Source organism: Stenotrophomonas sp. 112478_Sma, from assembly GCF_056479905.1.
In genome coordinates this window covers 2,406,685-2,521,197 of record NZ_CM151072.1, presented here as the reverse complement: position 1 = coordinate 2,521,197, position 114,513 = coordinate 2,406,685, and the positions used below count along the sequence as shown (strand labels likewise).

The 114,513-nt window shown below is 68.1% G+C and carries 95 protein-coding genes and 1 pseudogene (2 of these 96 cut by a window edge); 64 read left to right on the top strand and 32 right to left on the bottom strand.

Annotation, left to right across the window (positions count from 1 at the left end; translation table 11 throughout):
• From ACZK08_RS11585 to ACZK08_RS11555, 7 genes are all read right to left on the bottom strand, one after another.
• Nucleotides 1-945, bottom strand: partial view of a TadA family conjugal transfer-associated ATPase gene (locus tag ACZK08_RS11585; protein ID WP_065182946.1) — the 5' portion only. 405 nt of this gene lie to the left of the window's left edge; only the first 945 of its 1,350 coding nucleotides appear in the window; the start codon lies at nt 943-945; its stop codon lies off the left edge, out of view.
• Nucleotides 930-2,186 carry a CpaE/TadZ family protein gene (locus ACZK08_RS11580; RefSeq protein ID WP_065175248.1) on the bottom strand — a complete coding sequence of 419 codons (1,257 nt, stop codon included), beginning with the start codon at nt 2,184-2,186 and terminating at the stop codon, nt 930-932. Before ACZK08_RS11580 ends, ACZK08_RS11585 begins: the two co-directional genes overlap by 16 nt.
• A gap of 27 nt (nt 2,187-2,213) precedes the next feature.
• Nucleotides 2,214-3,572: a type II and III secretion system protein family protein gene (locus ACZK08_RS11575; RefSeq protein ID WP_065182945.1), complete on the bottom strand. Its 1,359-nt coding sequence runs from the start codon at nt 3,570-3,572 to the stop codon at nt 2,214-2,216.
• Nucleotides 3,573-3,590: 18 nt separating this feature from the next.
• A complete protein-coding gene (gene cpaB, locus ACZK08_RS11570; protein WP_065182944.1) occupies nt 3,591-4,634 on the bottom strand; it encodes a Flp pilus assembly protein CpaB in 1,044 nt (347 codons plus the stop codon).
• A 19-nt stretch (nt 4,635-4,653) separates the two neighbouring features.
• Entirely contained in the window at nt 4,654-5,130 is a 477-nt protein-coding gene (locus ACZK08_RS11565; RefSeq protein ID WP_065182943.1) for a TadE/TadG family type IV pilus assembly protein, read from the bottom strand.
• Complete coding sequence (locus tag ACZK08_RS11560) at nt 5,127-5,672, bottom strand: A24 family peptidase (RefSeq protein ID WP_065182942.1); 546 nt, start codon at nt 5,670-5,672, stop codon at nt 5,127-5,129. The genes ACZK08_RS11565 and ACZK08_RS11560 overlap by 4 nt, the downstream gene beginning before the upstream one ends.
• A 104-nt stretch (nt 5,673-5,776) precedes the next feature.
• Nucleotides 5,777-5,956: a Flp family type IVb pilin gene (locus ACZK08_RS11555; protein ID WP_065175243.1), complete on the bottom strand. Its 180-nt coding sequence runs from the start codon at nt 5,954-5,956 to the stop codon at nt 5,777-5,779.
• Between the two features lie 690 nt (nt 5,957-6,646).
• On the opposite strand from ACZK08_RS11555, the gene ACZK08_RS11550 reads away from it, so the two are divergent.
• The 4 genes from ACZK08_RS11550 (at nt 6,647) to ACZK08_RS11535 (ending at nt 15,766) form a co-directional block, all read left to right on the top strand.
• Nucleotides 6,647-7,627 (top strand): AraC family transcriptional regulator, encoded by a 981-nt coding sequence (locus ACZK08_RS11550; RefSeq protein WP_065175242.1) that lies wholly within the window; start codon nt 6,647-6,649, stop codon nt 7,625-7,627.
• Between the two features lie 202 nt (nt 7,628-7,829).
• Nucleotides 7,830-14,450, top strand: a complete 6,621-nt coding sequence (locus ACZK08_RS11545; RefSeq protein WP_478452189.1) for an ESPR-type extended signal peptide-containing protein — start codon at nt 7,830-7,832, stop codon at nt 14,448-14,450.
• Between the two features lie 62 nt (nt 14,451-14,512).
• Entirely contained in the window at nt 14,513-15,352 is an 840-nt protein-coding gene (locus tag ACZK08_RS11540) for an OmpA family protein (RefSeq protein ID WP_053517837.1), read from the top strand.
• A gap of 123 nt (nt 15,353-15,475) precedes the next feature.
• Nucleotides 15,476-15,766 (top strand): DUF6959 family protein, encoded by a 291-nt coding sequence (locus ACZK08_RS11535; RefSeq protein ID WP_053517836.1) that lies wholly within the window; start codon nt 15,476-15,478, stop codon nt 15,764-15,766.
• A 15-nt stretch (nt 15,767-15,781) separates the two neighbouring features.
• On the opposite strand, the gene ACZK08_RS11530 is transcribed toward ACZK08_RS11535, so the two are convergent.
• Nucleotides 15,782-17,578, bottom strand: a complete 1,797-nt coding sequence (locus ACZK08_RS11530) for a chloride channel protein (RefSeq protein ID WP_065182976.1) — start codon at nt 17,576-17,578, stop codon at nt 15,782-15,784.
• Between the two features lie 38 nt (nt 17,579-17,616).
• The gene (locus ACZK08_RS11525) at nt 17,617-19,698 is read right to left on the bottom strand and encodes a TonB-dependent receptor family protein (protein WP_065182941.1); all 2,082 of its coding nucleotides are present in this window, start codon (nt 19,696-19,698) and stop codon (nt 17,617-17,619) included.
• 130 nt (nt 19,699-19,828) lie between these two features.
• Between ACZK08_RS11525 and ACZK08_RS11520 the strand changes: the two genes are divergently transcribed.
• The gene (locus ACZK08_RS11520; protein ID WP_111185920.1) at nt 19,829-20,749 is read left to right on the top strand and encodes a M14 family metallopeptidase; all 921 of its coding nucleotides are present in this window, start codon (nt 19,829-19,831) and stop codon (nt 20,747-20,749) included.
• A gap of 73 nt (nt 20,750-20,822) precedes the next feature.
• Here ACZK08_RS11520 and ACZK08_RS11515 read toward each other — a convergent pair whose 3' ends face one another.
• Nucleotides 20,823-21,674, bottom strand: coding sequence for a LysR family transcriptional regulator (locus ACZK08_RS11515; RefSeq protein WP_065182974.1), 852 nt, complete (start codon nt 21,672-21,674; stop codon nt 20,823-20,825).
• A 112-nt stretch (nt 21,675-21,786) separates the two neighbouring features.
• On the opposite strand from ACZK08_RS11515, the gene ACZK08_RS11510 reads away from it, so the two are divergent.
• The 4 genes from ACZK08_RS11510 to betT all read left to right on the top strand — a co-directional run bounded on the left by ACZK08_RS11510 (nt 21,787) and on the right by betT (nt 25,024).
• Nucleotides 21,787-22,140 (top strand): SMR family transporter, encoded by a 354-nt coding sequence (locus tag ACZK08_RS11510; RefSeq protein WP_053517832.1) that lies wholly within the window; start codon nt 21,787-21,789, stop codon nt 22,138-22,140.
• A complete protein-coding gene (locus ACZK08_RS11505) occupies nt 22,140-22,460 on the top strand; it encodes a DMT family transporter (protein WP_065182939.1) in 321 nt (106 codons plus the stop codon). The genes ACZK08_RS11510 and ACZK08_RS11505 overlap by 1 nt, the downstream gene beginning before the upstream one ends.
• A gap of 66 nt (nt 22,461-22,526) precedes the next feature.
• Nucleotides 22,527-22,907, top strand: a complete 381-nt coding sequence (locus ACZK08_RS11500) for a VOC family protein (protein WP_065182938.1) — start codon at nt 22,527-22,529, stop codon at nt 22,905-22,907.
• Nucleotides 22,908-23,044: 137 nt separating this feature from the next.
• The gene (gene betT / locus ACZK08_RS11495; protein ID WP_065182937.1) at nt 23,045-25,024 is read left to right on the top strand and encodes a choline BCCT transporter BetT; all 1,980 of its coding nucleotides are present in this window, start codon (nt 23,045-23,047) and stop codon (nt 25,022-25,024) included.
• Between the two features lie 127 nt (nt 25,025-25,151).
• On the opposite strand, the gene ACZK08_RS11490 is transcribed toward betT, so the two are convergent.
• On the bottom strand, nt 25,152-27,779 hold the full coding sequence (locus tag ACZK08_RS11490; protein WP_065175233.1) for a TonB-dependent receptor: 2,628 nt from the start codon (nt 27,777-27,779) through the stop codon (nt 25,152-25,154).
• A 201-nt stretch (nt 27,780-27,980) separates the two neighbouring features.
• Entirely contained in the window at nt 27,981-28,958 is a 978-nt protein-coding gene (locus ACZK08_RS11485) for a zinc-binding dehydrogenase (protein ID WP_065182936.1), read from the bottom strand.
• A 432-nt stretch (nt 28,959-29,390) separates the two neighbouring features.
• Between ACZK08_RS11485 and ACZK08_RS11480 the strand changes: the two genes are divergently transcribed.
• From ACZK08_RS11480 to ACZK08_RS11465, 4 genes are all read left to right on the top strand, one after another.
• Nucleotides 29,391-31,754 carry a ribonucleoside-diphosphate reductase subunit alpha gene (locus ACZK08_RS11480; protein ID WP_065182934.1) on the top strand — a complete coding sequence of 788 codons (2,364 nt, stop codon included), beginning with the start codon at nt 29,391-29,393 and terminating at the stop codon, nt 31,752-31,754.
• Nucleotides 31,755-31,859: 105 nt separating this feature from the next.
• Entirely contained in the window at nt 31,860-32,903 is a 1,044-nt protein-coding gene (locus ACZK08_RS11475; protein WP_231107806.1) for a ribonucleotide-diphosphate reductase subunit beta, read from the top strand.
• A gap of 13 nt (nt 32,904-32,916) precedes the next feature.
• Entirely contained in the window at nt 32,917-33,396 is a 480-nt protein-coding gene (locus ACZK08_RS11470) for a flavodoxin (protein WP_065182973.1), read from the top strand.
• Nucleotides 33,368-33,694, top strand: a complete 327-nt coding sequence (locus ACZK08_RS11465) for a thioredoxin family protein (protein ID WP_053517820.1) — start codon at nt 33,368-33,370, stop codon at nt 33,692-33,694. The genes ACZK08_RS11470 and ACZK08_RS11465 overlap by 29 nt, the downstream gene beginning before the upstream one ends.
• A 66-nt stretch (nt 33,695-33,760) precedes the next feature.
• Here the strand turns inward: ACZK08_RS11465 and ACZK08_RS11460 are convergent, their stop codons facing one another.
• Entirely contained in the window at nt 33,761-35,092 is a 1,332-nt protein-coding gene (locus ACZK08_RS11460) for an Nramp family divalent metal transporter (protein ID WP_053517819.1), read from the bottom strand.
• A gap of 116 nt (nt 35,093-35,208) precedes the next feature.
• Between ACZK08_RS11460 and mntR the strand changes: the two genes are divergently transcribed.
• A complete protein-coding gene (mntR, locus tag ACZK08_RS11455; RefSeq protein ID WP_065182931.1) occupies nt 35,209-35,673 on the top strand; it encodes a manganese-binding transcriptional regulator MntR in 465 nt (154 codons plus the stop codon).
• A 72-nt stretch (nt 35,674-35,745) separates the two neighbouring features.
• Here the strand turns inward: mntR and ACZK08_RS11450 are convergent, their stop codons facing one another.
• From ACZK08_RS11450 to fabR, 4 genes are all read right to left on the bottom strand, one after another.
• On the bottom strand, nt 35,746-36,294 hold the full coding sequence (locus ACZK08_RS11450) for a thioredoxin-like domain-containing protein (protein WP_065182930.1): 549 nt from the start codon (nt 36,292-36,294) through the stop codon (nt 35,746-35,748).
• A complete protein-coding gene (locus tag ACZK08_RS11445; RefSeq protein ID WP_065182969.1) occupies nt 36,284-38,440 on the bottom strand; it encodes a TonB-dependent receptor plug domain-containing protein in 2,157 nt (718 codons plus the stop codon). Before ACZK08_RS11445 ends, ACZK08_RS11450 begins: the two co-directional genes overlap by 11 nt.
• 238 nt (nt 38,441-38,678) lie before the next feature.
• On the bottom strand, nt 38,679-41,057 hold the full coding sequence (locus ACZK08_RS11440) for an autotransporter family protein (RefSeq protein WP_065182929.1): 2,379 nt from the start codon (nt 41,055-41,057) through the stop codon (nt 38,679-38,681).
• Between the two features lie 327 nt (nt 41,058-41,384).
• Nucleotides 41,385-42,041 (bottom strand): HTH-type transcriptional repressor FabR, encoded by a 657-nt coding sequence (fabR, locus tag ACZK08_RS11435; RefSeq protein WP_053517811.1) that lies wholly within the window; start codon nt 42,039-42,041, stop codon nt 41,385-41,387.
• Between the two features lie 53 nt (nt 42,042-42,094).
• Here fabR and ACZK08_RS11430 point away from each other — a divergent pair.
• Nucleotides 42,095-43,204 (top strand): annotated as a pseudogene (locus tag ACZK08_RS11430) (ferredoxin reductase).
• 12 nt (nt 43,205-43,216) lie between these two features.
• On the top strand, nt 43,217-44,365 hold the full coding sequence (locus ACZK08_RS11425) for a fatty acid desaturase family protein (RefSeq protein ID WP_053517809.1): 1,149 nt from the start codon (nt 43,217-43,219) through the stop codon (nt 44,363-44,365).
• A gap of 27 nt (nt 44,366-44,392) precedes the next feature.
• Here ACZK08_RS11425 and ACZK08_RS11420 read toward each other — a convergent pair whose 3' ends face one another.
• The 4 genes from ACZK08_RS11420 to ACZK08_RS11405 all read right to left on the bottom strand — a co-directional run bounded on the left by ACZK08_RS11420 (nt 44,393) and on the right by ACZK08_RS11405 (nt 47,553).
• Nucleotides 44,393-44,731: a tetratricopeptide repeat protein gene (locus ACZK08_RS11420; protein ID WP_065182928.1), complete on the bottom strand. Its 339-nt coding sequence runs from the start codon at nt 44,729-44,731 to the stop codon at nt 44,393-44,395.
• Nucleotides 44,728-45,306, bottom strand: coding sequence for a flavin reductase family protein (locus ACZK08_RS11415; RefSeq protein ID WP_053517806.1), 579 nt, complete (start codon nt 45,304-45,306; stop codon nt 44,728-44,730). Before ACZK08_RS11415 ends, ACZK08_RS11420 begins: the two co-directional genes overlap by 4 nt.
• Nucleotides 45,303-45,932 carry a superoxide dismutase gene (locus ACZK08_RS11410; RefSeq protein WP_053517805.1) on the bottom strand — a complete coding sequence of 210 codons (630 nt, stop codon included), beginning with the start codon at nt 45,930-45,932 and terminating at the stop codon, nt 45,303-45,305. The genes ACZK08_RS11415 and ACZK08_RS11410 overlap by 4 nt, the downstream gene beginning before the upstream one ends.
• A gap of 100 nt (nt 45,933-46,032) precedes the next feature.
• Nucleotides 46,033-47,553, bottom strand: a complete 1,521-nt coding sequence (locus ACZK08_RS11405) for a thioredoxin family protein (protein ID WP_065182927.1) — start codon at nt 47,551-47,553, stop codon at nt 46,033-46,035.
• 194 nt (nt 47,554-47,747) lie between these two features.
• On the opposite strand from ACZK08_RS11405, the gene ACZK08_RS11400 reads away from it, so the two are divergent.
• From ACZK08_RS11400 to ACZK08_RS11360, 9 genes are all read left to right on the top strand, one after another.
• Nucleotides 47,748-48,683, top strand: a complete 936-nt coding sequence (locus ACZK08_RS11400; protein WP_065182926.1) for a TIGR03571 family LLM class oxidoreductase — start codon at nt 47,748-47,750, stop codon at nt 48,681-48,683.
• Between the two features lie 138 nt (nt 48,684-48,821).
• Nucleotides 48,822-49,133: a DUF3817 domain-containing protein gene (locus ACZK08_RS11395; RefSeq protein WP_053517801.1), complete on the top strand. Its 312-nt coding sequence runs from the start codon at nt 48,822-48,824 to the stop codon at nt 49,131-49,133.
• Between the two features lie 152 nt (nt 49,134-49,285).
• Entirely contained in the window at nt 49,286-50,482 is a 1,197-nt protein-coding gene (locus tag ACZK08_RS11390; protein ID WP_065182925.1) for an MFS transporter, read from the top strand.
• Nucleotides 50,479-51,672, top strand: a complete 1,194-nt coding sequence (locus ACZK08_RS11385) for an isochorismate synthase (protein WP_065182924.1) — start codon at nt 50,479-50,481, stop codon at nt 51,670-51,672. Before ACZK08_RS11390 ends, ACZK08_RS11385 begins: the two co-directional genes overlap by 4 nt.
• Complete coding sequence (locus ACZK08_RS11380; RefSeq protein WP_065182923.1) at nt 51,669-53,315, top strand: (2,3-dihydroxybenzoyl)adenylate synthase; 1,647 nt, start codon at nt 51,669-51,671, stop codon at nt 53,313-53,315. The genes ACZK08_RS11385 and ACZK08_RS11380 overlap by 4 nt, the downstream gene beginning before the upstream one ends.
• Nucleotides 53,315-53,947 carry an isochorismatase family protein gene (locus ACZK08_RS11375; RefSeq protein WP_065182922.1) on the top strand — a complete coding sequence of 211 codons (633 nt, stop codon included), beginning with the start codon at nt 53,315-53,317 and terminating at the stop codon, nt 53,945-53,947. Before ACZK08_RS11380 ends, ACZK08_RS11375 begins: the two co-directional genes overlap by 1 nt.
• Entirely contained in the window at nt 53,947-54,204 is a 258-nt protein-coding gene (locus tag ACZK08_RS11370) for a phosphopantetheine-binding protein (protein ID WP_053517795.1), read from the top strand. The genes ACZK08_RS11375 and ACZK08_RS11370 overlap by 1 nt, the downstream gene beginning before the upstream one ends.
• Nucleotides 54,201-58,091, top strand: coding sequence for an amino acid adenylation domain-containing protein (locus tag ACZK08_RS11365; RefSeq protein WP_478452187.1), 3,891 nt, complete (start codon nt 54,201-54,203; stop codon nt 58,089-58,091). Before ACZK08_RS11370 ends, ACZK08_RS11365 begins: the two co-directional genes overlap by 4 nt.
• Entirely contained in the window at nt 58,082-58,840 is a 759-nt protein-coding gene (locus ACZK08_RS11360) for a 2,3-dihydro-2,3-dihydroxybenzoate dehydrogenase (RefSeq protein ID WP_065182920.1), read from the top strand. Before ACZK08_RS11365 ends, ACZK08_RS11360 begins: the two co-directional genes overlap by 10 nt.
• Nucleotides 58,841-58,862: 22 nt before the next feature.
• Here ACZK08_RS11360 and ACZK08_RS11355 read toward each other — a convergent pair whose 3' ends face one another.
• Genes ACZK08_RS11355 through ACZK08_RS11340 form a run of 4 tightly spaced genes read right to left on the bottom strand, consistent with a single transcriptional unit; the run spans nt 58,863 to nt 62,707 of the window.
• A complete protein-coding gene (locus ACZK08_RS11355) occupies nt 58,863-59,240 on the bottom strand; it encodes a DUF2894 domain-containing protein (protein WP_065182919.1) in 378 nt (125 codons plus the stop codon).
• A complete protein-coding gene (locus ACZK08_RS11350; RefSeq protein WP_053517790.1) occupies nt 59,230-59,868 on the bottom strand; it encodes an OmpA family protein in 639 nt (212 codons plus the stop codon). Before ACZK08_RS11350 ends, ACZK08_RS11355 begins: the two co-directional genes overlap by 11 nt.
• On the bottom strand, nt 59,865-62,042 hold the full coding sequence (locus ACZK08_RS11345; protein ID WP_053517789.1) for a DUF802 domain-containing protein: 2,178 nt from the start codon (nt 62,040-62,042) through the stop codon (nt 59,865-59,867). The genes ACZK08_RS11350 and ACZK08_RS11345 overlap by 4 nt, the downstream gene beginning before the upstream one ends.
• A gap of 11 nt (nt 62,043-62,053) precedes the next feature.
• Nucleotides 62,054-62,707 carry a DUF3348 family protein gene (locus ACZK08_RS11340; RefSeq protein ID WP_065182918.1) on the bottom strand — a complete coding sequence of 218 codons (654 nt, stop codon included), beginning with the start codon at nt 62,705-62,707 and terminating at the stop codon, nt 62,054-62,056.
• 144 nt (nt 62,708-62,851) lie between these two features.
• On the opposite strand from ACZK08_RS11340, the gene ACZK08_RS11335 reads away from it, so the two are divergent.
• Nucleotides 62,852-63,769: a M14 family metallopeptidase gene (locus tag ACZK08_RS11335; RefSeq protein ID WP_053519777.1), complete on the top strand. Its 918-nt coding sequence runs from the start codon at nt 62,852-62,854 to the stop codon at nt 63,767-63,769.
• A 47-nt stretch (nt 63,770-63,816) separates the two neighbouring features.
• On the opposite strand, the gene ACZK08_RS11330 is transcribed toward ACZK08_RS11335, so the two are convergent.
• Nucleotides 63,817-64,869 (bottom strand): sensor domain-containing diguanylate cyclase, encoded by a 1,053-nt coding sequence (locus tag ACZK08_RS11330; RefSeq protein WP_065183018.1) that lies wholly within the window; start codon nt 64,867-64,869, stop codon nt 63,817-63,819.
• Between the two features lie 85 nt (nt 64,870-64,954).
• Here ACZK08_RS11330 and ACZK08_RS11325 point away from each other — a divergent pair, with 85 nt between their 5' ends.
• Nucleotides 64,955-66,031 (top strand): retropepsin-like aspartic protease, encoded by a 1,077-nt coding sequence (locus ACZK08_RS11325; protein ID WP_231107813.1) that lies wholly within the window; start codon nt 64,955-64,957, stop codon nt 66,029-66,031.
• A 97-nt stretch (nt 66,032-66,128) separates the two neighbouring features.
• Here ACZK08_RS11325 and ACZK08_RS11320 read toward each other — a convergent pair whose 3' ends face one another.
• Both ACZK08_RS11320 and ACZK08_RS11315 read right to left on the bottom strand, forming a co-directional pair.
• Nucleotides 66,129-66,470, bottom strand: a complete 342-nt coding sequence (locus ACZK08_RS11320; protein WP_053519774.1) for an RcnB family protein — start codon at nt 66,468-66,470, stop codon at nt 66,129-66,131.
• A 72-nt stretch (nt 66,471-66,542) separates the two neighbouring features.
• A complete protein-coding gene (locus tag ACZK08_RS11315) occupies nt 66,543-67,436 on the bottom strand; it encodes a LysR family transcriptional regulator (protein WP_231107812.1) in 894 nt (297 codons plus the stop codon).
• Nucleotides 67,437-67,554: 118 nt separating this feature from the next.
• On the opposite strand from ACZK08_RS11315, the gene ACZK08_RS11310 reads away from it, so the two are divergent.
• The 15 genes from ACZK08_RS11310 to ACZK08_RS11240 all read left to right on the top strand — a co-directional run bounded on the left by ACZK08_RS11310 (nt 67,555) and on the right by ACZK08_RS11240 (nt 78,966).
• Complete coding sequence (locus ACZK08_RS11310; protein ID WP_065183016.1) at nt 67,555-68,301, top strand: glucose 1-dehydrogenase; 747 nt, start codon at nt 67,555-67,557, stop codon at nt 68,299-68,301.
• Nucleotides 68,302-68,368: 67 nt separating this feature from the next.
• Entirely contained in the window at nt 68,369-69,715 is a 1,347-nt protein-coding gene (locus ACZK08_RS11305; RefSeq protein ID WP_196768766.1) for an MFS transporter, read from the top strand.
• Nucleotides 69,716-69,826: 111 nt separating this feature from the next.
• The gene (locus ACZK08_RS11300) at nt 69,827-70,096 is read left to right on the top strand and encodes a hypothetical protein (protein WP_053519770.1); all 270 of its coding nucleotides are present in this window, start codon (nt 69,827-69,829) and stop codon (nt 70,094-70,096) included.
• 142 nt (nt 70,097-70,238) lie between these two features.
• Nucleotides 70,239-70,919 carry a L,D-transpeptidase gene (locus tag ACZK08_RS11295; protein WP_065183014.1) on the top strand — a complete coding sequence of 227 codons (681 nt, stop codon included), beginning with the start codon at nt 70,239-70,241 and terminating at the stop codon, nt 70,917-70,919.
• Between the two features lie 220 nt (nt 70,920-71,139).
• Complete coding sequence (moaA, locus tag ACZK08_RS11290; RefSeq protein WP_065183013.1) at nt 71,140-72,120, top strand: GTP 3',8-cyclase MoaA; 981 nt, start codon at nt 71,140-71,142, stop codon at nt 72,118-72,120.
• 8 nt (nt 72,121-72,128) lie between these two features.
• Nucleotides 72,129-73,127 (top strand): bifunctional molybdenum cofactor biosynthesis protein MoaC/MoaB, encoded by a 999-nt coding sequence (moaCB, locus tag ACZK08_RS11285; RefSeq protein WP_065183012.1) that lies wholly within the window; start codon nt 72,129-72,131, stop codon nt 73,125-73,127.
• Entirely contained in the window at nt 73,124-74,380 is a 1,257-nt protein-coding gene (locus tag ACZK08_RS11280) for a molybdopterin molybdotransferase MoeA (RefSeq protein ID WP_065183011.1), read from the top strand. Before moaCB ends, ACZK08_RS11280 begins: the two co-directional genes overlap by 4 nt.
• The gene (locus ACZK08_RS11275) at nt 74,377-74,637 is read left to right on the top strand and encodes a MoaD/ThiS family protein (protein ID WP_053519765.1); all 261 of its coding nucleotides are present in this window, start codon (nt 74,377-74,379) and stop codon (nt 74,635-74,637) included. The genes ACZK08_RS11280 and ACZK08_RS11275 overlap by 4 nt, the downstream gene beginning before the upstream one ends.
• A gap of 3 nt (nt 74,638-74,640) precedes the next feature.
• Nucleotides 74,641-75,135: a molybdenum cofactor biosynthesis protein MoaE gene (locus tag ACZK08_RS11270; protein WP_065183010.1), complete on the top strand. Its 495-nt coding sequence runs from the start codon at nt 74,641-74,643 to the stop codon at nt 75,133-75,135.
• Nucleotides 75,107-75,664, top strand: a complete 558-nt coding sequence (mobA, locus tag ACZK08_RS11265; RefSeq protein WP_065183009.1) for a molybdenum cofactor guanylyltransferase — start codon at nt 75,107-75,109, stop codon at nt 75,662-75,664. Before ACZK08_RS11270 ends, mobA begins: the two co-directional genes overlap by 29 nt.
• On the top strand, nt 75,661-76,026 hold the full coding sequence (locus ACZK08_RS11260) for a hypothetical protein (protein WP_065183008.1): 366 nt from the start codon (nt 75,661-75,663) through the stop codon (nt 76,024-76,026). The genes mobA and ACZK08_RS11260 overlap by 4 nt, the downstream gene beginning before the upstream one ends.
• A gap of 55 nt (nt 76,027-76,081) precedes the next feature.
• The gene (locus ACZK08_RS11255) at nt 76,082-76,858 is read left to right on the top strand and encodes a helix-turn-helix domain-containing protein (protein ID WP_065183007.1); all 777 of its coding nucleotides are present in this window, start codon (nt 76,082-76,084) and stop codon (nt 76,856-76,858) included.
• A 19-nt stretch (nt 76,859-76,877) separates the two neighbouring features.
• Entirely contained in the window at nt 76,878-77,621 is a 744-nt protein-coding gene (modA, locus tag ACZK08_RS11250) for a molybdate ABC transporter substrate-binding protein (protein WP_065183006.1), read from the top strand.
• Nucleotides 77,622-77,624: 3 nt separating this feature from the next.
• The gene (gene modB, locus ACZK08_RS11245; protein ID WP_065176130.1) at nt 77,625-78,308 is read left to right on the top strand and encodes a molybdate ABC transporter permease subunit; all 684 of its coding nucleotides are present in this window, start codon (nt 77,625-77,627) and stop codon (nt 78,306-78,308) included.
• Entirely contained in the window at nt 78,298-78,966 is a 669-nt protein-coding gene (locus tag ACZK08_RS11240) for a sulfate/molybdate ABC transporter ATP-binding protein (protein WP_065183005.1), read from the top strand. The genes modB and ACZK08_RS11240 overlap by 11 nt, the downstream gene beginning before the upstream one ends.
• Before the next feature lie 45 nt (nt 78,967-79,011).
• Here the strand turns inward: ACZK08_RS11240 and ACZK08_RS11235 are convergent, their stop codons facing one another.
• Nucleotides 79,012-80,544, bottom strand: coding sequence for a flavodoxin domain-containing protein (locus ACZK08_RS11235; protein WP_065183004.1), 1,533 nt, complete (start codon nt 80,542-80,544; stop codon nt 79,012-79,014).
• Nucleotides 80,541-80,969, bottom strand: coding sequence for a PAS domain-containing protein (locus ACZK08_RS11230; RefSeq protein ID WP_065176127.1), 429 nt, complete (start codon nt 80,967-80,969; stop codon nt 80,541-80,543). The genes ACZK08_RS11235 and ACZK08_RS11230 overlap by 4 nt, the downstream gene beginning before the upstream one ends.
• Before the next feature lie 431 nt (nt 80,970-81,400).
• Between ACZK08_RS11230 and glgA the strand changes: the two genes are divergently transcribed.
• From glgA to glgX, 7 genes are read left to right on the top strand one after another with little or no spacing between them, the layout of a single operon-like run.
• A complete protein-coding gene (glgA, locus tag ACZK08_RS11225; protein WP_081284459.1) occupies nt 81,401-82,927 on the top strand; it encodes a glycogen synthase GlgA in 1,527 nt (508 codons plus the stop codon).
• Nucleotides 82,924-85,158, top strand: a complete 2,235-nt coding sequence (locus ACZK08_RS11220; RefSeq protein WP_065183003.1) for a 1,4-alpha-glucan branching enzyme — start codon at nt 82,924-82,926, stop codon at nt 85,156-85,158. The genes glgA and ACZK08_RS11220 overlap by 4 nt, the downstream gene beginning before the upstream one ends.
• The gene (gene treZ, locus ACZK08_RS11215) at nt 85,155-86,873 is read left to right on the top strand and encodes a malto-oligosyltrehalose trehalohydrolase (protein WP_065176125.1); all 1,719 of its coding nucleotides are present in this window, start codon (nt 85,155-85,157) and stop codon (nt 86,871-86,873) included. The genes ACZK08_RS11220 and treZ overlap by 4 nt, the downstream gene beginning before the upstream one ends.
• Complete coding sequence (locus ACZK08_RS11210) at nt 86,870-88,714, top strand: 4-alpha-glucanotransferase (protein ID WP_065183023.1); 1,845 nt, start codon at nt 86,870-86,872, stop codon at nt 88,712-88,714. Before treZ ends, ACZK08_RS11210 begins: the two co-directional genes overlap by 4 nt.
• Nucleotides 88,711-91,284, top strand: coding sequence for a malto-oligosyltrehalose synthase (treY, locus tag ACZK08_RS11205; protein WP_065183002.1), 2,574 nt, complete (start codon nt 88,711-88,713; stop codon nt 91,282-91,284). The genes ACZK08_RS11210 and treY overlap by 4 nt, the downstream gene beginning before the upstream one ends.
• Nucleotides 91,253-91,423, top strand: a complete 171-nt coding sequence (locus tag ACZK08_RS11200) for a DUF2934 domain-containing protein (protein WP_080375226.1) — start codon at nt 91,253-91,255, stop codon at nt 91,421-91,423. Before treY ends, ACZK08_RS11200 begins: the two co-directional genes overlap by 32 nt.
• Nucleotides 91,410-93,527, top strand: coding sequence for a glycogen debranching protein GlgX (glgX, locus tag ACZK08_RS11195; RefSeq protein WP_065183001.1), 2,118 nt, complete (start codon nt 91,410-91,412; stop codon nt 93,525-93,527). Before ACZK08_RS11200 ends, glgX begins: the two co-directional genes overlap by 14 nt.
• Nucleotides 93,528-93,593: 66 nt before the next feature.
• On the opposite strand, the gene ACZK08_RS11190 is transcribed toward glgX, so the two are convergent.
• Nucleotides 93,594-93,893 (bottom strand): AzlD family protein, encoded by a 300-nt coding sequence (locus tag ACZK08_RS11190; RefSeq protein WP_053516356.1) that lies wholly within the window; start codon nt 93,891-93,893, stop codon nt 93,594-93,596.
• A complete protein-coding gene (locus ACZK08_RS11185; protein WP_053516354.1) occupies nt 93,890-94,624 on the bottom strand; it encodes an AzlC family ABC transporter permease in 735 nt (244 codons plus the stop codon). Before ACZK08_RS11185 ends, ACZK08_RS11190 begins: the two co-directional genes overlap by 4 nt.
• Before the next feature lie 125 nt (nt 94,625-94,749).
• Between ACZK08_RS11185 and ACZK08_RS11180 the strand changes: the two genes are divergently transcribed.
• From ACZK08_RS11180 to ACZK08_RS11110, 15 genes are all read left to right on the top strand, one after another.
• A complete protein-coding gene (locus ACZK08_RS11180; protein ID WP_065183000.1) occupies nt 94,750-95,214 on the top strand; it encodes an Lrp/AsnC family transcriptional regulator in 465 nt (154 codons plus the stop codon).
• Nucleotides 95,215-95,362: 148 nt separating this feature from the next.
• Nucleotides 95,363-96,043 carry a TonB-dependent receptor gene (locus ACZK08_RS11175; protein ID WP_065182999.1) on the top strand — a complete coding sequence of 227 codons (681 nt, stop codon included), beginning with the start codon at nt 95,363-95,365 and terminating at the stop codon, nt 96,041-96,043.
• Nucleotides 96,044-96,059: 16 nt separating this feature from the next.
• On the top strand, nt 96,060-96,590 hold the full coding sequence (locus tag ACZK08_RS11170) for an RNA polymerase sigma factor (RefSeq protein WP_065182998.1): 531 nt from the start codon (nt 96,060-96,062) through the stop codon (nt 96,588-96,590).
• 69 nt (nt 96,591-96,659) lie between these two features.
• Nucleotides 96,660-97,640 carry a FecR family protein gene (locus ACZK08_RS11165; protein ID WP_065176119.1) on the top strand — a complete coding sequence of 327 codons (981 nt, stop codon included), beginning with the start codon at nt 96,660-96,662 and terminating at the stop codon, nt 97,638-97,640.
• 53 nt (nt 97,641-97,693) lie between these two features.
• A complete protein-coding gene (locus tag ACZK08_RS11160) occupies nt 97,694-98,242 on the top strand; it encodes a hypothetical protein (protein WP_065182997.1) in 549 nt (182 codons plus the stop codon).
• A 143-nt stretch (nt 98,243-98,385) separates the two neighbouring features.
• The gene (locus ACZK08_RS11155) at nt 98,386-98,946 is read left to right on the top strand and encodes a hypothetical protein (RefSeq protein ID WP_231107809.1); all 561 of its coding nucleotides are present in this window, start codon (nt 98,386-98,388) and stop codon (nt 98,944-98,946) included.
• Nucleotides 98,947-99,003: 57 nt separating this feature from the next.
• Nucleotides 99,004-99,441, top strand: a complete 438-nt coding sequence (gene gspG / locus ACZK08_RS11150; RefSeq protein ID WP_065176116.1) for a type II secretion system major pseudopilin GspG — start codon at nt 99,004-99,006, stop codon at nt 99,439-99,441.
• Between the two features lie 54 nt (nt 99,442-99,495).
• Nucleotides 99,496-100,356: a type II secretion system minor pseudopilin GspK gene (gspK, locus tag ACZK08_RS11145; RefSeq protein ID WP_155761067.1), complete on the top strand. Its 861-nt coding sequence runs from the start codon at nt 99,496-99,498 to the stop codon at nt 100,354-100,356.
• Nucleotides 100,353-101,519, top strand: a complete 1,167-nt coding sequence (gene gspL / locus ACZK08_RS11140; RefSeq protein ID WP_065182992.1) for a type II secretion system protein GspL — start codon at nt 100,353-100,355, stop codon at nt 101,517-101,519. The genes gspK and gspL overlap by 4 nt, the downstream gene beginning before the upstream one ends.
• Entirely contained in the window at nt 101,516-102,043 is a 528-nt protein-coding gene (gene gspM / locus ACZK08_RS11135) for a type II secretion system protein GspM (protein WP_065176113.1), read from the top strand. The genes gspL and gspM overlap by 4 nt, the downstream gene beginning before the upstream one ends.
• On the top strand, nt 102,040-104,415 hold the full coding sequence (gspD, locus tag ACZK08_RS11130) for a type II secretion system secretin GspD (RefSeq protein ID WP_065182991.1): 2,376 nt from the start codon (nt 102,040-102,042) through the stop codon (nt 104,413-104,415). Before gspM ends, gspD begins: the two co-directional genes overlap by 4 nt.
• A gap of 56 nt (nt 104,416-104,471) precedes the next feature.
• Nucleotides 104,472-105,854, top strand: a complete 1,383-nt coding sequence (gene gspE, locus ACZK08_RS11125; protein WP_065183021.1) for a type II secretion system ATPase GspE — start codon at nt 104,472-104,474, stop codon at nt 105,852-105,854.
• Between the two features lie 7 nt (nt 105,855-105,861).
• Complete coding sequence (gene gspF, locus ACZK08_RS11120) at nt 105,862-107,061, top strand: type II secretion system inner membrane protein GspF (RefSeq protein ID WP_065182989.1); 1,200 nt, start codon at nt 105,862-105,864, stop codon at nt 107,059-107,061.
• Between the two features lie 212 nt (nt 107,062-107,273).
• Nucleotides 107,274-108,449 carry a substrate-binding domain-containing protein gene (locus tag ACZK08_RS11115; RefSeq protein WP_053516316.1) on the top strand — a complete coding sequence of 392 codons (1,176 nt, stop codon included), beginning with the start codon at nt 107,274-107,276 and terminating at the stop codon, nt 108,447-108,449.
• Nucleotides 108,450-108,654: 205 nt separating this feature from the next.
• On the top strand, nt 108,655-114,513 hold the start of the coding sequence (locus ACZK08_RS11110) for a filamentous haemagglutinin family protein (protein WP_065182988.1). The gene runs 6,540 nt beyond the window's last position; only the first 5,859 of its 12,399 coding nucleotides appear in the window; it begins with the start codon at nt 108,655-108,657; its stop codon lies off the right edge, out of view.

The window sequence follows — 114,513 nt, the reverse complement described above, 5'->3', positions numbered from 1 at the left end:
TTCCGCGCCGCGCACCTCGCCGACCACGATGCGGTCGGGGCGCATGCGCAGGCTGTTGCGCACCAGGTCACGGATGCTGACGGCGCCCTGTCCCTCCGCACCACCGATGCGGCTCTCCAGGCGCACCACGTGCGGATGGTTGAGCGAGAGCTCGGCGGTGTCCTCGACGGTGATCACGCGCTCGGTGGGTGGCACGTAGCTGGCCAGGGCGTTCAGCAGCGAGGTCTTGCCCGAGCTGGTGCCGCCGGAGACGAGGATGTTGCAGCGACCCAGCACCATCGCCTTCAGCAGCGCCTGCATCGGCGCATCGAAGGTGCCCTTGGCCAGCAGTTCATCGGGCGTGAACGGGTCCTTGCGGAACTTGCGGATGGAGACCATCGGGCCGTCCACCGCCAGCGGCGAGATGATCGCATTGAGGCGGCCGCCGTTGGGCAGGCGCGCATCCACCATCGGGTTGGAGTCATCCAGGCGCCGGCCAAGTGGCGCGAGGATGCGGCGCAGGATGCGCAGCAGATGGGTGTCGTCGGTGAAGCGCTGGGTTGCGCGCTTGAGCTGTCCGCCCTGCGAGACGTGCACATCCTTGAAGCCATTGATCAGGATGTCTTCGATGGTGGGATCATGCAGCAGGTCGTCCAGCGGGCCGAAGCCGGTCAGCTCCTTGACCAGGCCCTCGGCCACCACCTGCATCTCCTCTTCATTGATCGGGATGCGCCACTCCTGGATGAAACCCACGGTCTGCACCTGCACCCAGCGCGCGATCGTGTCCGGTGCCCAGGAATCGATATCGATGCGCTCGTCCTCGATGCTGTTGAGCAGGTGCTCATGCGCCGCGGACAGCACCTTCTGGTACTGCTCGGTCTCTGCGAACGGCAGATTGCCCGCAACGTGGTCAGGAACGGTGTGGCGGGCGACGGCGTGCGGAAACGGGGTTACTTTGTCTTCCATTGCGATCCACCCAGGGCAAGGGCAAGTCTTTCCCGCAGGCCGTGCGTCTGGACCGGGCATGCAGCCGGATCCAGGCGTTGGACGAGCGGGGCGAGGGCACGCAGGTACGGATCACGCGGCGCGTCCTGCAGCAGCAGGTGGCCGTGGCTGGCGGAGGCACGTACGCGTGGTCGTTCGGGGAGCGTGGCCAGCAGTGGAAGCTCGAACCGTCGGGCGATCTGCTCCGGGCTCATGCCGCTGCTGTCGTCATGGCGGTTGATCACCAGTTGCAGGCGCTTCTCCCGTTCGCGCTGGCCGGACAGATGCTTGAGCGCATGGTCAAGCGAGACCAGAGTGGCAATCGAAGCGTCCGCGACCAGCCAGATCTCGTCGGCCTGGTCCAGCAGCAGCGGTGGCAGTTGACGCAGCGGGCAGCCGCCGGCGTCGCACAGCACGCTGGCAAACACGCCGCGCAGCCGCTGCAGCAGGGCGCCCGGATCGGACGGTGGAAGCGCATCGCTGCCGCTGGCGCGGTCGAGCAGGACCAGTCCGCTGTCATGGCGCGCCATCGCAGTGCGCGCCAGGGTGGCGTCGATGCGGCTGGCATTGCGCAGTGCGTCTTCGTAGTGGAAGCGGCTGTCCAGATTGAGGTAGAGCGCCAGGTCGCCTGCCGGCTGCGCCAGTTCCAGCAGCAGACCGTCCTGGGTGCTGGCCTCGCCCTGCGCCAATGCATGGGTCTGTTGTGCAAGCACGGCCAGATGCGCGGCCAGTGTGCTGGTGCCGACCCCGGCACGTACGCCCAGCAGCAGGATCAACCGCGCCTTGTGCGGCTGGTGCGCGGCAGCGGCGGGCCGGGGCGAGAGCGCGCGGCGCAGCGCGGCCTCGATGCCGGTGTTGTCGCTGTCCAGGTCGAGCACATCGCGCAGGCCGGCGCGCAGCGCCATCACCACGCCTTCGACCTGCCCGGCACTGGTGGCGCCAACGGCGACCAGCGCAAGGTCCGGCTGGGTCTGCTGCAGCTGCTGCGCCAGCACGGTCGAGGCGGCGGCGTGCTCGGGGCGGAAGTCGAGCAGTACCAGATTCTGCGGACCGCGTTGCAGGTCCTGCGCGGATGTCGGCTCACCGCTGTCCTGCCAGTGCAGGGTGGTGGCAGGCGGCAGCTTGGCCGCCAGCCGCGGCAGCAGTTCGCGATCCATCCCGTACAGGACCAGGTTCATCGGCGGTCCTTGCGGATGCAGCGGCTGGGCAGTGGCGTAGGGCATGGGCGTGGTATCGCAGGCATCATGGATTCAACGTGAGAAACCGGGCACCGGGTCCTGGCTGACCGGACCCAGCAGCCAGGAACCCCACTCAGGCAGGTTGGGCCGGGCCTCGCGCTCGCCTGGCAGTGCCAGCTCGGCATTGCGGGCGAGGGGCTGCACCAGCCGTGGCGTGACGATGATCACCAGTTCCTTGTCCTGGCGCTTGTAGTCGAAATCGCGGAAGAACGAGCCGATGATCGGCAGGTCGCCCAGCAGCGGGATCTTGTTCACCGTGGAGGCGACCGTCGAGCTGACGAGACCGCCGATCACGAAGCTCTCGCCATCGCCCAGTTCCACCGTGGTATCGGCACGGCGGGTGCTGATCGACGGAATCTGCACACCGTTGAGGGAAATGGCGTTGGTGTAGTCGAGGTCGCTGGCTTCCGGCGCCACCTTCAGGGCGATGCGGTTGGGCGCGAGCACGGTCGGGGTGACGGTCAGGCCGATGCCGAACGGCTTGTAGGTGATGGTGGTGGTCCCCAGGCCCTGGGGTTCGAGGATCGGCAGTTCACCACCGGCGAGGAAGCTGGCGCTCTGGCCGGACAGCGCGACCAGGGTCGGCTCGGCCAGCACCCGGGCCATGCCATTGGACTGCAGCAGATCGAGGTCCGCATTCCACAGGCCCTTCGTCGAGCCGAACACCAGGCGGAAGGCCGACGAGATGGGCGATTCCGATTCGTTGCTGGAATTGCCCTCCTGCATGCCGGGCAGCACGCCGGTATTGCCCGGCAGGATGCCGCCCGGACGAGCGAAGCCATAGGCAAAACCGCCGTTGCGGTTCTGGAAGCTGATGCCGACCTGTTTCAGCGCGGTCTTGTTGAACTCGACCACCTTCACCTCGACCTGGACCACACCGCCGCTGGCGATGGTGGAGGCATCGGCCAGCTGGCCATCCTTGCCCAACGCCATCGCGGCCGCCTTCTGTTCCTGCATGTGCGAGAGCGCGCTGTCGGTGCTTCCCTGCAGCAGGCCCTGTTGGTCCTGCTGGGTGAACACCAGGCCGCTGGAACCCGCATCGGCCGCCCCCTGCACCGCGCTCTGCACGCGGACCTGCACGCGCTGTGGCTCCGACTGCTTGCGGTGCCACAGCAGCAGGGTGGTGGTGCCGGGGGCCTTGCCGACCAGCAGCGCCTGGCGCTGGCCACGCAGCATCACGATATCGGCGACGCCCGGATCGGCGATGGCCACCCGTTCCAGGTCCGTGGGCAGTGTCCATGGCCGCTGTTCGCGGGCCTGCAGCACCAGGTCGTCAGCAGCCACGCTGGTCGCAGGCGCCAGCAGCACCAGCAGCAGAGCGAGCCAGCGCTGGCGGGAGGAGGGGCTTGGACTCTGGCGACGTTCGGTCATGGAAGCTCTCGGTGCAGGTCAAAGGGAGCCGCGGGGCGCAGAACCATCGCCGCGGATGATCTCGATTCCGGATGCGCGCGGTGCGCTGCGGCGGGCGGCGGGGGGCTGTGCGGGGGCGTCGTTCACCGTGCGTGCGCGTGCGCTGCTGCGGCCGGCCAGGGCATCGCCATCGATGCCGGCGAAGGCGTGGTTCTCGGGGCGCTGCAACGCCAGCTGCTGTTCCGCGTCCAGGCCACGCAGCGGATCGATCACGCCTCGCGCCTGCGGGAACAGGGCCAGGTCGGGCTGGCCGGCGTCGGCGGGATTGCGCAGCGCGAGGTAGAGCTTGCCCTGCTGCGCGCCCAGCAGCAGCCGGTTGGCATCGGCCACCGGCACCGCCAGCACGGCGCTGCGGGCCGGCTGGGCTGCGTCACCGCTACTGCCGCCACCGCTGCTGGCGTTGCTGGTGATATCTGCCGCGCGCGGGTCTGCACGGTTGCTGGCATCGGCGCTGGCATTCGTGCTGCCCGTGTTCGGGGCGATGTCCTGCTGGCCATAACTGAGCACGCGCAGGCGCGACAGCAGCAGGCGGGTCTGTGCGGCGTCGGGTGCCGCGTTGTAGCTGGCAGGTTCGCTGCGCAGGTTGAGGAACACATCGACGAAATCGCCTGGCAGGATACGGTTGCCGGCACCGACCAGTTCATCCACCGGCACCGCCAGTGCACGCTCGCCGGGCCGCAGCTGCAGCGAGAAGCCCTGTGCCAGCACCGCGTCGCTGATGGTGCTGCCTTCGGCGATGTCCTGCACCGGCACCTTGCCGACCACGGCGGCCAGGTCGGCGACGGCGCCCGGCACGGCCGCGCTTCGACGCGCCAGGCGCACGCCATTGGCAGTGATCGGTTCACCGGCCGGCAGCCGGGCGATGGCCTCGACCACCGTAATGGCCTGTGCGTCGGCCTGAACGACCGGAGCCGCGCTTTCCACCGAAGGGGCGGGCCTGCGGCCGATCACGAATGCGATCAGCGCCAGCAGCACCGCGAGTGCGATCAGAGCGATGGCGGCGATGCGGGTCAACTTGAGCATGGAACCGTCTCCTGTACCGTCAGTTGCCGGAGCCGAGGTCGAGCTGGGCGACCGCGACGCTGCGGATGGGGGCCTGCATCACCCAGCCGTAAAGCGTGGCGGTGCCGGGGAAGAAGGGGTGGGCGGCGTAGTCGTAGCGGACGGTGACCGTCATGCACTGCGCGGTTGCCATGCCCGCGCACGGTGCCTGCGCCGAGACCTGGATCGGACCGGTGCCGCCTGCGCTGCAGTCGGGGTTCTGCCTGGAGAACTGCAGCAGCCATTGCATCGACTGGCGTGCTGCGACGCACGCGGCGGTGCGTCGTTCGTTGGCGGTTCCGAAGCGCAGCGATGCGCGCGCGCCTTCGGCAGCGGCCGTTGCAAGCGTCTGCTGGGCAGCCATGATCAGCACGCCGGAAAAAGTGAACAGCAGCAGCGGCACCAGGCCGAGGATCATCATCAGCGCGTATTCGACGGCAACCACGCCACGCTGGCGCCGCGGACCGAGGGTGTTCATGCGAGACCTCCGTAGGTCGTGGCCAGGAGCCAGCCGATCGCCGCCAATGCGAGGTAGGCCGCATAGGGAATGCCGCGGCGCCCCTGGCGGGCAGCCTCCATTCCGCGCAATGCGGGGTGTGTCTGCCATTGCTCGCTGGCGCGCGATACCTGCAGCTGCACGCGCATCGGCAGGTGCATGCCCAGCTGACGCCCGAGCAGGATCGCCACTGCGTGGGCGCCGGCGGCAAGGCTGGCCACTACCCATATCGGCAGCAAGGCATGCCATCCCAGCAGCAGGCCGAGCACGGCAAAGAATTTCACGTCGCCTGCGCCCATCCAGCGTAGTGCGTAGAAGGGCAGGAGCGCGAGCAAGCCGGCAACGGCACCGAGCAGGTGCGCCGGCCATGGCAGTCGTGGCTCACCAAATTGCCCGGCGACGAGCAGAGGTATTGCGAGTGCGCACGCAGCCAGCAGCCAGGCATTGGGCACCCGGCGGGCATACAGATCGCTGATCGCGATCCGCAGGCACACACCGATGGCCAATAGTCCCAGCAGTGTCATCGCACTCCCCTTCGTCCGTCACTGGACCGTCTGCAACCGCATCCCGGCCTGCGGCCACCGTGGTCGCGGATGGCGCGACCAGCGGTGGTGCGTCCGCAGGTCGCTCAGGTGGTTGCTTCGGTGGCGATTGCCGAAAGGCGGGTGAACAGCGTGGTGAAGAATTCCGTGATCTGGGTGCGGCCCACGGCAATCAGGATGCCGGCGATCACAGCGGCCAGCAGCCCGTACTCGAGTGCGGTCACGCCATCTTCTTCTTTCAGGAACTTGCGGATGGAAGCGTTCATGACGGTTGTCTCCCTCTACCTGTCAATGGCAACAAGACACCTGCATCGGCCGGTTGCCCGACTCCGTCGGGACCGTCCATGGACCTCTGCCATCCTGGCGGAGGTGGCAATGCGGGACTGTCCCGCATCGCTAAAGCAGGGTGATCTCCGCCAGGGAGTGCAGCGACCGCGCATGTGCGACCGCGCGGCACCAGGCCGGTGGTCGCAACGTCATCGAGCAGCGCGTGCATCGTCATGCTGTCCCCTGGGTGTGACCGCATCGGAGCGGTTCGATCACCGTGATACCGACTTTGCCTGAATGGCGGCCGGGTGCAACCGGAACCTATATGCAAATTCGGCAGGAATCTCTTATTCCTGATAATCGGTTGCTTATTCTGTGATGAAGCGCCGTTCCCAGGCGTAACGATTCATCGTGATGTTAATAATGTGACCCGGGTTAACGCATGCGAGAATCGTGCCACTGGCGCCCACATTTCCTTCACGCCGGGCGCGGGTTGCTGTATTCCCGTGCGACCTGTTTACCTGCGTGGATTATCGGGCATACTCGTATTCAAGGTTTGGTACTTTCAAGGTGGAGCCGGCCAGTGGCCGCATCCATCACGGCAACGGATGATGCTCTTGGAAACCGCGCGCACCTGTAGGGCAGTGGGGGTTGCGGCGGGCAGCTGACCAACGGGGGACGACACTGTCATGGTTGATGGTGGGGTGGTTGACAGCGACGACGGCGAGCTCCGGTCGATCGACCTGGCCACGCTGAGCGGTGTGCTTCGCGTATGCGATGTGGAACTGTTGCTGCTCGACGGCAATGGTCCGCGCGCGGCGTTCGCTTCGCGCGTGCATGAGGAAGCCCTGTTCTGCAGCATCAGCTGCGGATTCCATTGCCGTGGCCGCTTCATGCTGCCGCCGGACTGGGCGATGCTGGGGTATCTGCAGGCCACCGACGAGGCGGTGAGCTGGTGCCATGGCGTACCGCTGGCGGCCGGGATGGCGTTGACCGTGCTTCCCGAAGGCATCAGTGAATTCACCCTCAGCCCCGGTACCCGCTTGACCCTGATGCTGGTGCCGGTATCCCGCGTGCAGCGCAAGCTGACCGAACTGAGCCTGCGCAGCACACCGCCGGCGGGACAGGCGCTCTCGCTGTTCAATCTGTCCGGTGATGATGCCCCGCTGGCACTGCATTACCAGCAGCTGCACCAGCAGCTGGGGCAGGGTGCCAGCCTGCAGCCGGAGGAAACCGAGCGGCTGCTGCATGAGCACATCCAGGCCCTGCTGGGTGCCGGTGCCGTCGATCGCCCGGGGTGCAGCCGCGCACGGCGTACGCATTACCTGATCGCCCAGCGCGCCGAGAATTTCATGCGGCTCAACCTGCGTCGCAATATATACATGAATGAAATCTGCGACGCCGCCGGTGTCAGCGAGCGTGGCCTGCGCTATGCATTTGAAGATCTGTTCGGTACGTCGCCCAACCGTTATCTGTCCATGCTGCGCCTCTGTGCAGCCTGCCGCAGCCTGTCGATGGCCGACTCCAGCAGGCGTTCTGTCAAGGCGATCGCGCTGAGCTGTGGCCTGTGGGATCTCTCGCGCTTTGCCGACAATTACCGGAAGGTGTTCGGTGAACTTCCGCGGGATACCCTGATGCGCGCACCCGCGCAGTTGGGCCAACCGGCCTAAGTCTTGCCCCACAGGGGCTTTCACGGCATTGCTGCCGGTTTTGCATATCCGGCTGCCGAATCCGGCCGTGGATTTGCCGGATTGCGCGATTGCCCTGCCGGATTGAAGTGCGCCACGCCTCCGCGAACCGTTGAAATGTCAGTCACCTGCCTAGCGGCAAGTCCACTGTCATTCAAGTTGTTCGCCTACGGGGGAAATGCTCATGAACCGCATCTACCGGCGTGTATGGAACCGCCAGCTCAATGCTCTGGTTGTGGCCTCGGAACTGGCCACCGGCGATAGCGGCGGCACCGCATCACGCGATCCGCGCACCTCCCTGCTGACGCCCAGCGCCCTTGCGCTTGCACTGCTGTGCGTGCTGGCCAGCGGGCCGGCATCCGCAACCGAATCCAACCAGTCGCTGCGCGATCTGCAGGCGCTGGCGGCCAAGTACACCCAGACGTTGCCGGTGAAGGTCGATGCCGAAGTCGCCCTGGCTGCAGCCGCGCGACAGGCGCAGGCCACGCCTGCGATCAGTGCCGATACGCGTGTGGGCCTGCAGCTGAGCACGGCCTCGCTGCCGCTGGTGCACGAGGTCCTGCCGGCCGCCGTGCAGGTGAAGCTGGGGGCGAACGCATCGCCGCAGCATGTGCCCACGCCAGCGCTGGCCGCTGATGTGCGGGCCCAGCTCGGCATCGGAGCAGGTACCCAGGTGGATACCTCACTGGCAGCGAACGTTTCCTCCGGCTCCGCTTCACCGCTGGGGCTGACGGCCGATGCGAAGGCAAAGGCCAGGGTCGGCATCGCGGGTGCCCCGGTGGCATCGGTGGGTGCCGGCGCCAAGGCGGCAGCGGGTATCACGACGTCCTCGCAGGGATTGTCCGGGTTGAAGGCCGGCATCGACGGCAACGCCGACTCGCATCTGGCCATCGCCGGACATCGAATCGAGGGCCAGGGCAAGGCCTCCGCAACCGCAGCGGTGAGCTTGCCCGCCAAGGAAGAACTGCCGGGCGAGACCGATGATCGCGCGATCACGGCGGCGTTCGATGCAGGCGTCGCCGGCAAGGTGCGCGTGCAGGGCCCGGGTGGCCAGGACGTGGTGGCCGATCGCAACCTGAAGCTCGCGGGCCGGACCGTCGTGAGTGCGCAGGCCAGCACGCTCGGTCTCGGAGGCCTGCATCACGGCGCCCTGGGCGATCTTGGCGGTGCGGTGGGTGGCGTAGTGCACGGCGTAGTCGGCACGGTGGGCAGCGCAGCAGGCGGGACGCTGCACGAAACCGTCGGCACCGTAGGTGGCGCAGTGGGCGGCACGCTGCATAACACCGTGGGCGCAGTAGGTGGCACGCTTCACGGAGCTGCCGGCACGGTCGGCGGTGCGGTGGGTGGCGTAGTGCACGACGTGGTCGGCACGGTGGGCAGCGCAGCAGGCGGAACGCTACACGAAACCGTCGGCGCCGTCGGCGGTGCGGTGAGCGGTGTACTGAACGGCACTGTCGGCACCGTGGGTGGCGCAGTGGGCGGCACGCTCCACGGTGCTGTCGGTACGGTCGGCAGTGCGGTGGGCGGTGTACTGAACGGCACCGTCGGCAACGTCGGTGGTTCCCTGGGCGACACGTTGAACAACACCGTAGGTGCCGTAGGTGGTGCGCTCAACGGTACAGTCGGTACGGTCGGCAGCGCCGTAGGCGGCGCTTTGAATGGCACTGTGGGTGCGGTCGGCGGTGTCCTCGATGGAACTGTCGGCACCGTTGGCGGTGCAGTGGGTGGTGCGCTCAACGGTACAGTCGGTACGGTCGGCAGCGCCGTAGGCGGCGCTTTGAACGGCACCGTGGGTGCGGTCGGCGGTGTCCTCGATGGAGCCGTCGGCACCGTCGGTGGTGCAGTGGGCGGTGCGCTCAACGGCACGGTAGGTGCAGTCGGAGGTGTCCTGGATGGAACTGTCGGCACGGTCGGCGGCGCGCTCAACGGCACCGTCGGCACCGTCGGCGGTGCAGTGGGTGGTGCGCTCAACGGTACAGTCGGTACGGTCGGCAGCGCCGTAGGCGGCGCTTTGAACGGTACCGTGGATGCCGTCGGCGGCGTCCTCGATGGAACCGTCGGCACCGTCGGTGGTGCAGTCGGTGGCGCGCTCAACGGCACAGTCGGTACGGTCGGTGGCGCCGTAGGCGGCGCCTTGAATGGCACTGTGGGTGCCGTCGGCGGCGTCCTCGATGGAACCGTCGGCACCGTCGGTGGTGCAGTGGGCGGTGCGCTCAACGGCACGGTAGGTGCAGTCGGAGGTGCCCTGGATGGAACTGTCGGCACGGTCGGCGGCGCGCTCAACGGCACCGTCGGCACGGTTGGTAGCGCCGTAGGCGGCGCCTTGAACGGCACGGTGGGTGCGGTCGGCGGTGTCCTCGATGGAACTGTCGGCACCGTCGGCGGCGCAGTGGGTGGCGCGCTCAACGGCACCGTGGGTGCGGTCGGTGGCGTTCTGGATGGAACTGTCGGCACGGTCGGCAGTGCCGTGGGCGGCGCCTTGAATGGCACTGTGGATGCCGTAGGCGGCGTCCTCGATGGAACCGTCGGCACGGTCGGCAGCGCCGTAGGCGGGGCGTTGAACGGAACTGTGGGCGCGGCTGGGGGCGTTCTCGACTCAACTGTCGGCACTGTCGGCGGTGCGCTCAACGGCACGGTTGGCACGGTTGGCAGTGCTGTGGGTGGCGCTCTGAACGGCACCGCAGGTGCGGTCGGCGGTGTCCTCGACGGGACCGTCGGCACGGTCGGCGGCGCGCTCAACGGCACTGTCGGAACTGTCGGCAGCGCCGTAGGCGGCGCTCTGAACGGCACCGCAGGTGCAGTTGGCGGTGTCCTCGATGGAACCGTCGGCACCGTAGGCAGTGCGCTCAACGGCACCGTCGGCACGGTCGGCAACGCTGTAGGCGGGGCTTTGAACGGAACTGTGGGCGCGGTTGGCGGCGTTCTCGACGGAACTGTCGGCACGGTCGGCGGTGCAGTCGGCGGTGCGTTGAACGGCACCGTGGGCGCGGTCGGCGGTGCAGTGGGAGGCGTACTCAACGGCACGGTCGGCGCAGTCGGTGGTGCGGTGGGTGGTGTGCTCAACGGCACCGTCGGCACCATCGGAGGTGCCGTGGGCGGTGCACTCAACAATACGGTCGGCTCGGTCGGCAGCGTTGTCGGTGGCCTGCTCGGGGGTGGCAGCACCACGCCGGGCAGCGGGCTGGACGGCGTACTCACCGGCACGCTCGGCAACGTCGGCGGTGCGGTGGGCAACCTGCTGGAGGGCAACCTCAACGGTACCGTCAACAATCTCGGCGGCGCAGTCGGCGGGCTGGTGGGCGGCACGCTGGGTGGCCTGGGCCTGACCCAGCCCTCGGCGATTCCGCCGGACAGCCCGAAGGCACCCGCTCCGGCTGATCCGAATGCGGGACTCATCATCGGTACCGGTGGCCTGGTCGGCAACGTCGGCCAGCTGATCGGCCCGACGACCAGCAGCCTGTTCGGCGGTGACGGCTATCTGCACAACGGCAATCTCAAGCTCAGCAATGCGAACGTGATGCAGGCCTACTCCACGGTCAACGTGCTCGGCCTGCCGGTCGTGAACCTGTCACCGGTCGGCAGCACCCTCAATGGCCTGGGCGGCGCGGTGACCGGTGGCAGCTCGCACCTGACCCTGATCGGTGGCGTCACCTCCGACAGTTACATCTACAACATCAACAACGGCAACCCCGGTGGCCTGCTGGGCCTGCTGCTGCCGACCGATTCGCCGGCATGGGCCGCCAAGTGCCTGGATATCGCGTTGGCCGACATCTCCTGCTGGGCGGTCAACGCCGCACAGGATTACCAGGTGCTGATGGGTGACGGTGCCTTCGCCAACGGCTCCAAGGAAGTGGTGATCGGCGCCAATGCCCGCCATGAGCTGCCGAAGGTGGATGCCAACGTGGCGTTCCCGGGTGCCGGTCCCAACGATCCCACCAATCCAACCGGCGTGCCGACTGCGGACTACGCCGCGCGCATGGGCCACTCGGTGATTGTCGGCGACAGCGCGGTGGGTACTGCCAACGGCCAGACCCTGCTGGGTGCGGAGGCGACCTCGAACCAGGCCAATTCGGTGGCGCTGGGCTACCGTTCTGCTGCGCTGCGCGGCGCACAGGCCAGCTACAGCGCCTATGGCCTGACCGCCGCCCAGGTCTCTGCCGGTGAAGTTTCGGTGGGTACCGCCAACGGTGGCGAGCGCCAGATCACCAACCTGGCTGCGGGTAGCGCCAATACCGATGCGGTCAACGTCGCCCAGTTGAAGGGCGCGATCAGCCTGATCGATGATGTTTCGGCCGGCGCGGTGATGTACGACCTCGATGGCGCAGGCAATCCGGACTATCGCCGCGTCACGCTCGGCAACGGCACGGGTACCACCACCATCGGCAACCTCGCCGCGGGTGCGGTGACCGCCGGCAGCCTGGAAGCCGTCAACGGCGGGCAGCTGGCCACCACCAACGCCGCCATCGCCGGCTTCTTCGGTGGCATCACCGCCTTCGATCCGGTCAGTGGCGCCTTCACCGCGCCGCTGTTCGAGATCAGCACGATCTCCACCGACGGCGCCATTGCGCAGGGCCTGTACAACAATGCGACCGATGCCTTCGACGCCGTCGACGGCTCGCTGGTCAATCTCAACACCCAGATCAACGATATCCGCAACGGCGGCACCAAGTACCTGCGGGTGAACTCCACGGGCGTGGAGGCAGTGGCCACCGGTGCCGACTCCATCGCGGTCGGTACCAACGCCCGCGCCACGGCGGCCAACGCGATCGCGGTCGGTGCCGGCAGCCTGGCTGACCGTGCGGACAGCGTGTCGATCGGTGCCGCGGGTGCCGAACGCCAGGTGACGAATCTGGCCGCCGGTACGGCTGCCACCGATGCGGTGAACCTGGGCCAGCTGCAGGCCTCGGAGGAAGGCGCGCTGCGCTACGACCTCAATGGCGATGGCAGCGTCAACTACGCCAGCGCCACGCTGGGTCAGGGCGGCACGGCGACCACGCTGCGCAACCTCGGCCCGGGCCAGGTGAGCGCCACGAGCACCGAAGCCATCAATGGTGCCCAGCTGTTCGCTGCCAACCAGGCTGTCGCCACCCATCTCGGGGGCGGCGCGGCGGTCAATGCGGCCGGTGTGCTGACCGCGCCGACCTACACGATCAACAACATCGCCGCCAATGGCACCATCAGCCAGGGCAGCTACAACGACGTCGGCACCGCCTTCGACGCGGTCAGCAATTCGCTGGCCAATGTCGCCGACCAGACCGACGATATCGACAAGCGCGCGGTGAAGTACGATGTCGATGGCAGTGGCAACGTCGTGAACACGGTCACCCTGAGCGGTACCGGCACGGGTGCGGTGAAGGTGACCAACGTGGCGGCCGGCAGCATCCTTGCAGGCAGCAGCGACGCCATCACCGGCGACCAGCTGTTCAGCACGAACTCGACCATCGCCAGCTACTTCGGCGGCAGCACGGCCTTCGACGGCACCACCAATCTGTGGACCGCGCCGTCGTTCAGCATCTCCAGTATCGCCACCGACGGCACCCTGACCGCCAACGACTACAGCAACGTCACCGCGGCGTTCTCCGCGGTGGACGGTTCGCTGAGGGTGCTCAACCAGCGCATCACCAACGGTGGCGGCAGCCCGTACCTGGCAGTGAACTCCAGCGCCGCGGCGGCCGCTGCGGCAGGTGCGGAGGCGCTGGCGGTGGGTCCGCAGGCCAGTGCGGCAGGTGCTTCGGCCGTGGCAGTCGGCAACGGTGCCAACGCCAGCGCGGACAACAGCGTGGCACTGGGTGCCGGCTCGGTGGCCAGCGTCGGCGCGCAGAGCGGCTATACCGGTGCCTATGGTCAGACGGGTGCCAGCAATTCGGCAGGCGAAGTGTCGGTCGGCAGCAGCGGCAGTGAACGCAAGATCACCCACGTTGCCGACGGCTCGGACGATCACGACGCGACGAATGTCGGCCAGCTGAAGAATGGCGTGAACTATGCCATCGATCAGTCCAAGGCCTACACCGACCAGAAGATCCAGAACATCACCAACGTCGCCGGCAGCTTCCGCGCCAACAACAGCAACAACCTGGCCGATCCGGCCGCGACGGGCGCCAATTCCGCAGCCGGTGGTGCAGGATCGACGGCGGCCGGTGCCAACTCGACGGCCCTGGGCAACGGCTCGCAGGCACAGGCCGACAACTCGGTGGCCCTGGGCGCAGGGTCGGTGGCCAACCGTGCCAACACGGTTTCGGTTGGGGCCAGCGGCGCCGAACGGCAGGTGGTCAATGTGGCAGACGGCACCCAGGCCACCGATGCGGTCAACGTGCGGCAGCTGCAGGCCTCGCAGCAGGGCACCATCCGCTACGACACCACCGTCAACGGAGCCACCAACTTCAACAGTGTCACTCTCGGCAGCAGCACCAGCGGCCCGACGACGGTCCGCAACGTTGCCGCCGGTACGGCAGGCACCGACGCGGTCAATGTCGACCAGCTGAAGTCCGGCATGGCGCAGACTCTGGACTGGTCGAAGGCCTATACCGACGAGCGCATGGGCGGCTTCGAGCGCGACCTGCGCAGGACCGACAACCGCGCTTCGGCCGGCATCGCTTCGGCCATGGCCACGGCCTCGCTGCCGCAGCCGAGCGAAGCGGGTCGCAGCATGGCCTCGTTCGCCGCCGGCAGCTACAACGGCGAATCGGGCGTGGCGGTGGGCCTGTCCGGTGTCTCGGAAGGAGGCCGCTGGATCTACAAGTTCAGCGGCTCCACCAACAGCCGTGGCGAGGCCGGTGTGGCCGTCGGTGCCGGCATCCAGTGGTAACCGCCGTAGCCGGGCCGCAATCGCGGCCCGGTTGCCGCGCAAACGTCTACAGGGGGAATGACATGAATCAGCATCGCATCGCCCGCGCTGGCCGCATCGCCGCGTCGCTGGGCCTGATCCTCGCCGCCGGCCTGCTGGCCGCCTGCCGCAGCCACGCGCCCGCCGGTGAGGGTCCGGCGGAGGCCACTGCAGTGGCCTTCCCGGAAGTCTCCAAGGCGTCGCTGAAGGAGGGTACCTATCCCGACATCGCCGACCTGCGCCGCTTCGCGCCCGGGATGAGCAAGCGGCAGCTGTACAGCCTGCTGGGTACGCCCCACTTCAACGAAGGCATGTGGGGCGTGCGCGAGTGGAACTATCTGTTCAACTTCCGCACCGCACAGGGCGCCGAGTACTTCACCTGCCAGTTCCAGGTGCGCTTCGACAACAAGGGCATCGCCCAGGCCGGCTACTGGAAGCCCGAATCCTGCGCCGCCGTGCTCGACCCGCCGCGGCCACCACCGCCGCCGCCGGCACCCGCGCCACTGCCCGAACAGCCGCTGCGCCTGGCCGCCGATGCACTGTTCGGTTTCGACAGCGCGGTACTCAGCGCCGAAGGCCAGCAGGCGGTGCAGGGCATCCTGGCGCAGGTCCGTGAGGCCAGCAAGGTGCAGTCGATCCAGGTCGTCGGCTACACCGACCGTATCGGTGCGGCCAGCTACAACCAGCAACTCTCGCAGAAGCGGGCCGAAGCGGTGCGCACGGCCCTGGTGCAGGGCGGAGTGCCGCCGGGCAGCATCAGTGCCGAAGGGCGCGGCGCGGCTGAACCGATCGTGCAGTGCGCACAGCGCAACCGTCGCGAACTGATCGCGTGCCTTGCGCCGAATCGCCGGGTGCAGATCGTCGGGATCGCGCACCCGCGCTGAAGTCTCCCGCGCCGTGGTCATGCCCCGGCATCCCGAGTCCCCCCTGACCACCGGCAGGACGTGGCCACGTCTCCCCCGTCGTCCACCCCTGCCGGTGGCTCAGGTTTTCATACGGTGCACGCGATGAACGCCCAATTCCTGCCTCTGTCCATGAAGACGGAAACCACACTCAGCGTGTATGGCCAGCTCGGCAATCATGCGGTCGTGCGCATCCCCGGGCGGCGCCTGCCGGGCCTGATCCTGCAGGCCGATACCGTGGCCGGGTTCCTGGCCCAGCTGCAGGAAACCCAGGCCTGCCTGCGCAGCGGCCGGGCACAGCGTGCCGATGCGGAGCTGGACATGCTGATCGACATGCTGGAGCAATGGTACGCGTTGATCGAGTCGCGGCTGGCCGATGCCGGCGAAGCGCTGTAGCAGCGGGGCGGGCGATCAATCGGCGTCTTCGACGCGCTCGCCCATCAGTTCGCGCTGGCGCTTGTCCAGCTCCTCGGCGTAGCGCCTGCGCACGAAGGCCTCGGAAACAATGCCCAGCAGCTGGCCATCGGCGGCAACCACGGCCAGTTCGTCGGCCTGCGTCCGGTCGAAGCACTGCATCACGCTGACCACATCCGCGCCCGGCAACAGTGACATCTCGCGGTTCTCGGCCAGATCGCCAACGGGTGTCTCCGGCTTCACGCCGTCGGCGTAGACGCGCGGAATCTGCACGATGCCGGCGTAGTGGCCTTCGCTGTCGATCAGGACCACGCGACTGCCGGAGCCCAGCGGGAAACGCTGGCGGAACGCAGCGGCATCCAGCCCGGCCGGAGTGGTGGCAACGCCCTTGCGCATCATCCGCCCGGCGTTGAGGGTGTGGATCCAGCCGACGTCGCGTGCGCTGCGGATGGTTTCGCCGCGCAGATGCATGCGCCATGTCGAGAACGAGTAACCGAACCACTGGCGGACCAGTGTGCTGGAGACCAGTACCGCGCTCATCACGACGCTGGTCAGCAGGAAGTCGTGGGTGCCTTCCAGCACCAGCATGGCCATGGTCATCGGCGCGCCGACCACTGCGGCGGCCAACGCGGCCATGCCCGCAAGCGCCGCGGACGTGGCATCAACCACGGGCACGCCGGTGGCCGTCGCCAGCAGGCCGGCAAACAGGGTGCCGACCAGGGTGCCCATGAACAGCGACGCAAAGAAAAGACCACCTCGGAAGCCGAAGCCCAGCGAAATGCCCGAGGCCAGAAGCTTCAGGGCGAGCAGGCCGCCGATCCAGATCAGTGGCAGCTGCGTGGTCAGGTCCAGGTGCAGCGCACCGTGACCGGAGGAAAGCACCTGCGGGCTGGCCATGGCCAGTGGAATCAGCAGGAGGCCGCCGACCACCGGGCGCCCCCACAGGGGCAGTGGACTGCGCTTGACCACGCCTTCGATGGAGGCGATCAGTCGCATCACGCCGATCCCCACCATGGCGCAGCAGCAACCGAGCAGGCCGTAGATCGCGTAGTCAGCGGCGCGCACATCGATGGTCGAGGCTGCGGGCAGCAGGTACGCCTCGATGCCGGCCTGGTCGGCGACGAATGCACCCGCCAGTGCGGCCAGGGCCACAGGCGCGAGAGCGGCGGGCGTGTAGGCGCCGATGACGATCTCGAACGCGTAGAACGCGCCGGCCAGCGGAGCCCCGAAGGCCGCGGCGATGGCGCCGGCGGCACCGGCACCGACCAGGATGCGCACATCATTGCGGCGCAGGCGCATGACACGGCCCAGCTGCGAGCCGCTGCCCGCACCCATCTGGGTATACGAAGCCTCAAGGCCGACGGACGCACCGCAGCCGTTCGACAGCAGGGTCTGGGTGAGCACGATCAGATTGTCGCGCATCGACATGCGACCGCCATGCAGGGCATTGGCCTCGACCGCGTCGAGCAGCGGGCGCTTGCGCCGCGCGGCCGCCAGGCTGACCAGCCCGACCAGCAGGCCGCCCAGCGGCAGCACCAGCAGGGCGGTCCAGCTGAGCGCGGGCAGGGAGCTGAGGCGCATGCCGGGTTCCAGCCCGTACAGCGCACTCTGCAGCCCGCGCGCGATGTCCGACTGCAGCAGCGTCAGGCCACCGGCGATCAGGCCGACCAGCAACGCCAGTGCGATGAACCACAGGTCGCTGCCACGCAGGCGCAGTCGCAGGCCCTGGAAGGCCAGATGCAGGCGCGATGGTGGAACCGTGGAGGCCATGGTGGCGGCATGATACGCCGCCATCGTGATCGCCACCGTCACCGCATCGGGCATTTACCGCATCAGAAGCGGTAGCGTCCCTGCAGGTAGAAGGTGCGTGGCGCAGCCACCATGCGCCCGGCATTGCCGTCGACATTGCGGGTGTACCAGCGCTTGTCGGCCAGGTTGTTCACGCCGGCCGTGATCTCGCTGTCGCCCAGCCCCGGAACCTGCCAGGCCACCTGCGCATTCCACAGCCGCACCCCCGGCACGCGGCCCACACGTGCATCGGCGCTTTCCTGCCAGGTGTTGACAGCGTCGGAGAACTGGCCGCTCTGGTGCGTGCTGGAGACATTGAAGGTCCAGGCCGACAGCGCATAGCGGGCGCCGATGCTGTCGGTGTCGCGCGAGTAGAAGGGCACGTCCCGGCCGCGGTTGTCACCGGACTGCTGGATCGCCTTGGTCCAGGTGTAGTTGGCGTACAGTTCCAGTCCGGCCAGCACGCTGTCTTCGGCGAAGCGGTATTCGAGCGCGCTTTCCACACCCTTGTGGTCGGTCGCACCGATGTTCTGGAAGGTGGGCGGGGTAATCCCCGGCACCTGCAGGATCTGGTTGTCGAAGCGCATCCTGAACACCGTGACGTCCGCGCGCAGTGCGCCGTCCTGCCAGCGGGCGCCCAGCTCGGTGGTCCTGGCCACCTCCGGATTCAGCGGATTGCTGGCGGTCTGCGAGTTCAGCTGGATGTTCTGCACCGGCCCGAACGAGGTGGTGTAGTTGCCGAACACGGTCAGCTGCGGGGTCAACAGGTAGGCGACGTTGAGCGAGGGCAGGGCTTTGTCGTTGCGGCTGCTGAAGGTGGTGCCGCCATCGGCCTGGCGGCGGTCCATGTCGATCCATTCCATGCGCACCCCCGGCGTGATCCGCCACTGGCCGATGGCGATGCGGTCGTCGAGATAGAAGGCGTGGGCGTCGGTGGCATTGTCGAAGCGGTTGATGGGGCTTGCGGCGCCGGTGCGGCGGGTCACCGTGTAGCTGCGGTCGTTGCCGCGCTCGCGCAGGAAGCGGTAGCCAGCGGTGACGTCGTGCACGCTTGCCCCCCAGTGCAGGCGCTGGGTGTATCGCGGTTCGATGCCGAGCACGCGGTAGTCGCGCGGCTGCACGCTCACCTGGGTGTTGGCAGCGTTGATCAGCGAGCTGGCACGGGTGCTCTCGTTGTAATAGGCCAGTACCTCGAACTCGCTGGTGTCGGACAACGTGTGGGTGTAGCCCAGATCGATGCCCGTGCGGTGGCCCTTCCAGAAGTCATCGGGACGCGTGTTCTGGAACGGATCCGCCTCGTACTGCGCGCGGGTCAGGCCGCCTGGCGTCAGCGAGCGGACGTCGTAGTAGGACAGCTTGGCACGCAGCGTCTGCTGGTCGTCGATGGCGTAGGCGAACTTCAGTGCCAGATCGTTGAAACGGTCGTCGCTGCCTTCGCGCCAGCCGCGACCGTCCTGGCCGGAATAGAGCAGGGCGACGCCCAGGCCGTTGTCGCTGGTGCCGCCGAGGAAGGTGTTGTACTGGGTGCTGTCGCCGCCGCCATGGTCATGGGCGTTGTAGCGGATCCCGACCTCGCCGTGCAGGCCGCTCTGCTGCGGGATGGCGCGGGTGCTGAAGTTGATGATGCCGCCCACGTTCTGCGGCCCGTAACGCACGGCTCCGCCGCCGCGCACGACGTCGATCGATTCGATGTTGGACAGGCTGGCCGGCGCGAACGACAGCTGGGGCTGGCCGTAGGGTGCGACGGCCAGCGGCACGCCATCCAGCAGCACCGTCGAGCGGGGTGAGTAGCGGCCGGTGAGGCCGCGCACGCCGATGTTCAGCGACACCGAACTGCCGGCGGTGCCGGAGTTGTCGGTGACCTGCACGCCGGGGATGCGGCGCATGGCGTCGCCGATGCTGGTCGCGCCACTGGCCTCGATGCGCTGGCGATCGACCACCGTACGTGCCCCGGCGAAGCTCTTGACGCTGTCATGCAGGCCGGTGCCCAGCCAACTGCCGGAGACCTGGATGCTGTCGAGCGTGGTCGGGGCGTCCTGGGCGAGGGCCGAAGCAAGGGGCATCAGGCACAGGGCGAGGGCTGCCACCAAGGGCAGCTGGGCCGGTTTCGGGGTGCGGAGGGGCATCTGGACGGCACAGGGGAGGTGGTAAATGAGAATTATTGCTGATTCCATTCGTGAATGGAATCGAGGGCAGATGGCCTCCGGGGTCGGGTGGTAAAGTGAATGATTGCCTCCTGACTCACCGAGATCCGTCATGCCTGCAGCTGTCTTCTATCCCGTCGGAACCCCTGGCCAGCCGTGGGGAGCGGCGGAACGGGAGCAGTGGCGTGCGCGCCAGCAGCGCCTGCGCCGCTACGACGAGGAAGTACTGCCGCGCATCGAGGCACTGGCAGCGCGCTTCGACAAGGTGGCCTACGGCCAGCTCGACTACGCGGGAGAGACCTATACCCTGTTCGCCCTGCGCAGCCGCGACTGGAACCCGGCGCTGCCGGCGGCGCTGGTCACCGGCGGCGTGCACGGCTACGAAACCAGTGGCGTGATGGGTGCCCTGGAGTTCCTTGAAAAGCACGCGGCCGATTACGCGGGCAAGGCCAACCTGCTGGTGGCACCGTGCGTCAACCCATGGGGTTTTGAGCGCATCAACCGCTGGAACTTCGACGCGATCGATCCGAACCGCAACTTCCGTGCCGGTGGTCCGGCTCGCGAATCAACCGCGCTGATCGAGCTGATCGAACCCCTTAAGGGCCAGTTCGTGCTGCACATCGATCTGCATGAGACCACCGACAGCGATGAAAGCGAGTTCCGCCCTGCGCTGGCGGCGCGCGACGGCAAGCCGTTCGAACCGGGCCTGATTCCTGATGGCTTCTACCTGGTGGACGACAGCGCCAATCCGCAGCCGGCGTTCCAGCAGGCCGTGATCGCGGCGGTGGAAAAGGTGACCCACATTGCACCGGCCGACGACAAGGGCGAGATCATCGGCTCTCCGGTGGTGGCCCATGGCGTGATCGAGTACCCGCTGGTGGAACTGGCCCTCTGTGCCGGCATCACCGGTGCGCCGTACACCACCACCACCGAAGTCTACCCGGACAGCCCGCGCGCCACGCCGCAGCAGTGCAACGACGCGCAGGTGGCCGCGGTCTGCTCCGCGCTGGACTACGCACTGGCACATCGCTGAGGGGGAGTGCCGAGCCCATGCGCGGCTGCGGTTGCAACAACCTTGATACATCCCGGGCCGATACGGCCCGGCGCTACCGCAGCGCGTCGGCCCACCACAGTGCGGCCGGCCCGGGCGGCGTGTCGCGTCGCCATACCAGGTCGCTGTGGATGCGCCGCGGCCAACCGGGCAGGGCCAGTTCCACCAGGTGTCCGCGGTCGTAGCGCTGCACCAGCGCTCTCGGGAGTTCGGCCCAGCCGATGCCTTCCTCGGCCATTTCCATCACCATCAGGTAGTCCGATGCGGTCCAGGCCGGGCCGGCGACGGCACGCGCGTGATCGACCTGTGCGCTCAAGCGAATCTGCCGATGGCGGGCAAGCTGCGCTGCGGCGCGCGCACCGGCCGCGGCCAGTGCGTGTCCGTGCGCGACATACACCGCCAGCTCGCTGTGATGGGCCAGGGGCTGTGCGATCACTGCATCCGGATAGCGCTCCTGGCGAGGCAGCAGGCCCAGTCCGGCGCGGCCGCTGCCGACCAGTTCCAGCACATCGTGCCCTTCAGCGTCGAGCCACTCCAGTTCGATTTCGGGAAAGGCTTCAGCGAAACGCTGCAGCACCTGTTGCGCCGGGTCCAGCTGGTAAACATCGGAGAACACCACCGTCAGCCGGGGTTCGACAGGTGCAGCCAGGCGCACGCTCAGCTGCCGCAGGCGCGCATCGGCAGCCAGGATTTCCTGGGCATGGCCCAGCACCTGCCGCCCCGGGTCGGTAAGCTGCGGATAGCGCCCGCTGCGGTCGAACAGGGATACGCCCAGATCGGCTTCCAGATGGGCGATGGCGGTGCTGACCGTCGATTGCGTCTTGCGCAGGCGCCGCGCAGCAGCCGAGAAGGAGCCCAGTGCGGCAGCCTCGACGAACGCCTGCAGGGATTCAGGAGAGTAGGGCATCGATCCATCGCTCATGTCGATGGATTCCATTTTTTATCCATCGTAAAGGGCGATGATACTGGACGCCATCGCCCCTGTCAGCGGGCGCTGTGAATCCTGCTGGAGTTTTCCCATGACCCGTCGTGTTCCCGCCCCAGGCCCCCTGATTGCCTGGGCCTGCCTGACCGTGGCGATCGTCGCCGAAGTGGTCGGCACGTCCTTCATGGCCCATGCCGCCCGCGCCGGTGGCTGGACCGGCTACCTGGTGATGGCCGGGGCGCTGGCGTTGTCCTATTACTTCCTGGCGCTGTCGGTACGGCGCATCGCGGTCGGCGTTGCGTACGCGGTGTGGGAGGGGCTGGGGCTGACCCTGCTGACCCTGGTCGGCATTGCGGTGTTCGGCGAGAGCCTGTCGATGCAGCAGCTGGCCGGCCTGCTGCTGGCGGTGGCCGGCATTGTCTGCGTCACCCTTGGGGAGGCGCACTGATGAACACAACGGCACTGTTCTTCGTGATCTGTTCCGCACTGATCGACGTCGCGGCAAACATGATGGTGGCCAAGTCTGAAGGCTTCCGCCGCTGGCACTGGGGTGTCGGTGCCGTTGTCATGGTCTGGATCGCCTTCGCGCTGCTGGGCCAGGCAGTACGCCACCTGGACCTGGCCACGGCCTATGCGCTGTGGGGTGCCATCGGCGTGATCGGCACCGCTGCCTGCGGGCGCCTGCTGTTCGGCAATCGCCTGCGGCCCATCGGCTGGATCGGCATTGCACTGGTGACGGGGGCGGTGCTTCTGCTCTGTACCGCATGAGCGGCGACGATTGCAGACCGGAGCGCGCTGTCCGACACTGCGGTTTTTCCGCAACGGAGTGCCGCCATGTTCAGCCACATCACCGTCGGTTCCAATGATCTTGCGGTCTCGCGCCGCTTCTACGACGCGTTGTTCGCAGCCATCGGCGGCCGACCGGGCATCACCGATGAAGATGGAAGACTGGTCTACGTCAAGGACGGGCGGATGTTCATCGTGACCCCGCCCATCGATGGCCAGCCGGCGTGCCACGCCAATGGCGGCACGATTGGTTTCGCGCTGGAGACTCCGCAGGCAGTGCACGCCTGGCAGGACGCAGGCATCGCCCACGGCGGCAGCGCCATCGAAGATCCACCGGGCGTACGCCACAAGGCCGGGCGGCAGCTGTACCTGGCCTACCTGCGCGATCCCGACGGCAACAAGTTGTGCGCCGTGCACGTGATGCGCTGAACTTCGCGGCGCGCGCGTGATACCACGCGCGTGCTGTCCCTGTGCTGTCATCGCGCGACAGCACTTCATCCTGCGTCCACCGCCGTTCAGCCAGAATCCGCCGGCTCACTCTTTGATCGACCGGAGAACGCCGCCCCGTGGAAGCCCTGGAGCCGCAACAATCCCCGGTGCGCACCCTGCGGCCTGTATTCGCCTTCGCGGCGATCATCGTCGTGGCGTTCGCGCTGTTCGTCAGCCTCTATCCGATCGGTGCCGGTCGCCTGCTGCTCAGCGCACAGGACTGGGCGGCACTCAACGTTGGCTGGTACTACCTGCTGGCGATGACCCTCTATCTGGTGTTCGTGGTCGGCGTGGCGCTGTCCAAGTATGGTGGCATCAAGCTCGGTGCCGACCATGACGAGCCCGAGTTCAGCTATCTCTCCTGGGCGGGCATGCTGTTCGCCGCGGGTATCAGCATCACCCTGTTCTTCTTCTGTGTCTCCGAGCCGCTGACCCATTACCTGCAGCCGCCGCAGGGCGATCCCGCCGCCGGTGAGGCCGGCGCGCGCCAGGCCATGCAGCTGCTGTTCCTGCACTGGGGCCTGCATGGCTGGGGCGTGTTCGCGCTGGCGGCAATGGCCATGGCCTACTTCGCCTATCGCCACAACCTGCCGTTGGCGCTGCGCTCGGCGCTGTATCCGCTGATCGGCAAGCGCATCAACGGCCCGATCGGCTACACCGTGGATGCGCTGGGCATCGTCGCCACCGTGTTCGGCATCGGCGCCGACATGGGCTTCGGTGTCCTGCACCTCAACGCCGGGTTGTCGCACCTGTTCGACATCCCGCACTCGAACTTCGTGCAGATCGCCCTGGTCGCCAGCATGATGGGGGCGGCGGTGGCCGTGGCAGTGTCCGGCGTGGAGAAGGGGGTCCGCTGGATGGCCAACATCAACATGCTGCTGGCGATCGCGCTGGTGCTGTTCATGCTGTTCGCCGGGCCCACCCAATACCTGTTCGGCACGTTGATGCAGAACCTGGGCGACTATCTGGGCAGCGTGGTCGGCAAGAGCTTTGACGTGTACGCCTATGGCGGACGGCCGGCATGGTTGGGCGGCTGGACGGTGTTCTACTGGGCCTGGTGGATCGGCTGGGCGCCGTTCGTCGGCCTGTTCATCGCCCGCATCTCGCGCGGACGTACCATTCGCGAATTCGTGTTCGGCGTGCTGCTGATTCCGCTCGGCTTCACCCTGGCCTGGTTGTCGATCTTCGGCAACAGCGCGCTGGACCAGGTGCTGCACCATGGCCAGCAGCAGCTGGCACAGCTGGCCGTGGATGACCCACCGACCGTGCTGTACGCATTGCTTGATGGTTATCCGTGGAGCCGCACGGTGATCGCGGTGACCGTGCTGGTCAGCTTCATCTTTTTCGTGACATCGGCCGATTCGGGCGCGGTGGTGCTGTCCACGCTGTCGTCGCACGGCGGCGCTCCGGAAGACGATGGCCCGCGCTGGCTGCGCGTGTTCTGGGGCACGGTGATCGCCGTGCTCACCGCAGGCCTGCTGCTGGCGGGCAGCATCGATGCGTTGAAGTCGGCGGTGGTGCTGGCGTCGCTGCCATTCTCGGCGGTGCTGCTGCTGATGATGTGGGGCCTCACCCGAGCCTTCAGTGACGAATCGCACCGCAAGCGCGCGCTGCAGTACCGGCCATCGCCGCTGATCGGCGACGATCGCCACCACCAGGGCTGGCGCCAGCGGCTTGCGCAGGCCATGCACTTCCCGGTGCGCGACCAGGTCTACCGCTTCATGGATGACACGGTGAAACCGGCGATGGAAGCCGTGGCCGAGCAGCTGCGCGAACAGGGCTGGGACGTACATACCCGCATCGAAGCCGGCGACATGGAACTTTCGGTCAACCATGGCGAGCAGCAGGACTTCCTGTATCGGGTGATCCTCCGCGGCTACCTGACGCCGTCGTTCGCCGCCCAGCAGCTGCGCAACCAGCGCTACTACCGCGCCGAAGTGCATCTGTTCGAAGGCAGCCAGGATTACGACCTGGTCGGATACAGCCGCAAGCAGATCATCAACGACATCATCAGCCAGTACGAGCGGCACCTGCAGTTCCTGCACCTGAGCCGGTGATGCACGACCGCTGCGATGGGTGCGGACCGTTGGTCCGCACACTCCGTGGAGCCGAGCCCACGCTCGGCTCCATCAAGCCGGTAAAGCAGCCGGGCATGGGCTCGGCGCTACATGTGCAGTTTCCGCATCAGAACCGGTAGCGTGCCCCCACCGTGACGAACTGGCCGCGCAGGTTGTACTGGCTGATGTCGAAGCCGTTGGAGCCGCCCGCCGGGTCGAATGGCGGGTCCTTGTCGGTCAGGTTCAGCACCGACAGCGACAGCGTGGTGTTGGGAATGCCTTCGTACGCCACGTACAGGTCCAGCTGGTGATAGGGCTTGACGCGATCGCGCAGGCCCGGGTTGCTGGTGGCCGTCGCGACCCGCTGGTCGTAGCCGCTGACATATTGCAGGCTCAGCGTGCTGTTCCAGTCGCCCACCGCCCAGTTCAGTGACGTGGTGCCGCGGGTGCGCGGCAGCGCGCCGTGGCGGTTGTTGCCCGCGCCGTCATAGGGCGCCTGACCGGCTACCAGGGGCTGCTTGAAGCTGAGCAGATGGGTCCAGCTGCCGGCGAGGGTGAGGTTGCCCCAGCCGTCGGTGCGGAAGGTGCGGCTGGCCTCCAGGTCGAGACCGGACGTGGTCAGCTCCCCCTGGTTGGCATACTGGTTGGTGATGAACTGGATGCGGCCCTGCGCATCGCGCTGGACCCGGCCCGGGAACAGGGCGGGATTGTCGACGATGAACTGTGCGCTGTCGGGCTTGACCAGGTTGTCCTGCTCGATGCGGTACCAGTCCAGGCCGATGCTGCTGTCAGCGTCCGGCGACCACACCGCGCCAACGTTGAGATTGCGCGAGCGCTCGGCCTTCAGGTCGGGATTGCCGGTGCGGATGTTGGTGACACCGCGGCTGCCACCGGGCTGCAACGGGTCGAGCGGGTCGATCACCGATCCGTAGCTGACCGTCTGCCCGGGTGCGATTTCCGGCAGCGAGGGAGCGCGGAAACCGCGCGAGAACGAACCGCGCAGCAGCAGGCTGTCCAGCGGCTGCCAGCGCAGCGCGAACTTCGGCGAGAACGCCTTGCCGAAGTCGTCGTAGCGGTCGCCGCGTCCGGCGACCTGCAGTTCCAATGTGCGATGCAACGGTACGCTGAACTCGGCGTAGGCGGCGCTGACCTGCCGCTCGCCATCGACCACGTTGATCGCCGGCCGCAGCTCCGTTCCGGACAGCACCTGCGCACTGGTCCGTGCATCCAGCGATTCCTTCCGGAACTCCGCGCCCCAGGCGAAGCCGACCGCGCCGGCCGGCAGCTCCCACAGCGACGTCGATGCCTTGAGGTTCAGAGAGTGCAGCTGGTACCAGCCCGGGCGCTTGGTCTGCAGGCGCAGCGCGTCAAGCGCGGCCGGCGTGCTGGCCGGGTCGAGGAAGTTGTAGCTGCCATCGCGCAGGATCTGCTCGAACGCGTAGCGGTTGATGAAGTTGTCCACGTACTCGCGCTGCTCGCTCTGCGAGGTCAGTGCGGCGACCTCCCAGTCCCAGCGCTCGCCCTGGCCACGCACGCCGGCCAATGCACGGTAGAACACCTGCGTGTTGTCCTTCAGGCGCGGGCCGAGATCGAAGAACGTGTACTCGAAGGGCAGGGGAGCGCTGCCCGGGTTGTTCGGATGCCCGACCGGCAGCACTGCCGGAATGTCGAGCAGGGTGCCGGTGGCGGGGTTGTAGGCGCGCAGGCCCGGGCCGACGGTCAGTGGCGCGCTGAAGATCTGGTCGGCCTTGTTGTGGCTGTAGAGCACGTCGGCGAAGGCTTCGACGTTGTCACTGAAGCGGTAGGTCGCGCTCAGCGAGGCCTGCAGGCGTTCGGCACCGGGCTGCAGGGTCTTGAATGGCTGCGCATTGAACGCGCAGGCCTGGCCGGGCAGGCTGCTGCCGAAGTCGCTGTAGGGCCGCAGCTGGCTGCCCTCGGGGCAGGGCGAGAATGGCTGCGGCGCGCGCGGGTTCGCCAGCCAGTTGCCACCGGCAGTGGACCAGCCGGCCAGGCGACCACCGGGCTTGTCGCGGAAATCGCCGCTGCGGGTATAGGCGCGCTGGTCGGCGTCGAGCCGATCGCGCTTGAGCACGTCCAGCCCGAACAGCATGTTCCAGCCCTGCTGTTCGAGGTCACCGAAACCGGCCAGCAGATTGGCCTTGCGTTCGTCGAGGCCGCCCTGGGTGGCCGTACCGAAGCCGCCGCCCACTTCCACGCCCTGGAAGTTCCTGCGCAGGATGATGTTGATGACACCGGCGATGGCATCGGAGCCATACACCGCCGAGGCGCCGTCCTTCAGTACTTCAATGCGTTCGACCGCGCTGATCGGCAGCGCATTGAGATCGACGAAGGTGTCCTGGGTATTGAGGGCGAAACCGAAGTTGGCCACGCGATAGCCGTTGACCAGCACCAGGGTGTTCTTCGGCGACAGCCCGCGCAGGCCGATCGACGCCGAGCCCGCCGCGAAGCTGCCGGTGTACTGCTCGTCGAAGCTGTTGCCGGCATTGGCCGACAGGTTGCGCAGCACATCGGTCAACGTGCTGCGACCGGTCTGTTCGATCTGTTCACGGCTGACGATCTGCACCGGGTTGGGGCCGGCGGTGTCGCTGCGCTTGATGTTGGATCCGGTCACCAGCACGGTGCCGAGCGTGGTGCTGTCCTTGCCGGTATCGGTGGTTTCAGCAGCGCCGGCAGCGCCGGCGGTAAGTCCCAGCGCGATGGCGCCGGCAAGCAGGTTCAGGGTGGTGCGGTACATGGAAGCGACAACGCCGGACAGAAGAGGAGCCGCCAGTACCGCATGCGCTCGCCTGCGCCTTCCAATGACGAAAGCGCATTCAGTTATACATCACAGGTTCTTAACGAGTGACTGGCCCTGTTATCGACCGGTGCTGCGCATTCCTCTCAGGGGTCAGATCCCTTTCCAGCGGAAAGGGATCTGACCCCGGTTGGCCGACCGTCAAGGCCGCAAGAGCACCTTGCCGTTGCGGCCGGAACCTGCGCCGGCTTTGACCGCCGCAGCGATATCGTCGAGTGCGAACACCTGTTCCACCGGCAGCGTCAGTTCGCCGCCGGCTGCACGCTGCAGCAGTTCGCCCACCAGCCGTCGCTTGTCGTCCACCGCCATCGCCTGGCTGACCTTGCTGCCCCAGAAGCCTTTCACGGTGGCTTCCTTGTAGATCAGGCCTCCGGCGGGGATGCGCATGGGCTCGCCGCTCATCACGCCGAAGGACACCAGCGTGCCGTGGTGGCCGAGCAGGTCGACCAGGTCACCGCTGGCGTCGCCGCCGATGGAATCCACGGCGGCCGCCGCCTGCGCTTCACCGGTCACTGCACGCACGCGGTCCTTCCAGCCGTCCACTGAGGTATCGAATACATGATCGATGCCGAGCGCCTGCAGCTGCGCGACCGCATCGGCGTTGCGCACAAGGTTGGCCACATGGACACCCCGCGCCCGCGCCAGCATCGCCAGCGACTTGCCGACCGCGCCATTGGCGGTGTTCTGCACGATCCATTGGCCTGGCTCGACATGCAGGAATTCCAGCAGCATCAGGGCACTGAGCGGCATGGCAATCAGCTGCGCAGCGGTCTCATCGGGGATCGATTCCGGCATCGGAATCACCATCCGTGCCGACGCGATGAATGCTTCGCCCCAGGTGCCGTGCACCGAGGCGGCAGCGACACGCTGACCGACCCGAAGGCCTTCGACGCCGTCGCCAACCGCGTCGACCACGCCCAGTGCCTCGCTGCCACCGATCGCCGGCAGCGTCGGCTTGTAGCCATACAGGCCGCGCACGGTCAGCAGATCGTGGTTGTGGATGGAGGCCAGCACGGTACGGATGCGCACCTCGCCAGGACCAGGTTCAGGCAGGGCGGCCTCGGCGACGGCAAGGACGTCGGACGGGTCGCCGAAGGAGGAGTACTGGGCAGCGCGCATGGGGGATGTTCCGCGGAAAGTGGAGGTTGTATCGAAGTGGGGATGCGTGCGGCGTCGACAAGGCGGCGCAGACGCAACACGGCATCCTGCGACGGTTCGTCGCGGCCGGCGCCTTTTACTGCATCTTGTGTTGACGATATCCATCATCCCCACTATGTTGGGGCCGTCACTCCCGGTCAGCCGCCGCCGCCGGACGATGCAAGACACGTCCCGCGGCCCGCCCCTGAAGGCTTGCCGTGTCGACGCGGCCGCCCTCGTGCGGACTCAGGTCGCCCCCACGGCCCGGATACCGGCCGCAGGCGCAGGCACTTGCCGACGATCTGGTGTTCCCGCGCTTTGGCATCCCACCCGATCGCCCCGTGCGCCGGTATCGCGTGCAGGGCCGCCATGGCATCGGCGCAATCGTGCGTGCGAGCCTGGAGACGCAGGACCATGACCGAATACACCTACCGCGCGGCCGATCCGGCCGGCGCCGGCGACGCCCTGCGCGCCGGTGGCGAGCGCGTGCCGACCTGGATCACCAAGGAGGCCGGCAACCGACGCCTGCCGTTCGACGCCGGGCGCCTGCAGCGCAGCATCGACGCCATCCATGCCGAGTTCCCGCAGCTGGACGTAGCCGACTACCGCCGCGTGGTACAGGCGATGGTTGAGCGCAAGCCCAGCATCAGTGCCGACGACCTGGTGGACCTGCTGATCCGCGAGGCGGAATCCCGTGTGGACCTGGTCGCGCCGGACTGGGAGCGGTTCGCCGCCCGCATCTACCTGCGCCGCCTGTACAAGCGCGCCAGCCGCAACCGCTTCTACGATGTCAGCCTGAAGTACGGCTCGTACGTAGGCCTGCAGGAGAGCCTGGCCGACCGTGGCGTCTACAGCAATGACATCCTGCGCTGCTACTCGAAGGAGGAGCTGCAGCAGGCCGGAGAGATGATCGATCCCGACCGCGACCGTCTGTTCGCGTACAACGGCCTGTACCTGCTGGCGACGCGCTACCTGGCCAGCGACCGCAGCCGCGAGGTGTACGAGTTGCCGCAGGAGCGCTGGCTGACCATCGCCCTGTACCTCATGCAGGAGGAGAAGCCGCGTGAGCGGCGGATGCAGCTGGTCGGCGAGGCCTACTGGGCGCTGTCGAACCTGTACATGACGGTGGCCACGCCGACGCTGGCCAACGCCGGCAAGGTCGGTGGACAGCTGTCCAGCTGCTTCATCGATACAGTGGACGACAGCCTGCAGGGCATCTATGACTCCAATACGGACATTGCCCGCGTGTCCAAGCACGGCGGGGGTGTCGGCGCCTACCTGGGCTACGTGCGCAGCAGCGGTGCACCGATCCGTGGTGTGCCCAACTCGTCCGGCGGCGTAGTGCCCTGGATCAAGCAGCTCAACAACACCGCGGTATCGGTCGATCAGCTCGGCCAGCGCAAAGGCGCGGTAGCGGTATACCTGGACATCTGGCACCGCGACATCGAGGCCTTCCTCGATCTGCGCCTGAACAACGGCGACCAGCGCCTGCGCGCGCATGATGTGTTCACGTCGGTCTGCGTCCCCGATCTGTTCATGGAGGCGGTCGAGCGTCGGGCCGACTGGTACCTGTTCGACCCGCATGAGGTAAAGCAGGCCAAGGGCTGGTACCTGCAGGACTTCTACGATGAGACGCGCGGTGCGGGCAGCTTCCGCGACCGCTACGCGGAGCTGGTGGCCGACGAGCGCATCAGCCGGCGCACCGTGCGCGCGATCGATCTGTTCAAGCGCATCATGCTCAGCCAGCTGGAGACCGGCAATCCATTCCTGTTCTACCGCGATGAAGTCAATCGCAGGAACCCGAACAAGCATGCGGGCATGGTCTATTCCAGCAACCTGTGCACGGAGATCCTGCAGAACATGAGCCCGACGCGGATGATCCAGGAGATCGTCAGCGGCGACCAGATCGTCACCACCCGCCGCGCCGGCGATTTCGTGGTGTGCAACCTGTCCTCGATCAATCTCGGACGGGCGGTCACCGCGCCGGACGATCTGTTGGCGAAGGACGTGCTGGAACGGTTGATCCCGATCCAGGTGCGCATGCTGGACAACGTGATCGATCTCAATGCCTTGCCGGTGCCGCAGGCCACGATCACCAACCGCAAGTACCGGGCCATCGGCCTGGGCACGTTCGGCTGGCATCACCTGCTGGCGCAGCAGGCGATCCCGTGGGAATCGCCGGAGGCCGAGGCGCTGGCCGACCGCCTGTACGAGCGCATCAACTTCCTGACCATCCAGGCCAGCGCCGAACTGGCGAAAGAGAAGGGCCACTATCCGATGTTCGCCGGCAGCGACTGGCACACTGGCCGCTACTTCAGCGACCGTGATTATCGTGATGCGGCCTGGGAGCGCCTGGCGCGTGAGGTGGCCCGCCATGGTCTGCGCAACGGCTGGCTGCTGGCGGTCGCGCCGAACATGAGCACCGCCCAGATCGCCGGTTCCACGGCCTCGATCGATCCCATCTACAGCGCGTTCTACTACGAGGAGAAGAAGGACTTCCGGCGACCGGTCGCAGCCCCCGGGCTGTCGCTGGAAACCTGGCCTTACTACGAGAAGGGTGCCTACAAGGTGGACCAGTTCGCCAGCGTCCGGCAGAACGCCCGGCGCCAGCGCCATGTGGACCAGTCGATCAGCTTCAACCTGTATGTGCCCAGCACCATCCGTGCGAGCACGTTGCTGGAGCTGCACCTGAGCGCATGGCGCGCGGGACTGAAGACCACCTACTACGTGCGCTCCAACGACATCGACATCAGCGAATGCGAGTGGTGTTCAAGCTGATCGCTGCGCCCCAGCCGCGGTAGCGCCGGGCCATGCCCGGCGAGCGCACCGCGCGGCCACTCTACATTCCGCCGGGCATGGCCCGGCGCTACCTCTGCAGGAACGATCATGGCAACGCCGCTTGACCGCATCAAGATCCTTGAACCACGCCATCCCAACCGCAGCACCGGCATCATCAACGGCCGCACCAGCGGCATACTGAACTGGAACGACATTCCGTACCCCTCGTTCTATCGGGCGTACAAGGAACTGTCGACCAACTTCTGGATCCCCGACGAAGTGGACATGAAGCTGGACGCACGCCAGTACGGTGAACTGTCCGGACGCGAGAAGAACGCCTACGACTCGATCATCGGCCTGCTGGCCACGCTCGATTCGCCGCAGACCCGGTTCATCTACAACGTCGCCGAGTACATCACCGATCCGGCCGCGCATGCCAATGCGGCGATCATCGGCCAGCAGGAAGTGATACATAACGAAAGCTACAGCTATGTGCTGGCGTCGATCACCGATCTGCCCAACCAGAACCGGGTGTTCGAACTGGCCCGCACGCATCCGACCATCATCAGTCGCAACGCGCCGATCATGCAGGCGTACGACGACTTCATGCGCGACAAGACCGCCGAGACGCTGCTGAAGTCGCTGATCCAGTCGTCGATCCTGGAGGGCATCAACTTCTACTCCGGCTTCGCCTATTTCTACAACCTGGTGCGGCAGAACCGCATGACCGGCACCGGCAAGATCATCAGTTTCATCAACCGCGACGAGCTGGCCCATACCAAGTTCATCAGCGAGGTGATCCGCGCCATCGTCGGCGAGAATCCGGAACTGCAGACCAACGAGCTGACGGCTTACGTACACAGCGCCTTCGAGCATGCCATCACGCTGGAGACGCAATGGTCGTCGGAAGTGCTGGATGGCATCGACGGCATCGATGTGGACGAGATGGTGCGCTATGTGAAGTACCGCGCCAACAAGATGGCCGGCATGCTGGGCATCGAGCGGCTGTACAGCGATACGACCGACAATGTGATGCCGTGGATCAAGGCCTACGCCGACAACTTCACCGAAACCAAGACCGACTTCTTCGAGATGCGCAATGCAAGTTACAAGAAGACCAACGTCGACAACGGCTTCGACGATCTCTGAGCGGGGGCCGGCGCTGGGCATCCTGATCGTGGTCGCCTCGCTCAGTGGCAATACCCGGGAGCTGGGACGGCAGATCGCCGAGCGGTGTCGCGCGGCGGGTCACGCGGTGCATTGGCAGGAGGCCGACGACCTGCGCCAGCCGGCTCCGCTGGCGGCCGATGAAGCCGACCTCGTGCTGCTGGGCAGCTGGACCGACAACGCCGGGCGCACACCGGCGGAGATGAAGGCGTGGGTGGCCGGCATTGCCGGGCAGGGTCAGTGGCCGCGACAGGTGGCGGTGTTCGGCACCGGCGAGACACAGTGGGGCCAGGAGTACTACTGCGGCGCCGTGCACCGCCTGATCCGCTACTTCCACAGCGGCTACCCGCCGCTGGAGATTGAACAGATGCCGCACGGCGAGCGTCACGCCGCCGCCATCGACGCCTGGACCGACGCAGTCCTGGCCCATTACCGGAGTACCACCGATGCAGATCATCGACGCCACCACGCCTGAGCAGCTCCAGCAGCTGTTGGCCGAACATCCCCGGGTCCTGGTGGATTTCCACAAGGACCAGTGCCCGGGCTGCCGGATGCTGGAGATGTCCCTGCAGCGTGTCGCCAGCAGCGGCGCGGGGCAGGGCATGACCCTGCTGCGGGTGCAGCTGGAAGTGCTGGGTGAAACCTTCTTCAGGGAGCTGGGGCTGCGCCAGACACCAACGCTTGCGCTGTTCCGTGACGGCAACGAACGCATCCGCCTGGCCGGATTCCAGTCGCCACAGCAGATCGAGGCTGCCATCGCCCTGCATCTGTAGAGCGGGGCCACGCTCGACAGCGCTGCACGCGTGCGTCGAGCATGGCCCGGTGGCGGCCCTCGGCCGTCAGGCGGCGGCGAAGGTGTCGACCAGCAGCTTCACATTCAATGCCACGATCACCAGCGCGATCAACCAGGCGATCGTACCCAGCCACCGCGGCGCCACCAGTGCGCCCATGGTCACCTTGTCGGTCACGATCCGCACCAGGGGAATGATCGCGAACGGCAGCTGCATCGACAGCACCACCTGGCTCAGCACCAGCAGCTTCACCGCGCCCTGGTCGCCGAACAGCACGATCACCACCACCACCGGAATGATCGCCAGCGCCCGGGTCAGCAGCCGCCGCAGCCAGGGCGGCAGGCGAAGGCGCAGGAAGCCCTCCATCACGATCTGCCCGGCCAGCGTCGCGGTCACCGTGGAATTCAGGCCCGATGCCAGCAGTGCCACCGCGAACAGCGTCGCCGCGGCGCCCACGCCCAGCATCGGTGCCAGCAGCTGATGCGCCTGCTCGATGTCTTCCACGTCGAAGCGACCGTTGGCATGGAATACGGCCGCGGCCAGGATCAGGATGCTGGCATTGATGAACAGTGCCAGCGTCAGGGCCAGCGTGCTGTCGGTCACCGCCCAGCGCAGCGCGCTGCGGCGACCCTCGTCGGTACGCGGATACGCTCGGGTCTGCACGATGGACGAGTGGAGGTACAGGTTGTGCGGCATGACCGTGGCGCCGATGATGCCGATCGCGATGTACAGGGCGTGCGGATCGGTGACCACCTGTGCGCGTGGAATGAAGCCGCCAAGCACCGCCATGACAGGCGGCGCGGCCATCGCGATCTGGACCACGAAGCAGGCGAAGATCACCATCAGCAGCGCGATGACGAAGGCCTCCAGCGCGCGGAAGCCGCGGTTCATCAGCAGCAGCACCAGCAGCGTGTCCAGCGCGGTGATCACTGCACCCCACAGCAGCGGCAGGTCGAACAGCAGCTTCAGTGCGATGGCGGTGCCGATCACCTCGGCCAGGTCGCAGGCGATGATGGCTGCCTCGCACAGCGCCCATAGGGCCAGGTTGACCGGCTTCGGGTAGCGCGCGCGACAGGCCTGGGCCAGGTCCAGCCCGGTGGCGATACCCAGCCGCGCCGAGAGCGCCTGCAGGATCACCGCCATCAGATTGGACACGAGGATGACCGACAGCAGCAGGTAGCCGAAGCGTGAGCCGCCGGCCAGGTCGGTGGCCCAGTTGCCAGGGTCCATGTAGCCGACCGAGATCATGTAGCCCGGGCCGAGGAACGCCAGCAGGCGGAACCACCAGTGGCCCTTGTCGGGTACCGCCACCGAGGCATTGAGCGCACCCAGGCTGGCCGGGGCAGGGGCCGAAGGGTCATCGGGCGCCAGGGTGTTCATGCGCGTAATATAGCCCGTGCTATATCCAATAGCAATGTGAAACAATCGTCTTTATCGCGTCACTGGTCCAGAATTCAGGTTCATTCCCGGACGACTTCGGCAGGACAGGCGCACGCGTGGGCAAGAGCGACGATTCGACATCGCCAAAGAATCCCCCCTTGATCGAGGCCGAGCGCCAGGTCGAGAGCTTCCGGCAGGTGCGCGAGGCGCACCGGATGGAACTGGTGGAGGACTATGTCGAGCTGATCTCGGACCTGCTGGCCGATGGCGGCGAGGCCCGCCAGGTCGACATCGCCACCCGCCTGGGGGTGGCGCAGCCGACGGTGGCGAAGATGCTGCGGCGGCTGGCCCGCGACGGCTGGGTCGTGCAGCGGCCCTATCGTGGTGTCTTTCTGACCGTCGAGGGCGAGGCGCTGGCCCATGCCAGTCGCCAGCGGCACCAGACGGTGGAGCGCTTCCTGTTGGCGTTGGGCGTGGATGCAGATACCGCCCGGCGCGATGCCGAAGGCATCGAGCATCATGTCAGCGAGCAGACGCTGGCGCTGTTCGAAGCATTCGTGCGCAAGGCCGAGGGCGGGTAGGGCCGGTGCCCGCGATCTGAAGGGTGGCGGTAGCGCCGGGCCATGCCCGGCGGCCGTGGAAGGAGCCGCAGATCACTCAAGCGGCGGGCAGCGCGCCTGTTCCTGTGCGCATGCCGCTGCCTGCCACAGCTTCAGCACAGGCTGCAGACCCTCATAGCGCCGCCCATGCCACCCCTTCGCCAGCACGCGACCTTCCGCGTCGATCAGCACCAGATTGGGCGGCGCGGGGCCGGCCAGGGCCTGCAGCACCGGCATGCGCGCGGCCCTGCGCGGGTCCAGCACCGGCCACGGCATGTCCTGGCGGCGCATGTAGCGGCGCAGCGCGGCCTCGCTCTCATCCTGGCTGACGTACACCACCTCGGTGTCCGCACCGGCCTCGCGCAGTGCGTCACGCACGCTGCGCAGGGTCGGCACGAAGGCATGGCAGGGCGCGCACCAGTCCGCACCGAAGTAAAGCGCGATCAATCGCGGCGGCGGCGACCACTGCATCGGGCGCAGCGATCGCGCCTCTGGTCGCATCAGCGACGCCGAGACCTGCGCGTGCAGATTCTCTGCCGCGACCGGCGCGGCCAGCAGCGCGCTGCCGGCGCACAGCAGAACGCGCAGTGCTTCAGAACGCATAGCGCAGGCTGACATACCACGAGCGCGCGAAGCGGGGCCCGTAGACGTAGTCGCTGTCGCGCAGCGCGCCGGCTTCAAGATCCTTCTGCCGCTGGTCGAACACGTTCTTGACTCCGGCTGCCACGGACACCTCCTGTTCGGCGCCCACCCCGAGGTGGCGATGCCAGCGGGCACCCAGGTCGGTAACCCAGAAGGCACGGGTGCGGTGCAGTTCACCCAACCGGTTGTTCAGCACCGGCATTGAACCGGTGTGGCGCAGCGCGATGAAGGTCTCCCACGGTTCTGAAGGCAACCAGCCGAGCTGGGCCAGCCCGGTCCAGCGAGGGGTCTTGAGGTAGTCGCGGCTGTCGATCACGGTGTCGCCGCCCTCGCCGGTGTCATCGAAGATGCGCTGGGGTTCGCGGAAGCGCGAGCGGTACCACGATGCGCCCGCGGTAAGACGCCATTGCGGCGAGGGTTGCCAGCCCAGATTGGTTTCCATGCCCAGTACGTCCGAGCCCGAGGCGTTGTAGCGCAGCTGGCCGAGCTGGCCGTCGGCGCCGCGCAGGATCTCGCCCAGCGCAAAGGTGTCACGGATGCGCGCGTAGGAGGCGGTGGTATCCCACGTCCACACCGGCTCGGCCGGATCCGAACGCCAGTCGAAGCCGAGCAGGGTGGTCAGCGCACGTTCCTCCTTCAGGCCGTCGGCATTGCGCATGCGCACCTGCTCGCCACCGAGCGTGTCCACATGCACATCCTCGACGAAGATTTCCGGTGCGCGGAATCCGCTGGCAATGCCCGCCCGCCACTTCAGGTTCTCCGTGGTCTGCCAGGCCAACGCGACACGCGGTGAGAGCACCGCGTTGTCCAGTTCGGAACTCTTGTCCACGCGCGCGCCGATCACCAGGTCGATGTCCTCGCGCAGGCTCCATTCGTCCTGCACGAAGGCGCCCAGGTTGTGGAAGCTGGCATCCTCCAGCACGGCCAGGCGCTGGCCGTCACCGGTCCGGTTGTCGTCGCGCAGGCGCTCGTGCTTGTACTGCACGCCGAACGCCAGGGCATGCGCGCCCAGCCGCCAGTTCAACTGGCTGTCGAGGTAATGCAGCGGATTGTGCGTGCGTCCGTACTGCCGCCAGGAGCGCGAGGCGGCGCTGCCGGCCACGGTGGGGTCGAGCTCGGAGGGATCGTATCCGGCTGCCGACGGGTCGGTGACCACATCGCCGAGACCGCCATAGAAGCTGTCGCGATCGATGTCGGCGAAGGCATAGGCGAGGCGGAAGTCGATGTCCGGGCTTACTTCCTGGTCCCAGGACACGCTGCCACGCCGGTACGTGGTGTCGAGCGATTCTGCGATGTTGGCCAGATACTCCGGCTGGTCGAGGCGGTTGCCGCCGCGCCGGCTTTCATCGGTGACCTGCACGTCCACGCGCAGCCGTGTTCCCGGTGTGGGCGCATACCACGCCTGCAGTCCACCGACCTTGAGATCCTTGCGCGTGATCTCGGTGTAGTCATCACCGTTGTAGTCGATGCCCCTGTTCCAGTTGCGCTGGGCGATCACAGACAGCCCGGCATCGACCTGCGCGGCGACCAGATCCAGCCGGACATCTGCATTCTTCTGCGGCGTGCCACGCAGCACATCCACGCCGGCCTGCACATGGCCACCACTGCGCGAGGGCAGCGGCGGAACCAGGTTGATCACGCCGGCCACCGCGCCGGGTCCATACAGCGCCGAGCCACCGCCCTTGACCACTTCGATGCGATCGACGAAGCCGGCGGGAATCTGCTCCAGGCCGTACACGCTGCCCAGCGTGGACAGCAGCGGGATGCCGTCGAACAGCAGCTGGTTGTAGGCACCCGGCAGGCCCAGCAGCTGCACTTCGCTGGTGTTGCAGTTCTGGCAGTTGCTTTCCACGCGCAGGCCATTGATCAGTTCGACCGCACGGGAGAAATCGGTGGCCGCACGCAGCGCGATGTCCTCCCTGCGCAGCACTTCGGTACGGATCGGCACATCGGCAAGCAGGCGCTCGCTGCGCGTGGCGGTACTGACCTTGACCTGCACCCGGTCCAGCTGCGTGGGCGAGGGCGTGCCGGCTAGTACCGGGGTCGACAGGGCAAAGAAGATGGCGGTGGCCAGCGGAAGGTGGCACGGTGGCACGGCGTGGGGCATGGAGGCGTCGTCCTTGGGGAAGAGAGCGGCGAGGGCGACCTGGCTGGTGTACATGAAAGCAAATGCTCATAGATATAGCAATGGCTATATCAAGCGCGACGCTGCTTTCGTGGGCACGGCGCAGGGCGCCTCATCAGGAACGACGGTGTTATAACATTACAATAGACGACGTCACCCCTGCCGGATGTCATATCCGGCAGGGGTGTTCAGGCGCGGGTTCCGGGCAGGACGCCGGGTGTTACCAGGCGGCGCGCAGGCCGACCTGTGCACCGTGGTTGCGATAGCCGCTGTCGCCGCGCTGCACGCGCAGGTCGCCCCAGGCACTCCAGCGTTGCCCCAGCTGCAGCTGCGCGCCCGCCTGCATTTCGTAGCGGCTGTCGGGCGTCTTCGCGCTCAACAGCTCTTCGTTGAAGCGCATCGAGGGATCTCGCTGGCCGCGCAGCCAGTTGACCGCCAGGAAGGGTTGTACGCGATTGCCGCGCAGGGTGCTCTGTCCAAACAGACGCACACCCAGCCGACTGTTCAGCCCGATGCTGCGGCCATCCTCGACCCGTGTTCCGTTGTCTTCAACCAGGCTGTCACTGTCGTAGTCGGTCCAGGTCAGCTGTGCCTGCGGCTGCAGGTACAGAGTGCTGGCCTCGCGGGTGCGGATCGCCCAGGCGTAGCCGAGCTCCAGCGACGCGCTGCGGACGTCCGCATCGTAGGTTTCCGCCGCAATGCCCTCGCCCTGCACATCATTGTCGAAGCGGGCAGCCTGCACCCAGCCGTCCACGTACAGACCGCCGCTGCTCTGTGCATCCTGTACCCAGCCCAGGTACACGCCTGCCGATTTGCCCTTGATCCTGCCGCGGGTGCCATAGCCGGACAGCATGGAGACTGCGCGGGTGGTGGCGTCGCCGGTGCCGAGCATCACGCCCACCTGGCCGCGCCCGTCGCTCCAGCGCCACAGATCGCTGCCCAGCTGCAGGACGTTGAGATGCGTGCGAGCATCGACCTGGCCGGCAATGCTGGCCTGGATCTGATCGCGGCCACCACGCACCCAGGTTCCCGGGCGCGCGCGGTCGAAGCCGGGCTCGCCGCGATCGTGACGACGTACCTGGAACATCTGCTCGGCCGCGATCTGGTTGGCCAGATAGGCACCGGGCTCCGGGCGCAGCACGGGTTCGGGATCGGGGTCAGGATCGGGAGGAGGAATCACCGGATCCTCCGGGTCGCACTCCGGCAGGGAAGGATTGATATCGCATGGATTGCCCGTGTAGGCCGAGGTCAGGTACCAGTTGCCGTTGGCCGTCGTGGCCGAGCCTTTGTGCAGGAAGTACTCGTACATGCCGCCGATGGCGCGGCCCTGCAGCGCGAAGCTGCCGTTGCTGGCGCCATCGACCTGGACCAGCAGGATGCCGTCGACCGTCTGCGCGCCAGCGCCCGCGATGTTGTTGACAGTGACGTTGGTGGTGCCGCTGGTGGCGCCGGTCACATGCAGGCGCGAACTGGCGGCGGCGTCGCCGGCCAGCACGGTGTTGAAATGCAGGATGCCGCCGTTGCCGGTGTAATCGCCATTGACGGTCAACTGCGCATACGCCGCCTGACCCTCCGCGCCGAGCAGGATATGGCTGTCCGCGCCGAGGGTGAGGTTGCCGGTGCTGCTGTCACCGGACAGCGTCCAGCGTCCGCCCTGGTCGACGATCACCTCGGCCGGGCCGGTGATCTGTCCGGTCAGCACCAGCCCCTCGAGGAAGCGCAGGGTCGTGCTGGCGGTATCGGCGATGACGAAGTTGCCGTTGAGGGTGGACGTGCGGGCGGTGAAATCGAGTGCCAGATCGGGGTCGACTTCCACCAGATTGCCGTTGCCACCGATGAGCGTTGCGCCGTTCTGGACGGTGAGGCGCGCCAGATCGGGAGCACGGCCATTCTCGATTCTCACCTTGACGGCGGGACCGGTGGTGCCCTCCACGCGTGATCCATCCACCAGTACACGCCAGTCCGCAGGGTCCGCATAGGGGGGTTGGCTCAGTCTGGAATTTCCCAGTAGCAGGCCGATGTCGCTGCCGATGGCGGCGGAGCCATCACGCAGCTCGATCGAGCCGGCCAGGCTGCGCATGCCGATGGCTCCGGAGAAGGTCGAGCGCTCGGCAACGATGGTGCCGCCACCACTGGCCTGAGCACTAATGGCGGCACCCGACACCTTGCTGTCGATGAACTGGACGAAGCTGAGAGGCTGCGGGGTGGGGGCGGTAATCAGTGCGCCGGTTGAAAAGCCGAAGCCGCTGGCACTCGTATTGACGATCTCCGACCTGAGGAAGCGGCCCTGCGAGTTGGTTATCGATGCTCCCGCTCCCGAAGCATTGCTGGTAATGGTCGTGTCCGTCGCATTGACGACGCCCCCCTCGCGGGCACCCATGCGACCCACACTGACGCCATTGAGGTTCAATGTTCCCTCGACGGAAAAATCTCGGCCCTCATAGGGGCTTCCCGGATCCACCGTCAGCGTGGTGCCGGCCGGGACAAAAACTGACTGGGCATGACCTGTCTGCGGCACGCCGACGCAGGCCGCCAGGGCCAGCGCAAGGGGAGCGACCTGCGCGGGCAGGGCGCGTGAAGCGGACTTCATCGTGTACATGGGATCTCTCCAATGCGTTGGATGGGGCCCGTCCCCACAGGCCAAAGGCAACACTCTGCGGGGCGACACCCTGCAGAGCCATGCAACTTTTCCAGAACCTGCGGCGGCGTCCATCCAGCTGTGGAGGGCCTATTCAGCTGCGGAACTCGCGCATGCTGGATAGTCCTGCTGAAGTGAAAACGGCATGAAGCCCCTGTCGAAGCGAGGCGAACCCCATTTCACCGATCTAAATCGTGACGCAAATCACAGATGACCGAGGGGGCGACATCTCGAAATACTGCATTGCAGCATTCCGGCGCAAAGCGGCAACGGTCTGGAGCCTGGCGATCAGCCGCGGCGGAAGGCGGCCGGGGTGCGGGCGCCGACGATGATCATGCGGATCATCGTGGAGATCTGTTCGACCAGTTCCGGATCTTTCTCCGGCGGCAGGTCCATCGCGGTGGCGCCCATCGCGAACACCAAGCGGGTGATCGCCTTGGCCACCAGTTCCGGTGCATGCAGCACCGCGCCGTCGAGGGCCGCCAGGCGCACCAGGTCGTGCTGCAGCTCTTCCTCGAAGTAATGCAGCTCGCGCTCGACAGCGTGCTTGAAGTCATCCGAGCCGACCGCACCTTCGCGCAGCAGGACGTGCAGCAGCTTGTCGTCTGCGCGCAGCTGCTCCATGAAGGTCTCCACTGATACCCGCACCACGCTGGTGGCGGAGGAGGTCGCGCGCTGCCGCGCCTCGCCGATGATGGTGCGCAGCGAGCGGCCGGCCACATCGATGAGGGCCACGGCAAGTTCGTCCATGTCGCGGAACTGCCGGTAGAAGCTGTTCGGCGCGATGCCTGCCTCACGCGCGACCTCGCGCAGACTGAGGGTGGACAGGCTGCGGTGCGGGCCGATCAGCTTCAGGGCCGCGGCCAGCAGATCCTCGCGGCTCACCGTACGGCGGGCCGGGCTCTGCGCATCTTCGGGTATCGACAGGACGGTGGCAGCGGCCATGAGGGCTCCGGTGGGGCAAGGCTGAATCATACCCAATCCGGTTCAATATACACGTGTATACACAGGTGTATGTGCGCCCGTATAGTGGCTGCCATGAGCGCTGTCGTCCGTCCGTCCCCGTTTTCCCTGCACCGCTGGCTGTCGCCCACGCTGTTCGATTTCTGGGCCGGCCAGATCAATCCGTTGTGGACGCTGCGCGAGCCCTTGGCACGCCTGGTCCGACGCGAACCAGCGGGCGAGGGCGCGGCCACCCTGGTCCTGCGCTGCAACCGGCACTGGGCCGGCATGCGCGCCGGCCAGCACGTCACCCTCGGCGTCGAGCTTGAGGGGCGGGTATGGCAGCGCAGCTACAGCCCGACCCGGCTGAGTGGCCGCGAACTGGCCATTACCGTCAAGGCCGTGGAAGGGGGCGGGTCAGCCAGCACCTGGTGAACCAGGCGCGGCCGGGAGACCTGTTCCGCATCGATGCCGCCTTCGGTGACTTCCATATGCCGGCCGCCGCGCCGGTGTTGCTGCTGGCGGCGGGCAGCGGCATCACGCCGATGCGCAGCCTGCTGCGCGAGGCCTGCCAGCGACCGCTGGGCGCGCCGGTGGACCTGTTCTACTGGGAACGCACAGCGGCCGCCATCCAGTTCCGTGACGAACTGCATACGCTGGCGACAGCGACGCCGGGCCTGCGCGTGCACCTGCTGACCACCCGCGAGGGCGAGGTGCCGGCCGCGCGCATCGATACCCACGCCCTGCAGATTCCCGGCGATGACACGCCGCTGGCACAGCGCCATGTACTGGCCTGTGGCCCGGACGGCTTCGTTGCCGCCGCGCGCCGCCGCCTTGCGCATCAGGTGGCCGGTTTCCAGGCGGAAGCCTTCACGCCGCCCGCGCCGCTGCTGGATGCCGACGGCGAAGGCGAGGTGTCGCTGACCCTGGCACGCAGTGGGCGCCAGCTGCGCGTGCCGCGCGGCCGCTCCCTGCTGGAGAGCCTGGAAGCGCAGGGCATCAAGCCCCGGCACGGCTGCCGCATGGGCATCTGCAACAGCTGCAGTTGTGAACGCGTCAGTGGCGGTACCCGCCATCTGCGCACCGGCGATACGCATTCCGAAGCGGCACAGCCCGTACGGATCTGCGTGAGTGCGCCGACCACCGACCTGACCCTGGATCTCTGAGGAACCGTTGCCATGACCCGCGCTACCGACCGTGCCCTGAGTCCTGCCGAAATGAACGCCTTCGGCCAGGAACTCGACGCGATCCGCGATCGTGTGATCGGCAGTCTCGGCGCGTCCGATACGCGCTATATCCGGCGCGTGGCCGCGGCCGTGCGCTGGTTCGGCGTCGGCGGCCGCAGCCTGCTGTTCCTGGCGGCGTTCTCGCCGCTGCTGTGGGCACCGCTGCTGTGGCCGGCCGCCATCGCTGGCACGCTCATGCTGGCGCTGTCGAAGATCCTGGAGAACATGGAGCTGGGCCACAACGTGATGCACGGCCAGTTCGACTGGACCGGCGACCCGAAGTTGAACGGCAACACCTACGAGTGGGACATCGTTGCCACCGCCGACAACTGGCGCAAGACCCACAACTTCCGCCACCACACCTATACCAACGTGCGCGGCATGGACGATGACATCGGCTACGGCCTGCTGCGCATCTTCCCGGAACAGCGCTGGAAGCCGTTCTATCTGCTGCAGCCGATCATCGCACCGATCTTCGCGCTGCTGTTCCAGTGGGGCGTGGCCGCCCAGGACCTGCGCCTGGGGCGCTGGCTGAAGGGCCGCATCAGCAGCCGCGCGATGTGGCTGCAGACCCGTCCGGTGGCGCGCAAGATGCTGCGCCAGGTGCTGAAGGATTACGTGCTGTTCCCGCTGCTGGCCGGCCCGTTCTTCCTGACCGTGATGCTGGGCAACCTGGTCGCCAACGGCCTGCGCAACATCTGGACCTACGTGATCATCTTCTGCGGCCACTTCACCGCTGAATCGGAGACGTTCCCCAAGGAGTGCCTGCGCAACGAATCGCGTGGCCACTGGTACCTGCGCCAGCTGCGTGGCTCGTCGAACATCAGCGGTGGTTTCCTGATCAACGTGCTGTCGGGCAACCTCAGCCACCAGATCGAACACCACTTCTATCCGGATCTGCCGGCCAACCGCTATGCGGCCATCGCCAAGGAAGTGAAGGAGATCTGCCTTCGCTACGGTCAGCACTACAACAACGGTTCGCTGCCGCGGCAGTTCGGCCAGGTGGTGTGGCGCATCCTGCGGCATGCCTTCCCGAGCAAGCCGCGCCGCCTGCCGATGCCGGACATCATGACGGCGCCGGCACCGGCCAACGCGGGCTGATCGATGCGGCCGGCCTGTGCGGCCGGCTCAGCCCGCGCTCTCCTGTGGCGCCGGCTGTTCGCGCTTTAGCCGGCGCAGAAACACCTGCATTTCCTTCCGAGCCTGCTCATCGCCCTGGTGGCTGGCCACGCTCAGGCCCCGTTGCCATGCCTCGCGCGCCGCCTGCGGCTGGCCACCCGCCAGCCAGGCCTTGCCCAGCAGTTTCCACGCCGCCGAGTACTGCGGATCAAGTGCCACGCAGCGGCCCAGATGGGTCGCCGCGCGCGCCGGATCGCCGGCGTCGAGCCAACCCTTGCCCAGCCCGAAGCGCAGCAGCGCGCTGTCGTGGCCGTTGGCGAGCAGGTCCTCCAGTGCCTCGATGGTCATGTCTGTACCTCCCGCAGGGTGTCCAGCGGCCCCGGCAGGAAGCGGCCACGGTGGAACATCAGCGGCGCACCGCCGGTTTCGTTGATCTCGATGATGCGGCCGGCCAGCAGCAGGTGATCACCCACCGGCCATTGCGCATGACGGGTGCAGGTCAGGTGCGCGACCGCGCCGGCGATGCGCGGCGGCGCGTCGTCTTCGTCTGGAAGCAGGGGTACGCCGTCGAAACGATTGCGCACCTGGGGATCGGCGAACGTGCGCGCCAGTGCTTCCTGGTCCGCGCCCAGCACGCTGATCGCGAAGCGCGTGGCGCGCTGGAAGGCCTGCAGGCTCTGTGCGTGCAGGGCCAGGTTCCACAGTACCAGCGGCGGCTGCAGCGACACCGGCACGAAGGAATTGATGGTCAGGCCCAGCGGTGTGCCCCGTGCGTCGCGGGTGCAGACGATGGCCACACCGGTAGGGAAGTGGCCGAGCAGCCGCCGCAATGCACGCGGCGGCAGACTGACCGAGGGTACCGGAGCCGGGGCGGGGAAGACCCCTGCCCACGGCCCGGCGTAATGGGGAGTGCCGGCGCTCATGCGCCGCCCACCTGGCGGTAGCGGCGACCGACTTCGGCCCAGTCGATGATGTTGAAGAACGCCCCGATGTAGTCCGGACGGCGGTTCTGGTAATGCAGGTAATACGCGTGCTCCCACACATCCAGGCCGAGGATCGGCGTGTTGCCGGACAGGCCGGCCGCCGCGCCCATCAGCGGGCTGTCCTGGTTGGCGCTGCTTTCAACCCGCAGGCGGCCATCGCGATCACTGGTCAGCCAGGCCCAGCCGCTGCCGAAGCGGGTCAGCGCCGCCTTGCTGAAGGCATCCTTGAAGGCATCGAAGCCGCCGAGGTCACGGTCGATGGCCGCCGCCAGCACCTCATCGGGCGTGCCGCCGCGTGCGCTGAGCACGGTCCAGAACAGGCTGTGGTTGGCGTGGCCGCCACCGTTGTTCCGGACTGCGCTGCGCTGGGCCTCCGGCACGGCATCGAGGCTGGCGATCAGCGCCTCGACCGGCTGTTCGGCGAGGCCGGCCTGCTCGACCGCGGCATTGAGGTTGTTGACGTAGGTCTGGTGGTGCCTGCTGTGGTGGATCTCCATCGTCCGCGCATCGAAATGCGGTTCGAGGGCATCGTAGGCATAGGGGAGCGGGGGAAGCGAGTACGACATTGAAGCAGTCTCCGTAGCGAAGGCCAGCGGGCTGGCCGTGGGGAGACTGTTATCGCACCTCAACATTGGTTGAGGTCAACCCGCCTGCTCCTTCATCCACTCAACCCAGCCAATCCCTGCACGCCCCATCCACCTGATTGCCGCACGCCTGCTGCATCCGCTGCTGCAGCCGCGCCAGCGTCTGCGCGCCCTGGTGCTTGCCACTCCATGCCTTCAGCTGCCCGGCCAGGCGTTCGAAGCGCTGGCGGGTGCGCTGGTGGTAGCCCGACGGCTGTGCCTCCAGTTCGGCGATCAACGAGGCGGTCGCCTGCTCGATGCGCGGCGCATCGTCCGGCGCAAGCTTCAGCAGGCCTTCCACATACAGCACACCCCACTGCACGCGGGTCGCCGGGCCCTGCGCACCATCGTAGGCCCGTTTCAGCCACTCCAGCGCACCGGCAGTGTCGCCGCGCTGCTCGGCCAGTTCGGCCAGCTCAGGCATGTAGTAGTACGGCTGCTCGCTGCGCTTCAGCTCGGCCAGCAGCAGCGACTCCGCGCCGGCGTCGTCGCCGACCTGGCGCAGTGCGTAGACCGCGCTGCTGATCGTGGCCTGGCGTGCATGCGCATCGGTGGCGGCGGCATCGGCGGCGGCCACGCGCTGCTTGACCCGATCAACCAGAGTAGCGGGCAGTGCGCCCTTGGGCTGTTGCAGTCGGGCCAGCGATATTTCGGTCAGCGCGCGCGACAACGCGTCGTCGGCGCGGTCGCCACGCTCGGCGTCTGCGCGCTCCAGTGCGACCAGCAGCTGCTGCCCCAGGGTGTTGCTGGTGGCCGGCCCGGTACTGGCCTGCTTGACCAGCTGTACGCCCGCATAGCCCAGCAGCTCGCGGTTGCGTCGTACCTCCGCGGGGTGCGCCAGCACGGCCTGCAGCAGCTCGCGCACTTCGGTGGGCGAGGCATCGGGCTTTTCGGCTGTCGCCAAGGCAAGCAGAGCGAAACGGCGCTGCAGGGCGGCCTCCGGTGCGGCCTTGGACAGCTGGCGCAGCACGTCCTGGCTGTTGCGTTCGCCGGCCAGGCGGTTGGCGTCGACTTCCCAACCGTAGTCGCCCAACACCTGCCAGTCTTCGGCGGCCAGTTGCTCCGGCGTCGTCAATGCGGTGGCCAGGGTGGCGGCAACGGCACTGCGGCGGCCTGCGGCCACGGTCAGTGCCCGGGTCAGTTCGGCGGCATCGTTGCCGCCGGCCACGCGGGTGATTTCGTTGCGCTGTGGGTCCAGCACGATCAGGGTCGGATAGCCGCGCACGCCGAAGCGCTCGCCCCAGGCCTGCGCACCTTCCTCGTCGCCATCCAGGTAGACGGGAACGAATTTGCTGGTCAGCGCGATGAAGGCCGGGTCCTTGAACAGACCCGCCTTGAGCTGGTTGCACGGTGGGCACCAGACCGCACCCCAGTACAGCAGCACCGGCTTGCCGCTGTCGGCGGCTTCGGCGAAGGCGTCGTCGACGTCGCCCTGGCGCCAGGCGATGGCGAACGCCGGTGCGGGGGCCTCGGCGGAGTTGGCGGTGGAAACCGGGGCCGGGGTGCAGGCGCTCAGCGCCGAAGCCAGCAGCAACACGGAAAGCGCAACGCGCATCGGCAGCATCTCGAAGGGCAGGGTGACAGGCCATTGTAGGAATGACGGCAGAGGCTGCTGATTCAGTTTGCTCATGAAGGGTGCGCTGCAGGGCATGACGCCCGCCCGCACCCTCTGCTGATACACCACCCCATTGAACCCACCGGCTTGGCACGCACCTGCGGCAGCACCGTTGCCGCAGGGCTCCACGCTAAGCTGGCGGCATGAGCGATTTCAATTCTGCCTACGCTGCGCTGTTTGCAGAACAGGGTCTGAGCCTGGGACTGATGACGCCGGTGGCGGCGCACGGGTTGGCCGATCCGCATGAGGCGCGGCGTGTCGCCCGGTTGGCCGATGACCTCGGCTTTGCCGCGCTGTGGACGCGCGACGTGCCCTTGATGGTGCCGCAGGGACCGGAGGCGACCGCGAGCGCGCTGGATGATCCCTTCCTGTGGCTGGGCATGCTGGCCGCCGCGACAGAGCGCATCGTGGTTGGCAGTGCGGCCATCGTGCTGCCATTGCGCCAGCCGCTGCAGGTGGCGAAGTCGGCCTTGAGCCTGGACCGCATCAGCGGCGGGCGTTTCGTGCTGGGCCTGGGTTCGGGTGACCGCCCGGAGGAATTCGCCGCGTTCGGCGAGGATCTGGAGGGCAGGGCCGCGACGTTCCGTGAGCGCTGGTCGTTGCTGCGGGCGGCGCTGTCGCCGCAGGCACACGAGCGGGCCGCCGTGCTGCAGGTGACCGGAGGCTTCGACGTGCTGCCTGCGCCGGCCGCGCGCATTCCGATGCTGGTGGTGGGTACCGCCAGGCAGAGCCTGCAGTGGATCGCCCGTGAGTCTGAAGGATGGGCCACCTATCACCGCGAGGAGGCTGCCCAGGAGGGACGCATCGGTCTGTGGCAGCAGGCGTTGGCGCAACAGGGCGCGGCGGGCAGACCGTTCGTGCAGTCGATGCTGCTGGACCTGCAGGCGGACCCGCAGGCACCCGCCGAGCCGTTGCCGCTTGGCCTGAAGGTCGGCCGCGATGGCCTGCGTGACTATCTGCTGCGCGTGCATGCGCAGGGCGTGGCGCATGTGATGTTCAATCTGGTCGACAACGGCCGGCCGGTGGAGGCCGTGCTGCGCGAGATCGGGGAGCGGGTGCTGCCGCATATCCCCCGGTAGCTGTGCTGCGCCCGCCGGGCATGGCCCGGCGCTACCGATGTGGGCGGGTGTGACCCGACGGTGTCCTGAACGTTCGCATCTGCGTATCATTCGCATCTTCTGTCCCTGCAGGAGCCCGATGTGACCCCAGGCAATCCCATGCACCCCGTCGGACGGCTGTTCGCCGTGGTTGCCTTCATCGAGGCCATCACCTGGGCCGGCCTGCTGGTGGGCATGTGGCTGAAGTACGGCCCGCAGGCCAACGTCGCCCTGGTCAAGCTGTTCGGGCCGCTGCATGGCGTGGCGTTCCTGGTGTACGTGGCCGTGACCCTGTTCTCCGCAGTGCGCCTGCGCTGGCCATGGTGGGCCAGCGCGCTGGCCCTGCTTGCTGCTGTCCCGCCGCTGGTCACGCTGCCGCTGGAGTGGTGGTTCCGCCGTCGCGGCCTGCTGTCGCTGCGCGTGATGCGCTGACACGGCTGTTGCGGGTCCATTCAATTGAATGGGTATCAAATGCAAATACGAGCCGTTATCATTTAAGGGTGGTGTCGCTGCGTGACGTGGCGGCATCGGGCGGAGCGTCGTGCTGGCGTTCTGCCGTCCTTCCCTGTTACGGCTGGTGTTCCATGCACGCACGTCCCGTCGTTCCCGGTTTGCCGGCCCTGGTGTTGGCGGCCCTGATCGGCACCATGGCCATGATGTCTTTCGTCGCCGTGATCGGCCCGGTGGTCCGGCTGCTGGGCCTGTCCGAATGGCACGCGGGCCTGTCGGTGACGGCCGCCGGCGTGCTGTGGATGCTGGCGGCTCGCCGCTGGGGCCAACTCAGCGACCGCATCGGTCGCAAGCGCGTGCTGCTGCTGGCGATGGGCGCGTACACCGGCGTCTACCTCGCGCTCGCCATGTTCATCGATGTGGCCCTGCAGGTCACGCCGCCGGTGGTTGTGTCGGTGCTGGTGCTGGTGGGCGCGCGCGGGCTGATCGGGCTGTTCTATGCCGCCGTGCCACCGACGGCCGCAGCCTTGATCGCCGACCAGGCGCCGGCCGGCCAGCGCACGCAGTTTCTCGCCCGTCTGGGCAGTGCCAATGCACTGGGGATGGTGCTGGGCCCAGCGGCAGCAGGCTGGCTGGCTTACACGCATCTTTCGCTGGCGCTGTATGTGGCCGCGCTGTTGCCGCTGCTGGCGCTGGCATTGCTGGCGTGGCGTCTGCCTTCGACGGCGCCGGCAGCGGCGGCATCGTCAGCACGACGGACGCCCCTGCGCCGTCTGGACCGGCGCCTTCGGCTGCCCCAACTGGCCGCGTTCCTAGGAATGGTGTCGGTGACCATCGCGCAGGTGACGGTCGGCTTCTTCGCGATCGATCGCCTCGGCCTGGCAGCGGCTGAAGGCGCGCGCATGGCCGGCATCGCACTGACCGCTGTGGGCGTCGGGCTGATCCTGGCGCAGGCACTGGTGATGAAGCTGGAGGTGCCACCGCGGCGCTGGATCGTGCTGGGTGCATTGATCGCCGGTATCGGCTTCGCCTCGGTAGCCGCCGTGCAGCAGTCCTGGCAGCTGCCGGCGGCCTATGCGCTGGCGGCATTCGGCATGGGCTTCGTGTTCCCGTCGTTCCAGGCGCTGGCCGCCGACGCGGTGCAGGCACACGAACAGGGTGCCGCCGCCGGAACGGTCGCTGCGGCACAGGGGCTGGGCATGGTGGTCGGGCCGATGCTCGGCACGCTGTTGTATCGGGGCGGGCCGAGCCTGCCGTATCTGCTGGTCGGTGTGCTGCTGCTGTTGCTGTGCGTGCTGGCGGCAGCGCACCGGATGAAGGAGGCGACATGAACGATTCGCTCAGGGACGATGCATGGCAGGAGACGGCGCCGTTGCCGTTGCCGGCTGCGGATGACCCCACGCTGTTCCTGCTGCAGCATGCAGGGCAGCATGTGCATGCGCGTGGCTGTCGTGCGGCGCTTGCGTCCGGTCCGCTGGTGACGCTGGCCGGGCGCGTGGCTGCGTTCTTCGCGCAGCAGCGGGGCGGGCCGGGCCTGCTGGTCGGAGCGATTCCGTTCGAGCCACGTGCCGACGATGCGCTGTACCAGCCCGAACGCGTGCTGCCTGCGTTGCCGGTACAGCCGCAGGCTGCGCCTGCGCTGGAGGGTGTCGTGCAGGCCGAACCTTCGGCGGACGACTACGCCGCAGCGGTGGATAGGGCAGTGCAGGCCCTGCGTGATTCCCGACAGGACCTGCACAAGGTGGTACTGGCGCGCAGCCTGTTGGCACACACACGCCACGCCCTGACGCCCGATGTGCTGCTGGCGAGACTGGGAGCCGATCCGTCGGTGGCGACCTACGCGGTGCCGCTGCCGGTGGAGCTGGGCCAAGCCCCGGCATGGCTGGTCGGGGCGACGCCCGAGCTGCTGCTGCGCAAGCGCGGCGCGCAGGTGCTGTCGCACCCGCTGGCCGGCTCAGCCCGACGCAGTGCGGATCCGGTGCAGGACGAGCGTGCCGCGCAGACCCTGCTGGTGTCGGCCAAGGATCACGACGAGCACCGTCATGTGGTCGAGGCCATCATTGATGGCCTCTCTCCCTATTGCAGCCATATCGACGCGCAGGCGCGGCCGGTGCTGCATGCCACGGCCACCATGTGGCACCTGGGAACCCGCATCCATGCCACGTTGAAGGATCCACGGGTGCCGGCGGCCGCCCTGCTGGCGCAGCTGCATCCCACGCCCGCCGTATGCGGCACGCCGCAGCAGGCGGCGCTGCAGCGCATCCGCGAACTGGAGCCGGTTCCACGCGGTTTCTACGCCGGTGCCGTGGGGTGGCTGGACGCGCAGGGCGACGGCGACTGGTACGTCGCCATCCGCTGCGCACGACTGCAGGGCACGCAGCTGCGCCTGTATGCGGGCGCCGGCATCGTCGCCGGGTCGCAGCCGCAGGCCGAAGTGGCCGAAACCGCAGCGAAGTTTGCTGCCCTGTTGAACGCGTTGGGCGTCAGTGAGCCCGCGCCCCCGACCGAGCCCCTCGCATGAGCCCATCTCCTTCCCGCCTGCCATTGCAGCAGGTATGGCCCGAAGACCGGGTCGCCCACTATCGCCGGATGGGGCATTGGCGCGGGGAGACCTTCCCGGCCTTCCTGCGCGAGCGCGCCGAACGCTACGCCGATGACATCGCGGTGGTGGCAGGTGATGTCCGACTGAGCTATGCGCAGCTGTGGCACGAGGCCGGGCGCATCGGCAGCGGCCTGCTGGCGCTGGGCCTGCAGCCCGGTGAACGGGTGCTGGTGCAGCTGGGCAACAGCGCGGGCTTCATCGCCACCGTCTGCGGCCTGTTCCGCGCCGGCCTGGTACCGGTGTACGCGTTGCCCGCGCACCGCATCACCGAGCTGGTGCACTTCGCCACGAAGGCCGAGGCCAGTGCCTTTGTCACCGCCGATGTGCACGAGGGTTTCGATCATCGCGGGCTGGCACGGGCACTGCAGGCGGAGGTGCCGGCCCTGCGCCACGTGGTGATCGACGGCGATGCGGAGGAGTTCGTCGCGCTGGCGAACCTGCAGGGCGACCGCAGCCAGCTGCCGGCCGACCCGGATCCGCAGTCGGTGGCGTTCCTGCAGCTGTCAGGTGGCAGCACCGGCCTGTCCAAGCTGATTCCGCGCACGCACGACGACTACATCTATTCGTTCCGTGCCAGCAACGCGATCTGCGGGATCGACCGCGACAGCGTGTATCTGGTCGCATTGCCGGCCGCGCATAATTTTCCGATGAGCTCGCCGGGCTTCTTCGGTGCGCTGTATGCCGGTGCCCGCGTGGTGCTCAGTCCGGGGCCGGGCCCGGATGTCGCGTTCCCGCTGATTGCACGCGAGAAGGTGACCTGCTGTGGGCTGGTGCCGCCGCTGGCCCTGCTGTGGGCGCAGGCAGCGGCATCGACGAAGCACGATCTGTCCAGCCTGCGGGTGCTGCAGGTGGGCGGCGCAAAACTGGTGCCGGAGGCCGCGCGGCGCGTCATCGATGGCCTGGGCTGCACGCTGCAGCAGGTGTTCGGCATGGCCGAAGGCCTGGTGAACTACACCCGCCTCGACGATCCCGAGGAACTGGTGGTGGCCTGCCAGGGACGTCCGATCAGCCCTGACGACGAGGTCCGTGTGGTCGACGACCACGACCAGCCGGTTGCCGAGGGCGAGATCGGACATCTGTTGACCCGCGGCCCGTACACCATCCGTGGGTACCACAACGATGCCGCGGCCAACGCGCGCTCGTTCACCGACGACGGCTTCTACCGCACCGGCGACCGCGTGCAGCAGCTGCCCGGGGGATATCTGGTGGTGCAGGGGCGTGCCGGTGACCACATCAACCGTGCCGGCGAGAAGATCTCCGCCGAGGAGATCGAAGACCATCTGCTGGCCCATCCGGGTGTGTTCGATGCGGCGGTGGTGTCCATTCCCGATGAGTACCTGGGCGAGCGCAGCTGTGCCTTCGTCATCCGCCAGGGCGAGCCGATCACGGCGCCGGCACTGAAGGCCTGGATGCGCGGGCGCGGGCTGGCGGCGTTCAAGGTGCCGGACCAGGTGGTGTTCGTGGACAGCTTCGATACAACGGCGGTCGGCAAGATCAGCCGCCGCGAACTGCGTGCGCAGCTGCGTGCGCGTCATCTGCAACAGACAGGAGGAACGCGCTGATGGCGCTGCCCCGCATTGCTTCATATTCCCTGCCGACCGCCAGCGAGTTGCCACAGCCGCGCGGCCCCTGGCGCCCGCAGCGCGAGCGGATCGCGTTGCTGGTGCACGACATGCAACGCTACTTCCTGGCAGCGTTCGACGCGGACAGCGAGCCGCTGCGCCCCGCCGTGGACAACGTCGCGCGCCTGCTGGCGCATTGCCGGGCGCAGGGAATTCCCGTGTTCTATACCGCCCAGCATGGCGATCAGGACCGGCGCGACCGCGGCCTGCAGGCCGACCTGTGGGGGCCCGGCATGCGCCGGAGTGACGAACATGAGCCGATCATCACCGCGCTGGCCCCGCAGCCGGGCGAGCACGTACTGGTCAAGCATCGCTACAGCGCCTTCCAGCGCAGCAACCTGGAGACGCTGATGCGCGCGCGCGGGCGCGACCAGTTGCTGGTGACCGGTGTGTATGCGCATATCGGCTGCACCGCGACCGTGGTCGAAGCCTTCCAGCGTGATATCGAGGCATTCATCGCCGCGGATGCGGTCGCCGACTTCTCGCGCGCCGATCATGAGCAGGCGCTGCACTGGATCGCACGGACCTGTGGCGTACCGATGACCACCGGCCAGCTGCTGGAGACACTGTGATGGATAGGACGGGCGATGTGCTTGACCTGGAACGGATGCGCGCGGACGTGGCGCGCGTGCTCGAATGCGAGCCGGCCGACATCGGCGATGACGACAACCTGATCGATCTCGACCTGGATTCGATGCGCATGCTCGGCCTCGTTCTTGCGTGGAGCAACACTGGCCTTCCGCTGGAGTTCTCGCAGCTGGCCGAGCACACCACGCTGCGCCAGTGGTGGCAGGTGGTGCAACGGCTGCAGGCCGCACAAGGCGCATGAACGGTGCAGCGCCAGCCTCACCGGTGGCATTGACCGAGGCCCAGGCGGGGTTGTGGTATGCCCAGCGCCTGGCTCCCGACAACCCTGCATTCAACACGGCCCATGCCGTATGGATCGACGGCGCGCTGGACGTGGCGGCGTTCACGGCCGCCGCCAACCAGGCGGCGGCAGAGGCGCAGGCGCTCGCACTGCGCTTCACGGAAGGCAGTGATGGCCAGCCGCTGCAATGGCATGAGCCGGCGCATGTACCGCTGCTGGCAGTCCATGATCTTTCCAGCGCTGCCGATCCGGTGGCCGACGCCAACGCCGCGATGCGGGCCGACCGGCTGAGCCCAGTCGATCCCACCCGCGACCGGATCAGCCAGCAGGTGCTCTACGCACTGGGAGGCCAGCGCTGGGTCTGGTACCTGCGCGTTCACCATCTCGGCACTGATGGCTATGGCATGGCACTGTTCAGCGATCGTGTCTGCGCGCTGTACGCCGGGCGCGGCGGCGATGCGCTGCCGCCCCTGGCCGGTGTACTGGCCGACGATGCGGCATACCGCATCGATCCGCGTCGCGAGATGGCCGGTGCCTGGTGGCGCGACCACCTGCGGGACGCGCCGGCCGCCGCTGGTCTGGCCGGCATCGCCGCCGCCAGTGATGACGCGCTGCGCTGGGTGCAGCCGCTGGATGCCACCTTCCGTGAAGAGCTGCTGCAGGCATCGGTGCGCTGGCTGCAGCCGTGGCCGGATGTGCTGGCCGCACTTGCGGCCGAGTACCTGCGGCGGATGAGTGCGGCCGAGGAAGTGGTGCTGGGGGTGCCCTACATGGGGCGCCTGGGAAACGCGTCGGCGCGCGTGCCCGCGATGGTGATGAACGTGCTGCCGCTGCGCGTGGCCGCTGCCGAGGGCAGTGTCGAAAGCTACACCCGTGGCATCGGCCGGCAGTTGAGCCAGAGCCGCAGGCATGGCCGGTATCGCGGCGAACAGCTGCGGCGCGATCTGGGCCTGGTCGGTGCGCAGCAGCGCCTGCATGGCCCGCTGGTGAACATACAGCCGTTCTACAGGCCGCTGACGCTGCCCGGCGTGCAGGCCACGCTGCAGGTGCTGTGCACCGGGCCGGTGGAGGATCTGGTGCTGGGCTTCCGCGGTGATGGCCAGGCGCTGCTGGATCTGGAGATCGAGGCGAACCCCGCCCTGTACAGCGACGCCGACGTGCAGGCGCATGCGCAACGGCTGCTGCATTTCGTGTCGGCGGCGCTGGATGCCGACGACATTGCCAGCGTGCCACTGGCCACCGCGGCAGAGGTCACGCAGGTGGTTCACCGCTTCAACGCGACCACCCATCCATTGCCTGAAACCACACTGGTGGAACTGTTGCAGCAGGGCATGGATCGCGACCCTCAGGCAACGGCGCTGGTCTGCGGCGACGCAACGCTTGAGCATGCCGCGCTGGAGGCACGCAGCTTCGCACTGGCGGCACAGCTGCGCGCGTTGGGGGTGGGGCCGGGCAGTGTGGTGGCGGTCGCGCTGCCGCGTTCGATGGAGCTGGTCATCGCCCTGGTGGCCGTGCTGCGTGCCGGCGCCGCCTATCTTCCGCTGGATCCTGCACATCCCGACGAGCGCCTGGCGCGCATCCTGCGCTCGGCGCGTCCGGCCTGCGTGCTGGCCGACAGCACGATGGCGCACCGGGCCGCAGGCGTGCCGGTGCTGCCGCCCGATCAATGGATGGCACAGGGGGCTGCCGCGCCCTGGCCGGACCCGGCGCCGGATGATGCGGCCTATGTGATCTACACCTCCGGCTCGACCGGCGAACCCAAGGGCGTGGTCATCGAGCATCGCGCCATCGTCAACCGCCTGCTGTGGATGCGCGAGCACTACGGCTTCGGCGCAGACGACCGCGTGCTGCAGAAGACGCCCGCCACGTTCGACGTGTCGGTCTGGGAGTTCTTCCTGCCGCTGCTGTGCGGTGCAACGCTGGTTCTCGCCGGTCCGGATGCGCATCGTGATCCCACCGAGCTGGGCCGGCTGATCCGCGCGCAGGGCATCACCACCGCCCACTTCGTCCCGTCGATGCTGGACGCCTTCCTCGCGGCGCCCGCCTCGCAGGGCCTGCAGCTGCGTCGGGTGTTCACCAGCGGCGAAGCGCTCGATGCCTCGCTGCGCGACCGCTTCCATGCCCGCATCGACGCGCAGCTGCACAACCTGTATGGGCCTACCGAAGCCGCGGTGGACGTCAGTTACTGGCCGGCCCCGGCAGGCGATCGCTCACGGCCGGTGCCGATCGGCTTCCCGGTCTGGAACACCCGCCTGTATGTGCTTGACGCAGGCATGCGACCCATGCCGGTGGGCGTGCCGGGCGAGCTCTACCTGGGCGGCGTGCAGCTGGCACGGGGCTACCTGGGCCGCGACGATCTCACCGCCGGACGTTTCCTGGCCGATCCCTTCGTGGCGGGCGAGCGCATCTACCGCACCGGGGATGTCGCGCGCTGGCGCAGCGACGGAGCGGTCGAGTATCTGGGCCGCAGCGACCATCAGGTGAAGCTGCGCGGTCTGCGCATCGAGCTGGGGGAGATCGAGGCGGCGCTGCGGGAACTGCCCGGCATGGAGCGCGTGGAAGTGCTGCTGCGCCACGACCTTCCCGGTGACCCACGGCTGGTCGCCTATGTGCCGGTGGCAATGGCCGACGCCGCTGCCCTGCGCGCGCACCTGGCGGCGCGCGTGCCGGACTACATGGTGCCGTCGGCGTTTGTCGGGGTCGATCACTGGCCGGTGACCACCAACGGAAAGCTGGATCGCAGCGCGCTTCCGAAGCCGCCGGAGGTCGGGGTGACCGGTGTCGCACCGCGCACGCCACTGGAACATGCGCTGGCCGCCTTGTTCGCACAGGCACTGGGCCGTGAGCAGGCCGTTGCGGTCGATGCGGACTTCTTCAGCCTTGGGGGCGACTCGCTTTCGGCCGTGCACCTGCTGCTGGCCATCGAACAGCGCTGGCGCTGCGAGCTGGGCCTCGGCGTTCTGTTCGCGGAGCCGACGGTGGCGGCGCTGGCCCGGCGTATCGCCGAACCCCCGATGCTGGCCGATCATGCCTTGGGCCCGGTCATCGCGTTGGCCACGACCGATGGGACTGAACCCCCGCCGCTGTTCGTGCTGCACCCGGCAGGCGGCATTGCCTGGAATTACCGCGCGCTGGCGCGTGCGCTGCAACCGGCGCGGGCCGTGTACGGGCTGCAGTCGCCGGCGCTGGACGCCGCGCAGCCGCTGCCGGCCAGCATCGAGGCGATGGCCAACGAGTACGTGCAGCGTGTAGTGACCCTGCAGCCGCGCGGGCCGGTGCACCTGCTCGGCTGGTCGGTGGGGGGGATCATCGCCCAGGCGATGGCCGTGCGCCTGCACGAGATCGGTCGCAAGGTCGGCGAGCTGGTCCTGCTCGACGCCTATCCCAGTGAGTGCTGGCGGGCCGAGCCGGAGCCGGATCCGATCGCCGCACTGCGGGCGTTGCTGGCCATCGCCGGCCACGATCCCGACGCACACCCGGAGCTGGACAGCCGCGAGCGCATTCTGGCCTTCCTGCGTCGAGGTGGCAGTGCGCTGGGCGGCCTGCCCGACGTGGTGCTGGACGGCGTGGTGCGCGCGGTCACCGGAACCAACCGCCTGATCCGCGAGCACCACCACCGGCCATTCGACGGCACCCTGGTGCATGTGCGCGCAGGGCGGGACCACCAGGCACGACCACAGCTGCAGTCGGCGCTGTGGAAGGCGCATGCGCGCACGGTGCAGGCGCTCGAACTGCCGTTCCTGCATGCCGAACTGACCGGTCGTGATGCGGTGGCGCGGCTCGCGCCATGGCTGTCCGCGCGACTGCGGCATTGGGATGAACAACAGGAGATCGCAACATGCAGTTGACCGGTTTTGAGGGTCGCGTGGCGCTGGTGACCGGCGCAGCCGGGGGGATCGGCACCGCGCTGGTGAAGCTGCTGGTCGCCGCCGGCTGCCAGGTGGTGGCCACCGACCGCGAGTCGCCCGCGATCGTGGGCGAGCGCGTCCATGCCTGTGCGCTGGATGTCAGCGACAGCGCAGCGGTCGATGCGCTCATCGACCAGGTAGAGGCGAAGATCGGACCGATCGCCCTGGCGGCCAGTGTGGCCGGCGTGCTGCAGGTCGGCGCGGTGACGGATACCTGTGATGCCGATTGGCGCCGTGTTTTCTCGGTCAACGCTGACGGTGTGTTCCATCTCGGCCGCGCACTGGCGCGGGTGATGTCACCGCGCAGACAGGGCGCCATCGTCACCGTCAGCTCGAACACCGCAGGCGTGCCGCGTCACGGCATGGCGGCCTACGCTGCCTCGAAGGCGGCAGCGACCATGTTCACCCGTTGCCTGGGCCTGGAGCTGGCGCCACTGGGCATCCGCTGCAACATCGTCGCACCCGGTTCGACGCTGACCGCCATGCAGACCGGCATGTGGGAAGACGCGCACGGTGCCGAGCGGGTGATTGCCGGCAACCTCGACACCTACAAGGCCGGCATTCCCCTGCGCAAGCTGGCTACGCCGGAGGACGTTGCCCAGTCGGTGATGTTCCTGCTGTCCGAGCAGGCCGGGCATGTGGCGATGAGTGACCTGTACGTCGACGGCGGCGCCACGCTGCGCGGCTGACCCCCTGATGCAAGGCCGGGCCTCAACCGGGGTTGCGGGGCTTGCGCGCGCGCTTCGGTTTCGCCGCATCACCGCCACTGGCCGCACCGTCCTGCAGCGCCTGCAACCACGACAGGGTATCGACGTAATCGATGAAGTGGCGCAGATAGCCGGGGCTGGCGGCCTGCATCGAATCGAGCATGCGCTGCACCAGCACCGCAGAGTTCAGCGGGCCGCCGTCGGCGGGGGCCTCGGTGCGCAGCGAACGGCGCACCTGCAGTTCACTGCGCAGCTCCGACCACTCGTGCTGCACCTGCTGCAGCATCGGCACCTGCGGGTAGTCCGCCAGCGAGCGCGACCCCGCATCGAGATCGCGCACCAGTGCACGCAGCCCCTCCAGCGCTGGCAGCTTATCTGCCATCCGGTGCCCTGGGCCTGGGAATCGGCGCGATCTCCACGCGGCGGTTGCGCGCGCGGCCATCTTCGCTGGCATTGGAGCTGACCGGCTGCTCGCTGCCGAAGGCGGCGGCGAACACCGCATCGGCCGGTACGCCATCCGCGATCAGGGTACGGGTCACCGTCAGCGAACGCTGCGCGGACAGTTCCCAGTTGTCGGCGAAACGACGGTTGCCTTCGCGCACCGGCGCATCATCGGTGAAGCCGCTGACCATCAGAATCTCTTCGCGGCTGCCCAGGTAGGCAGCCAGCGGTGCGGCCAGGCTGCGCAGCAGCTCCTGGCCCTCCGGCTGCAGCTGGTCTGAATTGAGGGCGAACAGCACACTGCCGCTGATGCCGATGCGGCCATCGACCAGCGTCACCCGGCCCGCCGCCAGCGGGCCGGCCAGTGCCTGCTCCAGCGTCTGCAGGCGCTTGGCTTCGGCCTGGCGCTGCCTGACTTCATCCTCCAGCCGCTGCGAGAGTTCCAGCTGGACCGCTACCACGCCGACCAGGATCAGCACGAACGCGCCGAGCAGTACCGACATCAGGTCGCCGAATGCCGCCCAGATCGGCGCGTGCGAACCGCCGTCGACCTCCAGCTCGTCGCTCATGCGGTGCCGGCCTTGCCGCGGCGCGCGGCCAACTGCTGCAGCTCCTCCATCACCTGTTTCTGCGACAGCAGGCTCAGGTCGACCACCTCGCGCGCCTGCGCCACGTAATAGGCCAGCTGCTCGTCGCTGCGGGCCAGCGAGGCATCCAGCGCGCCACCGATCTGTTCCAGCCGGCCCGACAGCTCGGCCGATGCGGCGCCGAACTGGGCCACGGCGTCGCCGAAGGCGCCGGCAAGGTGGCCGACTTCAGTGGCGCTGCCATCGAGCAGTGCAGCGATGCCGTCGAGCTTGCCGGTTTCGGCCGCGATGTGGTCGGTGAAGCGGTTGCCGACGCGCTCCAGCAGTTCCGCCGAGCCGCCCACCAGTGCATCGACCGCGCTGCGTTGTTCATGCGAGGCATGGTTGATCGCATCCAGCAGGGTCTGCACCGTCGCCAGCAGGCGGCCGCGCTCCTCCAGCATCGCGTTGTCGCGCACCAGACTCTCGGAGAGCGTGCTGCGCAGCTCGTTGATGACGTCGGCAGCGGCCTTCGGTGCGGCGGCAGCCGTCTGCAGCAGGGTCGAGACTTCCGCGAGCGTTGCGCTGGCCTGGGCACGGCCGTTCTCGCCGATCTGCTGCGCGGTCTCCGCCAGCGTGTCGCAGATCTGCTGCTGCTGCGCAGCCAGGCGTTCTCCATTGGCGTGCAGGCGTTCGGCCAGATCGTTCGACAGGGTGTGCAGCGCGTCGCTCCAGCGTTGCAGGCGCTGTTCGTCACCGGCCTGCAGTTGTGCCTGCAGGGCGGCGTGGGCCTGTTGCAGATGGGTGCTGGCGGCCTCCCAGCGCGCCTGGCGCTGCTGCTCGTGGTCCTGCAGCAGCGACTGGCTGGCTGCATGACGTTCTTCAAGCGCGTGAAGCAGCGACTGGGCCCGTTCGTCCAGATGCTGACTGACCGCCTCCAGTGCCTGCTGCTGGCGCTCGACCAGCGTGGTGTTGAGCGCATGCTGCTGGTCGGCCGCAGTGCGCCACGCGTCGGTCTGGCGGTCGGCATCCGCCTGCAGCCGTTCGCCGATGCGTGCCACCACTGCTTCGCCGTGTGCACCCTGGGCATCGCTGAAGGCCTGCAGATGCTGGCGAAGGTCGGTCACCAGCGCCTGCTGTGCCTGGGCCTGTTCGGCCATCACCCGCGTCCAGCTGGCTTCAGTCGATACGCGGCTGCGCTCGAAGCCGTCCGCCAGCCCGGCCAGCTGCTGCTGCACCGCCTGTTCAACGCGCGCATGCAGGGCCTGGCCGTGGCTGGCCAGGCCAGCCAGCGTGGTTTCCGCCATCGGCTGCAGGGCACCGCCGATGGCCGCTGCGCTGGCTTCGGCGCCTTCGCGCAGCGATTGCTGGAGGGAGGCCGCCAGGCGCTCCTGCAGCGCCTGGCTCTGGCTGAGGAACTCGGCCTGGCCGGCCAGCAGCCGTTCGTTGGCCGCCAGGCTGTGCTGCTCGAAGGCACCGGTCATCGCCTGCAGGCGGTCGACCAGGGCCGGCAGCGCTGCGGACTGCGCCTGCAGCAGTCGCAGGGATTCGGCGCGTTGCCACGCCTGCGAATACGGGTGCAGCGGGCCGGAGATGGCACGGTCGAGCTGCTGCACGGCCTGCAGGCGATCCCGGCGCAACAGCGCCGAAAGCAGCCCCAGCATGGCCGAACTGGCGACACCGGCAATCGACGTACCGAAGGCGACGGCCAGGCCCTGTACCGGGGATGCCAGCGAGCCGCGGATGGCGGCCATGTCGGTGGCGCTCTGCAGGGCGAGGCCGGTGCCGCGCAGGGTGTCCATCATGCCCAGCAGGGTGCCGAGCATGCCCAGCAGCACCAGCAGGCCGACCAGGTACGGTGTCAGGACCGGGCCGGGCAGGGCGGTGCGCTCACCTTCCACGCGCAGGCGCACGGCATTGCGCAGGCTTGCCGGCACGCGCTCCAGCCAGGGTGCCAGGCGCTCCTCGGCGGCGGACAGATCGCCCAGGGCATCGCGCAGGCCCGCGCTGGCCTGGCGATAGCGGTACAGCTCCACACCACCGGCGATGTAGCAGGCGGCAATGACCGCCGCGACCGCTGCACCCAACGGGTGCACCGAAACGTAGCCGATGCCGATCCAGCACACGGCCAGCAGGCCGACAAGGAAGACAACGACAGGGAAAGCAGTTCTGGACATGGTGTTCCGGGTCAGTGGGAGCGCAGGGCTGCCAGCAGCCCCTCGATCGGGTGGAAGCGCAGCTGCAGCTCGGCAAGCAGCAGCGAGCGCATGTCATGGCGGAATGCGGTGCGCCAGCCAGGCTGGCCATGCACGCGGTCGAAGCGGGTGCCCAGCACTGCCGGGGCGATGGCCAGCAGGCTGTGCTCGCGCGGGCTGAGGGTCTGCTCCATCACGGCGTCGATCTCGGCCAGCCGCGCCAACTCGGGCGAGGCCCGCAGCAACTGGTCACGGAGGCGTCCGCGCAGGCGCCCGGTCGCGGTCTGGATGGCCTGCTGCAGTACCCGGTAGCGCTGCCGCAACGAGGCAAAGGTGGGTGTGGCGGCCGCCTCGGCCAGATCGAGCAGGCGCTCGGCTTCGGCATCGTCACGAATCGACGCCAGCAGGCTGGCATGGGCCTGCTCGCAGTCGGCCAGCAGGTCGTCCATCGCCTCGCCCGCGTCCGCCGCTGCAGGCACGCGTCCGCCCAGTGCCGTCGACAGCGCGACAGCACGGCTCCAGTCCACCCACTGACCGAGGCGATCGGTCAGGACGGGACTGGTGGCCGGCATCGCGCCGTCGCTGAGACGGGCGAGCAGGCGAAGGAAATCCGGTCCACCCAGGACCGTCTGCGCTGCGTTCGCCATCAAGGGGTGAGGGGCCAAAAACCGTTGATTTTACAGCCAGATGAGCCTGGCTGGATGAAGGGCGGGACGGGTGGGCGGGCCCGCAGGCGCCACAAGGCTTAGAATGACCGGCTGCACTCACCACGTTCGACCTCTGGAGCACCCATGACTGTTGCGCAGTTCTACCCGATCGGCACCCCCGGACAGCCCTGGGGCGATCCGGAACGCGCGCAGTGGCGGGCCCGCCAGCAACGCCAGCGCAGCTACCATGACGATGTGGTGGCGGCGCTGGAACGCCTGGACGAGCGTTTCGACGTGATCCAGTACGGGCAGCTCGATTACGCGCCGGACCACTATCCCCTGTTCGCCGTGGTCAACCACGACTGGAACCCGGCACTGCCGACGGCGCTGGTTACCGGCGGCGTGCATGGTTATGAGACCAGCGGCGTACACGGTGCCCTGCAGTTCCTGGAGCAGCAGGCCGAGCGCTACCTGGGGCGTCTGAACCTGATCGTGGCCCCCTGCGTGAGTCCGTGGGGCTATGAGCGCATCCAGCGCTGGAACCCCGCTGCCCTGGACCCGAACCGCAGCTTCCGCGACGGCGGCCTGATCGAGGAAGCCGCCTCGCTGATGCGCTGGGTGGCCGGGCGCAAGGCCGACATCCGGGTGCACCTGGACCTGCACGAAACCACCGACAGCGACCTGCACGAGTTCGACCCGGCCCGTTGCGCCCGTGATGGCAAGCCCTTCGAGCGGGACACCATTCCCGATGGCTTCTACGTGATCGGCAACAGCGAAGACCCGCAACCGGCATTCCAGCAGGCGCTGATCGCCGCCGTGGCGCCGATCACCCATATCGCCCCGGCCGATGCCGAAGGCAACCTGGTCGGCCTGCCGTTGCAGTCACCGGGCGTGGTATGGGGTGAATCGCGCTCGATCGGGGCCTGCGCCGGATTCACCGATGCGCGTTTTGCCACCACCACGGAGGTCTACCCGGACAGTCCGCGTACCCACCCGCAGGAGTGCAACGACGCGCAGGTCGCGGCGGTCTGTGCGGGCCTGGATTTCGCCCTGGCGCACTGATCCCGACCGGGAATGCGACCGATCAGGATGACGCTGCTACGCGGCCATTACTCGGCGAAACTGGCAGTGTCCTTGCCTTGCCGCTTGGCGTGGTAGAGGGCTCGGTCGGCCAGTGCCAGCCAGTCCTCGACACTGCCGTGTCGCGGGCTCGCAGCGACTCCCATGCTGACACTGAAATCGCTCGCCGGTCCTGTCCGGCGTGCGTTCTCGTGCAGGCGTTGCCGGATGCGTGCCGCCATCTGCATGGCGTCTGACGCGGCGCAGTCGCGCAGCAGCACGACGAACTCATCCCCCCCGAGCCGTGCAGCTGTATCGGCCGGGCTGGCGAATTCGCGCAGTGTCGTGGCGATATTCCGCAGGACCTGATCGCCGGCGCGATGCCCCTGCGAGTCGTTGATGCGCTTGAAGTCATCCACATCCAGCATCAACAGGCACGCCATGCCACCGTGGCGCTGCGATTTGTCCAGCGCCTGCTGGGCACGGTGGATCAGGAAGCCCCGGTTGGCCAGCTCCACCAGCGGATCCATCCGGCTCAGCCGCCGCAGCTGCCGGTTCTGTGATTTGACCCGGCGCGCGAGTTGCCAGCTCAGGATGCTGAGGCCGATGCCGTACACGAACAGGAACGGCATGCTCAGCATGATGCTGCGTTGCGAGGTGGTCGGCTGGTAGGGGAAGCCCAGCGCGAACCAGACGAGTCCAAAACCCAGCACCAGCGCCAGCGTCGCCCGCAGCGCCAGCCGTACTCCCCCTGCTGCGATCTTGTCGGCCACCAGCAGGGCAGTGAACAGTGCGCTGGGCACGATGCTGAGGGCGATGAACGCGATCCACGCGCCGCCAAAGAAGGAATCGAGCACCATGCAGCGGAACTGGGTGGCGGCCGGCTCGGGGGAACGCCGGGTGAGGACCAGAGCGATCGTCGGCCATGCCAGCGCGTTGAGCAGCAGCAGCGTCCATGGCCACACACCATCCTGGCGTTCGAGCAGGATGGAGGCCAGGGGGAGGGCCGCCAGGCTGCTGCCGACGAACCGCATCCAACCGATGCGCCGCGCCGCGCCGATACCCTCGACGGCCACCTCGGTCGAATCAGTGAAGTAGGGCATTGCCGATCCCCCCAAGATCGCACGACCAACGGCGCTCCACGGTGGAGCGCGCTCCAGCAGTCTGGCATTGCGACGTCAACGGCCCGTGCATGCTGCGGTCGCCGACGTCAGCGCCGGATGGCAACACGGGGCCGCGGGCGCCGGGCGCCGGTTTGCTTCGGTCCGGAATCATCGAGGGCAGCGCGGCAGGCGTCTAAACCTTCTGCACCCCTGCCGCATCCAAGGCAGGCGGCAATCTGCCGTTGCCCTCCACTGGAAGCCATCAATGCGCCAGTCCATACGTTCGTGGTACGTCGCCCTGGTTGCGGGGCTGCTTGTTCTTCCGCAGTCCCGCGCCGCGGCCGGGACGATCACCCTTCCTTTCGAGCAGGACAAGGATCACCGGATCTATGTGGAAGGGCGGATCAACCAGTCAGGACCGCTGCGCTTTCTTGTCGACACCGGCGCTGACGGACTGGCAGTCACGGTTGCCACCCGCAGGGCGGCGTCGATGCAGGTCGATGACCGCTCCGAGAACACCGGCTCCGACGGCGTGAGTTTCGTGGACTACAGTACCCACAACACGGTCGTCGTGGGAGACATGCGCCGGACGATGGGGGCGGCCGTGATCGACTACGGCAAGCGTCCGTTCGACGCCGTGCTTGGCTGGACATTCTTCGCGGGGCGCATCATCGAGATCGACTACGACCGCAAGCTGCTGCACGTGCACGACAGGTTGCCGGATCTGCACGGATACACCCGCGCGAACGTCAGCTGGATCGACAATACGCCCGCCATCGAAGTGCTTCTGCGTGAGGGTGGCTCGACACTTGCGGCCTGGCTGTTCGTGGACACCGGCAGCAACGGCGCCATCGATCTGGGTCATGCGTACAGCTCGCGCCACCGACTGCAGGAGGTGTTCACCCGCACCATCGGTACCTCACAGTTCAGCGGCTCGGCGGGCAGGAAGATCCGGGCCGTCGATGCACGGATCGCATCGGCCGATGTGGGCGGGCTGCGACTGGAACAGCCCAAGGTGTCGTTCACCATCGATGAGGATGGATCCAATGCCGACGGCACGCTGGGCAGTGAAGCACTGCGCAACTTCAACATCCTGCTGGATACCAGAACCGGGCAGCTCCATCTGCGGCCAAACGGTAACGCGCGCGCGCTGCCGAACTAGCCCTTCAGCGCCCACCGCTGGACGCAGCAGCGGCAGGCAGCGCAGGAAGGGCTGACCCATCGCGCGTCTGCGCCCGATGGGTCAGCCAGGGCTGCGTTCACCGACGCAGCGCGTCGACGATCACGCCGGTGGCGATTTCAACAAGCAGATACTCGGTGTCGCTCTGGCGGACCCAGCGCTGGCCGCGGCCGGGATCACGCAGCCTGTAGCGTGCGTAGTCATCCACCCAGTAGCGACGATCCACTTCCGCCCACGGCAGATGATCGCCGCGCCGCCATGCCTTCTTCTGCCATCCTGGCGGCGGTGCGTCGCGATTGTGCGGCCCGCCTGCGTGCGGTGGGGGACCGTTTCCGCGGGCGTGGTGCGGCGGATCCGCCCAGGCCGGTGCGACGGCGAGCAGTGCCACCATCAGAGCAGGTACGACGTGTCGGGTCCTCATGGCATCCTCCTGTCAGTGGCCGGTCCTGCCGGCCTGGTGAGGTGGACCATAGGCCAACGCCCGTGAACGGAATCATGCTGTCTGTTTCCCTGCCGAGGGGGCGGCGCCTGTTGGCGGCAGTGTCGAATCGAGGATGTCCAGCAGGGCACGCAGACGGTCCATGTGGCGCAGATCCTGGTGATAGCCCACCCAGATGCCCCGCGAAGGGGGCGTCCCGTGTGATTCGATGCGCTCCAGTCCGGCTATCGCGTCACCCAACGCACGGGGCAGCACGGCGATACCGGTACCGTGCAGGCACATCTGCGCCTGGACACTGCGACTGGTACTGGTGAATGCGCGCGGCGAACGCGGAAACCGCTGCAGCAACCATTCCACGTCGGGGAAGTGCGACTGCGCGGTGTTCATCAGGATGAGTCCGACCGAATCGGGGTCGTCCTGCAGCCGAGCGATGGTCGAGACCGAACCATACAGGCCGTAGGGCAGGGTCATCACGAGGCGCTGGACGATGTCCGGCTCACTGAACGGCACGATGCGGAACGCGACGTCGGCATCGCGGCGCGACAGGTCAAGCAGTCGATAGCTGGCGATCAGTTCCGGAACCACCGCCGGATGCCGGCGTACCAGTTCGGCGAGCACGGGCGTCAGCACGTGGCAGGCAAACCAGTCCGCGCTCGAAATGCGCAGAATGCCTTCCAGCCGGCCCGGGCTGCCTTCCAGGCGGCGCTCCATGGCCAGGGCGGAGTTCTCCATGGCTTCGGCCAGGGCCAGCACCGCATCACCGGCATCGGTCGTGACCAGCCCGTCCCGCGTCCGCCGCAGCAGGGGCTGCCGGGCGTGCTGTTCAAGGGCCTTCAATCGGCGGCCCACCGTGGGATGGCTGACACCAAGGCGCCGGGCCGCCTCACCCAGAGACCCGCCCCGCACGATCGCCAGGAAGACACGGACATCACCCCATTCCATGATCATGCCCGTTCAAAAATGTACGGCAAATGTGCATCAGTGTCAGTCCACATACAAGTTTGAAAGGTCCAGCATGGGCCCCGGTCGCACTGACCGCCTCCCCCTGGAACTGGATCCGCTTGATATGAACACGCTGAAAGACAAGGTCGCGCTGGTCACCGGCGCTTCGAAGGGCATTGGCGCTGCGGTTGCCCGCCGCCTGGCGGCCGACGGCGCCAGCGTCGTCGTCAACTACGCCTCGAGCCGGGAGGGCGCCGAACGGGTCGTTGCCGATATCGAAGCCGCCGGTGGTCGGGCGCTGGCGGTGCGCGCCGACGTGCGTGACGCACGCGAGGTCGATGCACTGGTGGCCACGGCCCTGGATGCGTTCGGCAGGCTGGATGTGGTGGTGAACAACTCGGGCGTGTACCGGTTCGCGAAGATCGAGGACACCACCGAGGCGCTCTATCGCCACCAGTTCGACATCAATGTGCTGGGCCCGCTGCTGGTCACTGCCGCCACCGTTCCCCATCTGCGGCCCGGTGCAAGCATCATCAACATCAGTTCATTCGTGACCCGCATCCTGCCGGTGGACAGCGCCATCTACACCGGTTCGAAGGGCGCGATGGACGCCATCACCGGCGTGTTGTCCAGGGAGCTTGGTCCGCGCGGTATCCGTGTCAATGCGGTCAATCCCGGCCTGATCGAGACCGAGGGCACACATGCTGCGGGTGTCGTCGATTCCGGGTTCCAGGCCTGGAATCTGGCGCAGACACCACTGGGCCGGACAGGCCAGGTACTGGACGTGGCGCCGATCGTTGCGTTTCTCGCCTCCGATGATGCGCGATGGATGAGCGGCGACACCCTGCTTGCCTCAGGCGGCATGCGCTGAGTGGGGGGATGACATGAATCTACCGGCTGACGCTGCGGGCCCCGTGTCGCCCGATCCGCGCCGTTGGATGGCATTGGCTGTACTGCTGACAGGCACGCTGCTGCCGCCGCTCGACTTCTTCATCGTCAATGTCGCGTTGCCGGCCATCCGTGTCGATCTGCACGCGCCCCCGGATGTCTCGCAGCTGGTCATCTCGGTCTACGCCACGGCCTACGCGGTGACCCTGATCCTGGGAGGCCGGCTGGGCGACATCTACGGCAGGAAACGGGTGTTCATCGCAGGCATGCTGGGGTTTGGCCTGGCATCGGCGCTGTGCGGCCTGGCGCCTGCGGCTGAAGTGCTGGTGGCCGGACGGCTGCTGCAGGGGATGTCGGCCGCGCTGATGGCCCCGCAGTCATTGGCATCGATCCATGCCCTGTTCCCGGACAGCGAGAAGCGCCGTGCGCTTGGCCTGTATGGCGCCACCTTCGGCCTCGCGTCGGTGGGCGGGCAACTGCTCGGGGGTGTATTGGTCACAGCCGATCTGTGGGGAACAGGGTGGAGGAGCGTGTTCCTCATCAATCTTCCCATCATCGCAGCCGCGGTGCCGGCTGCATTCGTGCTGCTGCGTGAGTCGCACGCCCGCCAGGGAGCACGGCTGGACGCTGTCGGAGCGGTGGCGCTGGCGGCGTCGTTGCTGGCGCTGGTGGTACCGATCATCGAGGGCCGCCAGCGCCAGTGGCCGTGGTGGTGCGTAGGACTGCTGCTGGCAAGCGGCCCCCTGCTGCTGTTGTTCTGGAGGCATGAGCAGCGATGCGTGGGGCGTGGGCAGATGCCGCTGGTATTGCCATCGCTGCTGCAGATACGCGGGTTGAGGCGCAGTCTGTCAGCGACATTCTTCTTCTACGCGCTGGCTGCATTCTTTCTCGTCTTCGCGGTGTATCAGCAGTCCGCGCTGGGGCGCAGCAGCGCGTCGGCGGGGTTGGCGATCCTGCCGTTGGGGCTGGGTTTCCTTCTCGGGCCGCTGTGTGGTTCGGCGTTCCGGCGGCTGGCTGCACAGGGTGCATCGCACGGGATGGTGATGGAGGTTGCGGGCCTGCTGGCGGTCGCAACGCTCGCGCTGCTGGACATGCCGTCGTGGCTGCCGCTTCCGCTGTTTCTGATCGGCGCAGGACAGGGCATTGCGCTTCCGGCGCTGGTGAAGCAGAGCGTGGACCATGTGGATGCCCGCCACGCCGGGCTGGCCGCAGGCATCGTGAGTGCGACACTGCAGATCAGTGCGGCGCTGTCGGTGGCATTGGTGGGCGGTGTGTTCTTCGCCGTCGCGCCTGACACGGCAACGCCCGCGGAGGTGCGCACCGCGTTCGTGGTGGCCTCGCTGGTGATCGCGGCATCCTTGGCGATTGCCGCCGGATTCGCTTGGCGACGTGGTTGAGACGGGGTCTTCACGCGACGTCCACGTCTTCCACCTGTAGCTGAAAGCCAATCGGAGAGTGTGCCGAAACGCCGCTATATTCCAGACACCCCAGACGAAGGAGGGAGTGGAATGATTCTTACCAAGCAGCACCTGATGATGGCACGTACGCTCGGTGTGGCGATTGTCGCCACCGTAGGCCTTGGGGCCTGCGCCACCTACAAGGACGATTTCGCAACGATCAACTCGCGGCTCGACCAGCTTGATGTGAAGGTGCAGGGTGCGGCGCAGAGCGCCGAGTCGGCCAATCAGTCGGCGCAGCAGGCCAACCAGCGTCTGGATCAGATCGAAGGCCGAGTCCAGCAGCTTGAACGGGCACCTCGCCGCACCCCGCGCGGCTGACCGCCTGTAGCCTGAACATCGGAGTCAGGGGCCCAGTGGCCGCAGCGGCCACTGGTGTCCTCCCGTAACACAGCTTTCGAGGAATGCTCCCATCCATACCCACTCATCCCTTGCGCGCCATGCCCATCGCGCTGCTCTGGCAGTGGCGTTGGCGTTCCTGGTGGTCGGTGTCGTCAATGCGGAAGATGCCGTCGCGCCGCCGTCGGCCGCCGTTGATGAACTGCCACCCGGCCAGGATGTCTCCGAAACCGTGATCGAACTGGCGGGCTGGGTCGTGGCTTCCAAGGACAGCCAAGGCTATCCGTTCGCGGTCATGGACAAGGCTGCCGCGCAGATCCTGGTGTTCGGTGGAGACGGCCGGCTGCGCGGCGCGGCCCCTGCATTGTTCGGTTCAGCGACCGGCGACCACACCGCGCCCGGCGTTGCGGGTCTCGCCCTGCGTGCCATTCCGGGACGGGACCGCACCACGCCTGCAGGTCGCTTCGTGGGCGGCTACGGCCCTTCGATCGATGCAGGGCGGGTGCTGTGGGTGGACTACGAGTCCGCAGTCTCCATCCATCCGACCGCGACCGGCGTTCCGGCAGAGAGGCGTGTCGAGCGCTTGGCGTCGCCGTCGCCGGACGACAACCGCGTCACCCACGGCTGCATCAACGTCTCGCCGGAGTTCTACGAACGCATCATCCGTTCCACCTTCGAGCGGGGCGGGGTGTTCTACATCCTGCCGGACGTGGACCCGATCGAGCAGACCTTCCCCGAGTTCGCACAGAGCCGCGCGGCTGCGCAGCACAACGGCGGCAAGCGCGCACGATCTGCCCGCAGGTAGACGCTCCACCGCCGGCCCGGTGGGCGGCGCGGTCAGCCTGGCGCGCATCCATCCGGACACTGGCTGCGGCTCTTCCTGTTGCCCGGCAGCGTGCATCCGCTGCCGGAAATCGTTCATGATGGGCCCAGTCACACTCCCGTGGCAGCGCAGGCCGCATGCTGTGATGCGCCGACATCACGCGGCAACAGGCAGGACGGTGGAGCAAGAAGGTGGACCAGCCATGAGCCAACTCACCGACGGTTTCGGACGCAGCTTTCCGTACCTGCGTCTGTCGTTGACCGAAGCCTGCAACTTCCGTTGTGGCTATTGCCTGCCGGAGGGGTACCAGGCCGATGGCCGCCCGCGTTTCCTGCAGGTCGAGGAGATCAGCCGCCTGGTCCGCGCCTTCGCGGCGCTGGGCATGAGCAAGATCCGGCTGACCGGTGGCGAGCCCAGCCTGCGCAAGGATCTTGATGACATCATCGCGGCCGTGGCAGCGGTGCCGGGTATTGGCAAAGTGGCCATCACCACCAACGGCACGCAGTTGCCGCGTCGCCTGCCGGGTTGGCACCGCGCCGGCCTGACGGCGCTGAACGTCAGCATGGACAGTCTGCGGCGCGAACGTTTTGCCGCGATCACCGGGCATGACCGCCTGCCGGAGATCGAGCAGGGCCTGGCCCTGGCGCAGGCGCTGGGCCTGTCGTCGATCAAGCTCAACGCGGTGCTGCTTCGCGGCCTCAATGACGATGAGCTGCCGCAGTGGATGGCGTACCTGCGCGACCGTCCCTTCAGCGTGCGCTTCATCGAACTGATGCGGACCGGCGACAACGAAGCCTATTTCCAGCAGCATCACCTGCGTGCCGACGGGGTGATCGAGCAGTTGCTGGCTGCCGGCTGGCGCGAGCGTGCACGGGCGGCCGATGCCGGCCCGGCGCGCGAGTTCGGCCATCCGGACCATCGTGGCAGCATCGGCATCATCGCGCCGTACTCGCGCGATTTCTGCAAGGGCTGCAACCGCTTGCGGGTAACAGCCAGGGGAGACCTGCGGCTGTGCCTGTTCGGCGACTTCGGCGTGCCGCTGCGCGCGCTGCTGCAGCACGATGACGACCATGACGCGCTGCTGGCGCGCATCACCACCCAGCTTGGCCTGAAAGCGGCCGGGCATGGCCTGCACCAGGGCCGGACCGGGCTGACCCCGCACCTGGCTTCCATCGGAGGATGAGCAGCACGATGAGTGGGGAACTGAACGCGGCATTCCATATGGCCGATGTCCGCAACAAGCGCATCAGTCGCCGGCGGGCGGTGGCGGTGGGCGAACTGCATGCCGGTCCGCTGGCGTACCCGTTGATCGTCGAGCGTCGCCTGCCGAAGGGCGATGCGCTGGTCATGGCCGAGATCGCCGGCCTGCAGGGGGCGAAGATGGCGTCGATGCTGATGCCACTGTGCCATCCGCTGCCGCTGGAGCTTGTGCAGGTGTTCTGCGCGCCGGTGCCGGAACGGCACGCCATCCGGGTCTGGTGCGAGTGTGCCAGCGAGGCGCGTACCGGTGTGGAGATGGAAGCGCTGGCCGGCGTCAACGCGGCGTTGCTGACCCTGTACGACCTAAGCAAGCCGGTGGAACCGGCGCTGCGCATCGAAGGTATCCGCCTGCTGTTCAAGGAGGGCGGCAAGCGCGGCCTGTGGCTGCATCCTGATGGCATGGATGATGCCGAGCGCGCGCGCTTCAGACCGCGTGCGCCGAAGGGCCTGGAAGGCGCGGCCTGCGCGGTGATCACCCTGAGCGACCGTGCCAGCGCAGGCACTTATGAGGATGTTTCTGGCCCGACCCTGGTGGCCGGCCTGAACAGGCTGGGCGGCGAGGTGGTGGCTGCCGACGTGCTGCCCGATGGCATCGAGCCGTTGGCGGATCGCCTTCAGGCATTGGCCGCCGACGGCGTGCGCCTGTGCCTGTGCACTGGCGGTACCGGTCTGGGCCCGCGCGACCTCACCCCGGAGGCGCTGCGTTCGTTGAACGCGCGGCCGGTGCATGGCCTGGCGCAGATGGTCCGGGCGCTGAGCGCGCAGCACACGCCGATGGCCTGGCTGAGCCGCGCCGAGGTGGTGCAACTGGGCAGCATGCTGGTGTTCGCGCTGCCCGGCAGCTTGAAGGCGGCAGCGCAGTGCCTGGACATCCTGGCGCCGGTGCTGGGCCACGCCCTGGCGATGGTCGAGGGTGGTGACCACGCGTGATTCTCTACAGTGAAGCACTGCAGCACCTGCTGGAGGCGGCCACGCCGCTTCCCGCCGAGCGTCTGCCCCTGCAGGAGGCCGCAGGCCGCACCCTGGCCAGTGACATCCACAGCGCGCAGGCATTGCCGCCGTTCGACAATTCGGCAATGGACGGTTTTGCGCTGCGCGCCAACGGGGTGGCGTTCGAGTCGGGTACCGAATTCACGGTGCAGGGCTGGCAGGCGGCGGGTGATGGCGATGCCGAAGGCGGCGAGGGCGCCTGGGAGATCATGACCGGCGCGCGCATGCCCGGTGGCCTGGACACGGTGGTACCGATCGAGAACGTGCAGATCCTCGCCAGCGAAGCGGGCCGTCCGACCCGGATCGCGTTGAAGAGCGTGGTCAGGCCGGGCCAGAACGTACGTCTGCGGGGCGAGGACGTAGCCGAAGGCGAGTGCGTGCTGCGGGCCGGACAGAGGGTGGATATCAACGCACGGACCCTGCTGCACGCCCTTGGCGTTGGCGAGGTGGCGGTGATGTCGCGACCGGCGGTGGCGGTGATTGCCACCGGCAAGGAGCTGGTATGCGAGGCGGCGCAGGCGCTGGCGTCCGGGCAGATCCGTGACAGCAACCGCCCCTACCTGGTCGGGCGGCTGCACGCGGCCGGAGCTGAGGTGGTGTGGCAGGGCACCGTCGGTGATGATGTGGCCGCGTTCGATGCAGCGCTGGACAAGGCGCTGGCGGCGGGGGCGCGGGTACTGGTCAGTACCGGTGCGGTCTCTGCGGGCCGTTACGACTTCGTGCCCGACGCACTGCGCGCGCGCGGGGCGCGCATCGTGTTCCACAAAGTGGCGATCCGTCCGGGCAAGCCGCTGCTGTTTGCGGTACTGCCCGACGGTGCGCTGTATTTCGGCCTGCCGGGCAACCCGGTGTCGGCGGCTGTGGGGCAGCGGTTCTTTGTCGAGCCTGTACTGCGCCGGCTGCTGGGGTTGGCGCAGGAACCGGTGCTGCGGCTTCCCCTGCAGGCGATGGTGCGCAAGCCGCCCGGCCTGCGCGTCCACGCCCGTGCGCGGGTGGAGCTGGACGAGCAGGGCCAGCTGAGCGCGCGGGTGCTGTCCGGACAGGAATCGTTCCGTCTGATGTCCATGGTGCAGGCCAACGCCTGGGTGGTGCTGGAGGACGAGGGCGATCTGGTTCCGGCCGGCAGCGCGGTGCGCGTACAGGGCTGGGGCCACGCCGACCCGGTGCAGCTGACGGGCAGGGAGTGGGAATGAAACAGGTGACGTTGCAGTTGTTCGGTGCGTTCTCCGATCTGGATGACCGTCGGGAGATCACGCTGGAGGTGCCGGGTGCGACCGTGGCCGACCTGCGCCAGGCGCTGCGCGAGCTGCTGCCGGTGCGTTGGCCCGGTTTCCGTGCCGGCCTGCTGGACTATTCGGCCTTCGCCGACCAGCAGCGCGTGCTGCGCGATCACGATGTGCTGCCGGAGGATGGCCGCGTGGCCATCCTGCCGCCGGTGAGCGGGGGCTGAGCGATGGACGCGAAGCCGATTGCGAAGGTGGTGGACCGGGCGCACGGGGCGATCGACCCGGCAGAAGGGATCGCCGCGGTGTCCGACCCGGGTTTCGGCGGTATCGACGTGTTCATCGGCAAGGTACGTGACGTGAACGTCGGTCGGGTGGTCACGGGCATCACTTACGACCTGTTCGAGCCGCTGGTGCTGAACGAAATCCAGCGCCTGGCGGCCGAGGTGGAGGCGGCGTTCGGGCCGCGCCTGAAGCTGTATGTGGCGCATGCCAGGGGGCGGCTGGGCATCGGCGATGTGGCTGTGGTGGTGGCCGCCGGCAGCCCGCACCGGGACGAAGCATTCCGCGCGTGCCGGCAGCTGATCGAGGCAGTGAAGCACCAGTGCCCGATCTGGAAGCAGGAACACTACGAGGATGGCGACAGCGCCTGGAGCGAGGGCTGCAGCCTGTGCCATGCGGACAGCACGCCCGCACATGGCCATGACCACGAGCACGGCCATTGACGGCATCGTGCTGGCTGGAGGCCTGTCCAGCCGCATGGGCCGCGACAAGGCGCTGCTGCCCTGGCGCGGGCGCACCCTGCTTGAGCACATGCGTGATGTGTTGATCGCGGCCGGTGCGCAGCGGGTGTGGGTGAGCGGTGACTATCCGGCCTTCGATGGCATTCCCGACCAGGTCGCGCGCTGCGGCCCGCTGGGCGGGCTTTACAGCGTGTTTCTGGCCATGCCCGATACCGTTGCGTGGGTGGTGCCGGTGGACATGCCCAGCTTGACCGGCGCCCTGCTGCATCGGCTGCACGGGGTGCCTTCCGCCTGCAGCGTGTTCTCCGGCGAGCCATTGCCGATGTGTCTGCAGATCGATGATCATTGCCGGCGGGCCCTGCGGACCTTGATCGAAGATCCACAGGCGCGGCGTTCGCTGCGTGCCCTGCAGGAGCGGCTGCCGGCGACGGCGTTGCCGCTGCCTGAGAATGAGCGTGCCTTGCTGTTCAACTGCAATACCGGGGCCGACTGGGAGTCCATCGCAACATGAAAGTCCAGCTGCAGCGGCAATCCATGCGCCTGCGTGTCGATGAAGAGGAACTGGCAGCACTGCTGGCCGGCGACTCGCTGGAGAACCTGACCCGGTTTGGTGGCACGGGCGGGTGGGGAACCGCGTTGTCGCTGCATGGGGGTGACCAGGCGGTGCTGCTGGACGGTGGCACCGTCTGCCGGCTGGTGCTGCCGCGCGATGCAGTGCAGGGGCTGGCAGCACGACTGCCGTCGCGTGATGGTCTGGAATTTTCCATCGCGCTGGATGATGAAAGTTCGTTGCAGCTTCAGTTCGACGTGGATGTGCGCGACAGCATGCGCCAGCGCGGCCATCAGCGGCGGGGGCAGCGTCCGCCGCCGTGAGACCGGCCGTGGCACGCCTGCCGTATGATGAAGGCCTTCATCCAGGCATTCCGTGATGTTCTCCACTCCGTCCCCACAGGTTCGCCAGGGCGCGGCGACGCCGAACCCCGCCGCTGCCGATGACGGCGACGCGCTGCACTTCTGCAGTACCTGTGCATTCTCCGATGCCTGCATGTCGCAGGGGTATGACAAGGCCGCGCTGGGCGAACTGCATGTGCTGGTCGACCATGTCGGCCCGTTCCACGCGGGCGACTACATCTTCCGCGCCGGCGAGCCGTTCGATTCGATCGCGGCGGTGCGTGCCGGCATGGTCAAGACGTTTGTCGATGACAGCCAGGGCAACGAGCAGGTGCTCGGTTTCAGTCTGCCCGGTGAGGTGATCGGCCTGAACGCGATCCACGAGGCGCGCTTTCCCTGCAATGCCGTGGCGCTGGATACCGTGTACCTGTGCCGGATCTCATTCCCCAGGCTGAGCCTGCTGGCCACCCGCTTGCCGGGCCTGCAGGCGCGGCTGTTCAGCCTGCTCAGTGCGGAGATCGGCAAGGTTGCCCTGCTGGCGGCCAACCATCGCACCGAAGAGCGGATGGCCGCGTTCCTGCTGGACATGTCCGAGCGCTACGCACGCCGCGGGTTCTCCGCCACCCGGTTCAACCTGACGATGGCACGCACCGAGATCGCCAATTACCTGCGGATGGCACCGGAAACCGCCAGCCGCGTGCTGCGCCGGCTGAGCGATGATGGGATCATCGCGGTCAGGCAGCGGGAAATCCTGTTGTTGCAGCCCGAGCGCCTGGCATTGCTGGCATCGGCCGATGAATCCGATCCGAACTGAATCTGGCCGGGAGCCGACGATGACGCGAGCGGGACTGGTAGTGCTGGGGGTGCTGGCGTCGCTGCCGGCGTACGCGGCCGAGCTGACGGTATCGGCGGCGTCGAGCCTGACCGAGAGCTTCCGTGAACTCGGTGCCGCCTATGAGAAGGCCCATCCCGGCGCCCGGGTCGATTTCAACTTCGCCGCCTCCGGCGTGCTGCTGCAGCAGATCAGCCGGGGCGCACCGGTCGATGTGTTTGCTTCGGCCGACGAAGTCACCATGGATCAGGCACAGCGGCAGGGCCTGCTGGCTGCCGGTACCCGCGAGGTGTTTGCTGTGAACGCGCTGTGGGTGGTGGTGCCGCCGCAGACCAGGGGCGGGCCGCGTAGCCTGAAGGATCTCGCGGGTGCCGACGTGCGGCGCCTCGCGCTGGGCAACCCGGACAGCGTGCCGGTCGGCCGCTATGCCAAGGGTGCGCTGGAAGCGGCGGGCCTGTGGCCGTCGGTGCAGGGCAGGATCGTCACCACGCAGAACGTGCGCCAGTCGTTGGATTACGTGGCGCGGGGGGAAGTGGACGCCGGTTTCGTCTACGCCACCGACGCACAGGCCATGGCCGGCCGCGTGCGTCGTGCCTTCGCAGTGCCGGTGTCCGGACGCATCGCCTATCCGCTGGCGGTGACCCGGGCCAGCACGCAGCCAGCCGAAGCCAGGCGCTTCGCCACCTTCGTGCGGTCGGCACAAGGTCAGGCGATCCTGGCCAGGCACGGGTTCGGCAAGCCCTGACGGATGGACCTGGACTGGAGCGCGCTGGGGTTGTCGCTGAAGGTCGCCGGCTGGGCCACGGCGATCAATCTGGTGCTGGGCGTTGGATTGGGGGCGTTGCTGGCGCGTCGGCGCTTCCCCGGCCGCGAACTGCTGGATTCGCTGCTGACCCTGCCGATGGTGCTGCCTCCGACGGTGCTCGGTTATTACCTGCTGGTGCTGATAGGGCGCAACGGCCCCATTGGCGCGTGGTTGCAGTCGTGGTTCGGCATCAACCTGATCTTTACCTGGCAGGCGGCGGTGGTCGCCGCGGCAGTGGCTTCGCTGCCGCTGGTGTTCAAGCCCGCACGCGCGGCGTTCGAGGATGTGGACGGGCAGCTGGAGCAGGCCGCGCGCACGCTCGGCGTGTCGGAGGCGGCGGTGTTCTTCCGCATCACGCTGCCGCTGGCTTGGCGCGGCATTCTCGCCGGCCTCCTGCTGGCGTTTGCCCGGGCGATGGGTGAGTTCGGCGCGACGCTGATGGTGGCCGGCAGCATCCCGGGTCGTACGCAGACGCTGTCGATCGCCATCTACGAGGCGGTGCAGGCAGGGCAGGACGGCAGGGCCAATGCGCTCGTGATCCTGACGTCGGTAGTGTGCATCGTCATCCTGCTGCTGGCGGCACGCCTGGTGGGCGGGCATCGCAGGGAGCTGCGCGATGTGGCTTGACCTGAAGGTGCAGCGCCGGATGCAGGCAGCGGGCCAGGTCTTCGAACTGGACGTCACGCTGCAGTGCACGCAGCGCCAGGTGGTGGTGTTCGGCCCGTCCGGGGCAGGCAAAAGCCTGACGCTCAAGGCCGTGGCCGGACTGCTGCGTCCCGGACAGGGCCATGTGACGCTGCAGGGGCAGGTGCTGTTCGATTCCCACGCGCGGGTCGACCTGCCACCGCAGCGGCGTCGCCTGGGGTACGTGTTCCAGGACTACGCGCTGTTTCCCCACCTGAGCGTGCGCCAGAACGTGGCGTTCGGGCTGCAGCGGAGCTGGTTCAATCCACGCCGCGGCCAGCGCTTCGACGTCGTCGAGCAGTGGCTGCAGGCGTTCCGTATCGACCACGTGGGGGATCTGCTGCCGTCGCAGATCTCCGGCGGCCAGCGTCAGCGTACGGCCCTGGCGCGGGTCATGGTGACCCAACCGCAGGCATTGCTGCTGGACGAGCCGTTCGCTGCACTGGACCACGACCTGCGCCAGCACCTGCGCGAGGAGCTGGCGGCGGTGCTGGACAGTACCGGCATTCCGCTGCTGCTGATCAGCCACGATCCTCAGGATGCCGTCGTCTTCGGCCAGCAGGTCGCGCACATGGCGGACGGCCGGGTCGTCGGCGATTGATGCATGCGCTCGTGCCGGGCCACGGCCGGCCGAATCGATGCAGGGTCAGTACAGCTCGCAGTGAATGCGGCCCTCCCCGCGCAGCAGGTCCCAATGCCCCTGGCCGCCAATGGCGTCGATGGCCTCGCGCACCGCGTCTTCCAGGTGGCGCTTGTTGCCGCACAGGTACAGGTGCCCGCCGCGGGACAACACCTGCCTTACTTCGCGGGCGCGCTGCCGCAGCACATGCTGCACATACACCTTTTCGGTTCCGTCACGCGAGAAGGCAGGATGCAGGCCGGCGAGCACGCCGCGCGCATGCCAGTCCTGCAGCTGCTCGCGATACAGGTAATCGTGTTCGCAATGCTTCTCGCCGAACACAAGATGCAGTTCGCGTCCGCAGCCATTGGCCTGCACCTGCTGCACCAGGCCGATCAGCGGCGCGATGCCGGTGCCGGTGCCGATCAGCAGCAGGGGCGCGCTGCTGGTGTCGGCCAGATGGAAGCCGGGATTGGAGCGGCAGTACACGCGGGCGTGGCTGCCCCCCCGCAGCAGGCTGCCGGTGGCGGTACCGGAACGCTCGCGGCCGCGCAGGCTGTAGCGCACTTCGCGTATGCACAGGCTCAGCTGGCCGTTGCCGGGATGCGAGGCGATAGAGTAGGCCCGTGGCAGGCGCGCTGACAGGAGGTCGCGCAGCCTGGCCAGCGGCACGCGGTCCGGGCTGGCGTGGTCCTGCAGGATATCCAGCACGTCCAGACCGTGCAGGTAGGCATCCAGCTCGCGCTTCTGGCTGACCTTCAGCAGCGACTTCAACCGCTCGCTGCCGCCCAGCCTGGCCAGCTCGCGCAGCACGCCCCTGCCCAGCAGCCGCAGTTCGCGGTCCTGCAGCATGGCGATGGCCGCATTGTCGCCGTACCAGGTGGCAAGGGCCTGCAGCAGTGCAGGGTCGTGGTCCGGCAGCACGTGCACCGTGTCGCCGGCGCGGTAGGCCATGCCACTGCCGGCAATATCCAGCTGCAGGTGCCATGCGGCCGGATCGCTGCTGTTGACGCGGTGGCGCTCGACGATGGGCGCGGCGAAGGCATTGTCGTCACCGTAGGCGGTAACCTGCAGATGCAGGTCCTGGCCGGCGGCGGCATCGCCCTCGAGTACCTGGCGGAGCACCGGCTGCCACTGCTGGAAGAACCGTTCATAGCCGAGGTCGGCGTCGACCCGTCGCAGCAGCGGCTGCGCTTGGCGTTCGCTCAGCGCCGCGTCCAGCGCTCGGGTGAAGCCGCAGAATCGAGGGTAGCCGGTGTCGCCCAGGCCGAACACCGCGTAGCGCAGGCCGGGCAGCGACCCGGTCTGGCACACGCTCTGGAAGAAGCGTTCGCCGTTGGCGGGCGGCTCGCCGTCGCCGAACGAACTGGAGATCGCCAGCAGCACATCGCCCTGGCCCAGGCTGGCAACGTCAATGTCGTTGAACGGCAGCACCTGCGGCGCGAGCGCTTGCAGGCCAGGGTCCGCGCCCAGGCGCTGGGCCAGGGCGCGGGCATTGCCCGATTCGGAGGCGAAACCCACCAGCAGGCGGCGAACCGGTGTGGCAGCGATGGTGTTCACGCGGCCTCGTAGAAGTCGTCGAATTTCTCCTTGCTGAACTCGACCTGCTCGAAGTCCTGCATCAGGTCGTTCACCACACGGCGGATGCTGATGTACGCGGTGATGTTGCCTTCGGCGTCGAACAGCGGCTGCACGGTGGTGTCGACCACATAGAGCACGCCACCCTTGCCCAGGTTCGGCACGATGCCGGTCCAGATGCCGCCGGCCTTGATCGTGTCCCACATGTCCTTGTAGACGGCCTTGGGCACATCCGGATGGCGCACGATGCTGTGCGGCTGGCCGATCAGTTCTTCACGTGCGAAGCCGGTGAGCGTGCAGAACAGATCATTGGCGTAGGTGATGTTGCCCTGCAGGTCAGTGGTGGAGATCACCATGACCTTCTGCAGGGCGTTCAGGAGCTGGCTGTTGTCGGGGGTGTCGTGCATTGCAGGGTCCTTGTGGCTGCCGGAAACGCCGGCATGTTCGGGTCCTGCATAGAGATAACCCCGCGTGCCGGCGGCCGGTTTGACATTGGTCAAGGGGGAGGCAGGGACCGCCTGCGACGGGATGTCGCATATGGCACCCAGCCGACCGCCACCACCCAGGCCACGGGCAGCGCGCGCACGGCATCCAGGTGGATGTCCCGTCCGGGAGGCATCGATGGGCGTGATGAACGCGGCATGCGGACTCAGCTCATGACGCGTTGTCACAAAGAAATCGCCAGGGCTTCACGGCCGATTGATCGCATGCGGGGCTATTGTCCTCCTGAGCCTCTCGCTGACGTCCCCCACGTTCTGCGTCGACTTCCCTCTCCGCTTAAGCGCCCGTCCGGGCGCCGTTGGCGTCCGTCTGCCTGAACACTTCCGAGATCATCGCCATGGCCCGCGTCGTCCAGTCCGCTTCACCCGTTGCGACGCCTCCCGGTGCATCTGTACCAATCGGGACCCGCCGGGGCCACTCACAGCCGTTGAAGTTGCCGGAACTGGTACAGCGCGTGCTGTTTGTCGCGACCGAAATGGCCGACTTCGTCAAGGCGGGAGGCCTGGGCGATGTGGCCGCGGCCCTGCCACGCGCGGTGCGCGGCGCGTGTGATTCGCGCGTGCTGCTTCCCGGCTACCCGGAGGTGCTGCAGCGCCTGCCGCAGCTGCGGGCGGTGGGGCAGGTCAGCCAAAGAGCCGGCCTGCCTGCGTGCACCATCGGCATGGCGGTGCAGGCCGACGGCCTGCCGATCTACGTGCTGCTCTCGCCTGAGCTGTATGAGCGGGAAGGCTCGCCCTACGTGGATGGGCAGGGACAGGAGTGGAAGGACAACGCGGTTCGCTTCGCCACGCTGTCACACGCGGCTGCGGAGATTGCGGCCGGGCGTGCCGGGCTGGACTGGTCACCGCAGCTGCTGCACCTGAATGACTGGCCGGTGGCCATGGCCGCCGCCTACGTGCGTTGGGACCGGACGGCCGTGCCGACGCTGCTGACGATCCACAACCTGGCTTACCAGGGCCTGTTCCCGTATGCGCTTGCGCCGGTGCTGGGTGTACCGGCCGCGCACCTGGATGAACTGCACTTCCACGGACAGATGTCATTCCTGCAGGGCGGCATCACCAATGCCACGCGGCTGAACACAGTCAGCCTGCGCTATGCACAGCAGATCACCGCCCCGGATGATGGATGCGGACTGCATGACCTGCTGGCCCGGCGCGCCGCCGGCGGTCACCTGAGCGGCATCGTCAACGGCATCGACGCCAGCTGGGATCCGCGACGCGACATCCACCTAAAGGCGCACTTCGGCATCGGCGAATGGACCGGACGCGCGACCAACGCACATGCGGTGCGCAGGGCGTTCGGCCTGGCGCCCTCGACCGGCCCGCTGTTCGCGGTGGTTTCCCGCTTGGTGCACCAGAAGGGCCTGGACATCACCTGTGACGTGGCGCCACAGATCGTCGCGGCCGGGGGGCAGCTGGTGGTCATCGGCGGCGGCGAGCCGCAGGTGGAAGCACAGGTGCAGGCGCTGGCCCGGCGCTACCCGGGCCGGGTGGGCGCATTCATCGGGTTCGAGGAAGCGCTGGCGCGCCAGATGTTCGCCGGCGCGGACTTCCTGCTTATGCCTTCGCGTTTTGAACCCTGCGGGCTCAGCCAGATGTACGCGCAGCGCTTCGGCTGCCTGCCGGTCGCGCATGCGACGGGAGGGCTGGTGGACACCGTCGAGGATGGCGTGACCGGTTTCCTGTTCCACGGTGCCAATGCCGATGGCCTGCGCCGCTGCGTGGAGCGGGCGATGCGCACCTTCCGTCTGCCAGGCCTGCTGCAGGCCATGCGCCGCGCCGCCATGCTGCGGCCGGGCGGCTGGGATGCGGCCGGGCGAGCCTATCTGGCGCTGTACCAGCAGACCTGCCAGGTGGCCGCATGAGCCACGACAGCGCGCATCTGGCGGCCCTTGAGGACGACACCACCGCAGACACAGCACTGGATCACCGCATCGCGCCGGCGCTGGAGGACCTCGTCCATGCCCGCCCGGCAGATGCATTTGCCTGGCTTGGCCCGCACCGCCAGCGCGAGGGTGAACGGCGGTTGCGCGTGCTGGTGCCGCACGCGCAGCGCGTCGAGGTGATCGGAGAGGACGGGCGACGCTGGGATCTGCACCCGGGCCCCTTGCCCGGCCTGTTCGAGGGCGCCGCCGGTGAAGCGGCGGTGCCGCTGCTTGCCCTGCATTTCGAGCAGGGTGTGGAGCAGGTGCACGATGCCTATGCCTTCGGCCCGCTGCTGGACGAGGCGCTGCTGCAACGCTTCCATGCCGGTGATGCCGATGCGGCGCGCCAGCTGGGCGCGGTCCCGATGCAGGTGCAGGGGATCGCCGGCGTGCGCTTCGCGGTGTGGGCGCCCAATGCGCGGCGGGTCGCCGTGGTCGGCGATTTCAACGGATGGGATGGCCGACGCCATCCGATGCGGCTGCGCCATGCGGCTGGCGTGTGGGAACTGTTCCTGCCCGGCGTGCAGGCCGGTGCCCGCTACAAGTTCCGCATTGTCGGGGCTGATGGCCAGGTGATGCCCGACAAGTTCGACCCGATGGCGCGCTGGGCCGAACTGCCGCCGGCCACCGCCTCACGCGTGCCTTCGGCGGCGCCGATGCAGTGGCATGACGAGGGTTGGAGGGCGGCCCGGCGCCAGGCGGGCGCCAGCGCGCCGCTGTCCATCTACGAGGTACATGCGGGCTCCTGGCAGCGCGGCGATGATGGCGCACCGCTGGACTGGGATGCGCTGGCCGACCGGCTGATTCCGTACGTGGCCGGACTCGGCTTCACCCACATCGAACTGCTGCCGGTCAGCGAGCATCCCTTCGGCGGCTCCTGGGGCTATCAGCCGCTGGGGATCTACGCACCGACGGCGCGCCATGGGCCCCCGCACGCCTTCGCGCGCTTCGTGGATCGCTGTCACCAGGCCGGAGTGGGGGTGATCGTGGACTGGGTGAGCGCACACTTCCCCAACGACGCGCATGGCCTGGCCGGTTTCGACGGAACCGCGTTGTACGAGCATGCCGACCCGCGCGAAGGGGTGCACGCCGACTGGGACACGCTGATCTACAACTATGGCCGCAACGAAGTGGCCGCTTACCTGATCGGTAGTGCCTTGGAGTGGGTGGAGCGGTTCCACATTGACGGACTGCGCGTGGACGCAGTGGCGTCCATGCTGTACCGGGATTACAGCCGTGCTGACGGTGAGTGGATACCCAACGAGCAGGGCGGGCGAGAGAACCTGCAGGCGGTCGCCTTCCTGAGGCGGATGAACCAGACCCTGCGTGAGCGCTTCCCGGACGTGTTGGTGATTGCCGAGGAATCCACCGCGTGGCCGGGGGTGACCGCGCCGGTGGAGGAGGGCGGGCTTGGCTTCACCCACAAATGGAACATGGGCTGGATGCACGACACCCTGCAGTACCTGGGGCGCGATCCTGTCCATCGCCAGCATCACCACAGCGAGATCAGCTTCGGCCTGGTCTACGCCTTCTCCGAACGCTTCGTGCTTCCGCTGTCGCATGACGAGGTGGTGCATGGCAAGGGCGCGCTGCTGGCCAAGATGGCAGGCGAACCGGCGCAGCGGCTGGCCCAGCTTCGTGCGTATTACGGCTTCATGTGGGCGCACCCGGGCAGCAAACTGCTGTTCATGGGCGGCGAGTTCGGCCAGGGACATGAGTGGTCGCACGATGCAGCACTGGACTGGGAACAGGCGACCAGCAGTGAGGGCCGGGGCCTGTCGCGTCTGGTGGGCGACCTCAATGCCGTGCTCCGCTCCGAACCCGCGCTGCATCGTGACGAGCGCGATGAACGCGGTTTCGACTGGAGCGTGGCCGATGACAGCCGCAACAGCGTGTATGCCTTCATCCGCCGGGATCCTGCCGGCAGCGGCCGCACCCTGCTGGTGGTGAGCAACTTCACCCCGGTGCTGCGCGAGGGTTACCGGGTTGGCGTGCCGCAACCGGGGCGCTGGACGGAACGCCTCAACACCGACAGCGCGCATTACAACGGCGGCAATGCGGGCAACCTCGGAGCGGTGCAGACCGAGCCAAGGCCGATGCATGGCCACGCCCAGTCGCTGCGGCTGACCCTGCCGCCGCTGTCCACGCTGTACCTGCAGGTTGATGCATGACCACAGCGTCCCCGCGTCTGGGCGCTTGGCGTGCGGCCGGTGAGGGGGTGGAGTTCCGTGTGTGGGCGCCGGACGCAGACACGATGACGCTGTGCCTGCAGGGTGCGCTGCGGCCGATGCAACGCGAGCCGGACGGTTGCCACTGGCTGCGGACACAGGCATCGCATGGCGACCGGTACCGGTTCCGCCTCCCTTCAGGCCAGGACGTGCCAGATCCGGCCTCGCGCTGGCAGCCGGACGGCATCGATGGCGACAGCGCCGTGGTGCTGGACACCGGCAGGGCGCAGGCCACGTGGCAGGGGCCCGCCTGGCAGGACCTGGTCATCTGTGAAGTGCACATCGAGGCAGGCGGCGGCCTCGCTGCACTGACCGCGCAGCTGCCGATGCTGGCCGCAACGGGCATCACCGCCATCGAGCTGATGCCGGTTGCGCAGTTTCCCGGCCGGCGCAACTGGGGCTACGACGGTGTGTTCCCCTACGCACCGGCCCATGTCTACGGCGGGCCGGCAGCGCTGAAGGCTTTCATCGACGCGGCGCATGATGCCGGACTGTCGGTGCTGCTGGATGTGGTCTACAACCACTTCGGACCGCAGGGCAACCCTCTGCGTGACTACGCGCGGGCGTTCTTCCGTGACGATCGCAGCACCCCCTGGGGTGAGGCGATCGACTTCCGCCAGCCCTGGGTGCGGCGCTTCTTCATCGACAATGCGCTGATGTGGTTGCGCGACTATGGCTTCGATGGGCTGCGCCTGGACGCGGTACACGCCATCGACGATGACCGCTTCCTGCAGCAGCTGGCCGATGAGGTGCGCGCGGAGGTGCCGCACGCGCACCTGGTGCTGGAGAACGAACGCAACCAGGCGCGGTGGCTGCGCGGTGCCTATCAGGGGCAATGGAACGACGACTTCCACAACGCGCTGCACGTGATGCTGACCGGCGAGCAGGAAGGCTATTACGCGGCCTACGCCGGTCGCGCCGACGCGCTGCTGGCCCGCTGCCTGGCAGAAGGATTCGCCTGGCAGGGTGAACCTGACCTGGGCGGCCATCCCCGCGGCGAACCCAGCAGCGACCTGTCGCCCGCGCGTTTCGTGGTATTCGCGCAGAACCACGACCAGGTGGGCAATCGTGCCTTCGGCGAGCGCCTGTCGATGCTGGTGGACCCGGCGCGGCTGCGCGCGGCGCTGGCGCTGACCCTGCTGACGCCGATGATCCCGCTGCTGTTCATGGGTGAACCGTGGCAGGCGCGGTCGCCGTTCCTGTTCTTCACCGACTATGCGCCGCCGCTGGACGAGGCGGTGCGCGAGGGGCGTCGCCGCGAGTTTTCCGGCTTCAGTGCCTTCGCCGATGCCGCCTCGCGTGCGCGTATTCCAGACCCGAACGATCCGGCCACCCTGCAGGTCTCGTACACGCCGCCGCCCGGCGATGATCCCTGGTCGCAGCAATGGCTGCGTTGCACAGGCGGGTTTTTGGCCCTGCGCAGACGCTATCTGCAGCCCGGCCTGCTGCAGGCCCGGTCGCTGGGTGCGCGGGTGCTTGGCGAGGGGGCGGTGCAGGCGGGTTGGCAGCTGCCATCGGGCCAATGGTGGATCGCGATCAATGTGGGCCCACGGCCCGTGGCGCATGCGGTGCCGGCCGGCGAGCGCGTTGTGGGTCCCGACGTTGCCGGTGTGCTGCCGGCAGGCGGCAGTGTTGTTGCGTGCTGGGTGGCGGCATGAGGACGGATACATCGGTTCGGGACGCCGCACGCCGGGCAGGTCTCCTGGAGCGCTGGACCGACGTGGCCGGCGTCGAGCGCGAAGTCGCGCCGGACGTGCTTCGCGCGGTGCTGGAAGGGCTGCACTGCGATGGTGCGCCGGTGCGCGCCCGCTTGCTCACCGCCTGCTGTGGCCAGGTACTGGTGATGCCGGGGGCGACGGGGGCGGCGTGCTGGGTGGATGAACAGGGGCGCGAGCTGCCAGCACGGCCTGATGCGCAGGGGCGCTGGCGAGTTCCGGATCAACCGGGCTATTGGCAGTGGCGCCGGGGCGGGCGGCAACAGGCGGTCGCGGTGGCGCCGCCGCGAGCCTGGTGGCCACCGCGCATGCTGCGCGGTTGGGGTCTGTCGGCGCAGGTCTACAGTCTGCGCGCCAGCGGCGATGCAGGCATCGGTGACAGCGCCGGCTGCACACGGTGGCGTGAGCTGCTGCAGCGGCATGGAGGCGATGCACTGGCATTGAGTCCGCTGCACGCCGGCTTGCCACCCGGCCCGGGCTACAGCCCCTATTCGCCCAGTGACCGGCGCTGGCTCGATCCGCTGCAGGTAGCTCTTCCGCAGGTGCTGCCGGAGGCTGCCGACAGCGTGCTGCGCCAGGACGAGGCACTGGCGATGGCAATTGATGCCGCCACCGCTGCACGCCGCATCGACTGGCCGCACTCGGCGGCATTGAAGTGGCGCTGGATGCGACAGGTGCGCCACTGGCTGCGGCAGCAGGCACCGGCACAGTGCGAGCAGATCGAGACCTGGTGCGATGCGCAGGGCGAACCGCTGCTGCACTATTGCCAGCACGCCGCCGACGGGGTCACCGGGAGCGCCGACGACCATGCATTTGCGCAGTGGCTGGCGCAGCAGGGCTGGGTGCAGGTGCACGCGGCGCTGCGCAGTGATGGCGCGTCGATCGGATTGATTGCCGATCTGGCCGTGGGCTGTGCACCGCAGGGCGTCGAGGCACGCACCGGTGGCGCCGATCTGCTGCAGGGGCTTGAACTGGGTGCGCCGCCGGATGCGTTCAATCCGCTCGGCCAGGCCTGGGGCATCACCAGCTGGTCACCGTTGGCGTTGCACCGCGAGGGCTTTGCACCGTTCATCCGCGTACTGCGCGCCGTGATGGCCGGCCGCGGTGGCCTGCGCATCGACCACATCCTCGGCCTGCAGCGGCTGTGGGTGTTGCCTCACGGCGCTGGCGCCGGGCAGGGCGTGTACCTGCGCTATCCATTCGATGACCTGATCAATCTGCTGGTGCTGGAATCGTGGCGGCATCGCTGCGTGCTGATCGGTGAAGACCTGGGGGTGGTGCCGCCGGGCATCCGCCAGCGGCTGGCAGCCCGGGGCATCCTGGGCATCGAGGTGCTGCCGTTCGCCCGCAACGGCGAGCGCTTCCTGCCGGCGCCGCGGTGGCGCCGCGATGCGGCGGCCATGCCGTCCACCCACGACCTGCCACCACTGGCCGGCTGGCTGCGCGGGCGCGACCTGCGCTGGCGTGCCCGCCTGGGTGAGCTGGAGGACCTGCCGGCAGCACTGCGCGCGCGCGCGCGGGACGTGCAGGCGCTGGCCGCGGTCTGCGGTGGTGACGGCGCGGCCGTGGAGGACGGAGCGCTGTCACTGGTTGCCCATGCAGCGTCGCGGCTGGCGCTGCTGCCATTGGAAGATGTGCTGGGCGGCCGTGCGCAGGTGAACCTGCCAGGCACCGTCAGCGGCCATCCGAACTGGCGACGGCGGTTGCCGCTGGCGTGGGACGGTGCCGCCGCCGATGCGCGCTTGGCGCGCCTGAGCAACACGCGCCGCAGGGCAGGGCGATGACGAGGTTGCGTGCCACCGCGCGCCTGCAGGTGCATGCAGGCTTCGACCTTGAGGCGGCCGCAGCGCAGGTGCCGTATTACGCCGCACTGGGCGTCAGTCACCTTTACCTGTCGCCGATCGCGACTGCGGTGCCGGGGTCCACACATGGCTACGATGGCATCGACCCGGCCAGCATCAATCCGCAGCTGGGCGGCGAAGCGGCCTTCCGCCAGCTGGCCACCGCGGCGCGCTCACACGGCCTGGGTCTGATCCTGGACATCGTGCCCAACCATCTGGCGGCATCCCCGCACAGCCACTGGTGGAGCGATGTGCTGATGCACGGGCGTCGAAGCCGCCATGCGGGTTGGTTCGATATCGACTGGGAGGCGCCGGGCTGCGAAGGCCGGCTATGGTTGCCGGTGCTGGACCGGCCAGTGCACGACGCCGTGCGCGACGGCGTACTGCGGGTCGGGGTGGACGATGAGCGGCCGGGATTGCGCCATCATGGCCGGGTCCTGCCGTTGTCGCCGCGCAGCCATCCCCTGGACGCCGCGCAGTGGCCGGTGTGGGCCGAACGCTGCAACCGCAGCGTTGAACGGTTGCAGGCACTGCTGCAGCGGCAGCACTACCGGCTGGCGTGGTGGCGCACGGCAGGCGATCAGGTGAACTACCGGCGCTTCTTCGATATCAACGAACTGGCCGCGCTGCGGGTGGAGCGCGACGAGGTCTTCGAAGCGGTGCATGCGCTACCGCTGCGGCTGGTGCGTGAGGGCTGGGTGGATGGCCTGCGCATCGACCATGTGGACGGACTGTCGTCGCCGGGCGCCTATCTGCAGCGCCTGCGCGAAGCGATCAACGCTGCCTGCGCAGCCGGGAGCCGTGATCCGGAGGCGGTGACCCTGCACGTCGAGAAGATACTGGCCGAGGGCGAGCAGCTGCCCGAGGGGTGGGCCTGCGACGGGACCACCGGCTATGACTTCATGGACCAGGCTGGCGCGTGGCTGCACGATCCGGCAGCGGCGCCCGCGCTCTCACGCGCCTGGCAGGCGGCGAGCGGCGACACGCGCGACTTTGACCAGATACAGCAGGACGCGCGCGGGATGCTGCTGCGCCAGTCGCTTCACACCGACTTCCAGCGCCTGCTGCGCAGTGCGCAGCAGGTTCTGCAGCCCCGGCTGGCCGAGGCCGACATCGGTACGGCCGCCCTGGCGCGCGCGCTGGCCGCGCTGCTGCGGCATTACCGCACCTATCGCCCGTATTCGCTGCGTGACGCGGGTGAGCGGAAGGCATTGGTTGACGCTGCCGCCGCCGCGCGAACCGCGCTGGACGGTGCCGGACGGACGGCACTGGACCTGCTGCTGCAGGCACTTCCCGGCCAGGCGCCGGCTGAAAGCGAGCTGCGCGTGCGCTTCGGGCAGCTGGCCGCGCCGTTGAACGCCAAGTCGGTGGAGGATACCGGCTTCTATCGCTACTTCAGGCTGCTCTCACGCAACGAAGTGGGCAGTGATCCGCAGCGGCTGGGCATGCAGGGACGTGAGCTGCTGCAGCATGCAGCGCGGCGCCTGCGACGCCATCCCGAGGCACTGCTTGCGCTGGCGACCCACGATCACAAGCGGGGCAGCGACAGCCGGGCGCGGCTGGCGGTGCTCAGCACCTGCACGGCGGAGTGGCGGGATGCTGTACGGCGCTGGAGCCGGATGGCCGCCAAGGCCGGCATGCCGCTGCCGTTGCCGGGCGCCGAGGCGTATGCGCTGTGGCAGGCGCTGGTGGCGGCGTGGCCGATGCAGGGCGCCCCCGGTGCCGACTTCGCATCGAGGATGGCGGACTGGCTGACCAAGGCCCTGCGCGAGGGCAAACGGATCAGCAACTGGTCCGATCCCGATGTGGCAGTGGAGGACGCCGCCGTGCAGTGGCTGCACGCGCTGCTGGAGGGAGCACCCTTGCTGCCGGTGCGCGAGGCGCTGGCGACCTTCGTGGCCCGCATCGCGCCGGCGGGCGCCTGCAATGGATTGGCACAGCTGTGCCTGCAGCACTGCCTGCCCGGTGTGCCTGACCTCTATCAAGGCGGCGAAGGCTGGGACCTGAGCCTGGTGGACCCGGACAACCGCCGGGCCGTGGACTATCCGGCGCGGCAGGCATGGCTGCGGGACACGCGCTCCTGGCCCGCGCTGCTGCAGGACTGGCGGGACGGCGGCATCAAGGCATTCCTGCTGCGGCAGCTGCTGGATTGCCGCCGCAGGCACCCGCACCTTTTCCTGTACGGCGAGCTGCAGCCGCTGTCCGCGCCTGCGCGCTCGCCCTGGCTGGCGTTCGTGCGCAGGCACCAGACGCAGGTACTGCTGGTGATCGTGCAGCGTGGCTCGCCCATCGCCATGCCCGGGCCCGGCCTGAACGTTGCGCGTGACGTCGCCACCGGCCCAACGCTGCGCGGGCTTCCGGCAGGACGCATGCGCAACCTCCTGGACGGACGCATCGAACATTTCAATGAAACCGCGGATGCAGCACGGCTTCTGGCTGGCAGCCCGCTGGCGGTATGGATCAACGAGGAGACGGTTAGGGATGGACAGCAGGGAACGACGGCAGCGGATTGAGGCATTGGCCCACCAGATATGGGAAGCGGAAGGGCGCCCGGACGACCAGCAGCAGCGGCACTGGCACATGGCCGAGCGGCTGGTGGAGGCCGAGATTGCCGCGGCGCGCGGCGAGGAGGGCAGCGATGGCGAGCCGTAAGTGGGCACAGACATCGCGCGTGCGCGAAGGCCGGCCGTTCCCGCTGGGTGCGACCTGGGACGGGCTAGGCGTGAACTTCGCGCTGTACTCGCGGCATGCCACCCGGGTCGAACTCTGCCTGTTCGACGCGCGCAACCGCGAGGTCGAACGCATCGCGCTGCCCGAGTACACCAATGAGATCTGGCACGGCTATCTGCCCGATGTAAGGCCCGGGCAGCGCTACGGCTACCGGGTGCACGGTCCGTATGCGCCGGAGGAAGGGCATCGCTTCAATCCCAACAAGCTGTTGCTGGACCCTTACGCCAAGCAGATCGTCGGCGAGCTGAAGTGGGCGCCCCACCTGTTCGGCTACACCCTGGGCCATCGCGATGGCGATCTCAGTTTCGACCGCCGCGACAGCGCCAGCTACATGCCACGCTGCGCCGTGATCGATCCGGCCTTCAGCTGGGGTGTCGAGCGTGCACCCGAAACGGCCTGGGACAGGACCGTGATCTACGAAGCGCACGTGCGCGGGTTGACCATGCAGCATCCTGATGTCCCGCAGGCCGAGCGGGGCACCTTCTCTGCACTGCGGCATGATGCGGTGGTGGATCACCTGAGCCATCTGGGTGTGACCGCCATCGAGCTGCTGCCCGTGCACGCCTACGTGGACGACCAGCAGCTGCTCGAGCGTGGGCTGCGCAACTACTGGGGGTACAACACCATCGGCTTCTTCGCCCCACAGCCGCGTTACCTGTCGACGGGCACCGTGGCCGAGTTCAAGCAGATGGTCGCGCGGCTGCACAATGCCGGCATCGAAGTGATCCTGGACGTGGTCTACAACCACACCGCCGAGGGCAACGAGCTGGGCCCGACGCTGTCGTTCAAGGGCATCGACAATGCCAGCTACTACCGCCTGGCCGATGATCGCCGCTATTACATCAACGATACCGGCACCGGCAACACGTTCGACCTGACCAATGCCGGCGCGCTGCGCATGGTGATGGACTCGCTGCGCTACTGGGTGACCGAGATGCGGGTGGACGGTTTCCGCTTCGACCTGGCGACCATTCTTGGCCGTGAGCGCCATGGCTTCGACGCCTCGGGCAGCTTCCTCGATGCGGTACGCCAGGACCCGGTCCTGAGCCAGGTGAAGCTGATCGCCGAGCCCTGGGACATCGGTCCGGGCGGCTACCAGCTGGGCCAGTTCCCGCCGGGTTGGGCGGAATGGAACGACCGCTTCCGCGATACAGTGCGCGCGCTGTGGCGTGGCGATGGCGGGCAGCTGCCGGAGTTCGCCACCCGTTTCACCGGCTCGGCCGACCTGTTCGAACACCACGGCAGGCGGCCGTCGGCCAGCATCAACCTGGTAACGGCACACGACGGGTTCACCCTGCACGATCTGGTGAGCTACAACGACCGCCACAACGAGGCCAACGGCGAGGACAACCGCGATGGCCATTCGCACAATCTTTCCAGCAACCACGGTGTGGAGGGCGACACCGATGATCCGGCGATCCTCTCGTTGCGTGCACGGCAGATGCGCAACCTGCTGGCCACGCTGCTGCTGTCGCAGGGCACGCCCATGCTGCTGGCCGGCGACGAGTTCGGCCATTCGCAGCGGGGCAACAACAACGCGTACTGCCAGGACAACCCGCTGAGCTGGATCGACTGGGAGCGTGCCTCGCAGCCGGCGGCGCAGGCGCAGGTGGCATTCGTGCGGCGTGCACTATCGCTGCGCCGGCGCTATGGCCTGCTGCGCAGGAACCGGTTCCTGCGCGGTGAATACGATGAAGCGCTGGGCCTGCGCGATATCGACTGGCGGCATCCGGACGGCCGCAGCATGGAGGAGGCGGACTGGCACGACCCCGAACTGCGCGCGCTGCTGATTGTGCTGGACGGTCGAAGCCCCGACAGCGGCCTGCGTGAGCCCGGGCGGCATGTCAGCCTCGCCCTGCTGTTGAATGCCGGAGACCAGCCGCAGCGGTTCCGCGTATCGGATCAGGCGCTGTCGTTCCGGCGCGTACTGCTGCAGACCGACGAGGCGCCGCTGGAGCAGGACGGCACCGGCGACTGGACCCTGCCGCCGCGCAGCCTGTGCCTGCTCGCGGCCAGCAGCGCCTGATTGCAGCGCGCCCGCTCGGCGCGAAGACCGATCGGCAGCGCCGGGTCCCGCCCGGCCTGCCGTGAATCAGCCCAGCAGATGGCGCAGCAACCCGGCCGAGACCACGCCGATCAGCACGGTCGGCAGCATCGACAGCCGGGTGGCGGCCAGCAGGGTGATGGCCAGCGCAGCGAGATCGGCAGGCTTGTCGGCGACGAAATCCGGGGCGATCACCGAGATCAGCACGCAGCCCGGCGCGGCCTCCATGACCGTCACCGCACGCTTGCCGAGGGTGCGGTTGCGCAGGGCCAGGAAGCCGATGATGCGGGTGAGGTAGGTAACGGCTGCCATCAGCACGATGGTGAGCAGCGAGCTCCACTGGATCATGCCGCGTCCTCCGCCAGCAGCCAGGCGGCCACCAGCCCGGCCAGCGCACCACTGGCGACGTACCAGGCGCCGGGAACCAGCAGATAGGTGCCTGCGGCCACCAGCAGGCTGACCAGCCAGGGCCGCGCCGCGCGCAGCCCCTGCCACATGCCACGCAGCAGCACCAGGAAGACCGCGGGGAAGGCCATGTCGAATCCATAGGCATGGATGTCGCCCAGCAGCGGGCCGGCGATCGCCCCCAGCGTCGTGCAGGTCACCCAGACCCCATACAGGCCGGCCGAGGTGCCCAGGTAGTAGGCGAGGCTGAAACCGTGCATGCGCCGCCGCGCGTCGGCGACACCCAGGGCCCAGCTTTCGTCACACATGAAGAACAACGCCGGCAGCGTGCGACGGCGTGGCAGGTGCTGCAGCAGCGGTGCCAGGCTGGCCCCCATCAATAGATGGCGACTGTTGACCAGCGCGGTGATCGCTACGATGAGCGCGATGTGTGGAGGTGACGTCCACAGCTCGATGGCGGCGAACTCCGAGCCGCCGGCGAAGTTGAGCCCGGTCATGAGCGGTACTTCAAGCGCCGACAGGCCCTTCTGCGCAGCCTGTGCACCGAGCACCAGGGCGAAGGGAACGAAGCCGATCATCACCGGCACGGCAGCGCGCAGGCCGCGCAGGAACTCGGCGCGGGGCGTGACGTGGCAGGGGGCGTCAGGCGGAAGGAGGGAGGGTTGGGCGTCCATGTAGCGGAAGCGAGCGAGGGGGGCTTCATCCTAGCGGCGACGGCACGAAATCGGGTTGCGTTGATGCCATTCAATTGAGAATGTTGCGCATCTGATGCGGCAGATGGTCATAAGGCTGGAATCCAATGCAATCTCAACTCGATACCCTTGATCGCCGGATTCTCGAGGCGCTGCAGGTCGATGGTCGTCTGCAGAACCTGGAGCTGGCCAGGCAGGTCGGTCTTTCGCCGTCGGCCTGCCTGCGCCGGGTCCGCCTGCTGGAGGAGGGCGGCTACATCGACCGCTACGTGGCGCTGCTGAACGAGACCAAGGTCGGACGGGGCTTCACCGTATTCGTGCGGGTCTGGCTGCGTGGGCAGGACGAGGACACCACCAACCACTTCATAAACAGCATCAAGTCCCTGCCGGAAGTGCTTGAATGTCATCTGATGGCAGGCGATTGCGATTTTCTGCTGCGGGTGGCCGTGGCCGACCTGGATGCGTATCGCCAGTTCCAGATCCGGCATCTGAACAGGATCGCCGGGGTGCAGAACACCAAGACCGAGATCCCGATGCAGCGGATCAAGCAGACCACCCGGCTGCCGCTTTGAGGCCACGCCGCGCCGGCCCCCGGTGCGGTGGTCATCGCAATGACATCTGCCCCCGGTAGGGTCTGACCCCGCTTGCCGGGCGCGCGCGGGCGACCTCCCGGTCGTGCCGCCTGCCTCCGTCACAGCTGCTGTCGCTGCCGAGGGTCATGTGTTCAACGTCAGGGGGCTGGATGGACGCCACGCGGTCAGAACATGGAGAGTGGCCATCGCTGCGTGGCTGCTGCTGGCCTTCGTCGCCACGGCCGAGGACGACGTCCGTGCTTACGACATTCCGGCGCAGCCGCTGGAGCAGGCAGTGGAGCGCTTCAGCGTCAGCAGCGGGTGGTCGGTGATGTACGCCGGCGAACTCGCTGCCGGTCGGCGCAGTTACCCGCTGCACGCCAGCCTGCCGCCGCTGCAGGCGCTGCAGACCCTGCTGCAGGAGACCGGCGTCGAAGCCGAGTTGATCGGCGCGCAGCGCGTGGTGCTTCGGCTGGGCGCGCAACCCGAACGCGCAGCCGGTCCCGTCGGCCTGCTGCCGGAATCCGAGCGCAGCCGTCGTTTTGGAGGGCTGCAGCAGCGGCTGCGCGACGCGTTCTGTGACGACCCCCTGCTCGCACCGGGCCGCTACGCGGCGACGCTGCGTTTCCGCATCACCGCCGAGGGCCATGTCGACGATGCCGAACTGCTCGTCGGCAGCGGCGACGCCCGGCGCGATCGGCGCCTGCTGCTGGCTATCGGCAGGCTGGCGCCGTCCATCGACGCCGCCGCGTTGCCGCAGCCGGTGACGCTGCAGATCCAGCCCTCCCGTGCCGACCACGACTGCGGCCGGCGGCAGCCCCTTCCATGATTTCAAGGATTCGAACATGAGCAACGGAACGGCCGGGGCGGTGGACCTGATGGATCACCTGCTGGGGGCCTACGATGAACTCAAGCGCCGGCTGGTGCGCAAGCTGGGCTCGGAAGAGCTGGCAGGCGATGCGCTGCAGGACACCTGGATGCGCCTGAGCGCACGCCGCGACCGGCTGGACCCGGTGCAGAATCCGGCGGCCTATCTGCTGCGGATGGCGATGAACACCGTGATCGATCGGCAGCGCGCCGACCATCGCCTGCTCAGCCTGGAAGAAGTGGACGCGCTGATGGAGATGGCCGATCCGGGCCCCGGTCCGGCTCAGGCTGCGGAGCTTGATCGTGCCCTCGAAGACATGGTCGGCCTGCTGCACCGCATGCCCGAACGCCGCCGCCGGATCCTGCTGGCGATCCGCGTGGACGGCCTGCAGCAGCGGGACGTGGCCGAGCAGCTGGGCGTGTCGCTGCGGCTGGTGCAGCGCGAACTGAAAGCGGCCCAGGACTATCTGGCCGAGCGCAGCGGGCGGGACCGGCAGGTGCGGTTCTGACCGGCGGCGTCCGTCTACACTTTGACGCCGAGCAGAACCCCGCAGCGTGCGGGCATGGCTGGACTGCGCATGGACCCTGATGATCGCCCGCACCGCACGCTCGACGCCGTGGAGCGCCAGGCCCACGCCTGGGTGGTGCGTCTGACGTCGGGCGAGGCCACGGCAGCCGACGGACGCAGGTTCCGCCAATGGTGCGCGACCGATTCGCGTCACCGCGAAGCGTTTGCCCGTGCGCGGCGGCAATGGGAGCAGGTGCGCGTGGCCGGTGAGCAGGTCCCGGCTGCGGCGCGCCAGCCGCAGGCACCGGGCCTGGCACGGCGATGGAGCCGGCGTGCATTCCTGGGGGCGGCCATCGCCGCCCCCGCCAGCCTCGCCGTGGTGGCAGCGATCCGTCCACCGTTGGGGCTGTGGCCGTCGGTGAGTGCGATGGCGGCCGACTTCCATACCGGCACCGGCGAGCGCCTCCAGCTTGCGCTGACGCCGCAGTTGACGCTGGAGCTGGATACGCAGAGCAGTCTGCGGCGCCGGATGGGTGCGGGTGGCGAGGGTTACGAGCTGGTGCAGGGGCAGGCGGCATTCGAGACCGCTGCGGGTTCACGCCTCGCACTGTACGCGGGGCCGGGCTGTGTGATCGCCGATGAGGGCGCAGCCCGGCTGGACGTGCGCAATACCGGGGGACACGTCCGGGTGACGTGCCTGCGCGGCAGCGCCCGCATCGAGCACCCGCAGGGCCGGCTGCGGCTGCAGGCCGGACAGCAGACCCGCTACGACGAACGCCTGAGCGGCGTGGTGGCCGAGGCCGTGGCCGGCGAGGTCAGCGCCTGGACCGAAGGCATGCTGGTGTTCCGCCGCGCGCCGTTGCGCGAGGTGGTGGACGAGATCAATCGCTATCGCCGCGGCAGGGTCCTGCTCGGTGACGGCGCACAGGCGCGTGCGCCGGTCAGCGGTCGCTTCCGCATCGATGACCCGGACGCGGCGCTGGAACAGCTGCGGTTGACGCTGTCGTTGGAGCTGCGTCGCTTCCCGGGCGGTATCGCCGTCCTGGGGTAGAGTCCCCGGCCACGCGCGTCGTGTGGCTGCCGCATGCAAGGAGAAGCCAAGGAATGCGCAACGAGACCATCGGTGTGCTCGACCTGCGACGCAACCTGTCCGCATTGCTGGAGACCACGCAGCGGCGTCCATTGACGGTGCATCGCTATGGATCGCCCTGGGTCTGCGTGGTCTCCGATCCGCAGTGGCAGGAACAGTCCGTGCTGCTGGATTTCGACCCGCAGGGCCATCCGCTGGCTGCCCTGCTGAGGTTGCAGCAGGCGCTGTCGCTGCCGGAGAAGGGCAGCGTATCACCGGCAATGGCGGCCCGCGGTCTGCTGCTGATGGCGATGCATGGCATACAGGGCCTGCCACAGTTGCACGACCAGGTGATCCATCACCGCTTGTGGCACTGGTTTGTGGCCGGTGCGGTGACCGCGATGGACGGATGGCAGTTGCCGGCACTGCGCCAGGCCACGGCCGCGTTGCTGGCCGACGCGGACGCGGCCGGGTTGCTGTCCGCATTTGCCCGACGTCCCGACGTGATGGTGCTGGCACGACAATGCGGCGGCATCGCTCCGCTGCTGGATGCCGATGCCTGCAGGCGCATGACGTCGCTGTGACAGAGCGGCTGAACCGCAACGCACGGCACATCACGCGCAACGCGCTGTCGCTTCATCGGCCCTGCTGACGTCTTCTCCAGAGTACGGCGCATCCGCGTCGTGGAGCGCAGGCAGCGTCGATGGCGGAACGTCGCAGGATCAGCATGCTCGAGCTGGATCGCCACCTGAGCCGGTCGCTGGAACAGGCCCGGCACGCGCCGCTGTGCGTACAGCGCTACGGGCATCCGTGGGTCTGGGTGCTTTCCAGCGACGCCTGGGCGGACGCCGCGCGATGGGCGGCGCTGGACGTCGAGGCGCATCCGCTGCTGGCGCTGCGCCGCGCAACCGATGCGCAACTGCCGGCGTGGCCGGAGGCAGCCATCGCGACGCTGCCCCTGGACATGGACGATGTCCGCATGCTGCAGCGTGCCGTTCTGCTGCTGTGGGTGCAGGCACTGGACAGCGCGCAACGGGTACACGATGACCTGCGCCATCACCAGGTGTACCGCCGCTTCGTCGGCTTCGGCCGTGGCAGCGCCTGGTCGCCGACGCAATGCGTGCGGATCCTGCAGGCCAGTCGCCACCCGCTGCTGCGTCGCTGCGTGGAAGGCGCGTTGGCGGCGGTACCTGCAACGCTGCTGCAGTCGGCTGCCGTGCCGCCGGCGGGCGCCAGCGCAGACAGGGTGGAGCAGCAGCGAATTGCAGGTGGATGTTTATCGTACTGACACATGCGCCGCTGACCATGGTGCAGCGGTCCCTTCCAGGATGACGAGGGCGGAACAATGGCAAGACAGCTTCGTGGTGGCAGGGCCCGGCAGCACGGTTTCAGCCTGATCGAGATCATGGTGGTGGTGGTGATCATCGGCATTCTTGCCGCACTGATCGTGCCGCGCCTGATGGATCGTCCCGATCAGGCGCGGGTGGTGGCGGCACGCCAGGACATCGCCGCACTGATGCAGGCGCTGAAGCTCTATCGCTTGGACAATGGCCGCTACCCCAGCACCGAGCAGGGATTGCAGGCGTTGGTGGCGCCGCCCCAGAGCAGCGGCGCGATGCCGACAACCCCCTATCTGGACCGCCTGCCGAACGACCCGTGGGGGCATCCGTACCAGTACCAGAACCCGGGCGCGCACGGCGACATCGACGTGTTCTCCCTTGGCGCGGACAGCAAGGCCGGAGGTGATGCCGGCAATGCGGACATCGGCTCCTGGCAGCTGTGAGGTCCACCGATGTCGCCTCCGATGGCAGCCTTTCCGTGTCGTCGCCAGCAGGGCATGGCGGTGATCGTCGCGATGCTGGTGGTCGCACTGGTGGCGGTGATCGCGACCGCGCTGCTGACCCGCCAGGCCGCGCAGCTGCGTGCGCTGCGTGGCGACCAGTTGCGGGCGCAGGTACGCATGGCCGTGGATGCCGCGCTGGAGCGCGCGGGGCAGCAGCTTCGTGACGACGCGCGCGAGCAGCTGACCACCGTGCGCGACGGTCGCTGGGCACGGCCGGTGCAACTGGATGCGCCGCTGCCGGTGCGCCTGCAGATGGTGGACGCGCAGTCGCTGTTCAACCTGCGCAACCTGTTGTCGCAGGGCCAACCGGATGCGCAGGCGCGGCAGGCCTTCGTGGCGCTGTGCGTGGAGCAGGGGGTGTCTGCGGCCGCATGCAGCGGTGCCGCGGACCACATCCAGGCACGGCTGCGCGACGGTGATCGCGCCGCGCAGGCGCCCCTGCCGCGCGAAGCCCTGATCGGGCAGGCGCTGGCCGGTGCCGAGCCACGCGCCGTCCGGGCGTTGTCCCGGCGCACGGTGGTGTTGCCGGCGCAGACGCTGGTCAACGCCAATACGACTGACCTGGCCGTGCTGCAGGCGGTTGCACCCGGCGCTGATCCGGGCCGGCTGCGGGCGCTGGTGGACGAGCGCGATGGCGGCCGCTGGCTGCTCAACCGCGGTGATATCGCCAACCGCCTGCAGGTGAGAAGCGAGCAGATGTCGGTGATGCCGCTGGGCATCCACAGCGAATGGTTCCTGGCGGTCGGACAGGTCCAGGCAGACGACCGCGACGTCGATTTCCGCGCGTTGATCTGGCGTGAGTACCGCGATGACAGCGTGCGCGTGCAGCGTGTATGGACGAGGATCGGCGCATGAGCGTGCAGCTGCGGGTGCGCCTGCCGGCGCTGGATCGACTGCAGGCCGACAGCCGGGTGGAGTGGGCGCAACTGCAACGCGGTGACGTGGCGGCGCATGGCTGCGAGGCGCTATCGGCGCTGGGACAGCGCCATCCGCAGGCACAGGTGCACGCCTGCCTCGATCCGCATGACCTGATCCTGCTGGAACTGCAGCTGCCGCCGCTGTCAGGTCGCCGGCTGCAGGCCGCGCTGCAGGGCGAGGTGGAGGCGATGCTGCTGGACGACCTGCAGGATGTTGCGCTGGCCAATGGGCCGCAGGCGGCTGACGGGACCGTGCCGGTGGCATGGCTGGGCCAGCAGGCCGTGGCCCAGGCGCAGCAGCTGCTGGCGTCGTGCGGCCTGAGCCTGCAGGGGCTGTACCCGACGCCGCTGCTGCTGCCGTGGACGGAGGGGCGGGCCACGCTGGAGGCGAAGGGCGAGCACCTGCTGGTACGCAGCGGGCGCGACCGCGGCTTCGTGCAGTGGAGTGGCGGGCGCGACGTGGCAGGCGTGCTGCAGGCAACCTCCCTGCGCCTGCAGCAGGCCGGCGTGCAGGCCGTGCAATGGGTGCATGCGGTGCCCTCGGGTTGGCCCGGACACCTGCAGACCAGCACAGTGGCCGCGGGCAGCGAGGCCAGCGGCCCGCTGCCGGCATGGGCACTACCGCTGCAGCGCGGCGGACGACGCCTGCCACGAGTGGCGATCGGGCTGGCACTGGCGGCCGGGGTGCTCGCCGCGACGGGCCTGCAGTTGCAGGTCTCGCGCTGGCGCGGCGAAGGTGAGGCGCTGCAGCGGGAAATGACGCGGCAGTTCAGCGCGCAGTATCCGGAAATCACCGAGGTACTGGATCCGGTCCTGCAGGCACGGCGTGCGTTGGCCGCACCGGTGCAGACGGCTCCACTGCCGCGGATACAGCAACAGGTCGCGCTGGCATTGCAGGCGGTTCCGGAGCTGGCCGGCCGCGTTCGCGGCATGGACTACACGCCCGGCGCGCTTGAACTGGAACTGGACGCCGATGCGCGGGCGCTGGCCGATGATGCGCAGCATCTGGAACGATGGCAGCAGGCGGCGCAGGCGCAGGGCCTGCAGCTGGTCCGCCAGGGCGGTGGCCGCCTGCGGCTGAGCACCGGGGGCAGCCGATGAGGGTACGGACTGCGTGGATGGAAGGCGGCATCGCGGCGCTGTCGCAGTGCTGGCGGCGCCTGCAGCTACGCGAACGCGTCATGCTGACGACGATGGTGGGTGCACTGCTGGCCGCTGCGCTGTGGGCATTCTGGCTGGAGCCCCTGCTGAAGCAGCGCAGCTACTGGCAGGTTGAGCTGCCGCGCCTGCAGGCACAGATGCGGGCACTGGCGCCCTTGCTGGACGCGCGCGAGCGCCAGCGCCTGGCCCGGGAGCAGCGGCCGACACTGACCAGCCTGCGTTCGCGGATCGCCGCCGCCGGCCTTGCCGATGCCGTGCGGGTCGACGCGCGCGAGGGACGCTGGCACGTGCAGGTGCAGTCGGTGCCCGCCGATGTGCTCTGGAACTGGCTCCTGCCGCTGCTGGCCGACCCGACCATCGAACTGCAACGACTGCAACTGCAACGCACAGGGGACGCGGATATGCCGGCGGCACGCATTTCAGGAAGTATCGTGATGAAGGCCGTTGCGGGTGAGCTTCGATGAGGTCGATGCACGGTCTTGCCTGTGGCGCGGTGCTGGCTCTGGTCGTGGGGATGGTCCACCTGCCCGCGCCGGCATGGGCGCAGGATGCCAGCGACGAGCCGGTGCAGTTGAATCTGGTGGATACCGATATCGGTGGCGTGCTGCGGATGGCGGCGCGTTTCACCGGCCGCCAGTTCCTGATCGATCCACGCGTGACCGGCAAGATGACGGTGGTGTCGGATGGTCCTGTCAGTCGCGCGCAGGCCTATCAGCTTCTGCTCGGCGCACTGCGCATGCGTGGCTTCGCCGTGGTCGAGAACGGTGGCATCAGCCGGGTCGTGCCACAGGCCGATGCCAAGCTGCTGGGCAGCCGGGTAGGCGGCGGAGCGGCAGGTGGAGAGGTTGCCACACGGACCTTCGCGCTGCGTTACGAGAATGCGGCCGCACTGGTCGCGGTGCTGCGGCCGATGATCAGCCCGGACAACCCGATCACCGCCAACGCGGGCAACAATACTCTGGTCATCACCGACTATGCCGACAATCTGGAACGCATCGCGCGGGTGATCGCCAGCGTGGACACCCCGGCTGGCATGGACACCGACGTGGTCAAGCTGCAGCAGGGGATCGCCGTGGATGTGGCCGCGATGGTCGCACCGTTGCTGGATGCGCAGGGCGCCGAGCCGGGCCAGAAGGTGGTGGTGATGGCCGATCCGCGCAGCAACAGCGTGCTGCTGCGCTCCAGCAGCCCGGGGCGCACGCGGTTGGCACGCCAGCTGGTGGAGAAGCTGGACCGGGCACAGGACGAGTCCGGCAACCTGCATGTGGTCTATCTGCGCAATGCACAGGCCACGCAGCTGGCGGGCGTGCTGCGCGGCGTGGTGGCCGGGCAGAGCGACGCGCAGGCGATGGGCAGCAGCGAGGGCATCACGCCGCTGCCTGGCGGGTCCGCTCGCAGCGCGCCGACGCAGCCGCAGCCGCAGCAGGCCGGGGCCACGGGCAATGCGCTGCCGTCGCAGCGGCTCGATCAGGACCGGCGCGACCCCGCTGATGCCGGCAGCAGTGGCTTCAGCCAGAACGGCATCTCCGTACAGGCCGATGTCGCCACCAATACGCTGCTGATCTCGGCGCCGGAGCCGGTGTACCGCAACCTGCGCCGGGTGATCGACCAGCTCGACCAGCGGCGCGCGCAGGTGCTGGTGGAAAGCCTGATCGTGGAAGTCAACCAGACCGATGCCGCTGAACTGGGCGTGCAGTGGATGCTGGGCAATGGCCGCACGTTCGCAGGCACCCACTTCGGTGGTGCGACCGGCGGCAGCGGCCTCAATGGCACGGCGCGCACCACGCTGGACGTGCTGCCGCGCGATGGCCTCAACGTGGGCGTGATCGATGGCACCATCACGCTGCCGGGCGTGGGCCAGATCCTCAACATGAAGGCACTGGCCAACGCGCTGCAGAGCAAGGGCGGTGCCAACATCCTGTCCACGCCGAACCTGATGACGCTCGATAACGAGGCCGCCAGCATCATGGTCGGCCAGACCGTCCCATTCGTCAGCGGCCGCTATGTCACCGACGGCGGAGGTGGCAGCAACAATCCGTTCCAGACCATCGAGCGTGAGGACATCGGCCTGAAGCTGCGGGTGCGCCCGCAGATCTCCGAAGGCGGGACGGTGAAGCTGGACATCTATCAGGAAGTGAGCAGCATCGACGGGCAGAGCTCCGGTAGCGAGGGCATCATCACCAACAAGCGGGCACTGGACACCAGCGTGCTGCTCGACGACGGCCAGATCATGGTGCTGGGTGGCCTGCTCGAGGACAGCGTCAGCCACGGTCGCGACGCGGTGCCGGGCCTGGGCCGGATTCCGGTACTGGGCGCGTTGTTCCGCAGCGACACGCGCAGGCGCGCCAAGACCAACCTGATGGTGTTCCTGCGACCGCACGTGGTGCGTGACCCGGCGGCCGGCCAGCGCCTGACCCGCGATCGCTACGACTACATGCGCAACGCCCAGGCCGGTGCACAGCCGGGGCAGAGCTGGGCATTGCCGGCGCTGTCTGCGCCGCAGCTGCCGCCACAGGACCTGGGTACGCTCGGCCAGGGCAACGCGCGCGACGGCCAGGGGCGACCATTGCAGAACACCAGTCTGGCCGCCCTGTACCCGACCGGCGAGGGCACCGCGCAACATGTGCAGTTCGCGCAGGGCCTGGACCCCGCACGCGCCGCGCAGGCGGTGGCGCAGGTGCGGGCATTGGGGCTGCAGGCGTACGCAGAAGCCACACCCGGCGCAGCGGGTCAGCGCCTGCGGGTGCGACTGCCACGCGATCCGGCACAGCTGGACCCGGCCCTGCAGCAGCTGCGGGGGTTGGGATACACCCCGGAACTGGTGATCGGGCCGTGACCGTGGCCAACGATCTGCGATCACTGCCGTATGCCTGGGTGCGCAGCCACGGGGTGATGCTGGCCGACACGGGTGATGGGCCGGTCCTGCTGGGCACCGCCGAGACCCCGGCCTGGGCTGTCGCCGAGCTTCGCCGCCTGCATGGACCCCTGCCGTTCCAGCAACTGGACAGTGCGGCCTGGCAGCAGCGGCTGGGCGAACAGTATCGTGACGGCGGCGACGCCGCGGCGGTCGTCGGCGCGGCGGAGAGCGAAGTCGACCTTGACCGGCTGATGCAGGACATGCCGGAGATCACTGATCTGCTGGATGCACAGGATGACGCGCCGGTGATCCGCATGATCAATGCGCTGCTGGCACAGGCCGCGCGCGATGGCGCCAGCGACCTGCACATCGAGCCGTTCGAGACCCATTCGGTGGTCCGCTACCGTGTCGATGGCACGCTGCGCGACATGGTGCAGCCGCGGCGCGCCCTGCATGCTGCCCTGGTGTCGCGCATCAAGATCATGGCGCACCTGGATATCGCCGAGAAGCGCCTGCCACAGGACGGACGCATCGCCCTCCGTGTGGGCGGCCGGCCGCTGGACATCCGCGTGTCCACCGTGCCGACCGGGCATGGCGAGCGGGCGGTGCTGCGCCTGCTGGAGAAGGATGCCGGCCGGCTGCAGCTGCAGCGCCTTGGCATGGCCGACGACACCCTGGCCACGTTCACCGGCCTGATCCGCCAGCCACACGGCATCGTGCTGGTCACCGGCCCGACCGGCAGTGGCAAGACCACCTCGCTGTACGCCGCGCTCGGCCAGCTCGACAGCAGCACCAGCAACATCCTCACCGTGGAGGATCCCGTGGAGTACGACTTCGCGGGCATCGGGCAGATCCAGGTCAATGCGCGTATCGGGATGACCTTCGGCACCGCGCTGCGCGCGATCCTGCGCCAGGATCCGGACACCATCATGATCGGTGAGATCCGCGACCTGGAAACCGCGCAGATCGCCGTGCAGTCGTCACTGACGGGTCATGGCGTGCTGGCCTCGCTGCATACCAACGATGCGATCTCGGCAGTGACCCGGCTGGCAGACATGGGGGTGGAGCCGTTCCTGCTGGCGTCTTCGCTGCGCGGTGTGCTGGCACAGCGGCTGGTAAGGCGCCTGTGCATGCAGTGCCGGCGCGCGGAGGTCGATGCCGACGGTCGCACGGTGTGGCGGGCAGTGGGCTGCACGGCCTGCGCACACAGCGGCTACCGTGGGCGAACCGGCATCCATGAGCTGTTCGTGGTCGATGATCGGGTACGGGCGCTGATCCACGAGGGGCAGGGCGAGCCCGCGCTGCGCCAGGCGGCACGGGCCGCCGGCATGCGCAGCCTGCGCGAGGACGGCCAGCGTTGGGTCGACAGCGGGCTGACCACGCTGGAGGAAATCCTGCGCGTCAGCGGCGACGGGTGACGCGACGATGGCGCTGTTCGACTACCAGGCCGCCAACGCGCAGGGACGCATCGAGAAGGGCCAGGTGGATGCCGACAGCCCGCGTGGCGCGCGCCAGCTGCTGCGTGGGCGTGGGCTGACGCCCACGCAGGTCAGCCCCGCGCGCGGCGCAGGCGGGGGCTGGGGAACACGCCGGCTTTCAGCGAGCGAACTGGCCTGGGCCACCCGCCAGCTGGCCAGCCTGCTCGCCGCCAGTCTGCCGCTGGAGGGCGCATTGAGTGCCGTCATCGAGCAGGCAGAGCGACCGCATGTGGCCCAGGCGCTGACCTCGGTGCGCGCCGATGTGCGTGCGGGTCAGCGCTTGACCGTGGCCCTGGCGGCCCGGCCGCGCGACTTCCCGCCGATCTATCGCGCCCTGGTCGGCGCCGGCGAGGACTCGGGCGACCTGGCGCGGGTGATGGAACGCCTGGCCGATTACATCGAGGAGCGCAATGCGCTGCAGGCCAAGGTGCTCACGGCGTTCATCTATCCAGCGGCGATCAGTCTGGTATCGGTGGCGATCGTGATCTTCCTGCTCAGCTATGTGGTGCCGCAGGTGGTGACAGCGTTCGTGCAGGCACGACAGACACTGCCGATGCTGACCCAGGTGATGCTGGCCGCCAGCGCGTTCGTGCGCAGTTGGGGTGCATGGACAGCGCTGGGCATCGGCCTGCTGGTTGCAGCATGGCGGCTGGCGTTGCGCCGCACCGATCTGCGCCTGCGCTGGGATGCGATGCTGCTCCGCGTACCGGTGATGGGCCGCTTCGTGCTTGGCGTGAACAGTGCGCGCTTCGCCTCGACGCTGGCCATCCTGCTCGATGCCGGCGTGCCATTGTTGCGTGCGCTGGAGGCAGCGCGGCAGACACTGGGAAACACGCTGCTGGCGCGCTGTGCCGAGGATGTTGCCGCGCGCGTGCGTGAAGGCGCGGCACTGGGCGCTGCATTGAAGGTGCAGAAGATCTATCCGCCGATCCTGGTGCATCTGGTGACCAGTGGTGAAAAGACCGGCACACTTGCGCCCCTGCTGGATCGCGCCGCGCAGACCCTCTCGCGCGAGATCGAGCGGCGCGCCATGGCGCTGACCGCACTGCTCGAACCGACCATGATCCTGGTGATGGGCGGAGTGGTGCTGACCATCGTGCTGGCGGTGCTGATGCCGATCATGGAAATGAACCAGCTCGTGCAGTGACGGGCGTGCGGCGCACAGGCCACGCTTCTCCACACAATCCTCCATACCTTTTCTCGATCTTCCACAGGTTTCTTAAGCGGCCTGTCATCGGCACGGACGAGCATGAGCCTGTCGTCGCGGAGCGGGCTGGGAGGCCCTCAGCGACAGCAGGCGTGTAGTGACCGTTCCTCCCTTGGCGTTTCCCTTCGCAGCAAACCCTTCAGGAGAAGATCATGTACAAGTACAAGACTCTGGCCGCGCTGGTTGCCACCGCGCTGCTCGCCACTGCCGGCGCCGCGTCGGCGCAGACCGTTACCGGCGGTGGTGCATCGCTGCCGGCCGACCTCTACAAGGGCCAGGCTGACAGCATCCTGCCGGCCAACTTCAGCTACGCCGTGACCGGTTCGGGCACCGGCAAGAAGGCGTTCCTGGAGAACAATTCGGCGCTGTTCTCGACCACCGGCACCGTGCATTTCGCTGGCAGCGACTCGGTGCTGAGCGCGACCGAACTGAGCACCTACACCACCAACTACAACCAGTCGACCAATGCGAACCGCTACGGCGCCCTGATCCAGGTGCCGTCGGTGGCCACCTCGGTGACCATCCCGTTCAACAAGCCGGGTTCGGCCGTCAACCTGAGCGTGGCGCAGATCTGTGGCGTGTTCTCCGGCGCGATCAGCGACTGGTCGACCATCGACGCCAACCGCAGCGGTCCGATCCGTGTGGTCTACCGCACCGAAAGCAGCGGCACCAGCGAAATGTTCACCCGCTTCCTGGCTGCCGCCTGCGCCGCTGAGCCGGCTGCGACCTCGAACCTGGTCGGCGGCACGTTCGCCGTGAAGTCGACCTTCGCCGACCTGTACAAGCGCGATGCCAACAACAACCTGCCGGCGTTCCTGGTCGCCGCGCCGGCCACGGGCGGCACCTCGCTGTACAACGCTGTCTATGCGGCGGATGGCCGCATCGGCTACGTCGGCCCGGACGTGATCCCGAGCCTGACCGATGCCACCAAGGTTGCCAAGGTCAAGGGCTTCTCGCCGGACCAGGTGAGCGTGCAGGCCACCCTGGATACCGTCGCTCCGCCGACCGGCACCGCTGCCGAGAACCCCGCCAACTGGGTGCCGGTGTTCGGCAACCCCTCGGCCGGCTATCCGATCGCCGGCTACACCAACCTGGTGATCGGCCAGTGCTACAAGGATTCGGCGGTTGCCACCAGCCTGCGCGGCTTCCTGGCCCGTCATTATCCGGCGACCTACCCGGCGGCCTACGAGGCGTCGATCACCGGCCATGGTTTCATCCCGCTGACCAAGGCCTGGCGCGATGCGATCCGCAACCGCTTCGTGCTGGCCAGCAGCGCAGCCGGCCTGAACAATCCCAGCACCTGTGCGGGCATCGGCCGTCCGCTGTAATCCGCAGCACCGCGTGAACCCTGTTTGACCCGGCGCCGGCCCCTGTGGCCGGCGTCGCCATTTCCGCCGTGCGGCGTGCAGCGCCATCGCCCCCTGCACGCTGTCGGCTTCATGTCATGCGAACCGTCTATCAGTGGCAGGGCATGCGTTGCGCGTGTCTGCGATCACCGCCGCCAGTGCGGTCCACCAGGTTGATGAGGTTACGATGTCGCACCCGCTCCCGTCCGCTGTTCATCCGGCCGCGCCGATGCGCCGCAATCATCCGATGGCCTGGGCCATCGCGGTCGCACTGGGAAGCGTGGTCGCCCCGGCCAGCCAGGCCCAGCAGGCGTTCAGCCCGGCCTGGTTCGCCGAACGCGGCGCAGCGCAGGGCGCGGCCACCCAGAGCGGGCGCATGCCCAACGGCGTGCCCATCCAGTTCCAGTTGCCGGCCCAGCAGCAGGATGCTGCGCGGCAGAAGCTGCAGCAGTCGATCGACAATCTCGGCACCGCCGCGCAGGCCATCGCCCTGCAGCAGCGCCTGCAGGATCAGGCGCGGCAATCGCGGCGGGAGGCCGGATTCATCGTTGCCGACGGATTGGGCAGGGACGGGTTGAAGGTCGATGAGAATCCGTTGACCCGGGGCTGGATCAACGCCCGCGGGGCGATCCAGTCACAGGGCAGTGACGGACGTGTCCAGGTCAGCATCGAGCAGACCGCGGACAAGGCGATCCTGAACTGGGAGACCTTCAATATCGGTGGCAACACCACGCTGAACTTCCTGCAGAACCCGGACTGGGCCGTGCTCAACCGGGTGAACGATCCGAATGCGCGGCCCAGCCAGATTCTCGGCCAGCTCACCGCGGGCGGCACCGTGTTCGTGGCCAACCGCAACGGCGTGGTGTTCGGCAACAACAGCCAGGTCAACGTCCGCAACCTGGTCGCGGCGGCGGCGCGCATCAGCGATGGCCAGTTCCGCGACACCGGGTTGTACAGCGCGGATACGAATACGGCCGCCCTCAGCGATGCCGCTGGCAAGGTGATGGTGGAGCGGGGCGCACGTATCGCGACCCACGAGCCGACCAGCGCCACGCGTGGCGGCGGTTACGTGCTGCTGGCGGGACACAGCGTGGAGAACGCCGGCCAGATCGAGGCGCGAAAGGGCCAGGTGCAGCTGGCTGCCGGCGACAGTTTCGTGATCCGGCGCGGCGTCGGCACCGCAGCCAATACCAGCTCCACCACGCGTGGCAATGAAATCGCGCCGCGCTTCATCGCCGACAGTACCGCGGGCAGCGTGCGCAATACCGGCCTGCTGCGTGCCCGCGAGGGTGACGTGACCCTGGCCGGACGCAACGTCGAGCAGGCCGGCGTGGCCGTGGCCAGCACGACGCTCGCACAGCGCGGTACCGTGCATCTTCTGACCTCGGTCAGTGATGCCGGCAGCACCGTCACGCTCGCCGATGGATCGACCACGGCGGTGCTGATCGAGGACGATGGCAAGGCCACGGCACTGGACACCCAGCGCGACAGCCTCATCAAGGAATCGGCAGAGCAGGATGCGATCCGCGCGGGCGCGCGCTCGGCAACCTTCGACAATCTCTCCCAGCACAACGACCGACGCGACCAGTCGCGGGTGGAGATCGTGTCCGGTGGCACCATCCATTTCCGTCCGGACTCGCTCACGGTTGCCACGGGCGGCCAGGTCATCGCCGATGCGGCGGCCCGCAGCTATGTGGACGATGCAGCACGCGTGGACGTGTCGGGTGCCGTGGGCGTGCAGGTCTCGATGGAAAGCAACAATGTCCAGATCAAGGTGCAGGGCAACGAACTGCGCGATGCGCTGGACAACCGCGACAGCGGCAAGCTGACCAGCAGCGAGGTCTGGGTCGACCGCCGCAGGCTCATCCACGTGCCGGCTGGCACCGGGGGCTACGAGGGTGAGCGCTGGTATGCCGCAGGCGGCCTGCTTGAAGTGGGCGGCTACCTCGACAACCAGGGGCATTCGATCGGCGAATGGGCCGCGCAGGGAGGCACCGTCCTGCTGGGTGGCAGTGAAGTGATCACGCATGGTGGGTCACGCATCAACCTTGCGGGTGGTAGCCTGGATGTGCAGAGCGGCGTGATCCGGCAGAGCTGGGTGCGCGGCGTGGATGGCCAGGTGTACCGCCTTGATGACGCACCGGCGGAGATCCTGTTCGACGGGGTGTACAACGGCCATGAGGTGAAACAGGAGCGCTGGGGCGTCACCGAGACGTTCCGCGATCCGGTCGTGTTCGCGGCGCAGCGTGTCGACAACGGGTATACGGTCGGCCGCGATGCAGGACGCCTGATCGTCTCCGCCCCGACGGCGGTGCTGGAGGGCCGTGTGGAGACCGCCACTTTCCAGGGCGCGCAGCAGAACCGCCGGCCTGATGCCGCACTGGACGGCTATGCACAGGCGCAGACGGCGGCAGCGCGCAATGCGCAGCTCTACCTCGGGCGTTATGACGGCCAGGGCCGCAGCGGCGTGTTCGGTTCGGACGTGCGCGTGGATGACAATGCGCCGAAGACGGCGGCGTGGTCACTGCTGGCACCGGTCGGGGAGGAGCGGCGCGACACGGTATGGCTGGACATCGCAGAATTGAGTGCCCAGCAGTGGGGGCGGATCGATCTGGCGAGCGCCGATCGCATCAGCATCGACGGCAGCCTTCGGTTGCAGGCGGGCGGACAGCTGAACCTGACCGGCAGCCAGGTGGAACTGGCGGGCGACATCGGCATTGCCGGTGGCCAGCTGTCGGCGGGCAACCTGCTGGAGGTGCAGGGCAGGCCGACGGCACTGCTGAACGATGGCCGCGCACGCACCGTCATTGCCGACGGTACCCGCATCGATCTTGCTGGTGAATGGAGCAACGCAGCGCTGGGGGAGCCACTGGATGCGGGTGGTGCCTGGACGGATGGCGGCCGCCTGAGCCTGAGCAACAGCCATGACGTGAGGGTGGGCGCGGGGGCGACGGTCGACGTCGAGGCCGGCGCCGCGCTGGACCTGCGCGGCAAGGGTCGTGTCGGCAAAGGGGGCAGCATCAGTCTGCAGGCGAACAGCAGCACGGTGGCAACGGACGGCAGCGGCCGGGTGCAGCTGGGCGACGGCAGCCGGTTCAGTGGCCGTGGCCAGGGCAGCGGCACGTTCTCGCTGGGCACCGGTGGCCGGGTGCGGGTGGGCGATGCGGATCCGGCCGATGCAGCCGCGCTGCAGATCGATGCCGGCCTGTTCGGCAGCGGCTTTGCCCAGTACGACATCAATGGCCATCAAGGGCTGGAGGTTGCCGATGGCACGCAGCTGGCAGCGCGCATGCCGGGCCTTCGGATCACCGCCGACGCGCGCGCCGCGACGGACCGGAAGGACGCACTGGAGCGCTGGCTGGCACCGCTCTACAGTGCCGATCCGCTGAGCGGGCTGGTCCGCCAGCGCAGCGGTGCCAGCGTGAGCCTGCGCTCGAATCGCAACAGCGTCGGCGGCGACCTGCGGGTGGGCAAGGCCGCACTGATCGAGGTCGACCCGGGGCAGGCGATCTCCCTGCTCGGCGCCGGCAACATCGACGTGGAAGGTACGCTGCGTGCGCAGGGGGGACGCATCAGCATCGACGATGTGCGCCTGCCGACCACGCTGTATGCCGGGCAGCGGAGCGAACGGACCTGGCGGTTCGCCGACGGTGCGCTGCTGGATGCCAGTGCGGATGCGGTGTCACTGGCCGATGCCGGTGGCCGCCTGCAGGGACAGGTGCGGGCCGGCGGGCGCATCGAGATCGGCGGCGCGCTCGACTGGGAGAGCTCTGCGTCGGTGGACAACCGTCCGCCTGAAGCCTTCGTCGTGCTCGAGCGTGGCGCGCAGCTGCGGGCAGCGGGCGCCTCGGCGCCGCTGGATGTCGACGGGAAGGGACGGACCCGGGTGGACAGCGACGGCGGGCAGATCGTGCTGCGTTCGGCCAACGCTCTGTACCTGGACGGCGCAATGGATGCCTCTGCCGGCGGCAGTAGCGCGCGTGGCGGCACCTTGGGCGTAGCCTTTGGTGGCAGCGTCCATGCGCGGGGCGCGAGCGAGGAAGTGCTGCGTGCGCGCGGCATCACGCTCAGCCAGCGCGGCGCGGCCGACGCGGTGCTGCCGGACCGGCTGGAGTACGGGCACGCGGCGCTGTCGGTGGAGCAGATCCAGGCCGGTGGCTTCGACACCCTGTCCGTGTTCGGTGACGTCCGCGCGGAGGGCGATGTCGACCTGCGCATGGGCCAGAGCCTGCGCATCTACGGACAGGGGCAGTCAAGCCTCGGCATGGCCGTGGCAGCACCGCAGTCCAGCGGCATTTCGCTGAGTGCTCCGCACCTGCTGCTGGCACAGTCGCACTGGCAGTCGCTGCCGGGTGAGAACCTGGTGGTCACCGATACCGTGGCGTCGGCTGCGGAAGGCGACCACGTGCTGTCGGCGAGGGCTGATCTGATCGACATCCGTGATGTCACCTGGCTGCCCGGCTTCAACCAGGTCGTGCTGGACAGCCGCAGCGACGTGCGGCTGCTCAACGCGGTGTCCAACGGCGGATCGATCAGTGCGTTGATGGCGAGCGGGTCGATGGATGTGAGTGCCGCCCGCCTGTACCCCACCTCCGGTGCGACGGGCTATCTGGTCGCGGGTGCGTCTGCGGCGACCGTGGCGACGCCCGGATACTGGTCAGATCCGCATGCGGTGCTGCGCATCCGGGGCACCGGCACGGCGGCGGCCACTCCGCCGGAGTCAGCGCTGGGCGCGTTGCAGCTGGTGGCAGCGACCGTGCAGCAGGGCGGAAACGTGCAGGCGCCGATGGGAGCGCTGCAACTGGGCGGCCTGATCCTGGGCGGCACACGTGCCAGCCGGGTGGAGCTGTTGCCGGGCAGCATCACCTCCACCAGTGGCGCAGGTCTGGCGCTGCCCTATGGCGGTACCGTGGACGGCGTGTCGTGGAGAAGGGGCAGCAGCAGCCTGGAATCACTGACGCCGGGTGGAGTTGCATCCAAAGGCGTGACCCTTACCGCCAACGATGTGGATGTGCATGCCGGTGCGCTGCTGGACGTGTCAGGTGGCGGCGAACTGACGGGCGCGGCGTTTGTCTCAGGCCGCGGTGGCTCCGTCGACGTGCTGCGCACCGCGCTGGCCGATGCCAACCCGCGCTATGCGTTCAGTGCGTCCGGCAACCCGGTGTACGCGATTGTGCCGGGACGTGCCGGCAGCTTCGCACCCAGCAGTGATGATGGGTTTGCTGCGCCGGCGGTGGGCCAGCAGATCACCGTACCGGCCGGCGTTCCCGGCCTGCCTGCGGGGACCTACACATTGCTGCCGGCCAGCTTCGCGCTGCAGCCGGGTGCATTCCGCGTCGAACTGGGCGCGACGGGAACCTCCGGCGTACCGCAGCCGATCCAGACCGGCACCGGGACCTGGCGCGTGTCCGGCCAGCAGGGATTGGCACTGGGTGGGGTGGCGTCGCCGCTGCTCACCGACATCCTGCTGACGCCGGCGGCGGTGGTGCGCCGGCATTCCGGCTACAACGAAACCAGCTACAACAGCTTCGTGCAGGCCACCGCCGACCGTCGTGGCGAGGCGCGCGGCTGGCAGACCATCGATGCGCTGGGGCTGACCCTGGCACTGGGTGAAGGCGCTGGCCGCGAGGGAACCGCGGCCGTCGACTTCGCCGGCACGGCGCGCTTCTCCGCGGCCAATGAAAAGGGACGCGGTGGCACCCTGGTGGCCACGCTCGCCAGCCCGGCCGTGGGTTCGCTGGAGATCGCTGCTGCCGGCAGTCCGTCGCAGGCGCACGATCGTGGCGCGACCTTCACCGACGACGCACTCAATGCGCTGCGGCCGGAACGCTTGGTGATCGGCGGACAGTTCAATGAGACGGCATCGCTGGTGGCGGTGTCCGGCGCGGTGCGCGATGTGGCGATCCGCTCCGGTGCGAGCCTGCAGGCACCGGAGATACTGGTGGCTGCGGCGTCCGGTGGCAGCGGCATCCTGGTCGAAGCCGGGGCGACACTCGATACCCTGCCTTTCGCACGCGACACCGCGTCCGCGCCGACCGTACCCTAT

What these genes read in the sequence shown, in the direction of transcription:
- ACZK08_RS11580 (WP_065175248.1), bottom strand. Translation starts at nt 2,186, where the DNA reads ATGCCCTACGCCACTGCCCAGCCGCTGCATCCGCAAGGACCGCCGATG.
- ACZK08_RS11575 (WP_065182945.1), bottom strand. Translation starts at nt 3,572, where the DNA reads ATGACCGAACGTCGCCAGAGTCCAAGCCCCTCCTCCCGCCAGCGCTGG.
- cpaB (WP_065182944.1), bottom strand. Translation starts at nt 4,634, where the DNA reads ATGCTCAAGTTGACCCGCATCGCCGCCATCGCTCTGATCGCACTCGCG.
- ACZK08_RS11565 (WP_065182943.1), bottom strand. Translation starts at nt 5,130, where the DNA reads ATGAACACCCTCGGTCCGCGGCGCCAGCGTGGCGTGGTTGCCGTCGAA.
- ACZK08_RS11560 (WP_065182942.1), bottom strand. Translation starts at nt 5,672, where the DNA reads ATGACACTGCTGGGACTATTGGCCATCGGTGTGTGCCTGCGGATCGCG.
- ACZK08_RS11555 (WP_065175243.1), bottom strand. Translation starts at nt 5,956, where the DNA reads ATGAACGCTTCCATCCGCAAGTTCCTGAAAGAAGAAGATGGCGTGACC.
- ACZK08_RS11550 (WP_065175242.1), top strand. Translation starts at nt 6,647, where the DNA reads ATGGTTGATGGTGGGGTGGTTGACAGCGACGACGGCGAGCTCCGGTCG.
- ACZK08_RS11545 (WP_478452189.1), top strand. Translation starts at nt 7,830, where the DNA reads ATGAACCGCATCTACCGGCGTGTATGGAACCGCCAGCTCAATGCTCTG.
- ACZK08_RS11540 (WP_053517837.1), top strand. Translation starts at nt 14,513, where the DNA reads ATGAATCAGCATCGCATCGCCCGCGCTGGCCGCATCGCCGCGTCGCTG.
- ACZK08_RS11535 (WP_053517836.1), top strand. Translation starts at nt 15,476, where the DNA reads ATGAACGCCCAATTCCTGCCTCTGTCCATGAAGACGGAAACCACACTC.
- ACZK08_RS11530 (WP_065182976.1), bottom strand. Translation starts at nt 17,578, where the DNA reads ATGGCGGCGTATCATGCCGCCACCATGGCCTCCACGGTTCCACCATCG.
- ACZK08_RS11525 (WP_065182941.1), bottom strand. Translation starts at nt 19,698, where the DNA reads ATGCCCCTCCGCACCCCGAAACCGGCCCAGCTGCCCTTGGTGGCAGCC.
- ACZK08_RS11520 (WP_111185920.1), top strand. Translation starts at nt 19,829, where the DNA reads ATGCCTGCAGCTGTCTTCTATCCCGTCGGAACCCCTGGCCAGCCGTGG.
- ACZK08_RS11515 (WP_065182974.1), bottom strand. Translation starts at nt 21,674, where the DNA reads ATGCCCTACTCTCCTGAATCCCTGCAGGCGTTCGTCGAGGCTGCCGCA.
- ACZK08_RS11510 (WP_053517832.1), top strand. Translation starts at nt 21,787, where the DNA reads ATGACCCGTCGTGTTCCCGCCCCAGGCCCCCTGATTGCCTGGGCCTGC.
- ACZK08_RS11505 (WP_065182939.1), top strand. Translation starts at nt 22,140, where the DNA reads ATGAACACAACGGCACTGTTCTTCGTGATCTGTTCCGCACTGATCGAC.
- ACZK08_RS11500 (WP_065182938.1), top strand. Translation starts at nt 22,527, where the DNA reads ATGTTCAGCCACATCACCGTCGGTTCCAATGATCTTGCGGTCTCGCGC.
- ACZK08_RS11490 (WP_065175233.1), bottom strand. Translation starts at nt 27,779, where the DNA reads ATGTACCGCACCACCCTGAACCTGCTTGCCGGCGCCATCGCGCTGGGA.
- ACZK08_RS11485 (WP_065182936.1), bottom strand. Translation starts at nt 28,958, where the DNA reads ATGCGCGCTGCCCAGTACTCCTCCTTCGGCGACCCGTCCGACGTCCTT.
- ACZK08_RS11480 (WP_065182934.1), top strand. Translation starts at nt 29,391, where the DNA reads ATGACCGAATACACCTACCGCGCGGCCGATCCGGCCGGCGCCGGCGAC.
- ACZK08_RS11465 (WP_053517820.1), top strand. Translation starts at nt 33,368, where the DNA reads ATGCAGATCATCGACGCCACCACGCCTGAGCAGCTCCAGCAGCTGTTG.
- ACZK08_RS11460 (WP_053517819.1), bottom strand. Translation starts at nt 35,092, where the DNA reads ATGAACACCCTGGCGCCCGATGACCCTTCGGCCCCTGCCCCGGCCAGC.
- ACZK08_RS11450 (WP_065182930.1), bottom strand. Translation starts at nt 36,294, where the DNA reads ATGCGTTCTGAAGCACTGCGCGTTCTGCTGTGCGCCGGCAGCGCGCTG.
- ACZK08_RS11445 (WP_065182969.1), bottom strand. Translation starts at nt 38,440, where the DNA reads ATGCCCCACGCCGTGCCACCGTGCCACCTTCCGCTGGCCACCGCCATC.
- ACZK08_RS11440 (WP_065182929.1), bottom strand. Translation starts at nt 41,057, where the DNA reads ATGTACACGATGAAGTCCGCTTCACGCGCCCTGCCCGCGCAGGTCGCT.
- fabR (WP_053517811.1), bottom strand. Translation starts at nt 42,041, where the DNA reads ATGGCCGCTGCCACCGTCCTGTCGATACCCGAAGATGCGCAGAGCCCG.
- ACZK08_RS11425 (WP_053517809.1), top strand. Translation starts at nt 43,217, where the DNA reads ATGACCCGCGCTACCGACCGTGCCCTGAGTCCTGCCGAAATGAACGCC.
- ACZK08_RS11420 (WP_065182928.1), bottom strand. Translation starts at nt 44,731, where the DNA reads ATGACCATCGAGGCACTGGAGGACCTGCTCGCCAACGGCCACGACAGC.
- ACZK08_RS11415 (WP_053517806.1), bottom strand. Translation starts at nt 45,306, where the DNA reads ATGAGCGCCGGCACTCCCCATTACGCCGGGCCGTGGGCAGGGGTCTTC.
- ACZK08_RS11410 (WP_053517805.1), bottom strand. Translation starts at nt 45,932, where the DNA reads ATGTCGTACTCGCTTCCCCCGCTCCCCTATGCCTACGATGCCCTCGAA.
- ACZK08_RS11405 (WP_065182927.1), bottom strand. Translation starts at nt 47,553, where the DNA reads ATGCTGCCGATGCGCGTTGCGCTTTCCGTGTTGCTGCTGGCTTCGGCG.
- ACZK08_RS11400 (WP_065182926.1), top strand. Translation starts at nt 47,748, where the DNA reads ATGAGCGATTTCAATTCTGCCTACGCTGCGCTGTTTGCAGAACAGGGT.
- ACZK08_RS11395 (WP_053517801.1), top strand. Translation starts at nt 48,822, where the DNA reads ATGCACCCCGTCGGACGGCTGTTCGCCGTGGTTGCCTTCATCGAGGCC.
- ACZK08_RS11390 (WP_065182925.1), top strand. Translation starts at nt 49,286, where the DNA reads ATGCACGCACGTCCCGTCGTTCCCGGTTTGCCGGCCCTGGTGTTGGCG.
- ACZK08_RS11385 (WP_065182924.1), top strand. Translation starts at nt 50,479, where the DNA reads ATGAACGATTCGCTCAGGGACGATGCATGGCAGGAGACGGCGCCGTTG.
- ACZK08_RS11380 (WP_065182923.1), top strand. Translation starts at nt 51,669, where the DNA reads ATGAGCCCATCTCCTTCCCGCCTGCCATTGCAGCAGGTATGGCCCGAA.
- ACZK08_RS11375 (WP_065182922.1), top strand. Translation starts at nt 53,315, where the DNA reads ATGGCGCTGCCCCGCATTGCTTCATATTCCCTGCCGACCGCCAGCGAG.
- ACZK08_RS11370 (WP_053517795.1), top strand. Translation starts at nt 53,947, where the DNA reads ATGGATAGGACGGGCGATGTGCTTGACCTGGAACGGATGCGCGCGGAC.
- ACZK08_RS11365 (WP_478452187.1), top strand. Translation starts at nt 54,201, where the DNA reads ATGAACGGTGCAGCGCCAGCCTCACCGGTGGCATTGACCGAGGCCCAG.
- ACZK08_RS11360 (WP_065182920.1), top strand. Translation starts at nt 58,082, where the DNA reads ATGCAGTTGACCGGTTTTGAGGGTCGCGTGGCGCTGGTGACCGGCGCA.
- ACZK08_RS11355 (WP_065182919.1), bottom strand. Translation starts at nt 59,240, where the DNA reads ATGGCAGATAAGCTGCCAGCGCTGGAGGGGCTGCGTGCACTGGTGCGC.
- ACZK08_RS11350 (WP_053517790.1), bottom strand. Translation starts at nt 59,868, where the DNA reads ATGAGCGACGAGCTGGAGGTCGACGGCGGTTCGCACGCGCCGATCTGG.
- ACZK08_RS11345 (WP_053517789.1), bottom strand. Translation starts at nt 62,042, where the DNA reads ATGTCCAGAACTGCTTTCCCTGTCGTTGTCTTCCTTGTCGGCCTGCTG.
- ACZK08_RS11340 (WP_065182918.1), bottom strand. Translation starts at nt 62,707, where the DNA reads ATGGCGAACGCAGCGCAGACGGTCCTGGGTGGACCGGATTTCCTTCGC.
- ACZK08_RS11335 (WP_053519777.1), top strand. Translation starts at nt 62,852, where the DNA reads ATGACTGTTGCGCAGTTCTACCCGATCGGCACCCCCGGACAGCCCTGG.
- ACZK08_RS11330 (WP_065183018.1), bottom strand. Translation starts at nt 64,869, where the DNA reads ATGCCCTACTTCACTGATTCGACCGAGGTGGCCGTCGAGGGTATCGGC.
- ACZK08_RS11320 (WP_053519774.1), bottom strand. Translation starts at nt 66,470, where the DNA reads ATGAGGACCCGACACGTCGTACCTGCTCTGATGGTGGCACTGCTCGCC.
- ACZK08_RS11315 (WP_231107812.1), bottom strand. Translation starts at nt 67,436, where the DNA reads ATGATCATGGAATGGGGTGATGTCCGTGTCTTCCTGGCGATCGTGCGG.
- ACZK08_RS11310 (WP_065183016.1), top strand. Translation starts at nt 67,555, where the DNA reads ATGAACACGCTGAAAGACAAGGTCGCGCTGGTCACCGGCGCTTCGAAG.
- ACZK08_RS11305 (WP_196768766.1), top strand. Translation starts at nt 68,369, where the DNA reads ATGGCATTGGCTGTACTGCTGACAGGCACGCTGCTGCCGCCGCTCGAC.
- ACZK08_RS11300 (WP_053519770.1), top strand. Translation starts at nt 69,827, where the DNA reads ATGATTCTTACCAAGCAGCACCTGATGATGGCACGTACGCTCGGTGTG.
- moaA (WP_065183013.1), top strand. Translation starts at nt 71,140, where the DNA reads ATGAGCCAACTCACCGACGGTTTCGGACGCAGCTTTCCGTACCTGCGT.
- moaCB (WP_065183012.1), top strand. Translation starts at nt 72,129, where the DNA reads ATGAGTGGGGAACTGAACGCGGCATTCCATATGGCCGATGTCCGCAAC.
- ACZK08_RS11275 (WP_053519765.1), top strand. Translation starts at nt 74,377, where the DNA reads ATGAAACAGGTGACGTTGCAGTTGTTCGGTGCGTTCTCCGATCTGGAT.
- ACZK08_RS11270 (WP_065183010.1), top strand. Translation starts at nt 74,641, where the DNA reads ATGGACGCGAAGCCGATTGCGAAGGTGGTGGACCGGGCGCACGGGGCG.
- mobA (WP_065183009.1), top strand. Translation starts at nt 75,107, where the DNA reads ATGGCCATGACCACGAGCACGGCCATTGACGGCATCGTGCTGGCTGGA.
- ACZK08_RS11260 (WP_065183008.1), top strand. Translation starts at nt 75,661, where the DNA reads ATGAAAGTCCAGCTGCAGCGGCAATCCATGCGCCTGCGTGTCGATGAA.
- ACZK08_RS11255 (WP_065183007.1), top strand. Translation starts at nt 76,082, where the DNA reads ATGTTCTCCACTCCGTCCCCACAGGTTCGCCAGGGCGCGGCGACGCCG.
- modA (WP_065183006.1), top strand. Translation starts at nt 76,878, where the DNA reads ATGACGCGAGCGGGACTGGTAGTGCTGGGGGTGCTGGCGTCGCTGCCG.
- modB (WP_065176130.1), top strand. Translation starts at nt 77,625, where the DNA reads ATGGACCTGGACTGGAGCGCGCTGGGGTTGTCGCTGAAGGTCGCCGGC.
- ACZK08_RS11240 (WP_065183005.1), top strand. Translation starts at nt 78,298, where the DNA reads ATGTGGCTTGACCTGAAGGTGCAGCGCCGGATGCAGGCAGCGGGCCAG.
- ACZK08_RS11230 (WP_065176127.1), bottom strand. Translation starts at nt 80,969, where the DNA reads ATGCACGACACCCCCGACAACAGCCAGCTCCTGAACGCCCTGCAGAAG.
- glgA (WP_081284459.1), top strand. Translation starts at nt 81,401, where the DNA reads ATGGCCCGCGTCGTCCAGTCCGCTTCACCCGTTGCGACGCCTCCCGGT.
- ACZK08_RS11220 (WP_065183003.1), top strand. Translation starts at nt 82,924, where the DNA reads ATGAGCCACGACAGCGCGCATCTGGCGGCCCTTGAGGACGACACCACC.
- treZ (WP_065176125.1), top strand. Translation starts at nt 85,155, where the DNA reads ATGACCACAGCGTCCCCGCGTCTGGGCGCTTGGCGTGCGGCCGGTGAG.
- ACZK08_RS11210 (WP_065183023.1), top strand. Translation starts at nt 86,870, where the DNA reads ATGAGGACGGATACATCGGTTCGGGACGCCGCACGCCGGGCAGGTCTC.
- treY (WP_065183002.1), top strand. Translation starts at nt 88,711, where the DNA reads ATGACGAGGTTGCGTGCCACCGCGCGCCTGCAGGTGCATGCAGGCTTC.
- ACZK08_RS11200 (WP_080375226.1), top strand. Translation starts at nt 91,253, where the DNA reads ATGGACAGCAGGGAACGACGGCAGCGGATTGAGGCATTGGCCCACCAG.
- glgX (WP_065183001.1), top strand. Translation starts at nt 91,410, where the DNA reads ATGGCGAGCCGTAAGTGGGCACAGACATCGCGCGTGCGCGAAGGCCGG.
- ACZK08_RS11190 (WP_053516356.1), bottom strand. Translation starts at nt 93,893, where the DNA reads ATGATCCAGTGGAGCTCGCTGCTCACCATCGTGCTGATGGCAGCCGTT.
- ACZK08_RS11185 (WP_053516354.1), bottom strand. Translation starts at nt 94,624, where the DNA reads ATGGACGCCCAACCCTCCCTCCTTCCGCCTGACGCCCCCTGCCACGTC.
- ACZK08_RS11180 (WP_065183000.1), top strand. Translation starts at nt 94,750, where the DNA reads ATGCAATCTCAACTCGATACCCTTGATCGCCGGATTCTCGAGGCGCTG.
- ACZK08_RS11170 (WP_065182998.1), top strand. Translation starts at nt 96,060, where the DNA reads ATGAGCAACGGAACGGCCGGGGCGGTGGACCTGATGGATCACCTGCTG.
- ACZK08_RS11165 (WP_065176119.1), top strand. Translation starts at nt 96,660, where the DNA reads ATGGACCCTGATGATCGCCCGCACCGCACGCTCGACGCCGTGGAGCGC.
- ACZK08_RS11160 (WP_065182997.1), top strand. Translation starts at nt 97,694, where the DNA reads ATGCGCAACGAGACCATCGGTGTGCTCGACCTGCGACGCAACCTGTCC.
- ACZK08_RS11155 (WP_231107809.1), top strand. Translation starts at nt 98,386, where the DNA reads ATGCTCGAGCTGGATCGCCACCTGAGCCGGTCGCTGGAACAGGCCCGG.
- gspG (WP_065176116.1), top strand. Translation starts at nt 99,004, where the DNA reads ATGGCAAGACAGCTTCGTGGTGGCAGGGCCCGGCAGCACGGTTTCAGC.
- gspK (WP_155761067.1), top strand. Translation starts at nt 99,496, where the DNA reads ATGGCGGTGATCGTCGCGATGCTGGTGGTCGCACTGGTGGCGGTGATC.
- gspL (WP_065182992.1), top strand. Translation starts at nt 100,353, where the DNA reads ATGAGCGTGCAGCTGCGGGTGCGCCTGCCGGCGCTGGATCGACTGCAG.
- gspM (WP_065176113.1), top strand. Translation starts at nt 101,516, where the DNA reads ATGAGGGTACGGACTGCGTGGATGGAAGGCGGCATCGCGGCGCTGTCG.
- gspD (WP_065182991.1), top strand. Translation starts at nt 102,040, where the DNA reads ATGAGGTCGATGCACGGTCTTGCCTGTGGCGCGGTGCTGGCTCTGGTC.
- gspE (WP_065183021.1), top strand. Translation starts at nt 104,472, where the DNA reads ATGCTGGCCGACACGGGTGATGGGCCGGTCCTGCTGGGCACCGCCGAG.
- gspF (WP_065182989.1), top strand. Translation starts at nt 105,862, where the DNA reads ATGGCGCTGTTCGACTACCAGGCCGCCAACGCGCAGGGACGCATCGAG.
- ACZK08_RS11115 (WP_053516316.1), top strand. Translation starts at nt 107,274, where the DNA reads ATGTACAAGTACAAGACTCTGGCCGCGCTGGTTGCCACCGCGCTGCTC.